Below are 108,702 nucleotides of genomic sequence, written 5' to 3'. Positions count from 1 at the left end.
CAGGAGGGGTTCCTGAAGTAGTCGGGAAAGTCACGCCTGTCAGGCACGAGCACGGTCATCGAGACGGCTCGGGGCAGGAAGAAAACCGTGCGCACTTTTGCGTACGTTTTTGAGAGCAGCCTTCACCATGAAACGACTGGAAAACCACGTCGCGCTCGTCACCGGCGGCGGGCGCGGCATCGGCAAGGCCATCGCCACCCGCCTCTATCAGGAAGGCGCAAAAGTGGCCATCTGCGGCACCACGCCCGACGTGCTGGAAGCGGCCGCGCGCGAGATCGGCCCCGACGTACTCCCGCTCGTGTGCGACGTCTCGCAGGCCGACCAGGTCGAGGAAACGGTACGGCGCATCCGCGAACGCTTCGGCAAAGTCGACATCCTGGTCAACAACGCCGCCGTGATGCTGCGCCACGTCGGCCTGGAGCGGGCCGCCCGCCCCTTCACCGAACTAGAAGAAGAAGTCTGGGACAAGGCGATGGCGGTCAACGTCAAAGGCCCGTGGCTGTGCGCCCGCGCCGTCTTTCCCGACATGCAGGCGCAGCGCTGGGGGCGCATCATCAACATCGCCTCGGACACCGTCTTCCTTGGCCGCGGCAACGGCGCACAATACATCACGTCCAAGGCCGCCGTCATCGGACTCACGCACGCCCTTGCCTGCGAAGTTGGCCGCCACGGCATCACGGTCAACGCCATCTCGCCGGGCTTGACGCAAAGCGAGACGGTTCGCGAACACGGTTTCGAAGCCATGGCCAAGCAGCTCGCCGAACAGTCGGCCATCCCGCGGCTCGAGGTTCCTGAAGACCTGGTCGGCACCGCCGCCTGGCTCGCCTCCGACGACGCTGCCTTCGTCACCGGCCAGACGATCTGCGTCGATGGCGGGCTAGTGTTGCGCTAGCCTTCTGGCGTGAGTCGCTCGGAACTTTTCCTTCGCCTACGGCCTCTGCAGGCGATTTTCTTTCCCACACTCGTGTGATACGCTCGATCCGCTCCCCGTCCTAGCCGCTGCTTACGGCTTTGAAACGCTGCACCCGAGCCAGCCGTTCCTCGAACGAGGAAAAAAGAACCGCTGAGCAGAACGCCATCCCATCATCTCATGCTGCCGCATGCCGCGGCTCTGTCGAGGCTCGATGATCCCGCTGGACATCCGAACGATGATGGTGATGACGGCCCTTCTCGCCCTCATGATGGCGGGCCAGTTGCTGCTTGCCAGCATCCAGCAAGGAAACCCACGCGGCCTGCGTCTTTGGGCGCTTGCCCAAGCGAGCATTGGCCTGGCCTTCGGTTTGGCCTTGCCCGAGCCGCGCCAACCCCTCGCTTCCTGGCTAATCGTCGGCGGCAGCGCCTTGATCGTCCTCGGCCTCGCCCTACAATGGCAGGGGCTGCGCAGCTTCTACGCCCGCCCTTACATGTGGTGGCCCGTCCTCCTCTCCCTGGGGCTGGCCTTGCTCGGAAATCTGTGGTTTGCCATCCTTGCGCCCAACGTGCTTTACCGCGCGATCTTCAATTCCTTGTTGATGGGTACGTGGAGCCTGCTGTGCGCCCATGCCGCCCTACGCGCTCCCGCCCCACCGTCCATCGCCGCCGGACTGACCGGCGCCGCCTTCCTTGGCCTGGCACTTTTGTTTTTCGTCCGACTGCTCTATCTGCTCACCGCAGCTCCTCCCGATTATGGTCTCTACGCCCGAATTTCGCTCAACCCGATCATGCAGTTCCTCCTGAGCGTGCTACAGATGATCCTCGTCTCCAGTTTCATGCTGATGGTCCATACCCGCATCACCAATGACCTGAACCACCTCGCCAGCTCCGACGGCCTGACCGGCGCACGCAACCGCCGCAGCCTGGAAGAACGGTTCGCCCGCTGGCAAACGCTCGAGCTCCGCAAAGGCGGTATTCTGTCACTGCTTCTCATCGACATCGACCATTTCAAGCACGTCAACGACACCTACGGACATCCAGCAGGAGACGCGGTCTTGTGTGCCATCGCCCGACTCGGTCAGACGATGCTGCGCAAACACGACACCTTTGCCCGCTATGGCGGAGAAGAATTCTGCGTGCTCTTGCCGGCGACGAATGAAACGGAAGCCGCATCTCTCGCCGAACGGTTTCGCCTTGCCGTGGCTGCGTGCGTCCACCCCAACGAGAATCCGGCGCTTCCCCTGACGATAAGCATCGGCGTGGCCTGCTCGAACGAGGTGGGCGACGAATTCTCCCAGCTGCTGCAAGCCGCCGACGACGCGCTCTATCATGCCAAACGCAACGGGCGGAACCGCGTCGTGGCGTTCTCGTCGCTACCGTAACGATCGCCGCACCATGCCTCTGGAGCCTCCCCTTGCCCCCCGAACCATCGACGGGATCGCCGACAGAGATATAGACTGATAATGTGGGGCTATCGCATCTCCCCTCGACCTCATTTCAGGAGTGACGCCATGACGACCGACCCGCCCACCGTTCTCGTCACCCTCGACCCCGCCGTGCGTGAAGCCGTGGAGGCGCGGCTCGGCGGGCTCGGCCGGATCGTCTTCCTCGCCGAACTCCCCGAAGCGCAACGGCGCGAGGCGCTCAAAGCGGCCGAATATCTCCTCACGCTCAATCCGCAGCGGGAATTCGGCCCGTGGTGGCCGCAGCATCCACGCTGGCGCTTCGTCCAGTTCACCACCGCCGGAGTCGATCACGTCGACTTCGGTCGCATCCCCGAGGCGACGATCGTCGCCAGCAACGTCGGCGGCTTCGCCGAGCCGATGGCCGAATACGTGCTCGCCACGGCGCTTGCCCTGAGCAAGAAGCTCCTCCATTACCATCGTCTGCTGCAGCAGGGCGTGTTCGCACAGTTCGGCGAGACCGGAACGCTGCGCGGCAAGACGGTGACGATCCTCGGCTTTGGCGGCATCGGTCGCGCCTGCGCCGACCTACTGCGTATCTTCGACGTGCGCCTCTTCGCCATCAACCGCAGCGGCAAGACCGACGTTCCCGTATGGCGCTGCGGCACCCTCGCCAACCTCGAAGAGGCCCTGCGGCTCGCCGACGTCGTGGTCGTCTGCCTGCCGCTCAACCGCGAAACCCGTGGGCTGCTCGGGGCGCGCGAGCTCGGCTGGCTCAAGGACGACGCCATCTTCATCAACGTCGCCCGCGGCGAGATCGTCGACGAAAAAGCGCTCTACGACTTCCTCCGCGACCACCCCAAGGCGCAGGCCGCGATCGACGCCTGGTGGGTCGAACCCTTCCGGCACGGCGAATTTCGTATGAATTATCCTTTCCTCGACCTCCCCAACGTGCTCGGCAGCCCCCACAACTCCGCCCGCATCCCCGGCTGGGAACGGGTGGCACTCGAGCGTGCCTGCGACAACCTCGCCCGGGCGCTGAAGGGAGAACCCATCCATGGCCTGGTCGACCGGAGCGACTATGAGTGAGCGCGGCTCACGGCCCGCCGGCTGTGGCAGTCCACCGGCGAGCGCGCGCGAGCGCACGGCCGGGAGTACACCCCACCTGCTGATCGTATGGCACTCGCGCACCGGCACGGCCCGGCAGATGGCCGAGGCGGCCCGCGACGGCGCCCTCGAAGCCCTGCGCGAACTCGACGCCGTCGCACGCGTGCCCATCGGTCTGCGCCGGGCGGCAGAAGTCACGCTCGAAGAGGTGCTCGCCGCCCAGGGCTATCTCTTCTGCGCCCCGGAAAACCTCGCCACCCTCTCCGGCGAGATGAAAGAATTTTTCGATCGCTGCTACTACGGTGTGCTCGATCGCGTCAATGGCCGGCCCTACCTCGCCCTGGTCGCCGCCGGCAGCGACGGCAGCGGCGCCGTGCGCCAGATCGAACGCATCTGTACCGGCTGGCGCCTGCGGCCACTCGCCCCCGCCCACATCGTGCTCACCCACGCGCAGACGCTAGACGCGATCATGGCCCCGAAAACGCTGCCCGAGGCCGAACGCGAGCGCTGCCGCACCCTGGGCGCGACCATGGCGGCCTGGCTGGCATGATCCGGCGAAGCACGCTCACACCGCGCCCGGAGCGGAATACATGGGTTTGCCGTCGCTGAGAGAGATCCAGCCTTTGACGATGCGGTAGATCACCCAGACCCATGCCGCGAACAAGATGAAGTATCCTACCGCCACGCACGCGGTGAGCACCCCTACCAAGCTCCACAGCAGGCTGTACCAGAAGGTGCGGCGCTGCCACAGGAAGTGCGATTCGACCCAGGTGCCGCGCACATCGGGATATTTCACGTAGTTGACGATGATCCCTACCAGGTAGGTGACCCCCAGGATCAAGGAGATCGCATAGAGCGCGTAGACGACGGTCGCCCATTTCTTCGCTTCCTGGATCCTGCTTGCATCGTTCGACGTGGCCGCATCGATGATTTCCATGAGACTTCCTTTCCGGCAGAATAGATAAGGTAAAACTGGGACCATCTTAGCGAAAAATGGCAAGAACCCCCAAAAACCGGACAGGCGATCGATCGTGAAGCAACCGCCTGATTCCACCTTGCGCGGCCGCGGCGCCTCGAGCGCACCGCCACACCGCTACGCCCGCCTCGCGCGCGAGCCTTTCGACGACGGCTGGGCGCAAGAAGAAGAGGCATCTCCAGCCCCGCCGACCGAAGTGCGCTGGGAAGAGGCGCGCAGTGCGATCACCGCCAACCGCTCGCCCGACCTGGGGTTCGACCGCTCGCTGAACCCCTACCGCGGCTGCGAGCACGGCTGCGCCTATTGCTACGCCCGGCCGATGCATGCCTGGCTGGACCTCTCACCGGGGCTCGATTTCGAACGCATCATCATCGCCCGGCGCCATCTGGCCGAACGCTTGCGCGAAGAACTCGCCCGGCCGAGCTATCGACCTGCGCCCATCGCGCTGGGCACCGCCACCGACGCCTGGCAGCCGGTGGAGCGCAAACTGGGGCTCACGCGCGCGGTGCTGGAAGTGCTCGCCGAAGCGCGCCATCCGTGGTCGGTCGTGACCAAGGGCAGCGGCATCCTGCGCGATCTCGACCTGATCGCCCCCATGGCTGCTTCGGGCTTGTGCGAAGTCTATGTGACGCTCACTACGCTCGACGCCGAACTCGCCCGCCGGCTGGAACCGCGCGCGGCAAGCCCGCGGCGACGGCTGGAAGTGATCGCGGCGCTCGCGCAGGCCGGCGTGCCGGTGGGCGTGAGCCTCGCGCCGCAGATCCCCTTCCTCACCGAAGACATGGAAGCCGTGCTCACCGCCGCGGCCGAAGCCGGCGCGGTGGGCGCCTTCATGAGCATTCTGCGCCTGCCGCACGAGCTGGAGGGGATTTTCGACGACTGGCTGCAGCGGCATTTCCCCGAGCGGCGCGAGCGCATCCTCGCGCGGCTACGCGAGCTGCACGGCGGAGCGCTCGACGGGCCGTTCGGCGTCCGCTTCCGCGGCCAAGGCCCGTGGGCGGAGCTACTCGCCCAGCGCTTCGCGATCGCCCGCCGCCGCGTCGGGCTCGACCGTCCGCTGCCACCCCTTGCCGTGCACCTCTTTCGCCCGCCGGCAAAGCGCGCCGGCGAACCGGTGCAGCAGGCGCTTTTCTGAAACAGATTCGCCCTTCCTGGGCTAGCCCTATTCCCCTGCGCTCACGGTTTGCACGGTTTTTTTCTGGTTGAACCGCCCCAATTCCTGCATCAGGCGCACCAACTGCGGCTGCTTGCTCTGGAGCAATTCCTGGGCGCGCTGCGGCGCGAGCTCCTCGTCGTTCGGGCCGCTGATGCGCTTGCCCACAAACCCCTGCATCTTGGTCGGCAAAGCAATCTTGACGTCGGCATCCTTATAGCCCACGCGCGACCAATCGCTGAACACGACGTACTCGCGCCGCTTGCCGGAAAAGAGATCGTAGCCGGAGGAATAGTCTTCGGGCGGATTCTTCACGCCCAAGAGGGGCATGAGGGTCGGGACGACATCCAGGTGGCTGCTCAGCTGCTCATGCACGGCCGGAGCGCGGCCCGGAATCCACAGGATCAGCGGGGTGCGTGTCTGCGGATCGGAAAACGTCGAGTTGTGCCCCCAGTAGCCGTTTTCCATGAACTCCTCGCCGTGGTCCCCCAGCATCACGACGAGGGTGTTCTCCAACAGGCCATGCGTCTCGAGATACTCGAGGATCCGAGCGAATTGGCTGTCCAGGTGATGCACGGCGTTGAGGTAACGGTTCTTGATCGGGACGATGTCTTTTTGCAGCTCGTCGCGGTCGAGCGTGGCGTAGTTGATGTCGTCGCGATAAGGCGTGCGGATCACGCTCTCCGGCGGGAAGTAGTAGCGCGCATGCGGCGACTCGAAGAACATCTAGGCGAAGAAAGGCCGAGCGGGATCGCGCGTGTCGATGAATTTCAGCAGATCGGAGACGTTCTGCCGGTCTTTTTCCCATCCGGCAAGGGGCGCGTCGATTTCATGCAGCTGCTCGCGCGGCACCTGGCTGAAGACGGTCTGATCGAACTCCGGATAGCTGAATTTGGCGCTGGTGTACAAGGACATCTGATAACCCTGCTGCTGCAGCACCTCGATGAGGGGCGCACCTCGGCGTCCTTTGAGGAAAGCGTCCCAGTAGGTACCGGGCAGCCCCGTCATCATGGTAAAGATGCCGATCCGGGTGCCGTTGCCGCCGCTGTAATGATTGGCGAATACCTGCGCCTTCTGGGCGAAAGCCCAGGTGGCCGGCATGATTTCCGGATCGAGGGTATCGGCGCGCCAGGATTCGGCCACCAGCCAGACGATGTTGTAGGGCTTCTCCGGCTTGGTGAATTCCAGCGGCTTGGCCGGGTATTGCAGGCGTCCTTCCAGATCCAAGGATTTTTCCTGCGCCGCCACCTCGAAGCCCAGCTTCTTGAAGAGGCTGCGGGCCGTGGTGCCGACGTAAAAAGGCACTTCCTGGGTGAGTTCGAGCACGTCGGACTTGCCCATCGCGCTCGCGTAGGCATGGACGGAATGATCCCCCAGCATGGAGGACAACAGCAGCACGAGCAGCGGTCGCGCCAGCCGCCGCACTTCCCAGCGCAGCAGCGCGAAGCGCCGGCCCGAGAAGGCGAGCAAGAGGAACAACAGGGCATGACCGAGGAAGAACGCCAGACCGATCAACGCGAAGCCCAGCGTGGAGGAAGCGCTGCCGCCCAGCGATTCGAGGCCGCCCGGCGTCATCACCAGATTGACGACGAACCCGTTGATGAACATGCCGTAGAGGGCATGGATCTTGGCATTGGCATAGAAAAAGAGGGTGGTCAGGGCTCCCGTCAAGACTGCCATGACATTGGCGGCCAAAACGGCGCCTCGCGGCAGGCGCAACCACCGCCACGGCCACGGACGGCCGGCGAGCCAAGTGAGCACCAAGGCCGGCAGCAAGTAGAGCGCGTTATAGCTCGCGAACGCATTGACGAGGAACAAGAGATTGCCGTAGCCACCGCCGGCTGCAGCCGCAAAGTCGACGTTCGCGGCGTTGATCCACAGCAGGACCAGATAAACCAGCGCGAAATAGGCGAACCGTACACTGCGCCAGTAGGTATGTTCGTTCAAGGGGTGCCGCTCCATCGTCAAACTCGGAAAGGTTTTTGGATCGTCGCCAGCCGGAAGATGCCGCATTGCGCGATCCTTGCTTGCGCCGGCGGCTGCATCGACCGGATTCGACCGCCCCGCCGCCGCCGAGTTCTCACGGCCACCGCCAGCCCACGGATGAGGCGCGCCGCGTCCGAACCGCGCGCATCTTATCCCATGAACGGGTGAAGATGTTATACTGAAATTTTTCCATGTTTGTCTGACGCCCATCTCATGATCGTCATCACCGGCGGCGCCGGCATGATCGGCAGCATCGTCGCCTGGCAGCTCAACCGCCAAGGGCGCGACGATCTGCTCCTCGTCGATCGGCCAACCCATCCCGAGCAGTGGCAGAATCTCTGTCACCGCACCTACGCCGATTATCTCGACAAGGATGAGCTTTTTCCTTGGCTCGAGCGTCATGGCGCGCAGGTCGAGGCCGTCATCCACATGGGCGCCATCAGCGACACCACGGAGCGCGACTGGAACCGGCTGCTCGAAGCCAATCTGCGCTATTCGCAGCGGCTGTGGCAATTCTGTACGCAGCAGGGAGCGACGTTCCTCTACGCCAGCTCGGCCGCCACCTACGGTAACGGCGAGCGCGGCTACAGCGACGCGAGCATCGACGGCCTGCGCCCGCTCAACGCCTACGGCTACTCCAAGCACCTGTTCGACCAATGGGCGCTGCGTCAGGCCTCAGCCGGCCATGCCCCGCCGCGCTGGGCCGGGTTCAAGTTTTTCAACGTCTATGGACCCAACGAATACCACAAGGGCCGCATGGCGAGTGTAGCCTACCATGCGTTCACCCAGTTCCGCACCGGCGGAACGGTGCGCCTGTTCAAGAGCGATCGCCCCGACGTGGCCGACGGCATGCAACTGCGCGATTTCGTCTATGTCAAAGATGTTGCCGCGGTCGTAGCCTGGTTTCTCGCCGCCCCGCGCCCTTCGGCCCTCTACAACGTCGGCACCGGTCAGGCCCGCGCCTTCCTCGACCTCGCCACGGCCGTGATGGAGAGCTGCGGCGCACGCCCCCACATCACCTGGATCGACATGCCGGACGACCTCAAAGGCAAATACCAGTACTACACGCAGGCCGACATCGGCAAACTGCGCGCGGCGGGCTACGACCAGCCCTTCCATCCGCTGGAAGAGGGCATACGCGACTACGTGCAGAATTACCTTCTGCAGCCCGACCCCTATTGCTGAGACCTCGGGAACCGAATGATTCCGGAACAGGCCATACGGCAAGCGCTGAGCGCACATCGAGCAGCCACCGAACCGCTGCATGAGCAGATGCCGCTCCTCATCGAGATGGGCATGCGGCTGCGAAGCTGCCTCCTTGCCGGCGGCAAGATCCTGCTGCTGGGCAATGGCGGCAGCGCGGCCGATTGTCAGCACATCGCCGCCGAGATCGTCGGCCGCTACAAGCGCGAACGCCGCGGTCTGCCCGCCATCGCGCTCACCACCGACACCTCCATCCTCACGGCCGTGGGCAACGACTACGGTTTCGAACACGTCTTCTCGCGCCAGGTGGAAGCGCTATGCACCCCGAAAGACGTGGTGATCGGCCTCTCCACCTCCGGCAACAGCCCCAACGTGCTGGCCGCCATCCACACCGCGCGCCAAATCGGCGCGTTCACCATCGGGCTGACCGGCGGCGGGGGCGGCAAACTCGCGCAATGCTGCGACCTGAGCCTCGTCGTTGCCAGCAACGACACGCCCCGCATCCAGGAGGCCCACATCCTGGTCGGTCACATGCTCTGTGACCTCATCGACGCCGAAACCCTCGATTCCACACCATGCAGCAACGGCTGATCGAGGCGCTCCGTCAGGGTTTTCCCGCCGACGCCTGGGCCCTGGTGATCGGCGACCTCATGCTGGACCGCTATCTCTGGGGCAAGGTCGAACGCATCTCGCCGGAAGCGCCGGTGCCGGTGGTGTTGCTGGAAAAGGAATCGAGCCGCCCCGGCGGAGCGGCCAACGTGGCCGCCAACCTCGCCGGCCTGGGCCTGCCCTGCCGCCTGCTGGGCACCGTCGGCGACGACGCGCCCGGACGCGAGCTCGTCGCAGCCATCGCCAGTCAAGGCGTCGGCACCGAGGCGCTCTTCACCTCGTCTTCGCGCCCCACCACCACCAAGACCCGCATCCTCGGCGGCCACCAGCAGATGCTGCGGCTCGATCGCGAAGCCACGGCCGCCCCCGACGCTGGCGAGCAAGAGGCCCTGAGCCGCCTGCTGCGCGAGATGATGGAACGGAAACCGGCCGTCGTCGTCCTCTCCGATTATGCCAAAGGCGTCCTGACCCCCGAGCTTTGCCGGCTCGCCATCGACCTCGCCGCCCAGGCGGACATCCCCGTACTGGTCGACCCCAAGGGGCGCGACTACGGCAAATACCGCGGCGCGACCGCCCTCACGCCCAACCGGCGGGAAACCGCCGAAGCCTGCGGCGTCTCCGGCCAGGATCTCGACGAGCTCCTGCAGGCCGCGCAGGCGCTGCGCCGCGCCCTCGATCTGCGCTTCCTCGCCGTCACCCGCAGCGAGGAGGGCATCACGCTCCTCGACGAGACGCGCACGCTCCATCTGCCCGCCATGGCGCGCCAGGTGTTCGACGTCTCGGGGGCTGGGGACACCGTCATCGCCACGCTGGCCGCGGGGATGGTGGCCGGGCTCGAGCCGGCCGAGGCGCTGCATCTGGCCAACCTCGCCGCCGGCATCGTGGTCGGCAAGGTGGGCACCGTGCCCATCGCCCGCGAGGAACTGCTGGCCGAACTCGCGGTCGAGGAAGTCCGCGAGCAGGCGGACAAGATCTGCGACCTGCCGCAGCTGCTGGCGCGCGTCCGGCAATGGCGCGCCAACGGTGAGTGCATCGTGTTTACCAACGGCTGCTTCGACCTCCTCCACGCCGGCCACGTCGTCTATCTGGAACAGGCGGCCAAGCTGGGGGATCGCCTGGTGGTCGGGCTCAATACCGACCGCTCGGTACGCGCCCTCAAGGGTCCGAGCCGGCCGGTCATCCACGAACAGGACCGCGCCCGCGTGCTCGCCGCCCTGGAAGCGGTCGATGCCGTTGTCCTGTTCAACGAAGACACGCCGCTCTCCCTGATCGAAGCCATCCGCCCGGATGTGCTAGTCAAGGGCAGCGACTATACCGAAGACCAGGTGGTGGGCGGCAAGGAAGTCAAATCCTGGGGCGGGAGGGTTGCGCTCATCGACGTCGTGCCGGGACGCAGTACCAGCAACATCCTGCGCAAGCTCGGCAGCGCATGAGGGCGCCGCGAAAAACCGTCGCGAGCGACTGCAGGGCAAGGCGCACGGAGCGCAGGAGGCGAGACATATCATGAAGATAGGCGAGCATCCGAGCACCGCGCAACGCCGCCATGCAGCCGCGCAGTAGGTTGCTCGAGGCGCCCATGACGAACCGGCAAATCCTGGTCATCGGCCCTTCCTGGATCGGCGACATGATCCTGGCGCAGAGCCTTTTCAAGCTGCTCGAGCAGCAGGACGAAGACTGCGCGATCGACGTGGCCGCACCCGCCTGGACCCTGCCGCTGCTGGAACGGATGCCGGAAGTGCGTCAAGCCATCGCTCTGCCCTTTCAGCATGGCAAACTCGATCTGTGGCAGCGCATCCGCATCGGACGGGCGCTGCGCCCCAAGGGGTACGAGCAAGCCATCCTGCTCACCAATTCCTTCAAATCCGCCATCCTGCCTTTCGTCGCCGGCATCCCCCGGCGTACCGGCTTTCGCGGCGAGATGCGCTATGGACTCATCAACGACCTGCGTCGGCTCGATCCGGTTCGGCTGCCCATGACCGTGCAGCGCTTCGTCGCCCTCGGCCTGCCGCCCGAAGCCCCGCTGCCCGAGCCCCTGCCGCGCCCCGAGCTCATCGCCTCGCCCGAGGGGGCTTTGCAGGCGCTGCGCCGCCTGGGGCGCGAGCTGCCTGATAGCCCCGTCCTTGGCCTGTGCCCCGGCGCGGAATTTGGCCCCGCCAAGCGTTGGCCGGAAGAACACTACGCCGCCGTGGCCCGCTGGGCGTTGGAGCAAGGCTATGCAGTGTGGCTCTTCGGTTCGGCCAAGGACGCCGCGATCACCCAGGCCATCGATCGCCTGAGCGGTAACCGCTGCCTCGATCTGGGCGGCAAGACCCGATTGGGCGAAGCCATCGACCTCATGTCGCTGTGCTCGGCCGTGGTGAGCAACGACTCGGGCCTCATGCACGTGGCGGCCGCGCTCGATCGCCCCCTGGTCGCCCTCTACGGCTCCTCCGACCCGCACCACACGCCACCGATGAGCGAGCGCGCCTCCATTCTCCACCTGGGCCTGCCCTGCAGCCCCTGCTTTGCGCGCGAATGTCCTCTCGGGCATCTGAAATGTCTGCGCGACATCGCTCCGGCGCAGGTCATCGCCCTTCTGCACCAGCGCTTGGATAAAATAAATACATCGAAAACGGATCCAGCATGATCGTCAAAAAACTTCTTGAAGAGCATCGCATACCCTGGCTAGGAGCCATCCTCGGCGCCATGGTGGCAGCATGGGTCATCTTCCAGTCCAACGGTTTTCTCAACAGCGACGGCATGGTTTATATCGAGGCCGCCAAGCAGTTCAGCCAAGGGGCATGGAAAGCGGGGTTCGCCCTGTACAACTGGCCGCTGTATTCCCTGCTGATCGCTGCCATCCATCACGCGACGGGGCTAAAATTGTTGGCCTCGGCCCATGCCATTACCATCACGACTTTTGCATTGACCAGCGCTGGCCTGCTGGTACTGGTGAGAGAACTCGGCGGCAACCGCCGCGTCATGCTCGCCGCCGCCCTGATGCTGTTTGCAGCCACTCCCCTGGTCAACAACTACCTGCCCATGGTGCTACGCGATCATGGTTTTCTGGCCGCGCATGTCTGGAGCATCGTATTTTTGCTGCGCTTCAGTGCCACCCATCGCTGGAGTGCCGCCTTGGCCTGGGGAATCATCGCCGCGATCGCCACCCTGTTCCGCATCGAGGGCATCGTTTATCTCGCGCTGTTACCGCTAGCGCTCTTGCTGCGCAGCGGCTACGACTGGCGTCAAAACCTGACGGCGCTGGCAAAGGCCAACACGTTCCTGGCCGCCAGCGCCGTCTTGCTCGGCATGGCGCTCTTATTACTCCCCAATGTCAATGCCCACCAGCTGGGCCGTCTAAAGGATCCGCTAACAGTCGCGCAAAACGTTTTCTACCAGCTTACCAAGGGCCTCGAGGAAAAGGCCGACCTTTACGTCAACGTCATCCTCGGGCAGTATCTGAACGACTACGGTATGCCCGGCCTCCTGCTTACGCTGGCCTACGTGGTACTCATCAAAACGGCCACTTCCGTCGGCTGGCCACAGCTACTGTTCGCTGCGTATTCCCGCTTACAGTGCCGTGAGCCGTCCGCGAATCCAGGCCATGCATACCTGCTCGGCTGGCTGTTCGCGATTGGCCTCATCAACGCCGTCTTCATCATCCTGAGTGCATTCACGCTGCCTAAGCGTTACCTGCAACCGCTGGGCCTGATCATCCTGATCTACGCTGCCTTCGGTGCAACAGCGCTGTTCACTAGATGGCGTCAGCAGATCGGCAGCAGGTGGATATTTCCTGCGCTCACAGCACTACTGGGGCTGCAGCTCGTACTCAACCTGCGGCCGAGCGACGCCAGGGACCATTTCGAGCAGAATGCGGCAAAGTGGATCAACACCCACGTCCCCGTCGGCAGCCGTATCTATTACGACTACGGCAGAATGCGCTTCTACGTCAATGAAGACTCTTCCAGCCGCGAGGAAGTACCGTTGGCGGAAATCGAGCGGCTGATCACCACAGGAGACATCAAGCAATACGATTATCTAGTGGTGCACGTTTCCAGAAAGGAGAGGGAGCACCAGCAATTCATGAGTGCCCGCTTGGGCGAGCCGCTGGCCATGTTCGAGAATAGACGTGGCAAGCGCATCCTGATCTACCGCGTGCAGAAATCTCCCTGAAACGGACGCAACGTCAGCCATCGTACGGTAAGGCCAACGACCTGGCTCAGGCACCAGAAGATGGGATAATAACAGAATGCTTTTCCGCGTACACGAATTGGAATAGAGATGTTCACCATTGCAGCGGAATACCAGGTTGAAATGATAATTCAGTTTCCGGTTTGCATGTCCTGGAATCTTTTTCCATTGTAAAATGGTAATGTCAACGCATCCAATATCATGTGCAGTGTAAACTTAAAATTTAGGAGTGATTTGCAATGATTCATATATTCATCGGCTACGACCCAAGGGAAGCGGTAGCCTATCATGTTTGCGCCAACAGTATCATCCGCCATTCCAGCGCCCCGGTTGCGCTGCATCCGCTCTCCCTCAACAACTTGCGAACATTCTATGCCGAAAGGCACACGGACGGCAGTAACCAGTTCATCTACAGCCGCTTTCTCACCCCCCTGCTGATGGATTTTCAGGGTTGGGCCATTTTCATGGACGGCGATATGCTGGTGCGCGACGACATCGTGCAACTGTGGGAAATGCGGGATCCCAGCAAGGCGGTCATGGTGGTCAAGCATGACTACAAAACCCGCCTGAAGCAGAAGTATCTGGGCGCCAAGAATGAAGATTACCCTCGCAAGAACTGGTCTAGCGTCATCCTATGGAACTGTGGTCATGAAGCCAACAGAGTACTGACGGCCGATTTCGTGCAGAACGCAACCGGCGCGCAGTTGCATCGTTTTACATGGCTGACCGACGACCTCATCGGGGAACTACCGAAGGTATGGAACTGGCTGCCCGACGAATTTGGCGCCAACCCGCATGCTAAATTGTTGCACTGGACGCTGGGCACACCCTCATTCCATGAATTCGCCGACGAACCCATGGCATGCGAATGGCATAGAGAGCGCATCCTGATGGATTACTGTCTGCAAAGGGGCATCGGCTAGAAATCGAGCTGCACTGTCTGCTTTCAATCTTTTGGCATAAATGGCGATTATCATTTTATCGTTGTATACCTCGCCCAACGCTTGTCGATCAGCAGGGCAATCTGCTTCTGGAGACCCATCGTGAACACCATTTCCAACGATTATCTGACCAAGCAGAAAGAGCTTCATCAGAATCCACGATACGGATCTGCATCGGTAGATTATGCCCCAATAATCATCGACATACTTGAGACTACAGGGTTTCGCTCAATTTGCGACTATGGCGCAGGAAAATGTCGTCTGGGTGTTATATTAAAGAAAAAAATGCCGATGATCGACTATTTCCCTTATGATCCAGCATTTCCGGATTACGGGCCAGCCAAACCAGCAGAATTAGTCGCCTGTATCGACGTTCTAGAACATATTGAACCGGAATTCCTCGAAAACGTGATTCAGGAGCTTTCCTGCCTGACCACCCATGTCGGCTTTTTCAGTGTTCATACCGGTCCGGCGAAGAAAACGCTCGCCGACGGCAGAAATGCGCACCTCATTCAGAAACCCACATCATGGTGGCTGGAAAGGTTGCTGCCGTATTTCGATATCATCCAACTCACACCAGTCAAACGGGGCTTCTGGGTCATCGTACAGCACAAGGGAAGTGATCATACCGGCATGTTCGTAAAGCGGAAACGCGATTACGCAGCCCTGTGGGGGAAGCTTCAGAGATTTGTACGGCGCCGCTTATTTTCCTTTTGCGACAGACACCCAGAATCAGCTGGCAAACAGCGCCAACTGGCGAATTAGGTTCTGCTGCCTTTCCTTGCCCCGCTCGCCAAAGACCCAGTTGAAATATGCTTCTCGCTGCGGACGGAAATGATCAGACTCTGCCAGTGAGGAGTCGATGATTCGTGCCATATCCTGGCTATCCGGTCTCATGCGCATGCCACACCCGTAGATGGTCAGCAGCTTGGCGATGTACTCCTCTTGGATCTTCTTGCCGCGCATCATGGCGGTGATCGCATCAGGCGACGAACCCGCACTCTCTACGAACAGCAACGGCAGGTCATAATAGAGCGCTTCCTCAGGTGAAGATGCACCGTCGGTTATCACTAGATCTACGACGGCAAACAATGCCGACAGCTTGTAAGAGGTCAAATCCAGCAAAGAATTGCCTCGCTCCCGGCACAACCGCTGCAGGCGCATGAAGCCGAACCGGTCCTTGATACGCGCGGTCACCGACTGGCTCGGATGCGGGCGCAGAATTAAGTTATAGCGGGAAGGTACATTCTTGAGCAGCTTTTCCGCCATCACGTCCCAAGACCCGTACGGTTTGCCCCTAGGCAGGTACAGCAAGGTCTGCGCAGCCGGATCAAGGCCCGCCTGTTGCAAAAACTCATGACGCCAACCCGCGTCGCGCTCAGGAAAATCGAGGAACGGCAGATAACCGGAATAAACCAGCTTGTCCTGCAACCCAGCCCCGGCCAGCGCATCGTACATTCTCGGGCCAATGACGCAGATGTGATCGAAGTGGCGCAGCCCGTCAATCTCGGTCTGAGACATGAACGCATAAGTGCCATGGAACACCATGTATTTCCTGGCCGCATAGCGCGACAGCAGCGCCCGGTTGGGCGAACCGGTGACGATGGCATCGGCTCGGCGCAGCAGCGCATCGCCGCGGGACCAGCGTCCGAGCGATTCGCGCAACAGGGTCACGGGCGCGTCCGGATAGACCCGGCGCAGGGCCCGCCGCGTGCTCGGGCGCGTGGTGACGAATTCCCCGCCCAAGGCTTCATGCAGCGGCATCAAGGCGGGTACGGCTTGGTATTGTTTGGTGAAATAGGCGATCATCGGCCTGCTTCCTCACAGGCAGCACCAAAGCCGAAGACTTCCAGCGACTTTTTTCTCTTGAGGTACGGCGTAAAAGTGCGCAGGCGGCAATCGGCCAGCGGCGAGATCTTCTCGCCATCGCCGCTTTCGGCCAGCACCAGCATGTCGGTGTGTTGCGCGCGCAAGTCTGCCAGACGCGCGTCGTCGATCACGGGGATGTCCCGCTGCGCATAATAGAGCAGGCGCTCGTCGAGCGAGCGGTAGGCATAGAGCGGCACGGGCGGCGCGGTGCGCAGCCACTGCACGAACTGCGGAAAAACCGCGACTCGGTACTCATAGATCCTGGATTCGACGAGACCGAAATACAGGGCGTAGAGCGCCGGCAAGGCGATGCCCAGCGCCAGCACGGTGCGGCGTAGCCGGTCCCCTGAAGTCTCCAACAGCTCGGCGAGGCGCACTCCCAGCAAGAGGGCGAGGAGAGGATAGACCGGCAGCAGATATTTGGCGTGCTTGTTGCTGAAGAGGGAATAGAGCAGAAACGGAATCGCCACGGCAAGGAGCAGCGCCTTGCGGTCGTGATCGCGCCACCAGCGCCGCACGGTGGCCAAGGGCCGGGCCAGCAACAGAAGGGATGCCGGGAAGAAATCCCCCATGATCCATATAACGTAATCGTAAAAAGGATCCGCGGCGGAATTCTGGACTTTGTCCACCATGTCGACTTCGATGATGGAGAGCCATACCTCCCAGCCCAACTGCCAAGTCACGGCGGCATACCAGGAAAGCCCCACCCCCAGAAAGATCAGCCAGCCGAGCGGATCGTACAGGGCCTGCCAGTGACGTGGGCTGCGCGCTTGCACGGCCAGAGCGAAAAGCGGCAGGGTGACGAAGAGCAAGACCAGCGGCCCTTTGGTGAGCATGGCTAGCCCCAGCAGCGCGTAGCTCAGCCGCAGCCAGGCGCGCCCGCCGTCGTCACGTATGTAGTGCAGAGCAGCGAGAAGGGAGCCGACGCACAGGGTGGTGAGCAGCATCTCGATCTCGGCGCGCCGTGCGAAGACGGCGAATCCGGCGTTGGCGATGAGGATCTGCGTCGCGAACAAGGCCGGCCACGGACCGAACACCTTCCGCGCATAGCGGTAGCAGACCCAGATGCACAGGCTCGCCGCGAGCGTCGAGGGCAGGCGCACCGCCCATTCGTTGGCAGCGCCGAAAAGCCAGGAGCAGGCTGCAGCCAACCAGTAGAGGAGCGGCGGCTTGGCGAGATAGAGCTCGCCGTTGAGCCGCGGCAGCAGCCAGTCGCCGCTGCGAAACATCCCCTCCGCGGGAATGGCTCGGCGCGCCTCGTTGAAGGACAGGAGCGCGATGTCGCCCAATCCCCAGTAGAACACCAGCGCGCCGAGGAAGAAGGTGGCAAAGAGCAGTCGCCGGTAGAGGGCGTCGTCGGCGTAAGGCGCTCGTTCCAGGCCGACAGAACGCAGGCTCATTGCGGCACCCCCTCCTTGGTCACCAGGATGTCCTCCATGACGAGATACTGGAGATCGGAACCGAAGAACATGTCGAGCGCGTCGCTCGGGCTGCACACCATGGGTTCGCCGCGGCGGTTGAGCGAGGTGTTGAGCACCACGCCGTTGCCGGTGAGTTTTTCCAGCTCCCGCATCAGATCGTAGTAGCGCGGATGCTGTTCGCGCCGCAGCACTTGGGCGCGGGCGGTGCCGTCCTCATGCACCACTTCCGGCACCCGCTGCCGCCATTCGGGTGCCACCTCGAAAGTGATGGTCATGAAGGGGGCCGGATGGTGGGACTGCAGCATCTGGGGAGCGACGGTATCGAGCATGCTGGGGCAGAACGGCCGCCAGCGCTCGCGGAACTTGATCTGGGCGTTGATGCGGTCGGCGATGCCGGGCACGCTGGGGCAGCCGAGGATGGAGCGCCCGCCCAGGGCGCGCGGGCCGAATTCCATGCGCCCCTGGAACCAGGCCACCGGATGGCCGTCGGTGAGCAGCCGGGCGACCCGCACGGGCACGTCGTCGATTTTCTGCCAGCGCGGGCGCGCCGGGTGTTTGGCGCAGGCGGCGATGATCTCTTCGTTGGTATAGGCCGGCCCCAGATAGACGTGCTCCATCTTCTCCACCGGCACGCCGCGCTGCATGCTGACGTAGGCGGCGGCGCCCACGGCGGTACCGGCATCGCCCGCCGCCGGCTGGACGAAGAGCTCCTTGACGTCGGGCCGGGCGACGATCTTCTGGTTGAGCTTGACGTTGAGCGCCCCGCCGCCGGCAAAGGCAATCAGCCCGGTTTCGCGGATGACGTCCCCGAGATAATATTCCATCATCTCCAGCCCCAGCCGCTCGAAGAGCGCCTGCATGCTTGCGGCGTAATGGATGTACGGTTCGTCGGCCACGTCGCCCTCGCGTCGAGGGCCCAGCCATTCGATCAGCTTGGGCGAGAAGTAATAACCTTTGCCTTTTTCCTTGTAACGGCGCAGACCGACGACGTTGACGTAGTCGGTATTGACCACCAATTCCCCATCCTCGAAGCGCGCCAGACGCGAGAAATCGTAGCGGGTGGGGTCACCGTAGGGCGCCATGCCCATCACCTTGTATTCGCCATCGAGCATCTCGAAGCCGAGGTATTCGGTGATCGCTCCGTAGACGCCGGCCAGGGAATCGGGATCGTAGAATTCCTTGATCTTGTGGATGACGCCGTTTTCGCCGTAGCCGAAGAAGGTGGTGGCATACTCCCCTTTGCCGTCGATGCACAGGATCGCCGTCTTGTCGCGAAAGCCGGAGCAATGATAGGCGCTGGCGGCATGGGCCAGGTGGTGTTCGACCGGGACGATCTCGGTTTTGCCGAGGTCGAACCCTAGCTGCTGCAGGCACCATTCGATGCGCTTCTGGTAGCGGTGGAAACGGCGGTTACCGGCAAAAATCGCATCCAGCGCCCGATCGGGCGCGTACCAATAGCGCCGGGCATAATGCCAGCGCGCCGGACTGCCGAAAAGGGGGATGGGCGCATAGGGGATGGCTACGGCGTCCACTTCGTGCGGCCGGATGCCGGCCCACTGCAGGCAGAATTTCGCCGATTCATAGGGCATGCGGTTCTTGGCGTGCTTGTCGCGCACGAAGCGCTCTTCCTCAGCCGCGGCGACCAGCGTGCCGTCGATGTACAGTGCAGCCGAGGGGTCATGCCCCAAGGCACCGGACAATCCCAGAATCTTCATGTCGTACTCACTTTTTCCTCGATGATCGACAGGCCGGCCCGCCGCAGCACCGGATCCGGCCCATAGACGCGCCGCAAGGCCGATTCCAGCAGAGCGCGGACCGGCGGTGCGTCCTGCCAGTTTTGCAGGAAGCGGCGCAGATCGCGGGCATGGCGCCTGCGGTACCTGCCGCTACGGGCGTGGCGGTATTGGCGCAAGGCATCGAGATCAAGCAGCCACGCACCCCGGTCGACGATCTTGAGGTTGTCGGCTTTGAGGTCGCCGTGCTCGATGCCCAGCAGGTACAGCTTGTGCAAGAGCTTCGCCAGGCGCTCGGCCACTTCGCGCCGGACTTCGTCAGCGACCGAGGCATCGGCGAAGAGTTCGTCGACAGCGGGGCCGTCCACCCATTCGGCGAAAAAATATGCCTGCCGCCGCAGCGGACCGAAGCGGCGCTCCAGCACGGCGAGCGGACGCGCCGTGGCGATGCCGTACATGCGCAGCAGATGGGCGTTGCACCAGGAACGCACGGCCCGGGAACGGCGCAGGGCGATCTTCAGGCCGTGCCAAAAGCCCTTGACGTTGTAGCGCTTGATGACGATACGGCGCGCGCCGGCGGTCACGACGCCGATGGTGCAGGTATTGCCCGTCTTGAGGCGGCGGCATGCCGGGCGCTCCAGCCAGTCATCGGGGCGATCGAGCAGCGCGCGCAGCTCGGGGCCATCATGGGCGCGGGCCACGGCAAGGAAACGATCCCAGCGCTGTTCCACGCGCACGTCGGTGCAGGTGCGCAGGACTTTCCTCATGGCGTACTCTTGCGCCACCTGATAGCGATGCCGCCAGACGGCCTCTTCGAGACGCCGCAGCATCCGGGCATCGGTCTGCCAGCCGCGCACTTCGGCGTAGACCTGCAGCAGCTGGGGAAGATGAACGTCCTCCTCGACGTCGAACTTGGAGAGCAACTGCGCCAGGTTGAGCAGCGAGCGGCGCGGACCGAGCGGGCCTCGTCCGGCCCGGATCCCGTCGCCGTCGAGGGTGTAGACCCGTTCGCCCTGGATGAGGAAATTCTTGAGATAGAGATCGGTCTGGCGCACTCCTGCCTGGTGATGCCTCGCCACCACCCGCACCAGCGTTTCCATCAAGCGCAGGCGGGCCTGGGCGTCGCCGGCAAGGGACGCCAGATACTCCTCGGCGTTACAGGAATCCTCGATGGCCTCGAAAAGGAGCACCCATCCGGCGCCGTCGGGCAGCTGCGCTTCATATAGCAGCGCCGGCGTATCGATGCCCCGCTCCTGCAGCCAGCGCACACCGCGCCGGTCGCGTGCGGCGTGGCGCTCGGCGCGGGGGCCGATGAAAATTTTGGCGTAGATCGCCCTGCCCTGCCAGCGGCCAGAGCAGACGAGCCGGGCGCCGGGCACCCGACGGACCACGCGCTCACACACCACGCTCGTGCCGTCGCTCAAAGGCAGGGAGAACGGCCCGTCCTCCGCACCGAGCACGGCGGGCGATCCCAAAATCACGGTTTGCGCCGCAGTCTGCATAGATTCAGTTCGTCGACCGAGGTCACGAGTTCGACGTCGATTCCTTCTAGGGCAGGCGGTTGCTCGGTGATCAGCCAGATCTCGCCCCGCTGCTCGAGCAGGGCAGGAAGATCTTTCGCGGCCACCGGCGGAATCACCCGTCCGGCATAGAAGGAAATCGCGCCATCGCCCGGCTTGGCATCATTCGGCCTGTCTTGATAGAGTGGAACTTCCGGGCCGGGAAGTTGGGCAGCCAGCGTCTTGGCGGCGGTCTTGTGCGGCTCCTTCGACAGATTGGCCTCGCCGTAGAGATAGAGCGCCGCGCTCACCACGGCCACCAGCAGCACGGGGAAAGAAAGCACCCGGGTATTCAGGAGCCGGTACGACACCAAGGGCAGCGCCAGAAGCGCCAGCCAGGGCAGAAATTCCAGCGCCGCGCTTTTATTCTTGAAGACCAGGTAGCCCATGGCCGCGAGCGCCGCCACACAGAACAGCCAGAACAAGATGCGGTTGAAGCGGACGAACCCGCCGCCGGCTTCGGCCAGATAATGGCCGAGGATCAAGGAAAGCGGCGGCGCAAAGAGAAGCGCGTACTGCATCTGCTTGTTGACGGTGAAGGAGAGCAGGACGAACACCACCGCCAGCCACAGCCAGGCGAAACGGATCACCGGCGGCAGACTCCCCTGGCCGCGCTGCCGATGGGCCCACCAACCAGCCGGCAGCAGCAGAATCCCCCAGGGGGCGAAGAATTCGAAGAAATGCTGCGGATACCACCACAGCGGCTTGGCATGGGTGCCGCTGACGAAGGTTTCGTCCACTTGCCTGCCGATGAAATACTGGGCGGCATCGGGTAGCGTCGCCAGCAGCCAGGCATACCAGCCGAAGGCGACGAGGAAGAGAACTGCCAATCCCGGCAGGCTGAAGCAGTTCTGCAGGAACTGCCGCACCCCGGCGCCGCGCCGCTGCAGCAGCGACCACGAGAGCAGCGTGAGGAGCGGAATGGCGAGCGCCGCCGGACCTTTGCTCAGAAAACCGAGCCCCAGGAGCAGGCCGAAGAGCATGCGGCGGCGGGCCTCGCCGCCCCGTTCGAGCAGGTCGTAGCCGACGAAGCAGGCTGCGGCGATGAAGAAGAGCAGGATCGCATCCGCCTCGCCGCTACGAAAGTAGCGCAGGCCGATGAAACTGACCACCAGCACCAGGCCGGCGTTGGTCGCCGCCCTCGCCCCTAGCCGGGGCATGCTCCATAGCGTCAGAAGAAAGGCCGACAGCAACCCGAACAGCACCGCCGGCAGGCGCGTGGCGGTCTCGTTCACACCGAACAGCCGGTAGCTCGCCGCGGTGAGCCAGTACGGCAGGGGCGGTTTCTGCAAGCGGAGCTCCCCGTTGTAGCGCGGCACCAGCCAGTCGCCGCTCACCACCATCTCGCGCGCCGTCTCGGCAATGCGCACTTCCTGGATCTTGTACAGCGGCCGCTCGCCCAGACCGATGAGCAGGGCCGGCAGCAGCAGCGCAAGCATCACGAGCAGCGAGGAATAGGATGTTTTCATCGTCGTGTCCCTGACAAATTTCCAGTCTCGTCGAACGGCGTCCTCGGCCAGCGTCCGTGGAACTTGTGGTAGAGCCGGCGCGCCCGCGCTTGCACCTGCCGCCAGAACGAGCGCTCGCCGACGAGGGTGCGGCGCAGGCTGCCACGGTAGAGACGGATGAAGCGCAGGCAGTCGCGGCGGCTCAGGCCGATGTCCAGCGCCGAGAAATACAAGGCGGCAAGGTCTTTCATCCGATCGCGCCGGGAAGTGACGCGACGCACACCGACGCGGTGCAGGTCCATGAGATAGATCAGGATCTCCCCCTGCCGCAGGCGCTCCCCATCGAGGCAGAAATGGCAGAGATAGAAGTCGCGGTGGTTGAGCCCGTGTTCGTGCAGCGTGCGCGCGATGCGCGCGACTTCGGCGAGGATCGCGCGCTTGTGCGCCAAGGGCGGCGGGGAATGGGGCCAGTCGCGGCAATGATCTTCCAGCGAGACGATGTCCCCCAGGTCGCGCGTCATCACGAAGGAGCGTCGCCGGGCGGGGTTCGAGCCGCGGCTGGCATAGGCGACGCCGGGTGTGGTGGGAATGCCCAGCGCTCGAAGCCGCTCGATGGCGCGCCACTCGACGGAAGCATCCACCACGGGCCACTTGCCGGAGAAGAGATTCTTGAAGATCTCGCGCCACCCCACGCCCAAATGCTGCTTGACGAAGTAGGATTCGTCCCCTAGGCGCACCCTCAGGGTGCGCCGGCCGGGGACGTCGCGAAACACCTCCCCCTGCAGCGCCATGACGCGTTCGAACGGATCGCCGGGTGGCAAGAGGGAAAGGATCTCGGCGGGCAGATGATCGGGCGGCCGTCCCGCGCGGCACGGCGGCGCGGGCACGCCGCCCATCGCTCCGCCCACGGCACTTCGCGCCTGCGTGGATTCAGTCTCGACCACGGCCTTTCCTCTTTTCCCGGGCGATCTCCTCCAGCAGCTCCGCCTCCAAAGTAGGAGAACGGCGCGCGGCGATGTCCGCGGTGTAGCGCCTGCCGGCCTCACCCCATTGCGCGCGCTCCTGGGGCGAAGCCAGCATGCGCGCCAGGGCTTGGTCCATTTGGCGCTGATCGAAAGGCGACGGCAGCACCAGGCCGGCGCCCGCCGCGGCGACGTGCTCGGCGTAGCCACAGACGTCGGTGACGAGCACCGGCAGCCCCGCGGTCATGGCTTCGATGAGCACGAGCCCGGCGAGCTCGGAGCGCGCGGCATGGACGAGGAGGTCGGAGCCCATCATCAGGCGGGGAACGTCCGAGCGACCCGAGGTGAGGATCAGGCGATCCTCCACCCCCAGGCGCTGGGCGAGCGCCACCATGGCGTTCGGACGATCCTCGCCCACGGCGAGCAGCCAGGTGTCGGTGCGCAGCGAGCGCGGCAAGGCGGCCACGGCGCGGATGGCCCGATCCAGGCCTTTGCGCACGAAGGCGGAGCCCACCATCAGAATGACGGTGGCCGAGTCGGGCAGGCCGAATTCGGCGCGCACTGCATCCCGCGCCTCGCTCCGATCGATGCCGGAAAAATCATCGAGGGGAATGTTGGGCAGGAGCACGTGAAAGCGCCCATCGGGCGTGTGATACCAACGCTGGTAGATGCTCCGCTCGCGCGCCGTCAGCAACAGGATGTGGCAAGAACCCTCGCGGCCCATGACCGCCCTTTCGCACGCGGCGAAGAAGCGGTACCGGCCGGTCAGACGGTAGAGCCAGCCGCGCTCGGCGTGCGCCCGCTCGATGAAACAGGGGTCGGCCGCGTAATAGACGTCCAAGCCGGGCATGCGGTTGAAGCCGACCACCAGATCGGGCTCATCGGCGCGCAGCCGCGCGGTGATGGCGTCGATCAGACGCCGATGGCGCCGATGATTGAGCCCGCCAGAGACCGGCAAGAGGACGACCTCGATGCCCTCCCCAGGCGGATCGCCGCGCCATTGGCCGGTATAGATCCGAACCTCATGCCCCCGCGCCGCGCAATCGCGGGCGATGCGCAGCATGTCGCGCTGCGCCCCGCCGTAGGGAAAATACTTGAAGATCACGAAGGCAAGCTTCATCGAAGACCGTCATCGCCGCCGCACGGCCAAAGTTTCCATTGTATGCGAAAATTCCCCCATGCCACGCCTGCTGCTCATCAAGACTTCGTCGCTGGGCGACGTCATCCACAACCTCCCTATCCTCGCCGACATCCGTGTCCACCATCCCGACATGCGGTTCGACTGGGTGGTGGAAGAAAGTTTCGCCGACATCCCTGCCCTGCACCCGGCGGTAGACCATGTCTTTCCGGTAGCGATCCGCCGCTGGCGCCGCAGCCTTTTTTCTGCCGCCACATGGCGCGAGATCGCCGCGGTTCGCCAGCGCCTCAGGGCGTGCCGCTACGACCTTGTGCTCGACAGCCAAGGATTGCTCAAGAGCGCGCTGATCGCCCTGCAGGCGCGCGGCGAGCGGCACGGCTACGATCGGCGCTCCATCCGCGAGCCGCTCGCTGCCCTCTTCTATCCCCACCGGCACACCGTCTCGCGTGCGCTGCACGCGGTGACGCGCAACCGGCTGCTGGCAGCGGCCGCACTCGGCTATCCCCCTCCGCAGACGGCGCCCGACTACGGCATCCGCCCCCCCCGGCAGCCCTTGCCGCTCGAGCTGCCGCCATGCTACGCCGTCGCCCTGCACGCGAGCAGCCGCGATTCCAAGCTGTGGCCGCAGACGCATTGGGTCGAACTCGGGCGCACGCTTGCCGCAGCCGGAGTGCCGCTCGTCTTGCCTTGGGGCAACGAGCGGGAACGGGAGCGCGCCCAGGCGATTGCCGCCCAGGTGCCGCACGCCCTGGTGCTGCCGCGCTTGCGCCTTGCCCAGCTCGCCACGCTGCTTGCCGGTGCCTGGGCCGTGGTGGGCGTGGATACGGGTTTGGTCCACCTTGCCGCGGCGCTCGACGTCCCCACCGTCGCGCTCTACACCGATACCGACCCGCAGCGCACTGGCGTCTTCCCCGGCCGCGCGCAGTCGGCGATCAATCTCGGCGGCGTCGGCCAGGTTCCAGCACCCGCCGCCGTCCTGGAAGCGCTGGAGCGTCTCGACCGGCCCCCAGCCATGTCCCGGCACAGCGGCTGACCCTCCAAACCGGGAGCGCGGTTTCCCCTCGCCGCCGTGTTCCGGGCGTGTTTCCTGCGACAAAGCGATCATCGGATCGATGCCACGATCGCTCTTGACCCGTGTCAAGGCGCCGGGTGCAGCGCCTCGCTACAGTGAGCGCCGGAAGCCCCGACATGGAGACATAAATGAGCACGATCGCCACCTTATTCACCCGAGACCACCGCCATGCCGACGACGGCTTCGCGGCGGTGGAAGCAGCGCTGCTCACCGGTCCTACCGCCTCGGCTCTCGACGCCTGGGAAGCGCTGGAGGCCGAATTGCTGCATCATTTCCTCGTAGAGGAGGAGGCGCTCTTTCCCGCATTCGAAGCCACCACGGGCATGAGCAGCGGACCCACCGAAGCGATGCGGCTCGAGCACGCGCAGATGCGCGAGCTCTTCGCGCCGCTTGCCGCCGCCATTGAAGCGGAAGAGACGGAGTCGGTGCGCGATCTGCTCGAGACCTTGCTCGTGATGCTGCAGCAACACAACATGAAAGAAGAGAACGTGCTCTACCCTCTTTGCGACCAGGCACTGGCAACGGCACAGCGCGAGGCGATTGCCCGACGGCTCGCCGCGACTTCGCCATGACCGGCTCACCCCCCTTCCACCGAGCCCCCGAAGGCTACGCGGAGACGGAGGCGATGCTCTTCGACGCGCGGGAACTGCTGCCGCCCGATCCTTTCGTGCGCACGCTCGAGCTGCTCGAACGGCTGGAAGGTGGGCGCTGGGTGCGGCTGCTGCTCTATCGCGTTCCCTGGCCACTCTTCGAGGCGATCGAACCGGACGGCTGGGCGCACCGGGAGTATGTCCACGACGACGGCACGGTGGAGGTTCATCTTTTCCGCCCCTTGAACGGCATCGAGACGAACGCGCGATGAAAGCCCAGCCGCTCGACGTCAAATCCTCACCGCCGTACGCGGTGCCGCTGCGCTGGTTCGCGCTGGCGCCCCCCATGCTCGCGCTCACCGGCCTACTGCTTCTCTTCGAAGGGCCAACGGCGGTGCTCAGCCGGTGGACACCGGCCGCGCTCGCGCTCACCCACCTCACGGCGCTCGGGTTCATGGGCAGCGTGATGCTGGGAGCGCTGGTCCAAGTGCTGCCGGTGCTCGCCGGCGCCGTCTGGCCGCCGATGATGTTCCGCTGGCATCTGTTACCCGCCGCCTGGGGAACGGGGGTGCTGCTGCTCGCCGCCTCCTTTCTCTGGCCGAATCCGGCGCTGACGGGAACGGCCGCGATGCTCCTCACGGGCACGCTCGCGGTCTTCCTCTCCATCGCCTTCCTCGCCCTGGCATCCGCCCGCAATCCGGCCGGCGGGGATCTGCGCCGGGCCTTGACCGGATTCGCCCTCACGGCGCTGCTGGGGCTGGGGCTACTCGCGCAGCGCGAGGGAATCTGGCTGGCGGATCATTTCGCCTGGGTAAGCTGGCATGTGGCGAGCGCCTGGAGCGTGTGGGGGCTGGGACTGGTGGCAGCGATCGCCTACGCGGTGGTGCCGATGTTCCAGCTCACGCCGCCCTACCCGGAGCGATTCCGGGCGCGCTGGGGTAAAGCCCTGTGGCTGCTGCCGCTGGCCGTCGGCGCGGGCGTGGCGTTCGGCAACGAGGTGGCCACGGGCACGGCCGTACTCGGTGCGCTGCTCTTGGTGCCGCCCTTCACGGTGCAGACGCTGCAGCTGCAGGCGCGCAGCAAACGCCCCCGGCACGACGCCACCTGGAAACTGTGGCGCATGGCCATGGTCTCGACCCTGGCGGCGCCACTCGCGGCTCTCCTTGCGGCGGGAGACGTGCTCTCGCCCTGGTGGGCAGGGGTGATCGTCTTCTGGGGTGGATTCGCGGCGGTGATCTGCGGCATGTGGGTGAAGATCCTGCCCTTTCTCACCTGGCTGCACCTGCAGCAGCGCCCCGGCCGCCAGGGATTCCCCCCGACGATGCTGCGCATCACGCCCGAAGCGCAGGCCGACCGGCTCTGGAGGATGCACGCGCTCGCTGCTGCACTGCTCCTTGCCGGGCTGATCTTCCCCGAACCGTTCATGCGCCTGGCGGGGCTGGCGGTGATCGCCTGCGCGGCGCAGCTGGGGTACATCCTGTGGCTGGCGGTGCGCACCTACCGCCGCTGGCCGCAGACGACGCAAGCGCAGGTCGAAGTACCTCCCTCGACGACCTCACCGGGGTGAGCGCCATGGACTACGACACGCTCAAGACCTTGCACCTCACGTTCGTGAGCCTGAGTCTGGCCGGTTTCCTCGTTCGATACGTCCTCGCCGAGTACCGGCCAGCGCTCCTGCAACGGCGCCTGCTGCGGGTCCTGCCCCACGTCAACGACACGCTGCTCTTCGCCGCCGGCATCGGCCTTGCCGTCCTGCTGCGCCTCTCTCCATTCACTGTTTCCTGGTTCGGCGTGAAGCTGCTGTGGCTGCTGGCCTATATCTTCGCCGGTTCGGTCGCCCTCGGGCACGGACGCACACCTCGCCAGCAACGGCTCGCCTTCGTCCTCGCCCTTTTCTCGTTTGCCCAGATCGTGGGTTGCGCGGTACGCAAATCGCCTTGGGGATGGTTCGGTTAGACGGAATCGGGCGACTTGACGCGAATCAATGCGCCGCCAGCCGCCCTTCCCTATCCTCGGTCTGCCGAATCCCCAAGGAGAACAGCATGGCCTCTTTCTTCAGCACGAGCGCCGCCCGCAACATGTTCTATGGCGGCACGCTCTTTTCCGTCCTCTTGTTCCTCGGCGTGACGTTGCACACGGAGAGCGTGCTGCCGCAGCGCGACCAGCGGGCGCAGATCGCGACCAACCCGGCCATCGCCGCCGGCAAGCGCATCTGGGAGGAGAACAACTGCATCGGGTGCCACACCCTGCTCGGCGAGGGTGCCTATTTCGCCCCCGAACTGGGCAACGTCTATAAACGGCGCGGACCGGAGTTCATCAAAGCTTGGATCCAAAGCCAACCCACCGGCGCACCCGGTCGCCGTCAGATGCCGCAGTTCCATCTCAGCGAGCAACAGCTCGACGATCTGGTGGAATTTCTGCGCTACGTCTCCGAGATCGATACGGCCGGCTGGCCCCCCAACATCGAAGGATGACCGGTTCCCCCAGGAGAATTTCCCATGAAATACGCTTCCCAGGCGGTCGCGAAACCCTATTTCGTCGCCGCGCTCGCCCTCTTCGTCGCCCAGATCCTGTTCGGCCTCGTGATGGGGCTCCAGTACGTGGTCGGCGACTTCCTCTTTCCTCACATCCCCTTCAACGTGGCGCGGATGGTGCACACCAACGCGCTGATCGTCTGGCTGCTGATGGGGTTCATGGGCGCGGCCTACTACCTCGTACCGGAAGAGGCCGAACGCGAGCTGCACTCACCGCGGCTCGCGCTCGTCACTTTCTGGGTCTTCCTCGTGGCGGCTGGCTTGACGGTGATCGGTTATCTTTCCGTCCCTTATGCCACGCTGGCGAAACTCACCGGCAACGAGTTGCTGCCGACGATGGGGCGCGAATTCCTCGAACAGCCGACCATCACCAAGATCGGCATCGTGCTCGTGGCCCTGTCGCTGCTCTACAACTTGTCGCTGACTTATCTGCACGGACGCAAGACGGCGATCACCTCGGTGCTGCTCTTCGGCCTGTGGGGACTGGCGCTAATGTTCCTCTTCGCTTTCGTCAATCCGATCAACGTGGTGCGCGACAAATTCTACTGGTGGTGGGTGGTGCACCTGTGGGTGGAAGGCGTGTGGGAACTGGTGCTGGGAGCGATCCTCGCCTTCGTGCTCGTCAAGATCACCGGTGTCGACCGTGAGGTGATCGACAAGTGGCTCTACGTGATCGTAACCCTGACGCTGGTGAGCGGACTGATCGGCACGGGGCACCACTACTACTGGATCGGTCTGCCGGAATACTGGCAGTGGCTCGGCTCGCTCTTCTCGGCGCTGGAGCCGTTGCCCTTCTTCGCCATGGTGCTCTTCGCCTTCAACATGGTCAATCGCCGCCGGCGCGATCATCCCAACCGGGCCGCGACGCTGTGGGCACTGGGCACCAGCGTGATGGCCTTCCTCGGCGCGGGGGTCTGGGGATTCCTGCACACGCTCGCGCCGGTGAATTACTACACCCACGGCACGCAGCTCACCGCCTCGCACGGACACATGGCCTTCTACGGCGCCTACGTGATGGTGGTGCTGACGATCCTCTCCTACGCCTGGCCACAGCTGCACGGGCGCACCGCGCAGGGCAACCGCTCGCAGGTGCTGGAGATGTGGGGATTCTGGCTGATGACGGTGTCGATGGTGTTCATCACCCTCTTTCTCACCGCCGCCGGCCTGCTGCAGGTCTGGCTGCAGCGCATGGGTGATACGCCGCTGCCCTTCATGGCGGCGCAGGAGAAAATCGCCTTCTTCTACTGGCTGCGAGAAGGCACGGGCGTGGTGTTCCTGATTGGGCTTTTGACCTACTTGGCGAGTTTCTTCATCGGCGTAAAGGGCAGCCCCGCCTATGGTGGGGCAGCGCGTTCTTGAGCCGGACGACAAAGGGCGGAGGCTCGAGTCTCCGCCCTTTCTTTCCCCCGAACGTTTCAGTGGCTGGTACCGCCGGAGCGTTCCAACTTGTTCGCGACGTTGTACTTGCCGATGGGCTTGTTCATGGGGATGCGGCGCACGAGCTGCAGCGTCTGCGTATCGATCACCCACAAGGCGCCATCGGGAGCCGGCTCCATGACGCTCGCCAGCGCATGGCGGCCATCGCGCGTGAATTCCACGTGCGCAAACGTCTTTCCTGGTTCGGGGCGCAACGTCGCCACGATCTGCAGCGTCTCCTTGTCGAGAACTTGGATGCCGTCGCGACACTCTTTCGTCATCATGCCGTCGACGAAGGCATAGCGGCTGTTCTCATGGGTGCGCACGAAGAACCCCTGCCCGCACAGCGGCACCTCGGCGACGGTATGCCAGTCGTCGAGGTCGATCACCGACAGCACCGGCCGCTGCAGATTGGTCGAGGCCATCAGGGTTCGCCCCTGCCGCTCGAAGACGACGCCGGAACCGAGATGCGGCATCCCGTCGAGGGCGAGTTCGGCCACGGGGCGGCCGACGTCGAGATCGATCACCTGGGCGCGGCCGTCGCGCGAAGCGCCGAGGACGCGGCGGTAGGACGGGTCGAAGAAGAAATCGTCGAGCACCAGATCCAGATCGACGCGGCGCGGATGCAAAAAACCGGGACGGCCGAGCGCCTCGGCCATGCGGTAGTCGTGCACCAGCCCGTCGTAGACCGGGGCGGCGTGCTCGTCGTAGCTCACTTCCCACAGTTGCGGCAGGTCCTTGAGCGCGACGACGAAGCTGCGGCGAGGAGCCGCGTCATAGACGGCCGAGACGCGCGACTCGGTCTTGCCGTCGCGGCTCGTCGCCGTGAGAATCTTCACCGGTTCGAGATCGGCATCGAGGATGACGAGCGTGTGAGGAAGGTAATTGGCCACGGCCACGAAGCGTCCATCCGCCGAGACTGCGAGGTTGCGTGCGTTGATGCCGACGCGCACCTGGGCCACGCGTTCGAGCGCCCACAGGTCGAATTTCTCCACCCAGCCGTCGCGCGAGGCGGTGTAGACGAAGCGTCCGTCCGGCGAGAATTTCGGTCCCCCATGCACGGCGAAATGCGTCGGCAGACGGGCGAGCACGGTGAAGCGATCGCCGTCGAGCACGCTCAGGTGATGATCCCCCTGCTCGACCACGACGAAGAGGTTGCGCGGATCGGCCTCATGGATCGGCCGCGCGAGCGGACGCGGCGGTTGCGCCTCGCGACTGGCGCGAATGTGTTCCTCGTCCCACTGCGGCGGCTCGGCAGCGGGACGCAGCAGCCAAGTGGCGAGCGCGGCGAAGTCCTCCTCGGCCAGCGTCCCGGCAAAAGAGGGCATTTGCGTAGCAGGGCGACCATCGCGGATCACCGCCGCGATCTGTGGCGCCCGCAGGCGCTCCAGGCTCTCGGGCAGCAATGCTGGCCCCAGCCGCCCCCAGCGATCGGGGCCGTGACAGCTCGCACAATGCCGGGCATAGAGGACGGCTGGCTCCTCGGCTCGGGCAAGGGGGACGACGCCGAGCGCCGCGATGAGACAGGCAAGAAGGGGTTTCATGCGGCGATCTCTTCGTCGTAGAGGTAACAACCGGGATCTTCTCCCCAGGGCGATCCGGCACCGATCTTGGCGCGCACGCGCGAACTGCCGTTACACAGGTCGAGGAAACGGCAGCGGGCACAGCGCCCCTCGAGCCGGCGGGGATGTTCGCGCAATCGTGCCAGCAGCATGTCTTCGGCATCGGACCAGATGGCCGAGAAGGGGCGCTCGCGCACATCGCCGAGCCGCAGATGCCACCACATCGTGTCCGGATGCACCTTGCCCAGATTGTCGATGTTGGCGATATTGACGCCGCTCGCGTTGCCCCCCCATTGCCGCAGCTTGGCCTCGATGTGCGCCGCCCGCTCGGGGAAACGCCGCCGCACCCACAGCAGGAAGAAGGCGCCGTCGGCATCCTGGTTGCCGGTGGTGTATTCGCGCTTTCCTCCTTCCTGCCATTCCTGCAGACAGCGCTCGAAGAGCGTCTCCAGCGCCCAGCGGGCGGTCTGGACCGCGGCGTCCTGAGCGCGGTTCTTGCGGCCGCGTCCGGCGTAATTGAGGTGCGAGAGATAGAAGCGGGGCACGTTCTCGGCACGAACCCAGTCAAGAAGCGGCACGAGGTCGGCGGCGTTGCCCTCGGTGAGGGTGAAGCGCACCCCTACCTTGAGGCCGCGCGCCACGGCGCCGCGCACGGCCCGTGCGCTGGCGGCGAACGCCCCCACGTGACGGCGAAAACGGTCGTGCGTGGCCTCTAGCCCGTCGAGGCTGATGCCCACATAGTCGAATTCGGCCGCGGCGATGCGATCGAGCATCGCCTCGTCGATGAGCGTGCCATTGGTCGACAGCGCCACGTACATCCCCTGCGCTTTGGCGTGCGCGGCCAGGGTGAAGAGATCCGGCCGCAGCAACGGCTCGCCGCCGGAGAGGATCAGCGCCGGCACGCGAAAGCGCGCCAGGTCGTCGATCACCGCGAGCGCCTCGGCGGTGCCGAGCTCGCCGGCGAAGTCGGCGTCGGCCGACAGGGAATAGCAGTGCTCGCAAGCGAGGTTGCAGCGCCGGATCAGGTTCCAGATCACCACCGGCCCCGGCGGACGACGGCGCGGTCCGACGGGCGTGGGCGAGAAGAGTTCATCGATGAAGGCGCTCAGGCGAAACACGGTCCTGCTCCTTTCAGAAATCCAGCCGTACACCCGTCTTTTTCAGGATACGGCTGGAGAACAACACCTCGTGAGCGCGCACGGCCCCCGGAAAGCGCGCGGCGAGCAGGGCTGCGACAGAGGCGACCGCCCGCTCCACCTCGACGCGCTCGCGCGCGTGGAACATGGCGAACAAGTTGTAGCGCCACAGCGGCAGGGCACGCGGTCGGCGGTAGCAGTGGCTCACTTCGCCCTGCGCGGCGAGCCATTGCCCGAGCTCGTCGACGCGCTCGTCGTCCACATCCCACACGCTCATGCCATTGGCGACATAGCCCAAGGCATAGTGGTTGGGGGCGGCGGCGATGCGGCGGATCACCCCGACCGCGTGCAACCGCGCGAGCCGTGCGAAGACTTCCTCCGGCGCCCAGCCCAAGCGCTCGGCCAGCGCGTGGTACGGCCGCACTGCGAGCGGCAGCCCTTCCTGCGTAGCCAACATCAACGCCCGGTCCCGCTCGTCGGGCACGAAGGGCGCCTCGCCGTTCATGGACGCAACCTCAAGCGCACGAAATACTCGCGCTCCTTGGGGAAGAGCCACACCGGCAGAGAGACGGCATTCTCGATCGCCCGCGCCGTCTCGACGATTCCCTCGGGGCGCGTGGCCGCGAGCACGAACCACATGTTGAGCGCGTGTTCGCGGCGGTAGTTGTGCGCCACCTGGGGAAAGGCGCCGACGGCGACCGTCACCTCGTCGAAGCGCTCCTCGGGCACCGCCATCGCCGCCAGGCAGAACGCGCCCCCCATGCGCTCGACCTGGAAGAAGGGCCCGAAGCGCGTCACGATCCCCTCGGCGAGATAGCGCCGCAGCCGCTGCAGGACCTCCTCCTCGCTCACCCCGAGCCCTGTGGCCAATACGGCGAAAGGCCGCTCACACAGGGGCAGGTCATCCTGCAGCGCCCACAGCAGCTGCCGATCGAGATCATCGAGCGTCGCCGGCCTCCTCTCTCTCATCGCTCCCGCCCCGTGTAGTCCGCGCCGGTCTGCTTGTATTCCTTGGTGCTGAAAAGCACCCGGTGCGGCCAGCGATCGAGCCCGAGCTCAACCCCAAGACGATGGCGCTCGCGCAACACCGTCTCGCGATCGCGGCCATGGATCATCGCATAGAGGTTGTAGGGCCAGTGCGGAGGCGCGCGGAAACGTTCGTAGCACAAGCTCACCGCCGGCTCGAGAGCAAGCCGCTCGCCTGCCTCGCGCACTGCATCGTCGGACACATCCCACACGCACATGGCATTGGCCCGGTAGCCGAGACGGCGGTGACGCACCACCGCCCCGATGCGGCGCACCACCCTCGTGCCGATCCACTGCTCGAGCTGGGCGATCACCGCCGTCTCCGACCAGCCGATTGCCTCCCCCACCGCGGCATAGGGATGCGGCACCAGCGGCAAACCCGCCGAGAGCGCATGGACCAAGGGTTCCATCTCGGCCGAGAGGCTCGCCTGCGTCGGCACCTCCGCCTTGATTGGCGCGCGTTTCTTCTCTCCAGTCAGATCGAAGCCGAGGTCGACGAAGAATTCGGTGCGCAACGGCAGGGCGATCACCGGTACGTCCAGAGCCCGCTCGATCGCCACGAGTATCGCCCGGCCCCGCGATTCGGAAGGAGACGTGATTACGAACCACAGATTCCATTCGTCCTCGCGGGCATAGTTGTGATTCACCTCGGGAAAGATGCTCACGCACTCGGCAACCGCATCGAGCTTGTCAGGCGGTACGCGCGCGGCCGCGAGCGTACTCCAGCCAAGGCGCCGCGGTGCCCACACCGGCCCCAGCCGCGCCATCCATCCTGCCTTCCGGGCGGCGGCGAACGCCTCGATCACCTCCGTCTCGCCCATTCCCTCGTACCCGGCAACGGCCGCAAAAGGCGAAGGCACGAGCGGGAAACCCCGCTGCCAGCGATTGACGAAGGAAAGCAGCGTATTCATCGGCTCACATTCCGAAACGCGTGGCGCGATAGGTGAAGAAGATGCCGCTGGGGCTGCGGGCCGCGAGGCGGTCGAGCTCCCGGTGTGTCCTCGCATCATAGACCACGATCCGGTCGTCGTCGCGGCACGACACCCACAGCTGATCCCCCTTGGGCGTGAATTCCATGTGCAACACCGCCCGCCCCGGTTCGAGCGTATCGCGCACCGTCAGCGTCTCGGCGTCGATCACCTGCACGCGCCCGTTGTCGGGGAAAGCGAAGTTCACCCAGATCTCCCGTCCATCGGGACGGGCCATGACGAAGACCGGCTGCCCCGCCACCGCCACGCGCCCAAGCTCGCGCCAGTCACGCCGATCGACGACCAGCACTTCGTGCCGCCCGATCGCCGGCAGGAACAGGCGCTCGCCGGCCTGCGCCCAGCCCCGCAGATGCGGCATCTTATAGACGGGCAGAGGGGTCTCGCCCCGGCCATATCCGTCAAGGATACGACGCACCCCGGCCTCCGGATGCCAGGAATCCCACAGCGCCACACCATCTTCGCCAAAAAGCCCGGCAAGGTAGAAACGCCCGTCCGGAGTCACCAGTCCGTCATAGGGCTGGCGACCGGCAGAGGCGCACTCCGTACGGGGAGTGTCGGGCACGGAGAAGTCGCTCACACAGATCTCCCCGGCATCGAAGAGCGCGTAGGCGAAACGCTGCCCCGGCAGATCGGCCAACCCTACCACTTTCGATGCCTTGCCATCCGGCCCCGGCTTGGTCGGCACCTCCGCCACCAGGTGTAGATCGTCGGCGGAAAACGCCTTGATGCCGCCGGGTTCGTAGTTCTGCGCCACCACCAGCCGCCCGTCCTGCGAAATGGCCCCACCGATGGAATTTCCTGCCTGCTGCACGCGGGCGACGATGCCCGGTCGCAGCAGATCCAGCTTGGTGAGCGCCCCGTCGCGGCCGAAGACGTAGGCAAAGCGCTGGTCGCGCGAGAAAACCACTGAGGCATGCGACAGATCCCCCAGCCCTTCGACGCGGGCGAGCACCTCGGGCGTGGTGTGCGCCACGATCAGCACGCTGCCGCTCGCCCGCTCGATCACCACTCCCAGATCGCCCGTACCGCGCTCCTGCGCCCCAGACAGTCCTACGACGCCGGCACTCAGTGCGAAGACGAACCAGCGGGCAGCGGAGGAAAGCCTTCTTGCAAACGCTCGACGATCCATGTGATCTCCTCCGTACCGAGTAGCCCCAAAAAGGGCGGCATCGGCGTGCCGGGGCGGCCTTGGGCGATCGCCGCCGCCAGCATCTCCCCGTCCTTGCCGGCGAGCCGCTCCGCCGTGAGCGCCGGCCCCAGCCCACCTCGCAGGCTCAGGCCGTGGCAAGCACCGCAGTCCTGGCGCACCAGGCGCACGAGCGCCTCCTGACGCTCTACCCCCGGTTCGGCGTGGACCGCAGCGGCGAAGACCAGCCCCCAAGCCACGCCGAATACCCCCTGCCAGCACCGCATCCCCTCGCCCTTCGTCTCAATAGACGTCATGCTGCGTGTTATAGACGTTGAAGTGCCCCGTCGGCGTGATCAAGCGCGGATCCTTGATCACCGCTTTCAGCTGCAGCGTCTTGTCATCGACGATGACCAGCGCCGACTGCTTGTCTTTCGCCGACCACACGGCGAACCACACTTCAGTGCCGTCCTTGTTGAATTCGGGCTGCACCACCCGCTTGGCCCCGTCGTCATCGATCCCCGCCCATTCGGCGATTGGCAGCACCTTGAAGCCTTTGTCCAAAGCATCGATGTCGAACACCGCCACCGATTGCGAAATCTTCGCATCTGGGTTGAGCGGGGTATCCACGTAGAGATGCTTGGACTTCGGGTGCGTCTTGATGAAGAGGCTCCCTCCACCTTGGCCGGGCAAGGACTGCACCACTTTCCAGGCATATTGCGGGTGCTTTTGCGGGTCGGTGCCGATGAGCGCGATCGAATCGTCGCCCAGATGCCCCGTCGCCCACACTGGACCGTACTTCGGGTGGACGAAGTTCGCGCCGCGCCCCGGGTGCGGAATCTTGCCGACATCGACGAGCGCGGCGCGTTTGCCTTCCTTGGCGTCGATCACCGCCACCTTGTTCGACTGGTTCGCCGCCACGAGGAAATAGCGTTTCGAGGCATCCCAGCCGCCGTCGTGCAGGAAACGCGCCATCTCGATTTCGGTGATCTTCAGGTTGTGCAGATCGGTGTAATCGACGAGGTGCGCCTTGCCTGTCTCCTTGATGTTCACGACGAATTCCGGCCGGAAATGACTCGCCACGATGGAAGCCACCCTCGGCTCGGGATGATATTCCTGCGTGTCGACCGTCATGCCGCGCGTGGCGACGATCTTGAGCGGCTCGAGCGTGTCCGCATTCATGATGACGTACTGGGGCGGCCAATAGGAACCGGCAATGGCGTATTTGTCCTCATAGCCCTTGTACTTGGAAGTCTCGACCGAACGCGCCTCCAGGCCGACGCGAATCTCGGCCACGGTGTCCGGTTTCTCCATCCACAGGTCGATGAGGTTGATCTTGGCGTCGCGCCCGATCACGTAGAGATAGCGCCCGGAAGCAGAAAGCCGCGAGATATGCACCGCGTAGCCCGTCGGGATGATGGCGATGATTTGTTTCGTGTCCCCGTCGATCAGCGCCACCTGGCCGGCGTCACGCAGCGTCACCGAGAAGAGGTTGTCGAGGTTGTAGGCATTCATCTTCTTCTTCGGTCGCTCCTGCGGCGGCACCAGCACTTTCCAGGTCGCCTTCATCTCCGGCATGCCGTATTCGGGCGGCTGCGGCGGCGTCTGCTGCACGTAGCGCGCCATGAGGTCGACCTCTTCGTCGGTAAGCTCGCCCGAAGTGCCCCAATTGGGCATCCCCGCCGGCGAGCCGTACTTGATGAAGACCTTCAGGTACTCGCTGCCTTTCTCCAGAGTGATGTCCGGCGTGAGTGGCTTGCCCGTGGCCCCCTTGCGCAGCACGCCGTGACAACCGGCGCACCGTTCGAAATAGATCTTGCGCCCTTTCTCGAACTCCGTCTTGGTCATCGGCGGCGCTTTCGGATTGATGTCCTGGTACATCTCCACCTCGGCCAAGGGCGAGCTGCCGGCCTGATAGCGGATCTCCTCCTCGGTGACCGGCTTCTCCTGTGCCCAGGCCATGCCAATGGCCAGCGGCAGCACCGCCAGCGTGCCCAACGCTTTTCTGCTCCGTCCCATGATCGATCCTCCCCGCCGATGAAAAAATTTGCGATGCTTCCACTCTAGAGACGACGCAAGGCGATTTCCTTGACACAAGTCAATTCGAAGAAAATGGTCTTCGCCGCACCATCTTGACTGCGATCAAGGACGATCTGACGCCTGAAAAGCACAATGTCCCCCAACCCTGCCTGCGGAGTCTCTCGATGACCGGCATCCCTCTGCAAGAACCGCACCCACCCACCTCCGCCCGTCCGAGCCTTGCCGCCTGGCTGGCGATGGCCTTCCGCCCCTTTTATCTGCTCGGAGCCCTGCTCGCGGTGCTCGCCGTACCTTACTGGGCGGTCACCCTGCGCGGCGCACCTGCCCTGCCGGGCGTGTGGTGGCATGCGCACGAGATGGTCTGGGGCTTCGGCGCAGCGATCGTCGTCGGTTTTCTGCATACGGCGGTGGCAAGCTGGACGGGACAGCCGCCGCTTCGCGGCGTCCGTCTCGGCGTGCTCGTGCTGCTGTGGCTCGTGGCTCGGCTGGCTTGGTTCCTCGGCGAGCGCGCCTTTCCTGCCGCTGCAGGCGCCGCGCTTGCCTTTCTTCTCCTTGCCGCGTTCTGGCTCGCCCGCTCCGTGCTCGCCGCGCGTAACCGGCGCAACTACGTCGTGCCGTTCCTGCTGCTGCTGTTCGCGGGCTTCGAGGCGGGGTTTTTCTGCACGGTGCAAGGAAAACTCGACGGCGAACCCCTCGCCTGGCTCGATGCCGGCGCCCTGTGGCTCGCCGGGATGATCTTCTTCCTCGGCATGCGGGTCATCGCCTTCTTCACCAGCCGGGCGCTCGGTCTGCCGCAAGTCCCCAATCCAGCCTGGGTGCAGGCCGGTACCGTGGTCGGCGGGTTTGCGCTGGCGCTTGCCACGGCCCTCGGTGCGCCCGCACCGCTCATCGCCGTGCTCGCCGTGGTGACGTCCGGCATCGCCCTGCGCCAGAGCCGGCGCTGGCTGCACCGGACCGTCTGGACCAACCCCATGGTGTGGATCTTGCATCTCGGCTTCGCCCTGACGGCGGCAGGGGTCCTCGCCTACGGGCTGGCCGCTTTCGCCCCGTCCTGGCGCAGCGCCGCGGTGCACCTGCTCACGGTGGGCGGCATCGGCTCCATGACGCTCGGCATGATGACGCGCACGGCGCTCGGCCACACCGGCGATCACCCCAACCGCACCCCTCGCGGCCTCCACTCCGCCTTCCTCGTGCTGCTCGCCGCGGCGCTGCTGCGCGAACTCGCGACCTTCCCGGCCATGGGGAACGGCATGCTGCACGCAAGCGCCTTCGCCTTTGCGCTCGCCTATCTCCTCTACCTGTGGCGTTTCGTCCCGCGCCTCGTGCGCCCGCGCCCCGATGGACGTCCCGGTTGAACGCCCGCGCTCTTTCCATCTTCCCGCGCGGCATGAAGACGCAGGCCAAACCGTGGTACAAACCGCAACCAGGATAAAGACCGCAGGGAACGAGACGATGAAGCGGAAAACGATCGCACCGAAAGTCTATCTGGTGGGCGCCGGCCCCGGCGACCCGGAACTGCTCACCGTGCGAGCACTGCGCCTGCTGCAGGCCGCCGAGGTGCTCGTCTACGACAACCTGGTGAGCCCGGCCGTGCTCGAGTGCGTCCGCCCCGAGGCGCGGCGCGTCTTCGTCGGCAAGCGCGCCGGCCGGCATACGCTCCCCCAGGAGGAGATCAACGCGCTTCTCGTCGAACTCGGGCAGACCGGCGCAGTGGTCGTGCGGCTCAAGGGGGGCGACCCCTACATTTTCGGGCGCGGCGGGGAAGAAGCCGAAGCGCTCGCCGCAGCCGGCATCCCTTTCGAGGTCGTGCCCGGCATCACGGCGGCCTGCGGCATGGCCGCGAGCCAGGGCATTCCCCTCACGCACCGCGACCACGCCCAATCCTGCCTCTTCGTCACCGGGCATCTCAAGGACGGCGCCCTGCTGCTCGACTGGGAAGCGCTCGCCCGGCCGCGCCAGACGGTGGTCTTCTACATGGGGGTGAGCACCCTGCCCACGATCTGCCGCGAACTCGTCGCCCACGGCCTGCCGGCCGACACGCCCGCGGCCGTGGTGCGCAACGCGACGCTGCCCGATGCCGAACGCCTCAGCGGCACGCTGGCGAGCCTGCCTGCCTTGGCGGCCGCCGCCGAACTCGCCCCGCCGGCGCTACTGGTGGTGGGCGACGTGGTAGGGCTCGCCGAGCGGCTCGCGCCCCGAGCGGCGGCCCTTGCTGAATCCACTGTCACATCGAAAGCCACGCCATGACGCTTCCCGCCTATGAACCGGCCAGCGACGAGGTCGAACTCTTCGAACACGCCTGGCGCAACCGCCTGCCCGTGCTCATCAAAGGCCCCACAGGGGTGGGCAAGACCCGCTTCGTCACCCACATGGCGGCGCGCCTTGGCCTACCGCTCTTCTCCGTGGCCTGCCACGACGATCTGACCGCCGCCGACCTCGTTGGACGCCATCTCGTGCAAAACGGACAGACCGTGTGGCAGGACGGGCCGCTCACGCGCGCCGTGCGCGAGGGCGGCATCTGCTATCTCGACGAGATCGTCGAGGCGCGCAAGGACGTCACCGTCGTCATCCATCCGCTCGCCGACCACCGCCGCACACTGCCGCTCGAGCGCACGGGTGAGCTGCTGGCCGCACCGCCCGAATTCATGCTGGTCGTCTCCTACAATCCCGGCTACCAGAATTTCCTCAAAGGGCTCAAACCCTCCACCCGGCAACGTTTCGTGGCGCTGCGTTTCGGCTTTCCCGACGAGGCGCGCGAAATCCGCATCCTGCAGCGGGAAACGGGGTGCGACGCCTTACTCGCGCGGCGTCTCGTCGCCCTGGGTAACGCCATCCGCCGGCTCGACGGGGTCGATCTCGAAGAAGTGGCCTCGACGCGGCTCCTCGTTTATGCCGCCCTGCTGATCCGCGGCGGCCTGCCGGTGCTCGCCGCCTGCCGCGCGGCGCTCGTCGAGGCGCTGTCCGACGATGCCGAGGTCACCGCCGGGCTCGAAGAGCTGGTGCGCACCGTGCTCGGCGAATAGCCATGGAGACCTGGGCCGGAGCGCTGTGGGATCGCTGGGTGCGGCACCTCGCCGAAGCGCACCACCCCCAGGCCGAAATCCGCCTCGAATCCTTACGGCGCCCCCTGTCGGTATTCTTCCGCGGCGTGGGCGGCGAGGCCGGACGCAGATTCGCCGTGGCCGAACGCCGTATCCACGAAGGGCGGCGTACGTGGCGCGAACGGCTCGCCGGAACCGGCCGTCTTACCGAACTTCCCCATCTCACCGCCGACGAGCTGCGCCTTCCCGCCGCGATCGCCCATTTTCCCAAACGCCCCCTCAACCGCGACCTCTATTTCTGGCTCGCCCTGCTCGCCGCCCATTTCGTCCCCAACGGCGAACCGTGGTGGCTCGCCAACCAGCGCGCCACCGCCGTGGCGCTCGCCCGCTACCCTGCGTGGCAGGAACGCTATGATCGCCTCGTCGCAGCAAGCCTCGCGCTTCGCCCCCTACCGCACCAGCTGCCCCCGGTCGACGCTGCCGTGGAAGAAGCGATCCGCGCCGCCCTGCGCGCTCCCGGCAGCGTGCGCACCTTTCCGGCCTCACCGCGCCCACCGCGGCCGGTGATGCTGTGGCTGATGCCTCAGGAGACCGATGCCGCAGCGGCTCGGCGCCGTCCCCCGCCTACCGCCAAGGACGGGGCTTCCTCTTCGGCCGCGGCCCCGATCCAGACCGAGGCGACGGAAGACCCTGGCTCGCAGCACGGCATGCTGCTCGCGTTTCGCGCCGAGAGCCTGCTGTGCTGGGCGGAATACGTGCGCGTCGACCGCTCGCTCGAAGACGCCGAGGGGGACGAAGCCGGACGTGCCGCCGCCCAGCTCGAACGGCTGGCGCTCGCCGAGGACTCCGACCCCGTCGCCTCCCGCGTGCGCATGGACCTGGAACGCCCGCCCGCCGCAGACGCCGATGAAAGGCTGAGGGAGGGAATCCTGCTGCCCGAATGGGATTATCGCCGCGGCCAGTACCGCCCCGATCACTGCCGCATCGATCTGCCCCGTGACGAGGCGATGCCCGCCCCTTTGCCCGGACAGCTTCGCCCGCTCACGCAACGACTGCGCGCCGAACTCGAACGCATCCGCAGCGAGCGCCGGCCCCAGGCGGGTCAGCCCGAGGGCGACGCGCTCGATCTTGACGACTGGGTCCGTCGCCACGCCGAACTGCGCTCCGGCTGCCCCGTCTCGGCGCAACCGCGCTATATCGACACCCCGCGCACGGCGCGCGACCTCTCCTGCCTGCTGCTCGCCGACGTGTCGCTGTCTACCGACGCGCACGCCGATGATGCGCACCGCGTCATCGATGTGATCCGCGACGCGCTGCTCGTGTTCACCGAGGCGATCGAAGCGGCGGGCGACGCCCTTGCCGTGGCCGCCTTTTCCTCGCTCGGCCACGCACACGTGCGTTACCATCGACTCAAAGATTTCGGCGAGCGCAACGGGCCGGCCGTGCGCGGTCGCATCCTCGCGCTACGCCCCGGCGACTACACCCGCCTCGGCGCAGCCATCCGCCACGCCGCCGACCGGCTCGCCGCCACGGCTTCGCGGCAAAAACTGCTGCTCGTGCTCACCGACGGCAAACCGCACGACATCGACCACTACGACGGCCGCTACGGCATCGAAGACACACGGCGCGCCCTCTTCGAATGCCGCCGGCGCGGTATCCGCCCCTTCTGCGTCGCGATCGACCGCGAAGCCGCCGATGTTCTGCCCTACCTCTTCGGCCATGATGGCCACGTCGTCGTGCAGCGCCTCGGCGAACTCGCCGCCCGCCTGCCTCGGCTCTACGCCGAGCTCACCCAGCCGTGAAACCGCTCGCATTCAGCGCCGCTCTTCCCTCCCCCCATAATCCCTCAACCGCCCCACGTCCGGCACCACCACCCTACGCCCTTCGGATCGCAACACTCCCTGCTGCGCGAGCTCATGGAAAACGCGCGACAGCGTCTCCGGCGTCAGGTTGAGGCGCGAGGCGATCACGTAGCGCGGCAGTGGCAGCTCGATCGTTGCCTCCCCGCGCTCGTGCTCGCAGGATTGCAGCAGATAGCCGATCACCCGCTGGGCCGCCGTCTGCAACGAATACGCCTCGATATCGCGCACCATGACGCGCAACCGCATCGCCATGCCGGCGAGCATGCGACGGCAAAAGTCCGGCCGACGCTCCAGCAATTCATCCACCGCCTCCTTGGGCACGAAGACGAGCTCGGCCTCGCCGAGCGCCGCCGTCGACACCGGATACGGTTGGTCGAGAAACATCACCGCCTCGCCGAAGGTCCCGCCCGGCCCGACGGTGTCGACGATCTTCTCCGCCCCCGAAGGAGAATCGAGAAACAGTTTGATGCGCCCGCGCTCCACCAGGTAAAAACCGCGCGCCGGCTCGCCGCGCAAGAACAGCACCTCGTCGCGCGCGAGCTGCACTGGCCGGCAGCGCCGCGCCAGCGCTTCCAACTCCTCCTCGTCCAGCAAGGCGAACAATGCCACCCGTCGCAGCCGGTTCGCGAGATGCTGCGTCTCGTCCATCATCCCCCCTCAATACAGCCGCGGCTCCCCCGGAGGCCGCGTCTTGAAGCGCCGGTGCACCCAATGGTACTGCGCCGGCATGCGACGGATCTCGCCTTCGAGCCAGCGGTTCATGCGTGCCGCGTCGGCTACTTCGTCTTCGGAAGGGAAATCCGCCCAGGGTTCGCCGAAGCGCGTCACGTAGCCCTTTCCATCGGGCAGCATCTCGGTGACGCAGGGCACCACCGCCGCGCCGGTGAGCCGCGCCAGGCGCGACAGACCCGTGATCGTGGCCGCCGGCACACCGAAGAACGGCACGAAGACGGACTCCTTGCGCCCGTAATCCAGGTCGGGCAGGTAATAGAGCGGCCGACCGGCGCGCAAAGCGCGCACCACCGGTCGGATACCGTCCTGGCGCGCCACCTGCAGCTGATCGCCGAAGCGGGAACGCCCCCAGTTGAGCCATCGATCGGCCACCGGGTCCCTTTTGGGGCGCGAATAGACGTAGACCCCGTCGTACTCCATCGCCACGCGCGTGCCGCCCATGTCCAGCCCAAGAAAGTGGGGCACGAGCAGGATCACCGGTCGTCCCTGGGCGCGCACGCCATCCGGATGCTCCTTGCCCTCGAGCCGCACCAGCCGCCGGATGCGCTCGGCCGGGGCAAACCAGGAAATCCCCCGCTCCAGGATGCTGCGCCCCAGCAGGCGGAAGTGCTCGCGCAGCACGGCACGCCGCTCGGCCTCCGTCCATTCGGAAAAGCACAGCCGCAGATTCACCTCGGCCACGTGGCGCCGCGAGCGCGCCAGATGAAAGAGCAGCGCCCCGAAACCGCGGCCGAGCGCCGCCAGCAGCGGCAGCGGCAGCCAATGCAACACCCACAGCAAGGCAACCAGCAGACGGGACATTTCCTCATTACCTTGAAGAAGATTTATAATTATCGCTCATCCGCCGAGTTAATCCGACAACTTGCGGGGCGGAGAGCTTGTGAAGAAATCGTCGCGAGCGGGTCGAGTGCGAGGCGCACGGAGCGCAGCGACGAGACATATCGCGAAGATAGGCGAGGAGCGAGCACCGCGCAACGACGCAATCGGGCCGCGCAGCAGATCGATTCACAAGCTCGGACAAGAAATACCGCTAAAGCGTCGCCCGCTCCCCGATCCCCAGAGCCGGCACGCCGCCTCACGGGGATCGAAGGGAGCGATTGCATGGCCAAGGAATACCTCTTCACCTCCGAATCCGTCTCGGAAGGGCACCCGGACAAGGTCGCCGACCAGATCTCCGACGGCGTGCTCGACGTCATCCTCGGCGAAGACCCCCACGGGCGCGTCGCCTGCGAGACCCTCGTCTCCACCGGGCTGGTGGTCATCTCCGGCGAGATCACCACCAAGGCGCACCCCAACTACCGCGAGATCGCGCAGGACGTCATCCGCCGCATCGGCTACGATGATTCCGACATCGGCTTCGACTACAAGTCCTGCGCCATCCTCACCGCCATCAACCGCCAGTCGCCCGACATCGCCCAGGGCGTGGGCAAGGCTTTCGACGACCCGCTCGACCAAGGCGCCGGCGACCAGGGCCTCATGTTCGGCTACGCCTGCACGGAAACCCCGGTGCTCATGCCGCTGCCCATCTACTACGCCCACCGCCTCATGCAGCGCCAGGCCGAAGTGCGCAAGGACGGCCGGCTTCCCTGGCTGCGGCCCGACGCCAAGTCGCAGGTGACGGTGCGCTACGTCGACGGCAAACCCACCCAGGTGGAGACGGTCGTCCTCTCCACCCAGCACCACCCCGACATCACCTACGACGAGATCCGCGAGGCGGTGATCGAGGAGATCATCCACCCCATCATTCCGCCGCAGCTGCGCGCCCCCGACATCAAATACCTCATCAACCCCACCGGGCGCTTCGTCGTCGGCGGGCCGCACGGCGACTGCGGCCTCACTGGGCGCAAGATCATCGTCGACACCTACGGCGGCGCGGCGCACCACGGCGGCGGCGCCTTCAGCGGCAAGGACCCCTCCAAGGTCGACCGCTCGGCGGCCTACGCCGCCCGCTACGTGGCGAAGAACATCGTGGCCGCGGGGCTGGCGGATCGCTGCGAAGTGCAGATCGCCTACGCCATCGGCGTGGCCCGCCCGGTGAGCCTCATGGTCGAGACTTTCGGCACGGGCAAGATCCCCGACGAGAAAATCGAGACGCTGGTGCGCCAGCACTTCGACCTGCGTCCGCGCGGCATCATCCAGATGCTCGATCTGCTACGCCCCATCTATTCCAAGACCGCCGTGTATGGTCACTTCGGCCGCGAGGAACCCGAATTCACCTGGGAGATGCTCGACAAGGCCGAAGCGCTGCGCTCCGACGCCGGGCTGTAACGCCCACCCCGCGGGCGGCCGGACCTCCGGCCGCCCTTGGTGCTACGCCCTTTTGCTATAATCCCCGCCAACCGAGGAGCGCTGCAACCCGCACGGGCCAGGCTCGGTTCAGATCCAACGGCGCTCACCCGTCTTCTCCGGCCGGACGGAAGACGCAGGTGAGCTGCGCATCCGCTCGGCCTCGTTCCCGAATAGGAGCATTTCGATGAACCAGGCCGCATCCATTTCCGAGTACGTCGTCGCCGATCTTTCGCTGGCCGAATGGGGCCGCAAGGAGATCCGCATCGCCGAGAGCGAGATGCCCGCCCTCATGGCGCTGCGCCGCGAATACGCCGAGCAACAGCCCCTGGCCGGCGCCCGCATCTCCGGCAGCCTGCACATGACCATCCAGACCGCCGTGCTCATCGAGACGCTGGTGGCGCTGGGCGCTCAGGTGCGCTGGGCCTCGTGCAACATCTTCTCCACCCAGGATCACGCCGCCGCGGCCATCGCCGCCGAAGGCATCCCCGTCTTCGCCAAGAAAGGCGAGACGCTGGAAGAATACTGGGACTACACCCACCGCATCTTCGAGTGGCCCGACGGCGGCCATTCCAACATGATCCTCGACGACGGGGGCGACGCCACGCTCCTGCTGCACCTGGGCGCCAAGGCCGAGCGCGACCCGAGCGTGCTCGACCACCCCACGACCCTCGAAGAAAAGGTGCTCTTCGCCCGGGTGCGCGCGCAGCTCGAGCGCGACCCCACCTGGTATTCGCGGCGCATCGCGGCGATCCGCGGCGTCACCGAAGAGACCACCACCGGCGTGCATCGCCTCTACCAGATGCAGGAGCGCGGCGAACTGCGCTTTCCGGCGATCAACGTCAACGACTCGGTCACCAAGTCCAAGTTCGACAACCTCTACGGCTGCCGCGAATCGCTCCTCGACGGCATCAAGCGCGCCACCGACGTGATGATCGCCGGCAAGATCGCCGTCGTCTGCGGCTACGGCGACGTGGGCAAGGGCTCGGCCCAGGCGCTGCGGGCGCTGCGCGCCGAAGTGTGGGTCACCGAGATCGACCCCATCTGCGCCCTGCAGGCGGCGATGGAAGGCTACCGTGTGGTGACCATGGAAGAAGCCTGCGACAAGGCCGACATTTTCGTCACCGCCACCGGCAACTACCACGTCATCACCCACGAGCACATGCGCCGCATGAAAGACCAGGCGATCGTGTGCAACATCGGCCACTTCGACAACGAGATCGACGTCGATTCGCTGCGCCACTACCGCTGGGAGAACATCAAGCCGCAGGTCGACCACGTCATCTTCCCCGACGGCAAGCGCATCATCCTGCTCGCCGAAGGGCGGCTGGTAAACCTCGGCTGCGCCACCGGGCACCCCAGTTTCGTGATGAGCTCGTCGTTTGCCAACCAGGTGCTCGCGCAGATCGAACTCTACACGCACCCCGAGCGCTACCCCGTGGGCGTCTATCGACTGCCCAAACAGCTCGACGAGAAAGTCGCCCGGCTGCAGCTCACCCGCCTCAACGTCCAGCTCACCCGGCTCACGCCCGAGCAGGCGGCCTACATCGGCGTGCCCCTCGACGGGCCCTACAAGGCCGAACACTACCGCTACTGAGCCTGTAGACGCCGACCGTCGCGTGCGACGGCGGCGCCCCCTGATCCCACCACTCTCCCCAGGAGCGACCGATGCCGCCGCTCGAGATCTCCGTCGAATTCTTCCCCCCACAAACGCCCGAAGGGGAGGCCAAGCTCGAGGAGGCGCGCCGGCGCCTCACCCAGCGCCTGCGCCCGGCCTACCATTCCGTCACCTACGGTGCCGGCGGCTCCACCCGCGAGCGCACCTTCGCCGTGGTCGAGCGGCTGCACCGCGACGGGCTCGACGTCGCCCCCCACCTCTCCTGCATCGGCGCCACCCGCGCCCAGATCCGCGACATCCTGCAACAGTACCAGGCGCTCGGCGTGCGCCGCCTCGTGGCGCTCAGGGGCGACCTCCCCTCCGGCGTGCGCGACCCCGGCGAGCTGCGCTACGCGAGCGAGCTCGTCGACTTCATCCGCGCCGAAACGGGCGATCACTTCTGGATCGCCGTCGCCGCCTACCCCGAATACCACCCGCAGGCAGCAAGCGCCCTGGCCGACCTCGACGCGTTTGCCCGCAAGATGCACGCCGGCGCCGACTGCGCCCTAACGCAGTACTTCTACAACCCCGACGCCTACGCCCACTTCGTCGAGGAAGCCGGAAAACGCAGCGTCACCGCCCCCATCGTGCCCGGCATCATGCCGATCACCAGTTTCGCGCGGCTCGCGCGCTTCTCGGATGCCTGCGGCGCCGAAATCCCGCGCTGGATCCGCAAGAAGATGGAAGCCTACGGCGACGATGCCGAATCGGTGCGCGCCTTCGGGCTCGAAGTAGTCGTGCGCCTGTGCGAGCGCCTGCTCCAGCTCGGCGCCCCGGGGCTGCATTTCTACACCATGAACCAGGCCGAGCCGACGCTGGCGATTGCCGAGGCGCTGGGCTTGACAGCACACCGCAGCAGGTGATCGCTGCGGCGCAGCCCCCGAAGCCGGCGCATCGCCCGGCGCTTCCACGGCCTCGCAAGGACGATCTCCCGATCACGTCGCGCAGGGCAGCGCCGCGCCCCAAGCTGCGAACCTTCTTGCCGTCTGGCCGGTCGATGCTTACACTAAAAGCATGATGCATGTAGCGGAGCCTTCCATGTCGAGCTTGACGATCTCCCAGATCGACGAAACCCTAGAGTCGGCCTTGAAACGGCGTGCCGCGCAAGACGGCGTTTCGGTGGAAGAGGAAGCCCGGCGTCTGCTGCGTCGCGCCGTGCTGGAAGAGGAAACGCCAGGGCTTGGCCAGCGCATTGCTCAGCGCTTCCACGACCTCGGAGTGGACGGTCTCCCCATCCCCCCCCGCACGGCCCCGCGACCGCCTCCCTTCCAAGACGAGACGGCATGATCCTGCTCGATACCAATGTCCTGTCCGAACTCATGCGCCCCACCCCGGCGCCGCAGGTGCTCGCCTGGCTCGATCGCCAAGTGCCCTCCCAGGTCTACCTCTGTGCCACCGTCCGTGCCGAAATCGAACTGGGCATCGCCCTTTTGCCAGACGGCCGGAAGCGCCAAGCACTCTACAGCGTTGCGCAGAGCATGTTCCGAGAAAATTTTGCCGATCGCTGCCTTCCCTTCGATGAGTCCGCCGCCATTCGCTATGCGGAAATCGTGGCAGTGCGCCTGCGCACTGGACGTCCGATCAGCGTAGAAGATGCCCAGATCGCGGCGACCGCCCTCAGTTGCGACCTGACGCTCGCAAGCCGCAACGTACGCGATTTTTCTGGCATTCCGGGTCTGCGCCTCGTCGATCCATGGGCGATGACACCTTGAGGTCAATGGTCTTTAAGCCCGCCATACGCCAACCGAAATACTCCGTTCGCCCCTTATAATTCAAACGGCTTCTTGCCGTGAGCCCCCATGCACACTGCCCTCGCTCTGCTCGCCGGCCCCCTTTTCGAGCACTCGCCCGACGCCATCCTCATCGCCGATACGAACGGCGTGGTGCGCGACGTCAATGCCGAATTCACCCGGCTCACCGGCTACGCACGCGAGGAAATCGTGGGCAAGACGCCGCGCCTGCTCAAGTCCGGCCAGATGCCCCTCGAGTTCTACCGCACGCTCTGGCAAACGGTGCTCTCCGGGCAGCGCTGGCGCAACGACATCCTCAACCGCCGCAAGGACGGTTCGCTCTACTGGGCCGACGAGATCATCCAGCCGATCACGCTCGACGGGGAAACGGTGCTGGTCTCTTTTCAGCGGGACGTCACCGAGCTGCGGCGGATGCGAGAAGCGCTGGACGAAGAACGCGCCCGCCTGGACGGTTTTCTGCGCGCGAGCCCCGCCGTGCTCTACGCAGTTCCGGCCAACGGCACCACTCAACCCCTCTTCGTCAGCGAGAACGTCAAGGACCTCTTGGGCAACCTACCGGTAGAACCGTGTTCCGATCCGCATTGGTGGCTGGAGCGCATCCACCCCGAGGATCGCGACGCGGTGCAGCGCACGCTCGACTTCCGCCGCTGGCCCGACGACACGCTCCTGCGCCGCTACCGGCTGCGCCATGCCGACGGCCACTATGTCTGGGTGGAAGACAAGGTCACCCTGGTACGCGACGGACAAGGTCGGCCCCAGTTTCTCAGCGGAGCACTCCTCGACGTCAGCCGCGAAGCCGAGCAAAGGGCGCTGCTCGACAAGCTCGCCCGCCACCTGCCCGGCGTCATCTACATCTTCAAACGTACACCGGACGATCACATGTCCTTCCCCTACGCGAGCGAAGGCATGCGCCGCATCTGCGGCATCGACCCGGAAGCGGTGCGCGAAGACGCCACGCCCTTCTTTGCCTCGGTGCACCCCGAAGACCAGGCGGCGATGAGGGAAACCTCCGACCATTCCGTGGCCACGCTCGAACCCTGGCGGCTCTTCTACCGGCACGTGCACCCCGACGGGCGCATCGTCTGGGCCGAGGGCGAAGCCACCCCCGAACGCCAGCCCGACGGATCCACCCTGTGGTACGGCTTCATCGCCGACGTCACCGCGCGCGTCGAGGCCGAGCGCAAGCTGCGCGAGCAGGAAGTCCTCTACCACACCGTGCTCGATAACCTCTAGGAAATCTGCTACGTGGCCGAGGTCACCCCCGAGGGATTCCGCTTCCGCACTGGCAACGCCAAGCTCTACGAGCTGTTCGGCCTGTCGCCCGAGCGCTGGATCGGCGCGAGCCCCCGCGAGCTCTTTCCACCGCAGACCGCCGAACACATCGAAAAGAATCTCCGACGCAGTCTGGAGGAAGGACGGACCCTGCGCACCGAGACCGCGATGGCTACCGCCCACGGCTGGCGCGAGTTCTCGGCCTCCATCACCCCCCTGTTCGACGAAAACGGCCGGGCACGCTACCTCGTCGGCCTGGTGATGGACGTCACCGAGTACAAGCGCGCCATCCGCCGCGCCCAGGAAGCCTCGAGGATCGCCGCCGAGCGAGCGCAGACCCTGAAGACGCTGCTCGATGCCGTCGGCGAAGGCATTTTCGGCATCGACACGGACGGTGCGATCGTCTTCTGGAACCCCGCGGCGGAGCGTATCCTCGGCTACCGCGCCAGCGAAGTCCTCGGGCTCGACGCCCATCAGACGATCCACGGTCAGCACCCCGACGGCACGCCCCATCCGCGCCAGGAATGCCCCGTGCTACGGTCCTTGCTGGAAAACCGCCTCATCGAACGGGTGGAAAGCTACTTCTGCCACCTCGACGGACACCTGATCCCCGTGCTGCTCACCGCCACGCCCGTACCGGGCAGCGGCGCCGTGGTCGTCTTCACCGACATCACGCAGCTCAAGTCCCTCCAGGAAGAACTGCAACACCAGGCCGAGACCGATCCGCTCACGGGCTTGGCCAATCGCCGACGGTTCTTCACCGCCCTGCTGCTTGCCGGCGAACGCGTGGCCCGCAAAGGGGACCGTTGCGCCGTCCTGATGCTCGATCTCGATCACTTCAAAGCGGTGAACGACCGCTACGGGCACGCCGTAGGCGATACCGTGCTGCGCTCCTTTGCCGAGATCCTGCGCGATTCGCTGCGCAGCTCCGATCTCGCCGGCCGCGTCGGCGGCGAAGAATTCGCCGTGCTCCTGCCGCACACCGATCTTGCCGGCGCGCTTCTGCTCGCCGAGCGCATCCGCCACGCCGTGGCCTCCTACTGCCGCGTGCCCCAACACCCCGAACTGCGCATGACGGTAAGCATCGGCGCCAGCGAACTGCTGCCCGAAGACCCCTCCCCCGAAGTCGCCCTCGCGCGCGCCGACGCCGCGCTCTATCGCGCCAAGCAGGCCGGGCGCAACCGGGTGGTGGCCGCCTGTGCGACCTCGCAGCCCGATTGACCCGGCCCTCGCTCACTCTGATCGCTCAAGACGGCCCACCCTTCCGGCCAAAGTATCGCTCCGTCTCCGCCTTCACCACCCGGGCGAGCAGCAGCAAGGCCACCAGGTTGGGCACCGCCATCAGGCCATTGGCCACGTCCGAGAAATTCCACACCAGCTCCAGCTTCACCGTGGCTCCCACCAGGATCACCGCCACGAACACCGTGCGGTAGATGCGGATCGCCTTGTGCCCGAAGAGGAACTCGAACGCTTTCTCGCCATAGTAGCTCCAGCCGATCACCGTGGAATAGGCAAAGAGCACGGTGGCGATGATCACCACCCAGGCACCGACGCTGCCGAGGTTGTGCGCGAAACTGCGCATCGTCAGATCCGCCGGCGAAACCCCTTCGAGCCAGTGCGGCGCCGTCAGGATCACCAGCGCTGTCATGGTGCACACCACCAGGGTGTCGATGAAGGTCTGGGTCATCGACACCAGGGCCTGTTTCACCGGATCGTCGGTCTTGGCTGCCGCCGCGGCGATCGGCGCCGACCCCAGCCCTGATTCGTTGGAGAACACGCCGCGCGCCAGGCCATAGCGCATCGCCGCCGCCACCGTTGCCCCAGCGAAGCCGCCCGCGGCCGCATGCGGGTGGAAGGCGTAGTAGAAGATCGATTCGAGCGCCGGCAGCAGTCGATCCCATTGCAAAACGAGCACGACGATCGCCGCCAGGCAGTAGAAAAAGATCATGAAGGGCACGAGCCAGGCAGTGAAGCGCCCGATGCTCTTCACCCCGCCCAGGATCACCAGCGCGGTGAGAAAGAGCATCACGCCGCCCGAGACCCAGGTTGGGATGCCGGCGGTGGAGGCGAGCAGCTGCGACACCGCATTGACCTGCGTCATGTTACCGATGCCGAAGGAGGCGATCACGGTGAAGACGGCAAAGAGTACGCCGAGCCAGCGCATCCCCAGACCGTTGGTAAGGTAATACATCGGCCCGCCCTTGTAGCCGAGCGCCCCCGGCTCGCGGTACTTCACCGCCAGTACCGCCTCGGCATACTTCGTGGCCATGCCCACCAGCCCCGTCACCCACATCCAGAATACCGCGCCCGGCCCACCAAGGGTGATGGCGGTCGCCACCCCGACGATGTTGCCGATACCCACGGTGGCCGCAAGCGCCGTGGTGAGCGCGGCGAAATGGCTGATGTCTCCCGCGGCGCTCGGCTCCTTGTGGAAGATCAGGCGAAAAGCATGCCCCAAAGCGCGGAACTGCACGCCCCGCAGCACGATGGTGAGATACAGGCCGGTGCCCACCAGCAACACCAGCATCGGCACGCCCCAGACGAAGTTGGCCAACGTCGAGAGCAATCGGTCTAGGGTTTCCATGTCTCGCTCCTCTTTGGTGTTTTAGGTCGGTTCACGCTCAAGGAAGGCGTCGGCGCGATCGCATGATGATAAGCCGAGGTTGTACCGCTCCTCAACCCTCCCCTGCCGGGGTGCGATTGACTTCGATGGTCAGGTGACTCAGGGCCGACAGGTCTTTGAGCCGCTCCTTGTACTGCTGGGCGCTCTCCGGCTGCGAGGAATCGAGCGTGACGATGCAGGCGAAGGTCTGCGGTCCCAGGCGCCAGACGTGCAGATCGGTGACGCGGGTGAGGCCGTCGCGCTGCAGGCGATCGACGATCTCGTGCTCGAGCGCGCCGAAATCCTCCGCGTCGAGCAGCGAGCGCATGGACGTGCGCGCAAGCCCCGCGCTCCAATAGAGGATGACGGCGGCGCCGACCAGGCCGATCAAGGGGTCGAACCACGCCCACCCCCCCCATTTCCCCGCAGCGAGCGCGGCGATCGCCAGCACCGAGGTGAAGGCATCGGCCAGCACGTGCAGGAAGGCGCCGCGGTAGTTCGGATCGACCGGGGCGCGCCCGATCGTCTCCGCGACCGTCGCCCCACCCTGCTGCTTCGGCGCACGACCATGCTCGTGCCCATGCGCCGTATTATCCCCTTCATGCCCGTGGCCGTGCGCATGTCCATGACCGTGGTCATGCTCGTGCCCCGCCCCAAGGATCACGGCGCTCGCCAGGTTCACGACGAGTCCGATCACCGCCACCAGCAGCGCCTCGTCGTAGGCGATCGTGCGCGGCGCAAGCAGCCGCTCGACCGACTCCCACACCAGCCCCAGGGCGACGAGCGCAAGCAGCAGCGCGCTGGTATAGCCGCCGAGCGCGCTCACCTTGCCGGTGCCGAAGGTGAAGCGCGGGTTGGCGGCATGCCGCTCGGCATAGTGATAGGCGAACACCGCCACGCCGAGCGCGGCCACGTGCGAGCCCATGTGCCAACCATCGGCGGTGAGCGCCATCGAACCGGTGAGATAGCCGAAGGCGATCTCGAAGAGCATGGTCACGAAGGTGAGCGCCACCACCCACGCGGTGCGGCGCATGCGCTGCCGGGCATGGGGATCGACTTCGAAGGGATGCTGCCAGGGCTCGAGCGGTGGCGTGGAAGACATGGTCGAAGCCATGAAAAAGGTCCGGTGCCAGAACGATTCTCATTCTAGCACCGGACCCACGCGAGCACGGCTCGCGCCAAACTCCAGCGCGACCGACTCCCGCTCAGGATTACGGCTTGATCGCGACCTTCAGCACGCCGTCGCGCTGGTTGGCGAAGAGGTCGTAAGCGGCCACGATGTCGTCGAGCTTATAGTGGTGCGTCACGAGCGGCGTGAGGTCCACGCGGCGGCTGGCGACCACTTCGAGCAGGCGACGCATGCGCTCCTTGCCGCCGGGGCACAGGGTGGTGACGATCTTGTGGTTACCCAGCCCGGCGGCGAAGGCATCGAGCGGCAGTTCGAGTTTGCCGGAATACACGCCCAGGCTCGAGAGCGTGCCGCCCGGCTTGAGCGCGCGCAGGCAGGATTCGAACGTGCGCTGGGTGCCCAGCGCCTCGATGGCCACGTCCACGCCGCGCCCGTTGGTGATCTCCATGATCTTCTGTACCGGATCGACCTGCTTGAAGTCGATGACGATGTCGGCCCCGAGCCGACGGGCGATCTCGGCGCGCTCCGGCACCGTTTCCACGGCGATGATCTTGGTGGCGCCCTTGAGCTTCGCTCCCGCAGTGGCGCACAGGCCGATGGGCCCCTGGGCGAAGACGACGACGATGTCGCCGATGCGCACTTCGCCGCTCTCGGCCCCCGAAAACCCCGTGCTCATGATGTCGGGGCACATCAGCACTTCTTCGTCGGTGAGGCCATCGGGAACGGGAGTGAGGTTTGCCTGGGCGTTGGGGATGCGCACGTACTCGGCCTGGCAGCCGTCGATGGTGTTGCCCAGTTGCCAGCCGCCCATGACCTTGCCGCCGCACTGGCTGGAGACGCCGTCGAGGCAACTGTTGCACTGCCCACAGGGCGTGATCGCCCCGGCGATGACGCGCTGGCCGACTTCGAAGCCGGTGACGGCGCTGCCGAGCTTCTCGATGATGCCCACCGGTTCATGACCGATGATGAGGCCGGGCCGCACGGGGTATTCCCCCTTGAGGATGTGCACGTCGGTGCCGCAGATCGTCGTGGTGGTGACGCGCAGCAGCGCATCGGTGGGCCCGATCTCGGGAATCGGGCGCTCCTGCAGCTCGATGCGCCCCGGCGCGACGAACACGGCGGCTTTCATGGTCTTCTTCATAGAGTTCTCCTTGCACGACGGTGAAGCGGCACCATGCGGCCTCACACTTCCATCAGCATAGCACCGTCGTGGTGTCAGGATCATGAAAACGCGGATTTGCCAGAAAAAACCACGTCATTTTTCGCATCGATCCGCCTCGCCCTGCCCTAAAATGTTCAGCAACCATCCTTCCGAGCCGAGGTCCAATCATGTCTCTCAGCGTAAAGAGCAAGCTCATCACCTCGTTCTGCGCCGTGGCGGCGATGATCGCCGTCGTGATCACCGTCACTTCTTACAATCTGTCGCTCATGGCGGAGGCCGTCGAGGAAGTCGACCGCTCGCACGGGGTCATTACTGCCCTCACCCGCATGCGCGAGGCGCTCATCAACATGGAGACCGGCGTACGCGGTTTCGCCCTCTCGGGCAAGGAGAGTTTTCTCGAGCCGGTCCAGATCGGCGAACAGGAATTCCAGAAGGCATTCCAGGAAGCTTTGGCAAACACCCAAACTCCGCAGCGCCGCGCGGCGATCGAACGGCTGGCAGCCATGGGCAAGGAGTGGCAGCAGCAAGGGCTCACGCCGCTGATCGCCCTGCGGCAAGAAATCAATGCCGGCAGGGCCTCGTTTGCCGAGATGGAAGCGCTCGTGCGCAGCGAGCGCGGCAAGGCCAAAATGGATGAGATTCGCGTCACCTTTGCCCAAATCATTGAAGAACGGCACGGACTGCTCCAGCAACGGCTGGAAAGATTGGACGAAGTCTCGACCCAGACGCATTGGGTTCTATACGGCAGCGGCGCGGTGGCCTTCGCCCTGGCGATCACGCTCGCCCTGGCGCTCGCGCGCAGCATCGGAGGGCGCATCGCCATCGCCCTGCAGGCGGCCGAGGCCACCGCTGCCGGGGATCTCACCACGCCGGTGCGCGTCGAGGGTAGCGACGAGATCGGCCGGATGCTACAGGCGGTGGCCACGATGCAGCAATCGCTGCGCGAGATGCTGGGAGAGATCCGGCGCAACACCGATCACCTCTCCGAGGCCGCCACGACGCTTGCCACCGTCGCCGGTGACGTGGAGCGCGCCGTCAATGAACAGAACGACGCCTCCTCCACCATGGCCGCGGCGGTGGAAGAGCTCACGGTGAGCATCGGCGAGGTGGCGAAGAACGCCGAGGAAGCGAGCAGCGTGGCCCGCGAATCGGGTGCCATCGCCAAGGAAGGTGGCGAGGTGATGCAGCGCACGGTCGAGAGCATCAAGAAGATCGCCGATCGCGTCACCGAAACGGCCAAGGACATCGGCCAGCTGGAGAAACATTCCGCCGAGATCACCTCCATCGTCAACGTGATCGAGACGATCGCCGAGCAGACGAACCTGCTCGCCTTGAACGCCGCCATCGAAGCGGCGCGCGCCGGCGAATACGGCCGCGGCTTCGCGGTGGTGGCCGACGAGGTGAGGAAACTGGCCGAGCGCACCACCGTGTCGACCCAGGAGATCACCGAGATGATCGCCCACATCCAGCAGGGCACGAAGCAGGCCGTGACGGCGATGGAGACCAGCGTGGCCGAGGTCGAACAGGGGGTGCAGCTCGCCAACGCCGCGGGCGAGTCGATCGAGCGCATCGCCGAGGGCTCGGGGCGCGTCATCGACTACGCCAGCCACATCTCCGACGCGCTCAAGGAACAGTCGGTGGCCAGCAACCAGGTGGCGCGCAACGTCGAGACCATCGTGCAGATGGCCGACAAGAACCATCAGACGGTCAACCGCGCCACCGCCGCCGCGAAACTCATCGAAGACGCGATGCAGACGCTGCGCCAGGCGGTAGGCCGGTTCAAGATCGGCTAGGGTTCAGCGCGTCCGGCGAACACCCGCAGCCGGGCCGGCACGAGCCGCACCGGTTGACCGGGGGAAAGCGCCAAGGCAGCGCAGCGCTCGCGCGGCAGCTCGACCTCGAAGCGGCGCGCGGGCTCGCCCTCCCCGTCCAGTTCCACCCGGGCGCTCGCCCCGAAGGCAAGGATTCGGGCCACGCGCGCCGGCACGCCCTGCCCCGACTCGGCCGGAACGATGTCGAGCTCGAAAGGCCGGGCGAAGGCGACCACCTCCTCACCGGCGGGAAGCGGTGCCTCGTGCGGCAGCAGCGACTCGCCCACCCGCAGCCCCGTTGCTTCCATACGCCCCTCGAAGCGGTTGACCGAGCCGAGGAAGTCATAGACGAAGGGCGTGGCGGGATGATGATAGACCTCCTCGGGCGAGCCCACCTGCTCGACCCGGCCGCGGTGCATCAGCACCACGCGATCAGCCACTTCCAGCGCCTCTTCCTGGTCATGCGTGACGAAAATGGAAGTGACGTGCAGCTCGTCGTGCAGGCGCCGAAGCCAACGGCGCAGCTCCTTGCGCACTTTCGCATCCAGCGCCCCGAAGGGTTCGTCGAGCAGCAGCACCTTGGGTTCGACCGCCAGGGCCCGGGCGAGCGCGATGCGCTGGCGCTGCCCGCCGGAGAGCTGCGAGGGGAAACGATCGGCGATCCAGTCGAGTTGCACGAGTTCGAGCAGCGCCATCACGCGGCGGCGGATCTCGGCCTCGCTCGGGCGCTCGCGCCGCGGTTTCATGCGCAGGCCAAACGCCACGTTGTCGAACACGCTCATGTGCCGGAAGAGCGCGTAGTGCTGGAAGACAAAACCGACGCGGCGTTCGCGCACGTGGGTGTCGGAAGCGTCCTCGCCGTCGAAGAGCACCTGCCCCGAGTCGGGCTGCTCCAAGCCGGCGATCACGCGCAGCAGAGTGGTCTTGCCGCAGCCCGAAGGGCCCAGCAGCGCCACGAGTTCCCCGTCGGGAAAGGCGAGCGAGACGTCGGCCAGCGCAGTAAAGGCGCCAAAACGCTTGCAGATGTGTCGGACTTCGATGCTCATGTGCGGCTCCCACGGCGCAGGGCGGCAAAATCGCCGCGCCGCTCGATGGCGTGCTTGACGACCAGGGTCACCAGGGCGAGCAGCGCCAGGAGCGAGGCGACGGCGAACGCCGCCGAGAACTGGTATTCGTTGTAGAGAATCTCGACGTGCAGCGGCAGGGTGGTGGTCTGGCCGCGGATGTGTCCGGAGACGACGCTCACCGCGCCGAATTCGCCCATGGCGCGGGCATTGGTGAGGATCACCCCGTAGAGCAGACCCCACTTGACGTTGGGCAGGGTCACGTGCCAGAAGGTGCGCCAGCCGCTCGCGCCCAGCACCACCGCCGCCTCTTCCTCCTCGCGCCCCTGCGCCTGCATGAGCGGCACGAGCTCGCGCGCCACAAAGGGGAAGGTGACGAAGACGGTGGCGAGCACGATGCCGGGCACGGCGAAGAGGATCTTCACCTCGTGCGCCGCGAGCCAGGCGCCGAACCAGCCGGAACTGCCGAAGAGCAGCACCAGCCCCAACCCCGCCACCACCGGCGAGACCGAGAAGGGCAGATCGATCAGGGTGAGCAGCAGTGCCTTGCCGCGGAAGGAAAATTTCGCGATCGCCCAGGCAGCCGCCACCCCGAAGACGAGGTTGAGCGGCACGGCGATGGCGGCGGCCAGCAGCGTCAGTTTCAGGGCGGCGAGCGCGTCGGGCTCGACGAGTGCGGCCAGATACACCGCCCAGCCCTTGCGCAGCGCCTCGACGAAGACGGCCGCAAGCGGCAGCAGCAGAAAGAGACCGAAGAAGGCGAGCGCGAGCGCAATCAGGGCGCGTCGCACCCAGACGGGCTCGGTGGTGACCGGCCGCACGGCAGCGCGGCGGGCGGGCAGTTCGAGCGCGGGCAACGCGGCAACGGCGTCCATGTCATTGCTCCTTGCCGCCGCGACGGGCGGCCCAAGCTTGCAGGGCGTTGATGACGAGCAAGAGGGTGAAGGAAATGACCAGCATCACCGTGGCGATGGCGGTGGCGCCCGCCTCGTCGTACTGTTCGAGCTGGCCGATGATGAGCAGCGGCACGATCTCCGAGACGAAAGGGATGTTCCCGGCGATGAAGATCACCGAGCCGTACTCCCCCACGGCACGGGCGAAGGCGAGCGCAAACCCGGTGACGGTGGCCGGCAGCACGTGCGGCAGGATCACGTGGCGGAACACCTGCCAGCGGCTCGCCCCCAGGCTCGCGGCCGCCTCCTCGAATTCCGGCTCGAATTCCTCCAACACCGGCTGCACCGTGCGCACCACGAAAGGAATGCCGATGAAGACGAGCGCCACGAGAATGCCCAGCGGCGTGAACGCGACCTTGACCCCGAGCGCGGCGAGCCACCCGCCCAACCAGCCGTTGGGCGCGTAGAGCGCGGTGAGTGCGATGCCGGCCACCGCCGTGGGCAGCGCGAACGGCAGGTCGATGAGGGCGTCGACCAGGCGCTTGCCGGGAAAGGAATAGCGCACCAGCACCCAGGCAAGCAGCAGGCCGAAGACGGCATCGATCGCCGCCGCCGCGAGCGCCGCCCCGAAAGAAAGCCGGTAGGCGGCGAGCACCCGCGGGTTGCTCACCACGTCCACGAACTCGCCCCAGCCCAGCTCCAGCGTTTTGCCGAACACCGCCGCCACCGGCAGCAGCACGATGAGCGAGAGGTAGAGCAGCGTATAGCCCAGCGTGAGGCGGAAACCCGGCAGCACGCCCGTGTGCGCAGCCATCATTTCTGCCCGAGGATCTGGTCGAGCACGCCGCCATCGGCGAAGTGCGTGCGCTGCACCGCCGCCCAGCCGCCGAAGACTTCTTCCACGGTGAAGGTGCGCACCTCGGGGAAACGCGCCGCGTGACGCTGGCGCACCTGGGGGTCACTGGGGCGGAAGTAGTGCTTGGCCATCACCTCCTGCGCCGGTTCGCTGAAGAGAAACTGCAAATAAGCGCGCGCCACCTCTGCCGTGCCGCGTTTGGCCACCACCGGCTCCACCACCGCCACCGGCGCCGGCGCCTCGATGGAGACGGACGGATAGACGATCTCGAACTCCTTGCCGCCCAGCTCCTGCGCGATCAGGCGAGCCTCGTTCTCGAAGGTGACGAGCACATCGCCCACGCCGCGCTGGGTGAAGGTGGTGGTCGCCCCGCGCCCGCCGCCGTCGAGCACCGGCACGTTGCGAAAGAGCCTGGTGACGAAGGCGCGCGCCCCCTCGTCCGAGCCCGTCTTCTGCCGGGCGTAGCCCCAGGCCGCGAGATAGGTATAGCGGCCGTTGCCCGTCACCTTGGGATTGGGCACGATCACCTGCACCCCCTCGCGCACGAGATCGTCCCAATCGCGGATGGCCTTGGGATTGCCCTGACGCACGAGGAAGACCATGGTGCTGGAATAAGGTGCCGCCTGATTGGGAAAACGCGTGCGCCAGTCGGGCGCGACGAACCCGCGCTCGGCCAGGAGCTCGAGGTCGGACGCCTGGTTCATGGTCACCACGTCCGCCTCCAGCCCCGCCGCCACGGCAAGCGCCTGCTTGGACGAGCCGCCATGCGACTGGCGGATCGTCACCGCCTCCCCCTTGCTCGCCTGCCAGGACGCGGCGAAGAGCGGGTTGATCTCTTTATAGAGCTCGCGCGAGACGTCGTAAGAGACGTTGAGCAGGCTCGTCTCGGCCCGCGCCGGGCCGGCCGCGACCAGTGTCAGCAAGGCCGCCAGGGCGGCAAGAAAACGCCAGGAACGCATCATCCATCCTCCGGTGAGATGAAGAAGATGGTAGCGAAGGGGTATAGGCGGTTCAACGGGGTGGGGGTTGGTAGGTTATTCTTCGAAAGAATAAATTCGATTAACCGTATCCATTTGGCTAAAGTACTGCAGGGTTTCCCCTTGCCTCGATATACAATGGAAAAAACAGGGGGCCCTTCGACCTTGCACCATCGCCGGCTCGTCATGCTCATGATCTGCGCTCTCCTCCTCAAGGGACTGTGGGCAGGGCCGATTCTGGCCGCAGAACATGCAGCCCCTCCCCTGCCGACGCATGGCTCGTTTGTTGCCGATCACCCGACCTGCCACACGGAACACCCGCTCGCTGCCAAAGCCAGCGCCCCATGCCAGCTGCACTGCGCGGTCGCGTTTTCGCCCTGCCTACCCATCCAACCTGTTGTCTTCCACCACATGGGACGACCGGTCTTACTGGCACACAGCCGTTCGCTTAAACCGGGCGAGACCCCGCAGCCTGACCATCCCCCACCCCGAGCCTGATTCTCCCTGCACACCCTCGATCCAAGCCGGACATCCTGCCCGGCCGAATGTCGCACGCCCTTTACATGGCAAGGAGAATCTCATGCCCATGACGCATTACATGGAACTGCTGGCCCAAAACCAGCCTTGGAATCTGATCCTTTTCATGGCGATCCCCGTCATCCTCGCGGAGACGGTGGCCATCACCGAATTGTTCATCCTCTTGCTTCGCTCTCGAGGCGGTTGGCTGCGCGCCCTCAACCGCTTGGCCAGTATCCTCGCCGGTGTGTATTTCCTGGGGGTATTCGCCTACCTCCTGCCCAACGTCGTCGTGCCGCTCACCCTCACCGGCCAGTGGCGCGGCATGATCGACATGATCGCCGTCGGTTTCTATCTCTCTGGTGCGATCCCCTTGGCAGGGCTCGCGCTCCTTGATCTCGGCGTACTCGCCCGTTCAAGCCCTGAAGAGCGCAAGCTCTTCCTCCATGCCCTGCTGGTGGCGGCATTCCTGGTACTCTCCCATGTAGCCATGATTTTCGGCATGATGAATCCTTATCTCATCGACCAAGACGCTGCACACATGCCAACAGAGCATATGATAAACCACTGAAGTTGAGAGAAAAGCATGCCGACGGCCAGACGGGAATGACGCGGACGGATCGTCGGCGTGCTGGTTCAACGCAATCGTCCGGGACCTGACAAGTAAGTCTGGCGGAACGGTTTTCAGCACGGTACGGCGGGAAACGGGATTCATGTTCGCTCTCCTCACTTCGTCACGATGCGGTCGAACACGCCGCCGTCGGCGAAATGCTCCTGCTGCACTTTTTGCCAACCGCCGAAGTCCTCGATCGTCAGCAGTTCGAGCTTGGGGAAACGGGCGAGGTCGGCCGGGTCGGCGTATTGGGGATGGACAGGGCGGTAGTAATGCTTGGCCGCGAGGCGCTGGCCCTCGGGGGAATAGAGGTATTCGAGGTAGGCGCGGGCGATCTCGGCGGTGCCGCGTCGGCTGACGACGCTGTCGACCACCGCCACCGGCGGCTCGGCGAGCACGGACACCGACGGGACGACGATCTCGAAGGTGTCCGGGCCGGATTCCTGCAGGGCAAGGAAGGCTTCGTTTTCCCAGGCAAGCAGCACGTCGCCCAGGCCACGCTGGACGAAGGTGTTGGTGGCGCCGCGGGCGCCGGCGTCGAGCACGGCCACGCGGCGATAGAGTTCGCGCAAATAGTCGGTGGCCTTGCGCTCATCGCCGGGCCAGCGCTTGTGCGCCCAGGCGAGCGCCGCGAGGTAGTTCCAGCGCGCCCCGCCGGAAGTCTTGGGGTTGGGCGTGATGACGGAGACGTCACCTTTGACGAGATCGTCCCAGTCGCGGATGGCCTTGGGATTGCCCTTGCGCACGAGGAAGACGATGGTCGAAGTGTAGGGGGCGCTGCGCTGCGGCAGGCGCTGCTGCCAGTCGGGGGCGAGCTTGCCCGCCTGGGCAATGGCATCGATGTCGTAACCCAGCGCCAGGGTGACGACGTCGGCCTCCAGCCCATGGATCACCGCCAGCGCCTGCTTGCCCGAGCCGCCGTGCGACTGGCGAACCGTCACCGTCTCCCCGGTGCGCTCTTTCCAGTGGCGCGCGAAGGCGGCATCATAGGCTTGGTAGAACTCCCGTGTGGGATCGTACGAGACGTTGAGCAGCGACACGTCGGCACGCGCGCTGCCCAGCGCCAAGGCCGCCGCGGCGGCGAGAAAGAGCGAACGAGGTGTGAAACGCATGGCGATCTCCCGACTGATGATGACCCCATGGTAACGAGGCAACATAGTCGGGAGAAGCGAATTTTTTGTAGTTTTATATAATCTAAAAGAATTTATCAGTCACGACAGAGAACGGGAGCAATAAGTCCCCTGGAACTGAAAGTGCCCAACACAGCCACACGCGAAGCGATGGCCGAAGCCCGGGCGATACGACAGACCCGGCGAGCCCGTTTTTCCTCCGCCGAGGTGCTCTTCGACGACCTCGAAGAAACCGCCTACCAGTAAGCGGACCAGGCCACCGCGAGCGGCCGACTATACGCGCGCGTTTCGCCAGGATCGGGAGCGACTGAGCCGATCAAGGCGCTATGATCTGCGTCGGCTCAAAGAGGTGATGCTGTTGCTCATTGCCAACGATGGCCCGCTCGGCGCCGAGTGAAAACGGCGCGGACTGAAAGTCAGCGCCCAGAGGCACCCACCTATCGTCGCCAGAGACTTGTTCGCAATCCCTATTTATGCTTTTTCGATAAACTCGTTCGCTCTCGAGACCAGAGGAAAATTCTCCGGATGGCGAATGGACTCGATGGACAGATCGATATCGAGTTTCGGCCAATAGAGGTGATTGGGGCTTGGCCTTTCCACGTCGCAGATTTGCTCGACGCTCGCCTTTTTGAACCAAGGAAAATTCGCGAAGGGAAGCATCAATTCTTCTTCGTCGAGGAGCAACCAAAAGCCATTTTTGGAAATATGTGTCACTTCAACGGTCGAAGTGCTTGTGCCAGGCATCGATGATCTCCTGCAAATGACGTTCCACGACCCGTTATCTCATTCCCCGCTTCCGGACAGTCCCCGAAGCGAGCGCGTGGGCGGCGCGGGCGGTCTCCGGCAGGCGGTAGCGCGTGGTGCAGGCCATCACCCAGTCTACGGCGCGCTCGAGGCTCACGCGATGGCCGATGGAGACGTAGACGGGGTGCACGCCCACGCGGGTGCGCAGCACGGCGCCGATGATTTCCTCTCCGTCGCGCAGTGGCACCCAGGCGCCGCGCTCTTGCGGCACCGGGTCGTGCGTGCCGACGAGGCGCGACTTGGCCACGCCGATGCTGGGCAGATCGGTGAGCACGCCCAGATGGCAGGCGATACCGCAGCGGCGCGGATGCGCCCGGCCGTGGCCGTCGACGAGGAGCAGATCGGGCGGGGCCGAGAGCCGCTCCAGCGCCTGCAGCACCACCGGCAGCTCACGAAAGGAAAGCAGACCCGGCACGTAGGGGAAGTCCACCTCGTCCTCCGCGACCGCCGTCTCGCTCGAGGCGAGCGAGGGGAAATCGAGCACGGCGACGGCGGCCCGTCCCCGAGTGCCGCCGCCGGGAAAGCCGACGTCGACGCCGGCCACGCGACGTACCGGGCCGTTCGCGTCCTCGCACACGACCCGCCGGGCGATCTCGCGCTGCAGGGCGATCGCCTCGTCCACCGTGCGGGGGTGCAGCAGGGAGAGATCCGTCATCCACCCTCCCCTGCCGCCGTGGCCGCGGAAACGGGACGGGGCCGCCGGCTCATCATCACCACGCCGGCGATCACCAGGCCGCAGCCGGCAAGCTGGGTGAGGGAGAGCGACTCGTCGAGCAGCCAGGCGCTGAGCAGCAGGGTGAGCACGGGGCCGAGGGTGGCGCTCATCGAAACGGGTCCGGATCCGAGGCGACGGATGGCTTCGGAGACGAGCCATACCGGGGCGACGGTGGAGACGAGCGCCATGGCGAGGCCGAGCCACAGCACCGGCGCCGGTTGCTGCCACAGCGAAGGCAGGGGGCGCATGACGGCGAACTGGCCGAGCACGAGCAGGCAGGCGAAAGTCGTCGCCCAGGCGCTCAGGCGGGAAGCGCCGATTTGCGCCACCACCTGGCCGGTGCCGAGAAGGTAGAGTGCGTAGGCCACGGCCGAGGCGAAGACGAGCCCGCCGCCCAGCCAGACGTCGTGCGCGCTGCCGGGATTCTGGCCAAGGTCGTGCACTAGCGCGAGCGCGAGCCCGGCGTAGCAGACGACCAGTGAAGCGAGGGTTCGACGGTCGAGCCGCGTGCCGAGGAAGGCCGCCGACATCAGCACGACCAGTGTCGGGTAGCAGAAGAGGATCATGCGCTCCAGGCCGGCGCTGATGTAGCGCAACCCGAGGAAGTCGAGGTAGCTCGAGCCGTAATAGCCGAGGAAACCGAGCACGAAGAGAATACCCCACTGCCGCACGCTGAGGCGGTGTGCCGCCCTTTGCTCCGCCGCCCAGCCGAGCAGCAGGAAGAACGGCAAGGCGAAGCCCATGCGCAGGGCGAGGATGGTCTCGGCGTCGACGCCGTAGCGGTAGGCGAGCTTGACGAGCACCGCCTTGAAGGAGAAACCGAACGCGCCGGCAAAAGCCATCCACCAGCCGAGCGCAGGGTGTTCCCGGATCGTCATCGTCTTTCTTTCACTCCATGGAAAACCGTCCCACCGGACGGCAGGCGACACCCGGCGCCCAGAAGGTTTGCTCCGGGTGCCAGGTGCCGAAATAGGCGCGCAGCTTGCGCGCAGCGTGCGGCTCCCGTTCCAGCGCCACGGCCGGCACCCCGAAGGCGCGGGCCGTGAGCAGCAGATGCAGGCTGGTGGCACAGACTTCCACTGCCCCGGCAGCGAGCCCGCCGATCGCCTCCAGCCGGAGCTCGTCGATCAGGCGCAGCGCCGCCCGGTTCGACGGCGAGAGGAAGCGGGACAGGCGCTCGAGCGCTTCCAGCGTGTCGTGCCACGGGGCGGCGCCGGCACGCACGAGGGCGAAGCACTCGCCTGCTTCGCGGCGCGCCTCCAGCCAGGCGGCGAGCGCCGCGAGCCACGGGTCGGTGGCGCATTCGGCAGCGAACTGTACCAGGCGATAGGCACCGAGCCGTGCGCGCCAGCCGGCGGCATGCGTTTCGAGCGCCGCTGCCAGATTCGAGGCGGCAAGCCCCTCGGCGGGGTCCGGCGCGAGCGGCAGGTACAACCCTCGTCGGGCGAAGATCGCCCGGGTGCGGGCATCGCGCACGTGCGCTTCGTCCGCTTCCGCGAGTGCCGTGAATGCGGTGCGCTGGATGCTGCGCGGCAAGGTCTCGAGGCCCGTACCGCCGCAGGGGGCGAACTCGAGGCGGCGCACTCCGGGGGCGTCCCCTCGGCGCAGCACGTAGGGTAGCGGCCGGTGCGTGCCCAACCGACGCACCGCCTCGCGGCGGCGGGCGCAGGGGTCGGCATCGAAGCAGGCGATCGCCCGTGCGGCACTTTCTTCGTCGAGCAGCATCACCGCTGCGGTCCAGGCGTCGCAATCGAGGATCTCGCCGCCGACGTGGTACAGGTCGTAGCCTTGCTTCAGGTCCGCGATCACTTCGGGCAGGGGGTGCACCGCGAATCCGGCCACGGAACGCGCATCCCAGGCGCGCAGGCCAGCGAAGTGCACACTGCGCCCGCCGGCGGACTCGGCGGCGAGCCGGGCAAGCAGCAGGTCGCCGTAATTGTGCCGGTCGAAGGCGCCGAAGAGCACCAGGTCGATGGCGCTCATATCGCCCGGCGCAGGCGCAGCGAGTGGGTCACCACGAAGAGACTGGAGAGGCTCATGGCCGCGGCGGCGAGCATGGGGTCGAGCAGCCAGCCGGTCCAGGGGTGGAAGATGCCAGCCGCGAGCGGAATGAGCACCACGTTGTAGCCGTAGGCCCAGACGAAATTCCAGGCGATGGTGCGACGCGTGGCGCGTGCAAGGCGCACGGCCTGCGGCACGGCGGCCGGGTCGCCGCGCATGAGCACCACGTCGCCGGTCTCGATCGCCACGTCGGTACCGGTGCCCATGGCGATGCCCACGTCGGCCTGGGCGAGCGCCGGCGCGTCGTTGATGCCATCGCCCACGAAGGCGAGCCGCCGCCCCTGGGCCTGCCATTGACGCAGCGCCTCGGCCTTTTCTTCGGGGCGCACCTCGGCGCGAACTTCCTCGATGGCGAGCGCCCGGGCCACTGCCTCCACGCTGCGGCGCAAATCGCCGGAAAGAAGCGCCACGCGCAGACCGAGCGCATGGAGTTCGGCCACCGCCGCCGCGCTCGTGGGCTTGAGCGGATCGGCAAACGCCAGCACCCCCACGGGAACGCCGTCGGCCGCCACCCACACGAGCGTTCTGCCTTCGCCGGCCTGCGCCTCGGCCCAGGACGCCAACGCCGCATCCGGCGCCCGCGTTCCCACCTCCTTCTCCAGGAAGCGGCGCGAACCCACCGCGAGCCGCAGCCCTTCGACGCGGCCGCGGATGCCGCCGCCCGGCACCGGTTCGACCTCCTCGGCCGGCGGCAGCGGCACCTCGCCCACGGCCGCGAGCAGGGCGCCGGCAATCGGATGCTCGCTCGCTTTTTCCAGTGCGGCCACGCGCAGCAGCCACTGCCGCGCCTCGCCCGGCGCATTCCAGCACGCTTCCACCAGCGCCGGTCGCCCAGCGGTGAGCGTGCCCGTCTTGTCGAAGACCACGGTGTCGATCGCGGCGAGCCGCTCCAGGGCGGCGCCGCGGCGCACGAGGATGCCGCATTCCGCCCCCCGCCCCGTGGCGACCATGAGGGCGACGGGCGTGGCGAGCCCCATCGCGCAGGGGCAGGCGATGAGCAGCACGCTCACTGCAGTGACGAAAGCGTAGGAGAGCCGCGGTTCGGGACCGAAGGCCAGCCAGAGGGCAAAGGTGAGCGCGGCCACGGCGAGCACCAGCGGCACGAAAACGCCGGCCACGCGGTCGGCGAACGCCTGGATGGGCGGCTTCTCGGCTTGCGCCCGTTCGACCAGCGCGATGATGCGCGCAAGCAGCGTCTCGCGGCCGACTTCGGTCACCTCCATGGCGAAGCCGCCGGAAGTGAGCACGCTGCCGCCGACCACCCGATCGCCGGGGCGCTTTTCCACCGGCAGCGGTTCGCCGGTGAGCATGGACTCGTCAACCCAGCCCGCTCCCTCGCGCACGATGCCGTCGGCGGGAAGGCGCTCGCCCGGGCGCACCTGCACCCGGTCGCCGGGGCGCAGTTCCTCGACAGGCAATTCCCACACCGAGCCGTCTTCGCGCAAAACCCGTGCCGTGCGCGGCTGCAGCCGCAGCAGGCGCGAGATGGCGCGGGATGCCCGGCCGCGGGCGCGCGCCTCCAGCATGCGCCCGAGCAGGATCAGGGCGACGATGACTCCGGCCGATTCGAAATACAGATGCGCGCTGCCTGGCGGGAAGATCCCCGGCGCGAGCCAGGCGAGCAGCGAATAGCCCCAGGCGGCGCCGGCCCCCAGCAGGACGAGGGCGTTCATCGCCGGGGCGCCGTGGCGCAGTTCCGACCAGCCGGCGCGCAGCAGCGGCGCGCCGCAGGCAAAGAGGATGAGCGAGGAGAGCGCCGCCTGCAGCGCCTGCCACAGCCACATCGGGGCGAGGCGGGCAAAGAGCGCTTCTCCGCCCGGCAGCATCGGCCCCATGGCGAGCAGCACGAGCGGCACCGCGAGCCCTACGGCCCAAAGCACCCGGCGACGCGCCGCGCGCGCGGCCTCGTCTTCCTCGTCGGTGCAAGACTGTGACGCCCGCGGCACCGGCTCGTAGCCGAGTTCGCGGATGGCGCGCCGGATGGCGGCCTCGTCGACGCGGCTCGGGTCGTAGCGCAGCGTGGCGCGCTCGAGCGCCAGATTGACGCTCGCCTGGCGCACGCCCGGCAGCCGCAGCAGAGCCCGCTCGATGCGCCGCACGCAGGCGGCGCAGGTCATGCCGCGGATGCCCAGTTCGAGCTCGGCCTCGGCGGCGGGCGCGGAATCAGGCGAGTCTTGCGTCATAGCCCTCTTCGAGAATCGCCTCGATCACCGCCTGCGGGCTCGGATCGCCTTCGATCACCACTTCCTCCCGCTCCCGGCTCACCGAGACGACGCGCGTCACGCCCGGTACCTTCTTCAGCGCCTCGGCCACGGCCTTCTCGCAGTGCGCGCAGCTCATCCCTTTCACTTCGTAGCGTTGTTGCATCGTCCTTGCTCCTGTCGTCAAGCTTCCACGGGCGAAGAAGACAGCAGTGCCGCCACGTCTTCTTCGGTGAGCGCAAACCCGCCCGCCTCGCCCGTCTCCAGCGTGCCTTCGGCAAGCGTGCGTTTGCGCGCCTGCATTTCCAGCATTTTTTCTTCGACCGTATTGGCCGCGATCAGTTTATAGACGAAGACCGGCTTGTCCTGACCGATGCGGTGCGTACGATCGATCGCCTGTTCCTCCACCGCCGGGTTCCACCAGGGGTCGAAGAGGATCACCGTGTCGGCCTCGGTGAGGTTCAAGCCCACGCCGCCCGCCTTGAGGCTGATGAGGAAGACCGGCGCTTCGCCCTGGCGGAAGCGATCGATCACCTCGTCGCGCCGACGGGTGCTGCCGGTGAGTTTCACATAGGGAATCTTCAGCTCGGCGAGCACCGGCTCGATGCGCTCGAGCATCTGCACGAACTGGGAAAAGATGAGGATGCGCCGCCCCTCTTCGACGAGTTCGGGCAGGGTCTCGCGCAGCCAGTCGAGTTTGGCCGATTCCTTCACCTGGCGCGCCTGCGGCAGGTCGACCAGCGTGGGATCGCAGCACACCTGCCGCAGTTTGAGAAGCGCGTCGAGCACCGTGATCTGGCTGCGGGCGAGCCCCTTTTCAGCGAGCGCCCGGCGCACGCGCTCCTGCATGGTCAGCCGGATCGCCTCGTAGACCTTGGCCTGCTTCTCGCCCAGCGTCACCGTCTGGACGATCTCGGTCTTGGGCGGCAGCTCCGCCACCACCTCCGCCTTCGTGCGCCGCAGCAGGAACGGGCGGATGCGCCGGCGCAGATGCTCGAGGCGCGCCGCGTCACCCTCCTGCTCGATCGGATGGCGGTACCAGCGGTTGAAGGTTTCGAGCGAGCCGAGAAAACCCGGCATGAGGAAATCGAAGAGGGCCCACAGCTCACCGAGATGGTTCTCCATGGGAGTGCCGGTCAGGCACAGGCGCTGCTCGGCGCGAAACTTGCGTACGTGCTGCGAGATCTGCGCCCGCGGATTCTTGATCATCTGCGCTTCGTCCAGGATCATCACCGACCACGCCCGCGGGCGCAACAGCTCCACGTCGCGCCACACCAGGGGATAGGTGGTGATGACGAGGTCGTGCCCCGAGATCGCCTCGAGCCGTTCGCGCCGCTGCGCGCCGTGCCAGATGAGCACGCGCAGATCGGGGGTGAAGCGCGCCGCCTCGCGCGCCCAGTTGCCCACGAGGCTCGTGGGCGCCACCACCAGCGCCGGCTGCTCGAGCCGGCCGGCGCGCTTTTCCGCCAAGAGATGCGCGAGCGCCTGCAGCGTCTTGCCCAGCCCCATGTCGTCGGCCAGGATCCCGTGCAGGCGATGCCGGCGCCAGAACTGCAGCCAGGCCAGGCCCGTGCGCTGGTAGGGCCGCATCTGCGCCTGCAAGCCCGGCGGTTCCTCCACCGGCACGGGGCCGCCGTAGCGCTCCAGCTCTTCGAGCATGGCCGACAGCGTCGGTGCCTGGATCTGGGCCAAGGTTCCGGGCGGCAGCTCGCGCAGCAGGGAAAAATCGTAGCGCGACAGCCGCACCGGCCCCTCGCGCCGCGGTTCGCGCCGCAGCAATTCCAGCGTCAGCTTCAGGATGGGTGCGATCGGCTCGAGCGGCACCACCGCACAGGCGTCTTCTTCCGGAAAGGGATAGACGATTTTCTCCGGCCAGTCGTCCTCGCCATAGCGCTCGAAGACCTCCGCCGCGAGCTCCGTGAGGTCGATCTCGCGCTCGCCCGCTTTCACCTTGGCGTCGAACGCGAACCAGTCGCCTCCTTCGTCGGCCTGGGCGAGTTCCACTTCCGCCGTGCTCGCCTCCCACTCCTGCGGCCAGAAATCGTCCCCCACCTCGATCTCGGGCGAGAACTCGCCCAGCACCCCGGCTTCGAGCCGCTCGCGCAGCTCGTGCCACAGCAGGGGGGATTCGGCCTGCGCCTCGTATTCGGTGAAATCGGGCCAGGCGAGCGCCATCCGCAGCGGCTCCAGCAGCACCCGCACCGTGCCGAACCACTGCTTCTCCCGGGCCACGGAACGGTGCGGCAGCTCGAGGCGCACCTCGTCCCCGAACGGATGATGCACCCGCCCCTGGGCATCGACCGCGACTTCGCCGTAGCGCACTTCGGGACGGATGCGCCGTTTTCCTTGCTCGTCGCGCCACAGGACGAGGCGAAAGTGCGCGGGTTCCTCGACCCGCACCGTCGCCACGGGGGCCGGAGCCGGCAATGCTTCGCCGAAGAGCTCGCTCCAGCGCCGCGCGAACACCGGCGCTTCCGCCTGCGGCACCGGCGGCAAGGCGTCGAGCCGCTCGACGTCGGCCCATTCCACTCCCTCGGGCAGGATCAGTGGCCCCACGGTATGGGTCTTGCGCTCGAAATAGTGCCAAGGCAGCATGAAGCGCAGCGGCACGATGCCCGCCTCGCCATTGCCCTCCACGTGCCACACGCCCTGGAATGCCCCGCGCGCCGTCTCGCGCCATAGCCACAGCAAGCGCCTTGGCTCGCCCCAGCGCAGGAAGACGCCCTCCGTGTGCGATCCCAGACAGGCGCGTCCGCTCTGGACGATGGCGGCAAAGGCCGCACCCAGCCAGGTACGCGGAGGACCGTGCATCGACGCCACCGCCAGCCCCATCAGATCGGCGACGGTGAGCGCCTCATAGATTTCCCGATGGTAGTAGACCGTGAGCAGATCGACGGGCTTGCCGGCGACGAAGCGGCGCGGATCGCGCTTGTAGGGACGGGTGAGAAAGGCATTCCAGCCGAAGAGGCCGCGGCGCTCGTCGAGCCGCACGTCGTAGAGGATGCGCTCCGGCGGCTGCTGGTCCGGCCCCGGGTAAGGGTGCGGCTCGTGGCGCAGACGGCGCTGGCGGGCCGTCTCCTCGATCCAGCGCATGGCCGGGGAGCGCTTGGCCTCCTGGTCCTTGGCGATTCGCGCGACTGCGGCAGACACGCCTTCCTTGTCCGGCGAAAGAGACCGGTTGCCGAGCATGAGCTCGACCAGCTCGCCCAAGTGGATCCGTCCCTCTTCCTCCGAGGGGGGGAGGGGATTTCCGGAACCTGGCACCTCGACCACCTCTTGCCCCCTGGCAGCCTCCCGCTCTGCAAGCCGCCCGGCGAACTCGATGAGCAGCGCCGCACAGTGCTTGCACGCCTCACCGATGGGGCAGGTACAGGAACATTCAATGGACGAAGGTTTGACGTCGCTTTCTTCGTCCCATGATATATCGATATGCTGCACGTAAGGAGAACGCTGCGTTCCCTGAACCCGGCCCTCGATGTGCCAATGCTGCTCGTCGCCAGAAAACTCATAGGAGCGCACCCTATCCCGTTGCACCAAATCCTCTCCCCGTGACCAGTAGACGGGACCGAAGACGTGGAGCCTCAACCACTCGAGACGACGACGGTTGCGTTCTGCCGGATTCATTGCGCTCACGCCGGGGAAAGGGGATCGCACAGTATAATTGGCCAAAGGTGCAAACTCAATCGCAACGCGGCAGGAGAGGCAATGGCTGGCCATTCCAAATGGGCGAACATCCGTTTCCGCAAAGAACGGCAGGACGCCAAACGCGGCAAGATCTTCACCCGGCTCATCCGCGAGATCACCGTGGCCGCGCGCAACGGCGGCGGCGACCCCAACTTCAACCCCCGTCTGCGCGCCGCCATCGACAAAGCCAAAGAGCACAACATGCCCTCCGAGAACATCGAGCGGGCCATCAAGCGCGGCACCGGTGAGCTCGAGGGGGTGAGCTACGAAGAGATCCGCTACGAAGGCTACGGCCCGGGCGGCGCGGCGGTGCTCGTCGACTGCATCACCGACAACCGCACCCGCACCGTGGCCGAAGTGCGCCACGCCTTCAGCAAGCATGGCGGCAACCTCGGCACCGAGGGCTGCGTCGCCTTCCAGTTCAAGCACTGCGGCCAGATGATCTTCGCCCCTGGCACGAACGAAGATGCGCTGCTCGAAGCGGCACTGGAAGCCGGGGCCGAGGACGTCATCACCAACGAGGACGGCTCGATCGAGGTCATCACCCCGCCTTTCGAGCTCGAGCGCATCCGCGCGGCGCTGGAAGCGGCCGGTTTCACCCCGGAAGTGGCCGAAGCGGTGTGGAAGCCGCTCAACGAGATCGAGCTCACGGGCGAAGACGCCGCCAAGATGCGCAAGCTCATCGACGCGCTCGAATCGCTCGACGACGTGCAGGCGGTCTACACTTCGGCCGTCTTCGACGAAGAGGAGCCATGACGGCGGTGCGCATCCTCGGCCTCGACCCGGGGCTGCGCATCACGGGCTTCGGCGTCATCGAGCGGCACGGTACCCGGTTCGCCTATGTGGCCAGCGGCTGCATCCGCAGCGGCGAAGGCACCCTGCCCGAGCGGCTCGCCACCCTCTTTCGCGGCGTGGACGAGCTCATCGCCACCTACCGGCCGACCGAGGCCGCCGTCGAAAAAGTCTTCGTCAATCTCAACCCCCAATCGACCCTGCTCCTGGGACAGGCGCGCGGCGCCGTGCTCTGCGCGGCCTTGCTCGGCGGCACCGCGGTGCATGAATACACGGCGCTGCAGGTGAAACAGGCCGTGGTCGGCTACGGCAAGGCCGACAAGGTGCAGGTGCAGGAAATGGTGACGCGGCTGCTCGGCCTCGATGCCACACCGGGGCCGGACGCGGCCGATGCGCTCGCCTGCGCCATCTGCCACGCCCACCAAAGCACCCACCCCTACGCGGCGCAAGCCGTGCGGCGCCGCGGCGGACGGCTGCTCGTCCCCCCGCCCTCGCGCCGATGAAGCCGATCGCGCTGTGGCCGGCCTGGGCGCGCAACCTGCCGCGCCTGCTCCTCTTGGGGCTGCTCGGCTGGTGGCTCGTCAATAGCGCCACCGCCAACGAGATCGCCGCCGGCCTGGCCCTCTTCCTGCTAGGCATGCGCTCGCTCGAAGACGGCGTCAGGGCGCTGGCCGGCAGCGGGCTCGAAACGCTGGTGCGCACCAGCACCCGCAGCACCCTCGGCGGCCTCGTTTTCGGCTTTTTCGCCACCGTCGCGACCCAGTCGAGCGGCATCGTCTCGCTAATGACCATGTCTTTCGTCTCGGCGAAGATGATCTCCTTGAACAGCGGACTCGCGCTCATCCTGGGGGCCAACATCGGCACCACCACGGGCACCTGGATTTTCGCCACGCTGGGGGCCTCGCTCGATCTCGCACGCTACGCGCTGCCCTTCGTCTCGCTCGGCATGGTGCTGCGCTTTTCGCGTGAACGCGCTTTCGCGGCCACGGGCCACATCCTCATCGGCCTGGGGCTGATCCTCTTCGGCATCCATTACCTGAAGATCGGCTCCGAGCTCTTTCAGCAACAGTTCGACCTGCGCGCCTATGCCCCGCCGGGGTACGCCGGGCTTTTGACCTACACCGCGGTCGGCACCCTTGCCACGGTGGTGATGCAATCGAGCCACGCGACCATGCTGCTCACGGTGGCCGCGCTCGCGTCCGGCCAGATCGGATTCGACAACGCGCTCGCCATCGCGATCGGCGCCAACATCGGCAGCACTGCCACGGCCCTGCTCGGCGCGATCGGCGCCGACGCCGCGGCCAAACGGCTCGCCCTCGGCCACCTCTTCTTCAACCTTTTCACCGCCTTGCTCGCCCTGACCGCCTTTCCGCTCTTTCGCGCCGGCACGCTGCTCGGCACGAGGCTGCTCGGCCTGCCGGAAGACGATGCGCTGCTGCAGCTTGCCTTCTTCCATACCTTCTTCAACGCCGTGGGCGTGTGCCTCGCGCTGCCGAACCTCTCACGCTTCCTGCGGCTGCTCCAGCGCCTCTTGCCCGACACGACCCCGGCCCTGACCGCTCCAAAATACCTCTCGCCGACCCAGCTCAAGACGCCCGACGTGGCGATCGAATCGCTGCGCAAGGAAACCTGGCGCCTGTTCGACCGGGCGATCGACCTCATCGCCCTGGTGATGCAGGTCGACCCCAAGGCCATGCGCGCCGGAGAAGATCCGCACGAGCTCGACCACCCACCCGCGCGGGTTCATACGATCGACATCGACGGTCTCTACCGGGCGCGGATCAAGCCGCTCTCCGGGCTCATCGTAGACTTCGCCGCGCGCCTCGCGCCGCCCGCTCCCTTGGCGGCCAAACTGCAGCATATCCTTCAGGCGAGCGCCGCCATCCAGGAAGCGGTCAAGGACACCAAGCACCTGCAGAAGAATCTCGTTCCCGGCCTGCAGCACCCCAACTCCATCGTGCAGCGGCAGTACCTGCGCTACCGCCGCCACCTCGTCGAGACGCTCTACGCCATCGCCCATCTGCCGCGGGAACCGGGCTGCGACGGCAGTGCCGCCGAGCTCACGCTGGTCACCCACACCTCGCTGGCGCAGCTCGACCCGCTGGCCAACGGCCTGCTGGAAGAATGGCTGAAAAACGGCGAACTCTCGCCGGAAGAGGCCACCTCGATGATGAACGACACGGCCTACGTGCGCCGCATCACCGAGAACCTGCTCACCGCCGCGCGGCTGCTGGGCGAGGCGGCGCTGCCGCCGCATGCCGCCTGAGCGGGACGCCCCCTCAGGCAGAAAGCACGGCCGGGCAGTCGCGGTGGCGCACCAGCACACGGCCGCGCGCCGCGAACGCCCGCCCCAGGCGCTCCACCAGATACACCGAGCGATGCTGCCCGCCGGTGCAGCCCACCGCCACCGTGAGATAGGCGCGATGCTCACGCTCGTAGCACGGCAACCAGCGATCGAGAAAACCGGCGATCTCGGCAAACATCGCCTCCACCTCGGGAATGGCCTCCAGCCAGCGCACCACCGGCTCGTCACGCCCGGTGAGCGGCCGCAGCGCCTTGTCGTAGTAAGGATTGGGCAGACATCGCGCGTCGAACACCAGATCCGCATCGAGCGGCACGCCGTGCTTATAACCGAAGGACTCGAAAGTGAGGGTGAGCCAGCCGCCCTGTCCGGCAAAGACGAACTCGCGGATCCACGCGCGTAGCATTCCGGCCGAGAGGTCGCTCGTGTCGATGCGATGCGCCCGCTGCGACAGCGGCCCCAGCACCTCGCGCTCGAGCGCGATCGCCTCCACCAGGGGCCGTCCTTCGCGCGCCAGCGGATGCGTGCGCCGCGTCTCGGAGAAGCGCTCGAGCAGCACCCCATCGCGCGCTTCCAGAAAGAGCAGATCGACGCGATGCCCCTGTTCCGCCAGGCGCTCGAGCGTGCCGGGAAGCGCCTCCAACCCGCCGGTGCGCGCGTCGATGGCGATCGCCACCTGCGCCACCGCCTGCCTCGCCAGGTGCTCGACCACCGGCGCGAGAAAGGCCACCGGCAGGTTGTCGATGGCCACGAACCCGGCGTCTTCCAGCGCCCGCAGGCCCACCGTCTTACCGGAGCCCGAAAGCCCGCTCACCAGGATGATGCGCATTGGATCCTCCTCGACGATTCAGCCGCGTATGGCGATACGCCCCCACCTCCGCTCAGGGATCATGGCGTCCGTTACGGGTAAATGCGCCTCCCCTCCCGGCGGATTTTATCCTTGAGGGCCGTATTGGCGAGGCGATCCCAGTGCAGGAGGTCGATCTTGAAGAGAATGGGGAGTTCGTCGATCTCGTTCCACAGGGCGGAGAATTCCTCCTCGCTCATCGAGGGGGCGAAAACGGCCAGATCGATGTCGGAGCCGGGACGATGCATTCCCTTGGCGCGGGAACCGAAGAGGCGTACTTCCTCGATCGTAGGATGGCGGGCGAAGACGCGGCGCAGGTCGTCGAGGATCTCGTCGGCGAGGCCCGACAGGTCGGTCACTGCGACGACCATCGACGCACCTGCTGCGCGAGTTCCTGAAAAAGGGGCAACCCCGTGCGGCAGACGAAACGATAGACTTCTTCGGCCAAGGATTCGTCGTAGGTATGGCTGGTGAGGTTGCGCATGCGCTGGGCTTGGCTCCAGGCGTTGCCATCGTGCAGCAGCCTCGCGGCCAGGGCCTCACGGAAGACTTCGCGGGGCGTCAGTGCCTCGATTCCCTCCTCGAGCAGTTTGAGTCGCAGGACCTTCCATGCGAGCTCCCAGCAGAATTCGAAACGTTGGATGACCGAGTCGCGGAGGAATTCCGAGTACGGCTGGGCGCAGGCTTCGGCGAGCCGCTCGGTGGCCTTGAGGAAATCTTGGCAGCGCTCGTGGAAGCGTTCGTGGAAGCGTTCGTGATTCGTCATACCGTGCCTGGGGGTGGAGTGCGCGCGAGCAGCGCGCCGAGGTCGAGGTTGATGCTGGTCACCGGTCGGAGACGTCCACCTTGCGTGCGCCGTCGCAAATCCTGCCACTGCCCGACCAGCGAGCCGGATGTGACGACAAGCACGGTCCCGCGCGCCTCGATCCCGGCGATGGCGGCGTTCTTGCGGAGATCTTCGCGTTTGAGCATGCCGGGCTCTACCCGTCTTTCGACATCGAAGAGCGATGGTATCACTCCCAGCAGCAGGGCGCTACGGACCTCGTTCCTTCCCGAGTGCTCACGCCGGCAGCATCGCCTGCCATCGCCCCTCGTTGCGGCGGATCGCCCCGGCGCGTTCGAGCTCGTCGCCCAGCCAGCGCACTGCCTCGTCGGGTGTCAGTTCGATCCAGTCGAGGGCGCGCTGGAAGAGTTCGACCCCCGCCAAGGTGGCGCGCAGTTCGTCTTCCTCCATGCGCCCCCGTTCGAGCAGGGTGAAGGTGACGCAGGCGCGCAGGGCGTTGCGCGCGATGCGCCGGGGATCGGCGGCGAAGGCTTCGAGCCGCCCCCAGGCGCGCTGCAGGGCGCCGGCCACGTCACGAAAGGGCGCACCGTGCCCCGGGATCACCCAACGCACCGGCAGGCGTTCGATCGCCGCCAGCGCCTCCCGCGCCGCGGCGATGGCATCCGCCTGGCCGAGCAAGGAGGGAAAGAGGATGCCGAAACCGTCTTCCCACAGGGCGTCGCCGCTGATGAGCACGCCGTGCGAGGGTTCGAAGTAGGCGAGCGCGTGCATGTCGTGTCCCGGCACGGAAACCGCGCGCCACTCCCACTCGCCCATCGGCACGGTGTCGCCGGCCGCGATGGTGGCCGAATAGGAGAAAGGTTCGGCCCGCTGGCCGGCGGTGGAGAGCAGCAAGGCGGCTTCGTCCCAGCGCCCGATGGGGTCGGCCAGCCCCTCCGGCACCCAGATGGAGCAGCCAAAGCGCCGCGCCACCGCGGCGTTGCCGCCGAGATGATCCGAATGCGAGTGCGTGTTGACCAGGCGCACGATGGGCTCCCCGCCCACCGCGGCGTCGAGCAACGCCAGCGTCTCGCCGGCTTTCGTCACGTAGCCGCTGTCGACCAGCGTCCAGCCGCCGGCGCCGTGCAGCAGCACCGAGTTCGACGACAGCCAGCCGCGCTGCAGTACCACCATTCCTTGGGGCAGAGTCTGCGTCGTCATCGTTTCCCCCGACTCTTCGCCATGGACGCGCCGACCACAGCCGACGCATACACCGTCTTCGATCGTACAAATGCCAACGCACTCGGGTTCCATGGAACGCCTCGAACGCGCTACGACGCTGCCGGATCGCCGCATTGCGCGGTGCCCAGCTTCGGCGCATCCAGCGCATGGCTGTTCGCTTCCCCCTCACCGAGCGCGGCGCGACGCCGCGCCACCGCCGCGAGGATACGGCGGCGCTCGGCCTCGTCGGCGTCGCGCCAGCGGGCGATCTCCTCGCGCGTGCGCAGGCAGCCGACGCACCAGCCGGCCCGCTCGTCGAGCCGGCACACGCCAATGCAGGGAGAGGCCACGACCGTCATGGCTGCGGCGCGGCGCAGGCCCCACCCAGCGCCCGGGCCACGCGCGAGGCCGGTTCGCGCCCGAGCAGCCCGCTCACCCACCAGGCGGTCTCGATGAGCGCTTTCAAGTCCACGCCCGTCTCCACGCCCAGGCCGTCGAAGAGATAGACCAGCTCCTCGGCGGCGACGTTGCCCGAGGCCCCCTTGGCGTAGGGACAGCCGCCCAGACCGGCGACGGAGGCGTCGAACGTGGCCACGCCAAAACGCCAGGCGGCGTAGACGTTCGCCACCGCCATGCCGTAGGTGTCGTGGAAATGACCGGCGAGCCGCTCGAGCGGCACGCGCTGCGCCACCGCTTCGAGCAGGGCGATCACCTGCCGCGGCGTGCCCACGCCGATGGTATCGCCCAGCGAGATCTCCTCGCAGCCCATCTCGAAGAGGGCGGCGGCGACCTCCGCGACCTTCTCCGGCGCCACCGGCCCTTCGTAGGGACAGCCCACCACGCAGGAGACGTAGCCGCGCACCCGCACCCCGGCGGCGCGCGCCTGTGCCACCACCGGTCGGAAACGCTCCAGCGCTTCGGCAATGCCGCAGTTGATGTTCTTGCGGCTGAAGGTCTCGGAAGCGGCGCCGAAGACGGCGATCTCGTCGACGCCGGCCGCGAGCGCCGCTTCCAGCCCCTTGAGATTGGGCACGAGCACCGGATGACGCACGCCGGGGCGGCGGCGCCCGCGCAGGGCACGCATCACTTCGGCATGATCGGCCATCTGCGGCACCCATTGGGGCGAGACGAAGGCGGTGGCCTCGATCACCTTCAGGCCGCAGGCGGCGAGCCGCTCGATCAGCGCCAGCTTGTGCTCGAGGGCGATCGGCGTCTTCTCGTTCTGCAGCCCGTCGCGCGGCCCGACTTCGACGAGCGTGACCTTGGCGGGGCCTTCCATCACGCTTCCTCCTTGACCGGTTCGAAGTCGACCAGCTCGGCCCCGTCGGGCACCTGTTCGCCCACGGCGAAGCGCACCGCCTTGACGATGCCGTCGGCCGGCGCGACGATGGCGTGCTCCATTTTCATGGCTTCGAGCACCACCAGCGTCTGCCCGCGTGCGACCTTCGCGCCCGGCTCGACTTTCACCGCGATCACGCGCCCCGGCATGGGAGCGGTGAGCCCTGCCGCATCCACCCCGGTGCCAGCGCCTTCCGTTCCTTCCTGACCACAGAGGTCGAACACCCAGGCGCGGCCGTCGAGGAAGACGTGCCGCCGGCTGCCGGCGGTCACCGCCGTGACCGTGGTGCGCCGGCCGTCGAGCTCGAGCCTCAGGCTGTCCTCGCCCAGCATCGCGCCCCAGGCGGTAGCGCTTGCCACGGATTCGCCTTTCTCGTCGAAGAGCTGCAGCTGCAGCTTCTCGCCCAGGCAACGGGCCTGCACGCGGTGCGTCGTCTCGCCGGCGCGCCACTGCCAGCGCCGCAGCGCCGGCGCGTTCACGCGCCAGCCGTCCACGGCGTGCCAGGGCGATGTGGGGTCGGGTGCACGGCGGGCGGATTCCTGCATGCGGCGCGCCTCGGCCAGGCGTTCCGCGCAGGAGACGGCGAACCATGCCGCCGGCGGCGGTTCTTCGGCCCCCCCGAAGAGGAAGGCCGATTCGCGCTCGATGAGACCGGTGTCGAGATCCGCTTGGCGAAAGGCCGGAGAGTCGACCAGTTTTCCCAGGAATTCGACGTTGTTCGCCACGCCGACGATGCGATACTGCGCCAGCGCCTGCCGCATGCGCGTGAGCGCCTGTGCCCGGTTCTCGCCCCAGACGATGAGCTTGGCGATCATCGGATCGTAATGGGGCGTGATCTCGTCGCCCTGCTCCACGCCGGTATCCACCCGCACCCACACGCTCTCGGGCGGCGGCTGCAGGTGCACGAGCCGCCCCACCGAGGGCAGAAAGCCTTTGGCCGGATCCTCGGCATAGATGCGCGCCTCGATGGCGTGCCCTTCAAGCGGAATCTGGTCCTGGGCAAGCGGCAGCGGTTCGCCGGCGGCCACGCGCAGCTGCCATTCGACCAGGTCGAGCCCGGTGATCATCTCGGTGACGGGGTGCTCCACCTGCAGCCGCGTGTTCATCTCCATGAAGTAAAAGGCACCGGAGGGCTCGACGATGAATTCGATCGTGCCCGCGCCGACGTAGCCCACCGCCTTGGCCGCCGCCACCGCCGCCTCGCCCATGGCGGCGCGCCGCTCCGGCGTCATGCCGGGGGCCGGGGCCTCTTCCAGCACTTTCTGGTGGCGGCGCTGCACCGAGCAATCGCGCTCGTAGAGGTGGATCACCTGGCCGTGGGCATCGCCGAAGACCTGCATCTCGATGTGCCGCGGCCGCAGGATGTACTTCTCGATCAGCACCCGGTCGTCGCCGAAGCTCGAACGCGCCTCGCGCCGGCAGGATTCGAGCGCCTCGGCGAAGTCCTCCGGCCGGTCGACGCGCCGCATCCCCTTGCCCCCGCCGCCGGCGCTCGCCTTGATGAGCACCGGAAAGCCGATGCGCATGGCCTGCTCGAAGAGGTAGGCCGGCCCCTGCTCCTCGCCGTGATAGCCGGGGGTGAGCGGCACGCCGGCAGCCTCCATCAGGCGCTTGGCCTCGGCCTTGGAGCCCATCTTGCGGATCGCCTCCACCGGCGGGCCGATGAAGACGATGCCAGCATTGAGGCAGGCCTGGGCAAACGCCTCGTTCTCCGACAAGAAACCATAGCCGGGGTGAATCGCCTGGGCGCCGGTACGCCGCGCCGCCTCCAGGATGCGCTCGATGTCGAGGTAGGATTCGCGCGCCGGCGGCGGGCCGATCCACACGGCCTCGTCGGCGAGCCGCACGTGGCGGGCGTTGCGATCGGCGTCGGAATAGACCGCCACCGTGGCGATGCCGAGCCGCCGCGCCGTGGCGATCACGCGGCAGGCGATCTCGCCGCGGTTGGCGATCAAAATCTTCTGGAACATTGCTCCCTCCTCAAGGACGCGGCACCCAGGCAGCAGGACGTTTTTCCAGGAAAGCGCTCAGCCCTTCGCGCGCCTCGTCGGTGGCACGCAAACGGGCGATGCGTTGCGCCGTGTCTTCGAGCACCTCGGGCGTGAGCGGACGGTCGGCCACCGCGTCGATGAGCTCCTTGGCCGCCGCCTGTGCCTTGGGCCCGCCGCTGAGCAGCGCCTGCACCACCTCGTCGATCTTGGCATCCAGCGCTTCTTCCTCCACCACCTCGTGCGCCAGGCCCAGGGCAAAGGCCCGGGTAGCGTCGATGCGCTCGGCGCTCTGGAAATAGCGCTTCGCCTGACGCACGCCGATCGCCCGGATCACGTAGGGGCTGATCGCCGAAGGAATGATGCCGAAGCGCACCTCGGAAGTGGCGAACACCGCCCGCTGCGAAGCGATGCAGAGGTCGCAGGCGCACGCCAGCCCCATGCCGCCGCCCAGCGCCGCACCGTGCACCCGCGCGATGGTCGGCTTGCCCATATGCGCGATCTGCCACAGCATGCGCGCGAGCCGCCGCGCGTCTTCGAGGTTTTCCTCGAAGGAAGCCGCACCAGCCGCTTTCATCCAGTTGAGATCGGCCCCGGCGGAAAAGCTCTTGCCGCGCCCGGCGAGCACCACCACGCGCACCTGCGCGTCGGCATCGAGCCGCGTGAAGGCGGCCGTGAGCTCCTTGATCACCTTGGCGTTGAAGGCGTTGTGCACCTCCGGGCGATTGAGCCATACCGTGGCCACCGGCCCCCGCGTCTCGATCACCAGCGTCTCGTACATTCCTCTCCTCCTCGATTTTTCCGTTACATGCGGAACAGGCCGAAGCGCGTCTCGGCGATGGGAGCGTTGAGCGCCGCCGACAGGCTCAGCCCCAGCACGCGCCGCGTCTGCGCCGGATCGATCACGCCGTCGTCCCACAGACGTGCCGTGGCGTAATAGGGGTGCCCCTGGCGCTCGTACTGCTCGCGGATCGGCGCCTTGAAGGCTTCTTCTTCCTCGCGCGACCAGGTTCCGCCCTTGGCTTCGATCGCGTCGCGTCGCACGGTGGCCAGCACGCTCGCGGCCTGCTCGCCGCCCATCACGGAAATGCGGCTGTTGGGCCAGGTCCACAAAAAGCGCGGCGAATAGGCCCGGCCGCACATGCCGTAGTTGCCGGCGCCGAACGACCCGCCGATGATGACGGTGAATTTGGGCACCTGGGCGGTGGCCACGGCCGTGACCATCTTCGCCCCGTCCTTGGCGATGCCGGAATTCTCGTACTTCTTGCCCACCATGAAGCCGGTGATGTTCTGCAGAAAAAGAAGCGGAATGCCGCGCTGGGCGCACAGCTCGATGAAGTGCGCCCCTTTCTGCGCCGATTCGCCGAAGAGGATGCCGTTGTTGGCCACGATCCCCAGGGGAAACCCGTAGAGTTCGGCAAAACCGGTCACCAGGGTGGTGCCGTAGCGCGCCTTGAACTCGTCGAAGCGCGACCCGTCGACCAGCCGCGCGATCACCTCGCGCACGTCGTAGGGCTTGCGCGTATCCTGCGGCACCACGCCGTAGAGCTCCTGCGGATCGTAGGCCGGCTCCTCGGCCTCGCGCCACGACAGATCCACGGGCTTGCGCGCGTTGAGGTGCGCCACGATGCGCCGCGCCAGATAGAGCGCGTGCGCGTCGTTTTCGGCGAGGTGGTCGGCCACACCGGAGATGCGCGTGTGCACGTCGCCCCCGCCGAGCTCCTCGGCCGTGACGATTTCGCCCGTGGCCGCCTTCACGAGCGGCGGCCCGCCCAGGAAGATGGTGCCCTGGTTGCGCACGATGACGGTCTCGTCGGACATCGCCGGCACGTAGGCCCCGCCCGCCGTGCACGAGCCCATCACCACCGAGATCTGCGGGATGCCCTGCGCCGACATGTTGGCCTGGTTGTAGAAGATGCGCCCGAAGTGGTCGCGGTCGGGGAAGACCTCGTCTTGCAGCGGCAGGTAGGCGCCGCCCGAGTCGACCAGGTAGATGCACGGCAGGCGATTCTGCTGCGCGATCTCCTGCGCCCGCAGGTGTTTCTTCACCGTGATCGGGTAGTAGGTGCCGCCCTTGACGGTGGCGTCGTTGGCCACGATCATGCACTCCACGCCCTGCACCCGCCCGATGCCGGCCACGATGCCGGCCCCCGGGGCTTCGTCGTCGTACATCCCCCAGGCGGCCAGCTGCCCGATCTCCAAAAAGGGTGAGCCCGGGTCGAGCAGGCGCTCGACGCGCTCGCGCGGCAGCAGCTTGCCGCGAGCAGTGTGTCGCCGCCGTGCCTCTTCCCCTCCACCTTGCTGCACGCGGGCCACTTTCTCTTCCAGATCCGCAACCAGCCCACGCATCCATTGCGCATTGGCGGCGAACTCCGCGCCGCGCGGATCCACCTTCGATACGATACGGCTCATCCCCTCCTCCTTTGCATCATTCTTTCAGCCCGCCAGGCCGCGGGCGATCACCAGGCGCTGGATCTCGCTCGTGCCCTCGTAGATCTGGCACACGCGCACGTCGCGGTAGATGCGCTCCACCGGAAAATCGCTCACATAGCCGTAGCCGCCGTAGATCTGGATCGCCGCCGAGCACACCCATTCGGCCATTTCCGAGGCGAAGAGCTTGGCCATCGAGGCTTCCTGCAGGCAGGGACGGCCGGCATCCTTGAGGCTCGCAGCGTGCCACACCAGCTGACGCGCCGCCTCGATCTTGGTGGCCATGTCGGCGAGCTTGAACTGCACCGCCTGGTGCGCGAAAATCGGCTTGCCGAAGGCTTCGCGCTCATGCGCGTAGCGCAGCGCCGCCTCGAACGCCGCGCGCGCCATGCCCACGCTCTGGGCGGCGATGCCGATGCGTCCGGCCTCGAGCTGCGACAAGGCGATCCTGTAGCCCTCACCCTCGGCACCCACCAGGGCATCGAGCGGCACGCGGCAGCGCTCGAAGGTGATCTGCGCCGTGTCGCTCGCGCGCTGCCCCATCTTCTCCTCGATGCGCGTGACGAGATAGCCCGGCGTGTCGGTGGGCACGAGGAAGCAGGAAATCCCCTTCTTGCCGGCGGCCGGATCGGTCACCGCCAGCACCAGCGCCACGTCGGCGTTTTTTCCTGTGGAAATGAACTGCTTGACGCCGTCGATCACCCAGGAGTCGCCCTCGCGCACCGCCACGGTGCGGATCGCCGACGCATCGGACCCCACATGCGGCTCGGTGAGGCAGAAGCAGCCCAGCGCCTCGCCGCGCGCGAGCCGCGGCAGCCATTCCTGCTTCTGCCGCAGCGAACCGTAGGCGAGCGTGATGCCGCACACCAGCGAATTCTGCACCGACACCACCGTCGAGGTCGCCCCGTCGCCGGCGGCGATCTCTTCGAGCGCCAGCACCAGGCTCAGGTAGTCGAGTCCTGCCCCGCCCCATTCGACGGGCACCGTCACCCCCATCGCCCCGAGCTCGCCCAGTTCGCGCAGCGCCTCGCGGGGAAAGGTATGCTCGCGGTCCCAGCGCGCCGCGAAAGGGGCGAGCCGCTCCTGGGCGAAGGCGCGCAGGGTGTCGCGGATCAGTTCGTGTTCCGAATCGAGGATCATCCCCCCTCCTTCATCGTTCGTCGTTTTCGTTCAGCGCCGCGTCGTCGTCAACCACACCCCGGCGAGCACGGCCGCGCCGCCCAGGGCCACCGAGGGTGGAAAAGCCTCGCCCAAGGCGAGCGCCGCCATCAGCACCGCCGCCAGCGGCACCAAGTTGATGAACATCGCCGCGCGCGCTGCCCCCAGCACCCGCACCGCGTCGGTGTACCACGTAAAACCGATCGCCGTGCCGAAGACGCCGAGAAAAGCCACCGCCGCCCACACCGACGGGCTCCACTGCGCCCAGTCGATGCCGCCGGTGGCAAGCGCCGCCGCCCACAGCAGCACCGCCCCCAGGACGCAGGACCAGAAAGTGGCCGCGAGCGCCGAGACGAGGCGCGTGGCGCGTTTGCCCACGAAGGTATAGGCCGTCCAGCAGACGACGCAGCCCAGCAACAGCACCTCGCCCGGCCCGATGCGGCCGGCGAGCGGCGCGAGCGGATCGCCGTTGCCGATCACCGTGAGACAGCCGACGAAGGCGAGCACTGCCCCGAGCACCGCCAGCGGCTTTGCGCGCTCGCCGCCAAGCCACCACGCCAGCACCGCCACCGCCACCGGATTCAAGGCCACCACCAGCGCCCCGCGTCCGGCGCCGACGTGCTTCAAGCCGTAGAAGAAACACAGGTTGTAGAAGAAGACCCCCGTGAGCGCCAGGCCCACGATCGAGCGCCAGGCTCGCTGCCACGAGTCCGCGCCCATCGGCTCTCCCTTGGCGAGCATCACGGCGCCGAGCACGAGCGCGGCCAGCGTGAAACGCGCCGCCGCCGCGGCAATGGGCGTGGTCACCGCCTGCGCCACCACCCGGCCGGCCACCCAGGTCCCACCCCAGCTCAACATCGCCGCGACGAGTTTCACATAGACCGACAGGGTCGCCTCGCCGGCGACGGGGCTCAGCCGCAAGCCACGCTCCCTTCGAGCTCGATCGCCATCGCCGTGGCTTCGCCCCCGCCAATGCACAGGCTGGCCACCCCGCGCCGCCCGCCGGTACGCCGCAGCGCCCCGATGAGGGTGACGAGGATGCGCGCGCCGGATGCCCCGATCGGATGCCCCAGGGCGCAGGCACCACCGTGGATATTGACCTTCTCGTGCGGCAGGTTCAGCTCCTTCATCGCGATCATGGTCACCACGGCGAAGGCCTCGTTGATCTCGAAGCAATCCACCGAAGCGGCATCCCAGCCCGTCTTCGCGAAGAGGCGCTTCATCGCCCCCACCGGGGCGGTGGTGAACCATGCCGGCTCGTGGGCAAACGTGCTGTGCCCGACGATGCGCGCGATCGGCCTGCAGCCCAGGCGCTCGGCCTCGGCCCGGGTGGTGAGCACCAGCGCCGCCGCCCCGTCGGAGATGGACGAGGAATTGGCCGCGGTGACGGTACCGCCCTCGCGAAACGCGGGTTTCAGCGAGGGGATCTTGTCGAGCTTCGCCTTGAGCGGCTGCTCGTCGATCTCCACCACGCGCTCCCCGCCGCGCCCGGCGATTTTCACCGGCACGATCTCCCCGGAAAACGCCCCTTCCTTGATCGCGCGCTGGGCGCGTTCGGTCGAGGCGATGGCGTAGGCATCCTGCTGCTCGCGGGTAAACCCATAGTGCTGCGCCGCGTCCTCGGCAAACGTGCCCATCAGCCGCCCTTTCTGGTAGGCGTCTTCCAGGCCGTCGTAGAACATGTGATCCAGCAGCTGGCCGTGCCCCAGGCGCAGGCCGGTGCGCCCCTTGGGCAGCAGGTAGGGGGCATTCGACATCGACTCCATGCCACCGGCCACCGCCAGCGCCACGGAGCCGGCCTTGAGCGCGTCGTGCGCGAGCATCACCGTCTTCATGCCGGAGCCGCACACCTTGTGCACGGTGGTGCAGGCGACCGAAGTCGGCAGCCCCGCGCCCAGCGCCGCCTGCCGCGCCGGCGCCTGGCCTTCGCCAGCCTGCAGCACGTTGCCCATCAGCACCTCTTCGATCGATTCCTTGGGCAGCCCGGCGCGGCCGATCGCCGCTTCGATCGCCGCCGCGCCCAGGCGCGGGGCCGGCACTTCGGCCAGATCCCCGAGAAAACCGCCCATCGGCGTGCGTGCCACGCCGACGATCACCACGTCGTCGGCCCGCTTGTCCTGCGTCATCGTGTTTCTCCTCGTATCGTCAATAATCAGGCCGTCTCGTCGAAGAGCTCGCGCCCGATGAGCATGCGGCGGATCTCGGACGTGCCCGCGCCGATCTCATAGAGCTTGGCGTCGCGCCACAGCCGCCCGGTAGGATAGTCGTTGATGTAGCCGTTGCCGCCCAGCGCCTGGATCGCCTCGCCCGCCATCCAGGTAGCCTTCTCCGCTGCGTAGAGGATGACGCCGGCGCAGTCCTTGCGCAGCTTGCGGCTGTGCTCGCTGCGATCGAGCGCCTGCCCCACCGCATAGACGTAGGCGCGGCAGGCCTGCCAGGTGGTATACATGTCGGCGAGTTTGCCCTCCATGAGCTGGAAGCGGCCGATCGGCTGGTTGAACTGGCGCCGCTCGTGCACATAGGGCAGCACCACGTCCATGCACGCGGCCATGATTCCCAGCGGTCCGCCGGCGAGCACGGCACGCTCGTAGTCGAGCCCGCTCATGAGCACTTTCACCCCCTCGTTGACCTTGCCGAGCACGTTCTCTTCGGGCACCTCACAATTCTCGAAAAAGAGCGGATAGGTGTTCGAGCCGCGCATGCCGAGCTTGTCGAGCTTGTTGCCGGCGGTAAAGCCCTTCATCCCCTTCTCGACGATGAAAGCCGTGATGCCGCGAGGGCCCGCCGCCGGATCGGTCTTGGCATAGACCACCAGCACGTCGGCGTCCCCGCCGTTGGTGATCCACATCTTGCTGCCGTTGAGCACGTAGCGATCGCCCTTTTTCTCGGCGCGCAGTTTCATGCTCACCACGTCGGAACCGGCCTCGGGCTCGCTCATCGCCAGCGCCCCCACCCACTCGCCGGAGACGAGCTTGGGCAGGTATTTACGCTTTTGCGCCTCGGTGCCGTTGCGGTGGATCTGGTTGACGCACAGGTTCGAATGCGCCCCGTAGGAGAGCCCCACCGCGGCGCTCGCACGCGAGATTTCCTCCATGGCGATGATGTGCGCCAGATAGCCCATGGCGCTGCCGCCGTACTCTTCGGCCACCGTCATGCCGTGCAGGCCGAGTTCTCCCAGCTTGCGCCACAGATCCGGCGGAAAGGCATTCTCCCGGTCGATCTGCGCCGCCCGCGGTGCGATCTCCTGCGCACAGAACGACTGCAGCGTCTGACGCAGCAGGTCGTGCGTTTCTCCCAGCCCAAAGTCGAGCCCCACCGTCTCCATGTTTCCTCCTCCTTTGGTGTTGACGTTGACGTTAACGTAAACCAAACCGGGCCGTTTGCAAAGCCCCCATCAAGTGGCGGCCTCGACGCGCGCCTGCAGTTCCTGGCGTGCGGCCTCGGCCCCCCGGGCATCGTGCCCCAGCAGGCTCAGACACTGGCGCTCGAGCATGTCGATCTCGCCGAGCACCGCCTCGATGTCGCTGCGCTGCTGCTCCAGCGCCCGGCGCCGTTCTTCGAGCACGCTGAGGAAGCGGCGCAGTTGCGGTGCCGAATCGTGGCGCCCGTCGTACATATCAATCAATTCCTTGATCTGCGCAAGCGACAACCCCAGACGCTTGCCGCGCAGCGTGAGCTTGAGGCGGGCCCGGTCGGCGCGACCGTAGATACGCACCCTCCCCTCGCGGCGCGGATGCAGCAGCCCCTGATCCTCGTAGTAGCGGATCGTGCGCGGCGTGATGCCGAATTCCCGCGCCAGATCCGAGATGGTGAAAAATTCCTCTGTTCGGCTCATCCTCGCCTCGTCGTTTTTCCGGTAGACTGGTTTCCGTTGACGTCAACGGAACATTACCACATGCACACCGAACTCAGCTATCCACATCCCGCCACCCCCGAGCTCGGACAGGTGGCCACCGTCGCTCCCGGCGTGCACTGGCTGCGCATGCCTCTGCCGTTCGCGCTCGATCACATCAACCTGTGGCTGATCGACGATGCCGAGAACCAGGTCGCGCTCGTCGACACCGGCTTTGCCTCACCGCAAGTGCAGGCAGCCTGGCGCGAAGCGTTGCGCCTGCGTCTGCCCAGCCGCCTCATCGTCACCCATTTCCACCCCGACCACTTCGGCCTGGCCGACTGGCTCATGCGCGAATGGCGGCTGGAACTGTGGATGAGCCATTCCGAATTCCTCACCGGCCATGCCGTGTGGCACGGCGTCGCCGGTCATTCGGTCGAGGCCATGCTCTCCCTCTTCCGCGCAAACGGCCTCGACGAAGAACGCGCGACGGCCCTGGAAGCGCGCGGCAACGCCTACCGCCGCGGTGCCCCGCGTCTACCCGAGCGTTTCCACCGCCTGCACGACAGCGACGAGCTGGTCATCGGCGGGCGCACCTGGCGGGTGATCACCGGCTGCGGCCATTCGCCCGAGCACGTCGCCCTCTACTGCCCCTCGCAGAAACTGCTCATCTCCGGCGACATGCTGCTGCCCAAGATTTCCACCAACGTCGGGGTTTGGGCCGTCTCGCCCGAAGACGATCCGCTCGCGGACTTCCTGCGCTCGCTCGGGCGGTTCGAAGCCTTGCCGGAAGATACCCTTGTGCTACCATCGCACGGACTGCCGTTCGTCGGCCTGCACGCGCGCATCGCCCAGCTGCGCGCGCACCACGAAGAGCGCCTGGCGGTGCTCGAAGCCGCGCTCGATGCGCCGAAGACGGCGGCCGAGGTGATCCCGACGCTCTTTTCCCGCGCGCTCGACACGCACCAGGTCGTGTTCGCGCTCGGCGAGGCGCTCGCCCACCTCAACCACCTGGTCGCGCTCGGACGCGCCGAGCGGCTGCGCGGCCCCGACGGCCGGCAGCGCTTCGTGCGCACGGGCCCGACCCCCTGAACGAGAACGAGCACCAAGGGAACAAAGATGAGCGAGACACAGACCCCAGCACAAAAACCGGCCGCCCCGCCGCCGGTCACCCCCGAGTTCCCCAACCCCCAGGAAATGGCGAAGATCTACGCCGAAGTGGCCGAGCGGGCCGCCCGGCTGCTGGGCGAGACCATGCGCAAGCAGCTCAAGGAGGGAATCCATCCGCCGGCCGACGAAGTCGGCATCGCGCAGACCTACATGGAGATGATGGCGCGGCTGCTCGCCAACCCCTACCGTCTCGCCCAGGCGCAGATGAACCTGATGTGGGACTACTTCACCCTGTGGCAGCGCTCCATGCTCAAGCTCATGGGCATGAAGACTCCGCCCGTGGTCGAACCGGAAAAGGGCGATCGCCGCTTCAAGGACCCGGACTGGGAAGAGCACTTCCTCTTCGACTACATCAAGCAGTCCTACCTCATCGCCGCGCGGCGTATCCATGAGGTCGTCAGCGACATCAAGGGCGCGGACGAGCGCACGAAGAAGCGCATCGAATTCTTCACCCGCAACTTCATCGATGCCCTCTCGCCGTCGAACTTCGCCCTCACCAACCCCGAAGTCTTCCGCGAAACCCTGCGCACCCACGGCCAGAACCTCGTCCGGGGGCTGAAAAATCTCCTGCGCGACCTCGAAGAAGGCGGCGGTCAGCTGCGCATCCGCATGACCGATACCAGCGCCTTCGAGCTGGGCAAGAACATCGCCACCACCCCGGGCAAGGTGGTATACCAGACCGAGCTCATGCAGCTCATCCAGTACACCCCCACCACGGAAACGGTCTACAAGCGGCCGCTCCTCATCGTCCCTCCGTGGATCAACAAGTACTACATCCTCGACCTGAGGCCGCAGAATTCGCTCGTCAAATGGCTGGTCGACCAAGGGCACACGGTGTTCATCCTCTCCTGGGTGAACCCCGACGAGCGCCTCGCCCAGGCCACCTTTGAAGACTACGTGCAAAAAGGCGTGCTCGCCGCGCTCGACGCCATCGAGGAGCAGACCGGCGAGCGCGTCGTCAATGCCGCCGGCTACTGCCTGGGCGGCACCCTGCTCGCCACTGCTGCCGCCTGCCTGGCAGGCAAACGGCAAAAGCGCCTGGGTTCGACCACCTTCCTCACCACTCTCATCGATTTCTCCGAGCCGGGCGAACTGGGCGTTTTCACCACGCCCGAGACCGTGGCGGCGCTGGAGAAGAAGATGCAGGAGCGCGGCTACCTCGAAGGCTCGGAGATGGCCACCACCTTCAACATGCTGCGCGCCAACGACCTCATCTGGTCCTTCGTGGTGAACAACTACCTGCTCGGCAAGGAACCCTTCCCCTTCGACCTGCTGTACTGGAACTCCGACTCCACCCGCATGCCTGCGGCGATGCACAGCTTCTATCTGCGCAAGATGTACATCGAGAACAAGCTCGTCGAACCGGGCGGAATCGAGATCCTCGGCACGCCGATCGACCTGGGCAAGATCAAGCACCCCTGCTACTTCATCTCCGCGGTCGAGGACCACATCGCCCCGTGGCGCACCACGTACAAGGGTGCCCGCCGGCTCACGGGCGCGCCGGTGCGCTTCGTGCTCGGCGGCTCGGGCCACATCGCCGGCATCGTCAACCCACCCTCGGCGAACAAGTACGGTTACTGGACCAACCCGGTCACGCCGCTGCCCGAGGATCCGGAAGAATGGCTGCGCGGCGCCGAACATCACCCCGGTTCGTGGTGGCCCAACTGGAATGAATGGCTGGCGGCGCAGGACGACACGCGCGTGCCGGCGCGCGACCCGGCCCAAGGGAAGCTCCCGGTGATCGAGGACGCTCCCGGCTCCTACGTCAAGGTGCGCATCTGAACGATGCAAGCAACCCCACCGCCGTCGGTGCGACGGCGGTGGTGCTCGACACCAACGCCGCACTCGCGCTGTGGTACTTCGAGGACCCTGCGCTTTCGCCGCTCGCTGCGGCGCTCGCTAGCGGCCGGCTCGTCCCGGTCGCCACCCCGCCGATGATCGCCGAATGGCACTGCGTGCTCGCGCGCGAGGGGTTCGACCCCCAGCGCGCCGCCGCCGCGCGCACCGCCTACGCGGCGCTGCGGCGCGAGCTGCCTCTTCCCGAGCTGGAGGCCCCGGCGCGCTGCCGCGATCCCGACGACCAGAAATTCCTCGTCTGCGCGCTCGCCTACGCGCCGCTTCTCCTCACCCGCGACAAGGCGCTCTTGCGCCTCGCGCGGCACCGCCGCATCGCGCCGCGGCTCGCCATCCTCCGGCCGGAGCAGGCGATGCCCCTTCGAGGCCCCGTTGCGGCAACCGAGATCTCGTGAAGAAATCGTCGCGGGCGGGGCGCTCCCTTACTTGCGCCAGGCGTCGGCCTGCACCAGCGAATCGTCGCGCCAGGCTTCGCGCGCGGCCTTGTTCGCCATCCAGTTGGGCAGGAAGGTGAAGGCTTCGTCGAGCAGGTGCGGCGTGTGCTTGCCCGGCGAATAGCGCAGTGCCCGCTCGAAGTATTCGCGCAGCGCCGGCTTGAAGTTGGGGTGGGCGCAGTTCTCGATGATGACGCGGGCGCGCTGCTTGGGCGAGAGCCCGCGCAGGTCGGCCAGGCCCTGCTCGGTGACGATCACCTGTACGTCGTGCTCGGTGTGATCCACGTGCGAGGCCATGGGCACGATGCAGGAGATGGTGCCGCCCTTGGCGCTCGAAGGCGTCATGAAGATCGAGATGAAGGCGTTGCGCGCGAAGTCGCCCGAGCCGCCGATGCCGTTCATGATCGAGGTGCCCATGATGTGGGTCGAGTTGACATTGCCGTAGATGTCGGCCTCGATCAGCCCGTTCATGGCGATGACGCCCAGGCGCCGGATGACTTCGGGGTGGTTCGAGATCTCCTGCGGCCGCAGCAGGATCTTGTTCTTGAAGTCTTTCAGGTTGGCGTTGAGCTCGGTGAGCGCATCCGGGCTGAGGGAGAAGGAAGTGGCCGAGGCGCAGGTGAGCTTGCCGCAGCGGATCAGCTCGAGCATGCCGTCTTGCAGCACCTCCGTGTAGGCGGTGAGATTCTCGAAGGGACCGTCGCGCAGCCCCGCCATCACGGCGTTCGCCACGTTGCCCACGCCCGATTGCAGCGGCAGGAGGTTTTCCGGCAGGCGCCCCTTTTTCACCTCGTGTTGCAGGAATTCGAGGATGTGGCCGGCGATGCGGCGCGAATTCTCGTCGGGCGGGGAGAAGGGCGTGTTGCGGTCGGGATGATTGGTTTCCACTACCGCGATCACCTTGTCGAGATCGACGCGGTAGTAGGGAATGCCGATGCGGTCGGCCGCCTTGAGGATGGGAATGGGCTTGCGGTGCGGCGGCAGCGCCGTGCCATAGTAGATGTCGTGCATGCCCTCGAGCGCGGGATTCTGCCAGGCATTGACCTCGAGGATGATCTTGTCGGCCTGGTCGAGCCAGGTCTTGTTGTTGCCCACCGAGGAGGAGGGAATCAGCAGGCCGTCTTCGGTGACGCCCGCCACCTCGACCACGGCGATGTCGAGCTTGCCGAGGAATCCGCCCCAGACGAACTGCGCCACGTGCGAGAGGTGGATGTCGATGTACTCCATCTCGCCGGCGTTGATGCGCTTGCGGCAGGTGGGGTCGGACTGGTAGGGCAGGCGCATTTCGATGCCGTCGACCATGGCCAGGGCCCCGTCGAGCTCGGGGGCGGTGGAAGCGCCGGTCCATACGCTGATCTTGAAACGCTGCCCGCGCAGGTTCGCGTCGAGGATGCGCTTGGCCAACGCCGCGGGCACCACTTTGGGATAGCCTGCGCCGGTGAAGCCACTCATACCGACGTTCACGCCAGAAGGAATCAGGGCCGCGGCCTCGTCGGCCGACATGATCTTGCCGCGCAGCTGCGCGTTGAGGATACGGTCGTTCACGCTCATGGTCCAGGAAAAGAGGAAGGGAGACCGGGCGATTCTACCCCGCAAGACATGAGTTTTATATAAAACATCAAAGACTTGCCATATGAATCCCTTTATCCTCCGGTCTTCGAGTAGCCATGGGGATTGGCCTGCTGCCAGCGCCAGGCGTCGCGGCACATCTCCTCGATCCCGCGGGTGGCACGCCAACCGAGGCGCTCGGCCGCCAGGCTCGGGTCGGCCCAGCAGGCGGCGACGTCGCCGGGGCGGCGTGGAACGATCTCGTAAGGGATCGTGCGGCCGCTCGCCTGCTCGAAGGCGCGCACGAGCTCGAGCACGCTATGGCCCCGGCCCGTCCCGAGGTTCACCGCCAGGCATTGCGGCGGTTCGGCGGCGAGCGTGCGCAGCGCCGCCAAGTGCCCCAGCGCCAGGTCGACCACGTGCAGGTAATCGCGCACCCCCGTGCCGTCGGGCGTGGGGTAGTCGTTGCCGAAGACGCGCAGTTTCGGCAGCCGACCCACCGCCACCTGGGCCACGTAGGGCATGAGGTTGTTGGGCACGCCGCCCGGATCCTCGCCGATGCGCCCGGAAGGATGCGCGCCCACAGGGTTGAAGTAGCGCAACAGGGCGATGCGCCAGTCGGGCTGAGCGCGGAAGAGGTCGCGCAGCATCTCTTCGACCACGAGCTTGGTGCGGCCGTACGGGTTGGTGGCGCTCAAGGGGTGATCTTCGGTGAGCGGCAGACGTTGCGGCTCGCCATAGACCGTGGCCGAGGAGCTGAAGACGAGGGTCTTCACGCCGCACGCCTGCATCGCCTCCAGCAGCCGCAGGGTACCGAGCACGTTGTTGTCGTAATAGGCGAGCGGCTGCGCCACCGATTCGCCCACGGCCTTCAAGCCGGCGAAGTGGATCACCGCCGTGCAGCCGTGCCGCTCGAGCACGCGCACGAGCGTGTCGCGGTCGCGCACATCGGCCTCGATCACCGTCGGCGCGCGCCTGGCCAGTTCGGCCACGCGCGCGAGCGCTTCAGGGTGGCTGTTGGAGAAATTGTCGAGCGCCACCACTTCGTGGCCCGCCATCAAGAGTTCCACGCAGGTATGCGAACCGATATAGCCGGCCGCGCCGGTCACCAGCACCTTCATCCGGTCTTCTCTGGGTAAGGAAAAAAGCGAGATTACCGTGAAAAGGCCCTGCCCGGAACAGCCGCACGGAACACGCCGGTCATGCGTGCATGTTTGTCACGTCAAGCCGGCAAAGAAGCGCCGCTTGGCCAATTCTGTGCATATGAGATACGCCGCGGTGATCGCCAGCACCGCCGCCAGCACGTCGCCCGGCAGCGGCGTGAACTCGAACAGCGCGCCGCTGCCCGGCAGGTAGGGCAGCGCGAGCGTCACGCCGGTCAGCAGCAGCGTCAGCCGCCACAGCAGCGTGCCCGGCCGGCTGCGCCAGGCCGGCCGGGCGGTGCGCACCACCAGCAGCACCCACAGCTCGGTGAGCAGCGATTCCACGAACCAGCCGGTGCGAAAGTGCGCCGGCGCGCCGTCGGTCAGCCACAGCAGCAGCGCAAACGTGAGGCCGTCGAACACCGAGCTGATGAGGCCGAAGGTGATCATGAAGCGGCGGATGGCGGCCACGTTCCAGCGGTGCGGCGTCTGCACGGCTTCTTCGTCCACCCGGTCGGTGGCGATGCCCATGGCCGGCAGGTCCGACAGGAAATTATTCAGCAGGATCTGCTTGGGCAGCAGCGGCAGAAACGGCAGAAACAGGCTGGCCGCCGCCATGCTGATCATGTTGCCGAAGTTGGCGCTGGTGGTGGTGTAGATGTACTTGAGCGTGTTGGCAAAAGTGCTGCGGCCGAATTCGATGCCGCGGCACAGCACGTCGAGATCATGCTGCAGCAGCACGAAATCGGCCGCCTGCTTGGCCACGTCCACCGCCTGATCGACCGAGATGCCGGCATCGGCGGCGTGCAGCGCCGGCGCGTCGTTGATGCCGTCGCCCAGATACCCCACCACGTGGCCGGAGCGCTTCAAGGCCAGGATCAGGCGCTCTTTCTGGTTCGGGTCGACCTCGGCGAACAGGTCCGTGTGGACCGCGCGCTGCCACAGCGCCTCGTCGCGCATGTCGTCGATCTGCGCGCCGGTCAGTACCACCGGTTCGGCGATGCCGACCTCGCGCGCCAGGTGCGCCGCCACCAGGCGGTTGTCGCCGGTGATGATCTTGATGGCCACGCCCAAGCGTTTGAGTTCGGCCAGCGTGCGCTCGATGCCAGGCTTGGGCGGGTCGAAGAACAGCAGAAAGCCCTCGAAGCACAGGTCCGCCTCGTCGCTCGCGTGGTAGGCGGGCTTGGCGTCGAGCCGCCGGCTCGCCACCCCGAGCACGCGGTAGCCCTGTTCGCTCCAGGCGGCGAAGCGCCGTTCGAGGGCGGCTTTTTGCGCGTCGTCCAGGGGAATTTCGGTCTCGCCAGCGCGCAGGCGCCCGCACACCGCAAGCACCGTGGCGAAGGCGCCCTTGGTCAGCAGCAGGGGCGCGCCATCCGGGCCGGCGGCGACGATGGACAGGCGCTTGCGCAGAAAGTCGTAGGGGATTTCATCGAGCTTGCGCCAGGCGGCGGGGTCGAGCCCGGGCGGTGCGCCGGCCGCCTCGATGGCGGCGTCGAGCGGGTTGTCGATGCCGGTTTCGAAGTGGGCGTTGAGGTAAGCGAGCCGCGCCACCCGGGCCGAGGGCTCGCCGTCGGTGCCGAGTGCGCCGTCGAGGCGGATCACGCCCGCCGTCAGCGTGCCGGTCTTGTCGGTGCACAGCACGTCCATGCTGCCGAGGTTCTCGATCGCCGCCAGACGCCGCACGATCACGCCCTGCCGGGCCATGGCGCGCGCGCCGTGGGCGAGCGTGATGGTCATGATGGCCGGCAGCAGCTCCGGCGACAGCCCCACCGCCAGCGCCACCGAAAAGAGCAGCGCCTCCACCACCGGCCGCGCGAAGTACACGTTGATGGCGAACACCGCCAGCGTGAGCGCCACCATGGCCTGCGTGAGCAGCGCACCGAAGCGGCGCAGGCTGAGCTCGAATTCGGTCGGCGGTGCGCGGCGGCGCAGGCGCTGGGCGATGGCGCCGAACGCCGTGCGCGCGCCGGTTTCCACGATCAGCGCCCGCGCGGTACCGCTGCGCACCGAGGTGCCCATGAACACCATGTTGTGGCGCTGCGCGAGCGGCGCATCCGGCGGTGCCGTGCCGGGCGTTTTCTCGACCGGAAAGGTCTCGCCGGTCAGCACCGCCTCGGTGACGAAAAAATCCTTCGCCTCCAGCAGCACGCCGTCGGCCGGAATCAGGCTGCCGGCGGCCAGCAGCACCACGTCTCCCGGAACCACCGCCTCGGCCGGCAGGCTCACTGGCGCGCCGTCGCGCAGCACCGTCACCCGCACCGCCACCCGTGCTCGCAGCGCCGCCACCGCCGTGAAGGCGCGGTATTCCTGCAAGAAACCAAGCCCGCCGCTGCCGAGCACGATGCCGAGCACGATGCCGGCGTCCAGCCACTCGCGCAGGTACGCCGACACCAGCGCGGCGAACACCAGGATCAACACCAGCGGGTCGATGAACTGCTTGAGCAGCAGCGCCGCGGGGGCGAGCGTCGGGCCGTCTGGCAGGCGGTTCGGGCCGTGTTCGGCCAGGCGCCGGGCAGCCTCGGCCGAGCTCAATCCAGTGGGTTCACTCGCCAGCGCCTGCAACAGCCGCTCCAGCGGCCAGGACCAGTAGGCATCGCGCGGGGCGTCGGACATGGCTGGGCTCGCCGGTCGGAAGGGCAAAAGGAAGTATAGAAGACGAAGACCATTCCAGCGCGCCGCAGCGACACGCTTCGCCGGCTGCACTGCTAGAATCGCCCCTTCCCTTTTCCGACCATCCCAGAATGCGTTTCCTTCTCAAGCTCTCCCCCGAGATCATCATCAAGAGCACTTCGGTGCGCAAGACGATGACCAAGATCCTCGCCGACAACGTGCGGCGTCTGGCCGAGAAAGACGGCATCGTCTGCCGCGTGCGCCGCTTCTGGGACAAGATCGAGGTCGAAGTGGCCGATGAGGACGGCGCGCGGCTGCAGCAGCGGCTGTGCGACACCCCCGGCATCGATCTCGTGCTGCGCGTGCGGGAGCTCCCTTTGGCCGAGGTCTCGCCGCAGGCCGTGGCCCAAGCCGTGGCCGCGGTCGCCGCGCCCTGGGTGGCCGGCAAGACCTTTGCCGTGCGCGCCAAGCGCAAGGGGCGCCATGCCTTCACCTCGCTCGAACTCGAACGCACGGCGGGCGCCGCGCTCCTTGCCGCTGCTCCCGGGGCCAAAGTCGATCTCACGCACCCCGAAGTCACGGTGGCGATCGAGCTCTCGGGTGAAGTGCTCGAACTCGTCGAGGCGCGCGAGAAAGGGCTTGGGGGGTTTCCGCTGGGCGCGCAGGGCGAAGCGCTCGCCCTCGTCTCCGGCGGGTTCGACTCGAGCGTGGCCGCATTCCTCATGCTGCGCCGGGGGATCAAGACGCACTTCGTCTTCTTCGACCTGGGCGGGGCCGAGCACGAAGCGGCGGTGCAGCAGGTGTGCCACTACCTGTGGCAACGCTACGCCCGCTCGCATCCAGCGCTCTTCATCTCCGTGCCTTTTGGCGAAGTGATCGAGCGGCTGCTTGCCGACGTGCGCGAAGGCTACATGGGCGTGATGCTCAAGCGCCTGATGCTGATGGCCGCGAGCCGCCTGGCCGACGAGCTCGGGCTCGACGCGCTGGTGACCGGCGAGAGCCTCGCCCAGGTCTCGAGCCAGACGCTGAGAAACCTCGCCCTCATCGACCGGGCCACCGACAAGCTGGTGGTGCGCCCGGTGGTGGCGCTACACAAGAACGAAATCATCGCCTGGGCCGAGCGCATCGGCACGCGCTCTTTTGCCGAGCATCTGCCGGAACACTGCGCCGTCATCTCCAGGCGACCGGTGATCCACGGCTCCTTCGAGCGGCTCGCCGAGCTGGAGCAAAACTTCGACTTCACGGTGCTCGACCGGGCGCTCGCCGCGCGCAAAACCTGGAAGATCGAGGCGCTCGCCGCGCCGCCCGAGGCCGGTGAGGCGCTGCCCGTGGTGACGCAGAAAACCCCCGGCGAGATCCTCATCGACATTCGTCCGCCCGAACTCGCCGACGAAGCGCCGCTGCCCGAAGCCGACCTGGCGATTCCCTTCTTTGCCCTGCGCGAAGCGAAGCTACCCGAGGCGCGGCGCTATCTGCTCTACTGCGACCGCGGGCTGCTGAGCCAGTGGCACGGCCGGGCGCTCGCCGAGCGCGGGCTGGACGTGGCGGTGTATCAGCCGGCGCGCGCCGGTATAGTGGCCCCCGAATTTGAGACACCGGTTTAAGCTGTCGTCCAAAGAGGACGATGACATGAGCGAAGGCAAGAAGCGCAAGGTGCATCGCTCAGCGTTCAAGACGAAAGTAGGGCTGGAAGCGCTCAGAGGGGTAAAGAGGCTCAACGAGATCGGGCAGCACTACGGCGTGCATCCAGTTCATGTTGATGAACCTGCTCGAAGCAGCCAATCCCAATCCCCAGATCCGCTTTCATGCGACCGACTTCAAGCCCTCCCACATCGCCGGCGCCCGCGCCTTGGCTGCAGAGGCCGGCCTGCAAGACGCAATCGTCCCCATCCGTACCTGGCCCCTCATGCGGCGATTGGACAATCCGGTCATGGCTGCCCATAATGTGCGATGCAGCACGGACCGTTTTTCCCACCGATCGAGGAAATCGCCATGAGTGACACCACAGCGTACGTGCCACCAAAGGTCTGGAAGTATTGCGCGCCCTCGGGTGGCCGATTCGCCAGTATCAACCGCCCGAGCGCCGGCCCCACCCATGACAAACCGTTGCCGGTGGGCAAGCATCCGCTGCAGCTCTATTCGCTGGCCACCCCAAACGGCGTGAAAGTCACCATCATGCTCGAGGAGTTGCTCGCCCTCGGCCATGCCTGTGCCGAGTACGACGCCTGGCTGATCCGCATCAGCGAAGGCGAGCAGTTCTCCAGTGGCTTCGTCGAGATCAATCCAAACTCGAAGATTCCGGCGCTCGTCGATCGCAGCGGCGCAAAGCCACTACGCGTGTTCGAGTCCGGCTCGATCCTCCTCTACTTGGCCGAGAAGTTCGGTGCCTTCCTGCCCACCGACACGGCTGGACGCACCGAGACCCTAAACTGGCTGTTCTGGCAGGTGGGTTCGGCCCCCTTAGTGGGCGGCGGCTTTGGTCACTTCTACGCCTACGCACCGGAAAAATACGAGTACCCCATCAACCGCTATGCCATGGAGACCAAGCGCCAGCTCGACGTGCTCGATCGCCTGCTGGCCGAGCGTCGCTACATCGTCGGCGATGACTACACCATTGCCGACATGGCCATCTGGCCATGGTATGGCGCTCTGGTGTGCGGCGAGCTCTACCAGGCGGCCGAATTCCTCTCGGTGCAAGACTACAGACACGTACAGCGCTGGGCCGCCGAGATCGCCACACGCCCCGCCGTGATCCGCGGACGCAAGGTCAACCGCACCTGGGGCGAAGAGGACGAGCAAGTACCAGAGCGCCACGATGCCTCGGACTTGGGCTAATTGGGACAATGGGTTCGAGGGTGTAAGATCACGGTGCGCCACGCCTTGCAAAGGCACGCTGCGCTGGTGCGAAACCTCGTCTGATACCCCGGCGCAGCTCGCGCTGGCTTGGGTGTTGGCGCAGGGCGAGGACATCGTGCCCATCCCCGGCACCAAGCGCCGCGCACGGCTGGAGGAGAACGTCAAGGCGCTGGAGGTACGGCTGAGCGCCGAGGATCTGGCGCGCATCGACCGCATCCTGCCGCCCGGCGCCGCCGTCGGGGAGTCGCCAATCGCTGGCGGGCTGAAAATCCCGAGGGAGCGCTCGAGGACGCCGGCTGGGCAGCGAACGCTTATTTCCAACCCTGATTCGCTCGACGGATCACTTTCACCGGCACGGGGCTGACCCGGTACCGGTCCGACAAAGGGGTAGACGATGAACGAGAACATCCGGGGAAAAATCGTGGTAATCACCGGCGCGAGCAGCGGCCTGGGCGAGGCGACGGCGCGCCGACTAGCCGCCGAGGGCGCCATCGTGGTGCTCGGTGCGCGGCGGCTCGAGCGCATCCAAGCGCTAGCGGCCGAACTGGGCGGCGAGGAGAAGGCGCTGGCCCTGCGAACCGATGTGACCGACCGTGGTCAGGTGGAGGCGCTGGTCAACGCCGCGGTGCAGCGCTACGGGCGGGTCGACGCCATACTCAACAACGCCGGCCTGATGCCCCATTCACCGCTGGAGCGGCTCAAGGTCGATGACTGGGATCGCATGATCGACGTGAACATCAAGGGCGTCCTGTACGGTATCGCTGCGGCCCTGCCACACATGATCCGCCAGCGATCCGGACACATCCTCAACGTCGCTTCCGTCGCTGGCCACAAGGTGCGCGCCGGCAGCACGGTCTACTCGGCCACCAAGCACGCGGTGCGCGTGATTTCCGAAGGTCTGCGCCAGGAAGTGAAGCCCTACGGCATTCGTACCACCATCCTCTCCCCCGGTGCGGTGGCCACCGAGTTGCCGAACAGCATCACCGAGCCGGATGTGGCGGAGAACGTCCGCAAGCTCTACGAGATCGCCATTCCTGCCGATGCCTTCGCCCGGGCCGTGCTCTTCGCGATGAGCCAGCCGGACGACGTGGACATCAACGAGATCCTGTTTCGCCCCACCGCGCAGGAATACTGAGACTGAGGTCTTTGCGCCGAGGCATCAACCCGGCGGGTGATTCGCTCGCCGCCGAGCACCAGGCCTTGCCGTCTCGTCCGTTTCAAGGGAGCCGCCATGACCACCCGCAAACCGCAAATCGTCATCACCTATTGCACCCAGTGCCAGTGGCTGCTGCGGGCCGCCTGGCTTGCCCAGGAACTGTTATCCACCTTTGCCGACGACCTCGGGCGGGTGGTTCTGGAGCCGGGCACCGGCGGGGTGTTCCGCATCACCTGTGACGGCGAGCAAATCTGGGAGCGCCAGGCCGACGGCGGCTTCCCCGAGGCGAAGGTGCTCAAGCAGCGCGTCCGTGACCGCATCGCTCCGGGCCGTGACCTCGGCCATAACGACCGCCACTGAACGCGCTGCAGGAGTGCCAAGGGACAGCATGGAGAGCACCAACGTATTTTCTCGTCTGCATGGTACCGGCCGGTGCAAAGGGCCATGTGGCAGTGGCGCCGCTCGACGAATTCCGTGTGGGAGGACTGGTGCGCGATCGGCCCACCGAAAGAAGTCCGGCTCAAGCGCAGGAACGACAGAAAGACGCGCCCGGCCCCGTGGCGCTTGATGGGCGGCTCGGGCCTCAGAGGGCACTTTGGTTCACTCGCTTGGCCAATGCCTCGGCGCTTTCCTTGCGCTCGCTATAGCGGTCCACCAGATACGGCACCGCGTCGCGCGTGAGCAGCGTGAACTTCATCAGCTCCTCCATCACGTCCACGATGCGCTCGTAGTACGGCGAGGGCTTCATGCGGCCGGCCTCATCGAACTCCTGGTACGCCTTGGCGATCGAAGACTGGTTGGGGATGGTCAGCATGCGCATCCAGCGCCCCAGCACGCGCATCTGATTCACCGCGTTGAAGGACTGTGAGCCGCCCGAGACTTGCATCACCGCCAGCGTCTTGCCTTGGGTCGGGCGTACCGCGCCAACCGACAGCGGAATCCAGTCGATCTGGGTCTTCATTAGGCCACTCATCGCACCGTGCCGTTCCGGCGAGCTCCATACCATGCCTTCGGCCCACTGCACCAGCTGGCGCAGTTCCCTGACCTTGGGGTGATCTTCGCTGGCGTCGTCCACCAGCGGCAGGCCCGACGGGTCGAAGAAGCGCGTCTCACCCCCGAGCGCGCGCAGGATGCGCGCCGCTTCCTCGGCGGCCAGGCGGCTGTACGAGCGCTCGCGCAGCGAACCATAGAGCAGCAGAAAGCGCGGTGCATGGCTGGCACGTGGGGGCGTCAGCAGCCGTTGCCTGTCGGGCTGCTGGAATAGCGTGGCGTCGAGATTCGGCAGATCGATGAGCGCGTCAGACATCTTGCCCCCGCGCATCCACCACCGGTTTGCCGTCTTCCTTGCTGAACGCGCCGCGCTGCGGCTGCGGCAGGATCTCCAGCACGGTTTGCGCGGGGCGGCACAGGCGCGTGCCCAGCGGCGTGACCACGATGGGCCGGTTGATCAGGATGGGATACTGGAGCATGAAGTCGATCAGTTCCGCGTCGCTCCATTTCGGATCGGCCAAGCCCAGCTCCGCATAGGGCGTGCCCTGCTCGCGCAGCACCGCGCGCACCGGCACGCCCATGGCGAGGATCAGCTGCTCGAGCGTGTCGCGCTCGGGCGGCGTTTTGAGGTACTCGATGACGATCGGCTCCTCGCCGCTGTTGCGGATCAAGGCGAGCACGTTGCGCGAGGTGCCGCAGTTGGGGTTGTGGTAGATCGTGATGTGGCTCATGATGAAAGGCTTCCTATCTATGGGCGGGCTGCGCGCCGCGTTCGTACCAGCCGCGTGAGCGATTGACCACGTGCACGACCAGCAGCATCACCGGCACCTCGATCAGTACGCCGACCACGGTGGCCAGCGCGGCGCCGGAGTGCAAGCCGAACAGGCTGATGGCGGCGGCCACCGCCAGTTCGAAGAAATTGCTCGCGCCGATCAGTGCCGAGGGGCACGCGACGCTGTGCTGCTCGCCCGCCTTCCGGTTGAGCCAGTAGGCCAGGCCGGCATTGAAGAACACCTGGATCAGGATCGGCGCCGCCAGCATGGCGATGACCAGCGGCTGGTGCAAAATGGCTTCTCCCTGAAAGGCGAACAGCAGCACCAGGGTCAGCAGCAGCGCGGCGATCGACAGCGGACCGATGCGCTCCAATGCCTGATCAAACGCGGCCTGGCCTCGGCGCAGCAGCGCACGGCGCCAGAGCTGCGCGAGGATGACCGGGATCACGATGTAGAGCATCACGGAAATCAACAGGGTATCCCACGGCACGGTGACGGCCGACAGGCCCAACAGCAGGCCGACGATGGGCGCAAAGGCGAATATCATGATGACGTCGTTGAGCGCCACCTGCGACAGCGTGAACACGGGGTCGCCGCCAGTCAGCCGGCTCCAGACGAACACCATCGCCGTGCAGGGCGCAGCGGCCAGTAGGATCAGACCGGCAACATAGCTGTCGAGCTGGTCGGCAGGCAGCCAGTCGGCGAAGAGCCGTTGGATGAACAGCCAGGCGAGGAGCGCCATCGAGAACGGTTTGACCGCCCAGTTGACGAACAGAGTGACGCTGATGCCACGCCAGTGCTGGCGCACCTGACCCAAGGCGCCGAAGTCCACCTTCAGCAGCATGGGAACGATCATCACCCAGATCAGCACGCCGACCGGGAGGTTCACCCGAGCGACTTCCATGTGACCGATGGCCTGGAATACGCCGGGCGCGAACTGCCCGAGCACGATGCCGGCGACGATGCACAGCAGCACCCACACGCTCAGATAGCGCTCGAAGACGCTCATGGATTCAGGCGCTCGCGCTGATTGCACGGCTTCGCGGGCTGCGTCCCGCGTGGCCGTCCCGCTGCGCCGATGCTGCACCACCCGGGCTGCGACGAGATGAGCGCCAGGCGATGGGGCTCAACACGCGATGCAGGCATGGGAATCGTCGCTGGCTTGGCACACGCCGCCCTGGCAGCAGTGCTCGGTCAGATAGCCGAGCAGGTCATTCATGTGGCCATACTCGGCGCGGTAGATCAGGTTGCGGCCCTGCTGCTCGATCGTGACCAGGCCGGCACGGGCCAGCTCCTTCAAGTGAAAGGACAAGGTGTTGCGGGCCACCTCCAGCTGCTCGGCCAGCACGCTCGGGGTGAGCCCTGCAGGGCCGGCGGCGACCAGTGCGCGGAACACGCGCAGCCGTTGGGTATGGGCCAGGGCACTCAGGGCGGATACGGCTTGGGTCTCATCCATAATTCAATGATACCACGTCTATTGAATCATCGCGCAAGAGCTCAACAGAGCAAACTTCAGGCGTGCAGCGTTGCGCCAGCGCTCTATACTAGCCTAGCGCGGGTGGACGACGAGGCCACGCGCCGGGTCTGGAACAGAGCGACTATCCTTTTGTTCGGTGTTTGTTCGGTGGCCATGCGCATTCTGCGGCACGGCTCATCGGTGCAGCTGCTGCTGAATCGCTACAAGGAGCACCGTCGTCGGGCGTTTTCCTGCAGCGGTGATGAACAATGACCCGCGCGGGTTCGTGATGGGTCCGCCGCGCCCGCATCTGCAGAAAAACACAGGGCGCCGCGAAAAACCGTCGCGAGCGGCTGCAGGGCAAGGCGCACGGAGCGCAGGAGGCGAGACATATCATGAAGATAGGCGAGCATCCGAGCACCGCGCAACGCCGCCATGCAGCCGCGCAGTAGGTTGTTCGAGGCGCCCCACAGATGCCCCCTTTTTCCGTTGGAGTATCGCCATGTCCCGATTGTCCCACACCCGTTTTTCCGTACTCGAGCTCGCGCCGATCCGCGACGACGGCACACCTGCCCAGGCGCTGCATAACGCACTGACCCTGGCCCGCCATGTCGAGGCGCTCGGCTTCACCCGCTTCTGGGTCGCCGAGCACCACAACATAGACGGCATCGCCAGCGCCGCCACTGCGGTGCTGATCGGCTACATCGCCGCCGGCACCTCGCGCATCCGCGTCGGCGCTGGCGGCATCATGCTACCCAACCATGCGCCGCTGGTGATCGCCGAGCAGTTCGGCACGCTGGAAGCGCTCTATCCGGGGCGCATCGACCTCGGCCTGGGCCGGGCGCCGGGCGCCGACCCGTTCACCGCCCGCGCCCTGCGCCGCGACCGCCTCGGCAGCGCCGACGACTTCCCCGCGGACGTCGAGGAGCTGGAATACCTGCTCGGACCCGCGCAGGACGGTCAGCGGGTCGTCGCCATGCCCGGCGTCGGCAGCCAAGTGCCGCTCTGGCTGCTCGGTTCGAGCCTATTCAGCGCCCAGCTGGCGGCGGCCAAGGGCCTGCCCTACGCCTTCGCCTCGCATTTCGCACCGCGCTACATGCACGAGGCGATCCGCCTGTACCGTGAGAATTTCCGCCCCTCGGCAGTGCTGGACGAGCCCTACGTGATGCTTGGCGTGCCGCTGGTCGCCGCGCCGACCGACGAGGAGGCCCAGTACCTGGCCACCACGGTGTTCCAGCGCGTGCTGGCGCTGATCCGCGGCCAGAGCCTGCGCTTGAAGCCGCCGGTGCGGAGCATGCAGTCGCTGTGGCTGCCCCACGAGCAGGACGCGGTCGGCAGCTTCCTCGGCATGGCGGTGATCGGCGGGCCGGAAAAGGTCCGTGCGCGGCTCGACGCGATCCTCGAGCAGACCGGCGCCGACGAGCTGATCTTCACCTGCGACGTCTACGACCCGGACGCGCGCCTGCGCAGCTTCGACATCCTCGCTGGGCTGCGCGACTGAGCGCGGCGCAGGGGCCTTCGGCGCTCATGCCGGCACGCGCGCCAGACGCCTCCGCACCTATGCCGGGAAGGGCTTGTGATGGGGATGCTCCGGTTGCACATTTCATCCGCGCTGTCCGCATGCCAATGCGCGCTGCAAGGAACAAGCGCCGGCGCCCCATACGTATCGCTCGAGCATCGTGTCGTGTCATGCGATCGAGGAGGGACGTCTGGCCTGAACCGCCTCGCTCTATCAAGGAAAAGGCGAGAGGAACACCGGGGGCTTTCGTTCATCGCTTCCGTTGAAGCAAGCCCCGCCGTTCATGGCGGTGAAGGAGTGCGCCGATGCCATAGCCGTCTTTGTCATCCCCTATTGAACGTGATGGGCACCTCGAAAAACCCCTCCACCCCGGCCTCTGATAAAATTCCTCTGTCCTGAGTCGAGAGGAGCCCGAACCATGACGCGCCGCACCGCGATCCAGCCCGACCTCTTTGCCGCAGAAGAACATCGCGCCAAGCTCGATCGCTTGGGCGATCCCCTGCAGGAGATGGACTCGGTGATCGACTTTGCGGCGCTGGCGGCGGAAGTCGAGAAGGTTTTTCCCCCGAAGGATCAGTCCAAAGGCGGACGGCCGCCCTATCCGATCGAGACGATGGTGCGTATCGTGGTGTTGAAGCGCCTCTACGGGCGCTTGGACGAACAGATGGAGTTCCAGCTCCTCGATCGGATGAGCTTCAAGCGCTTCTGTGGGCTGGAGCACTCGCGCACGGTTCCGGATCGCACCACGATCTGGCCAAAGGCTACCGGCCGCAGATCCAGCGCAAGGCCAAGCCCCACCGGCCACTGCCCAAGCGGCAGAAAGCGCGCAACACGCGCATTGCCCGCGTGCGTGCGCGGGTCGAGCACGTGTTCGCTGCCATCGAAGCCATGGGCGGCAAGATGATCCGCACCATCGGACAGGCCAGAGCCGACTTTGCCCTCACCCTGATGGCTGCCTGCTACACCATCCGGCGCACGGTGTGGCTCGTGAAGTCCGGTGCCATCCCCTGGTGAGGCCTGCCCACGGCCGCAGTGTGCCCGCAGCGGCCGTGGGCAGGAAAAAAACCGGGGCACGAGGCCGCGACGAGCGGCCAGAACGGGGGGAAATCGAGTGGAATTCAGTGCCGAATGTCATGAAGAGTCTGCTTCACCCCAAATTCCCCGGAAAACGGGGGTTGATCGAGGTTCCCTGTAAATTTCCGTGGTGTTGGTCATGACGCCGGGGTTACGGGTTGAGGTTGAGATAGACCTTGCCGGTCATCCACTCGTCGTCGAGTTCGGCCAGCAGCGCCGAGACCAGGCGCAGGCAGGAATCCATGTTGGGGAAGATGCTGGCCACCCGGGTGCGTCGTCGCAGTTCCCGGTGTCGGGTAGCAGGACGGCATTACTGCCGCCCCGCCCCCTAAGAACCGTACGTGCGAGTTTCCCCGCATACGGCTCAAGCCTCTGCAAAGCTCCTTTTGACAGGAGCCGGCAGTTCACTTACCACCTTGGCTGTGGAGCTGTCTGTGGCAGTTCGGGTGAAGGAGTTGCAGGTTAAAGATTGAGTCCGTTCCACCGAGAGATTTCGGAAGGACGTGATGGATATTCCATCCGGTTTCCTTCGTAATTTTCTCTCCGCA

At 66.3% G+C, this 108,702-nt stretch carries 101 protein-coding genes, 6 pseudogenes and 1 riboswitch; of the genes and pseudogenes, 49 read left to right on the top strand and 58 right to left on the bottom strand.

The genetic code is table 11. The features are described 5' to 3' along the window. Window positions 1–127: 127 nt before the first annotated feature. The 4 genes from EPD82_RS06630 (at window position 128) to EPD82_RS06615 (ending at window position 3,972) form a co-directional block, all read left to right on the top strand. Window positions 128–892 carry an SDR family NAD(P)-dependent oxidoreductase gene (locus EPD82_RS06630; protein ID WP_055423928.1) on the top strand — a complete coding sequence of 255 codons (765 nt, stop codon included), beginning with the start codon at window positions 128–130 and terminating at the stop codon, window positions 890–892. A gap of 265 nt (window positions 893–1,157) precedes the next feature. Then, window positions 1,158–2,294, top strand: a complete 1,137-nt coding sequence (locus tag EPD82_RS06625; RefSeq protein WP_170210800.1) for a GGDEF domain-containing protein — start codon at window positions 1,158–1,160, stop codon at window positions 2,292–2,294. Window positions 2,295–2,423: 129 nt separating this feature from the next. Then, entirely contained in the window at window positions 2,424–3,404 is a 981-nt protein-coding gene (locus EPD82_RS06620) for a 2-hydroxyacid dehydrogenase (protein ID WP_055423930.1), read from the top strand. 118 nt (window positions 3,405–3,522) lie between these two features. Continuing rightward, window positions 3,523–3,972: a flavodoxin family protein gene (locus EPD82_RS06615; protein ID WP_420824931.1), complete on the top strand. Its 450-nt coding sequence runs from the start codon at window positions 3,523–3,525 to the stop codon at window positions 3,970–3,972. 15 nt (window positions 3,973–3,987) lie between these two features. On the opposite strand, the gene EPD82_RS06610 is transcribed toward EPD82_RS06615, so the two are convergent. After that, a complete protein-coding gene (locus EPD82_RS06610; RefSeq protein WP_206202222.1) occupies window positions 3,988–4,359 on the bottom strand; it encodes a DUF4870 family protein in 372 nt (123 codons plus the stop codon). 94 nt (window positions 4,360–4,453) lie between these two features. Here EPD82_RS06610 and EPD82_RS06605 point away from each other — a divergent pair, with 94 nt between their 5' ends. After that, window positions 4,454–5,533, top strand: a complete 1,080-nt coding sequence (locus tag EPD82_RS06605) for a PA0069 family radical SAM protein (protein ID WP_206202221.1) — start codon at window positions 4,454–4,456, stop codon at window positions 5,531–5,533. A 27-nt stretch (window positions 5,534–5,560) separates the two neighbouring features. Here the strand turns inward: EPD82_RS06605 and EPD82_RS12300 are convergent. Continuing rightward, window positions 5,561–7,231, bottom strand: a pseudogene (locus EPD82_RS12300) (sulfatase-like hydrolase/transferase). Window positions 7,232–7,750: 519 nt separating this feature from the next. Here EPD82_RS12300 and rfaD point away from each other — a divergent pair. From rfaD to EPD82_RS06560, 7 genes are all read left to right on the top strand, one after another. Continuing rightward, a complete protein-coding gene (rfaD, locus tag EPD82_RS06590; protein WP_141056178.1) occupies window positions 7,751–8,722 on the top strand; it encodes an ADP-glyceromanno-heptose 6-epimerase in 972 nt (323 codons plus the stop codon). Window positions 8,723–8,737: 15 nt separating this feature from the next. Beyond that, window positions 8,738–9,331, top strand: coding sequence for a D-sedoheptulose 7-phosphate isomerase (locus tag EPD82_RS06585; RefSeq protein WP_141056177.1), 594 nt, complete (start codon window positions 8,738–8,740; stop codon window positions 9,329–9,331). Further along, the gene (hldE, locus tag EPD82_RS06580) at window positions 9,316–10,782 is read left to right on the top strand and encodes a bifunctional D-glycero-beta-D-manno-heptose-7-phosphate kinase/D-glycero-beta-D-manno-heptose 1-phosphate adenylyltransferase HldE (RefSeq protein ID WP_141056176.1); all 1,467 of its coding nucleotides are present in this window, start codon (window positions 9,316–9,318) and stop codon (window positions 10,780–10,782) included. The genes EPD82_RS06585 and hldE overlap by 16 nt, the downstream gene beginning before the upstream one ends. A 143-nt stretch (window positions 10,783–10,925) precedes the next feature. Then, entirely contained in the window at window positions 10,926–11,975 is a 1,050-nt protein-coding gene (gene waaF / locus EPD82_RS06575; RefSeq protein ID WP_141056175.1) for a lipopolysaccharide heptosyltransferase II, read from the top strand. Next, window positions 11,972–13,501 (top strand): hypothetical protein, encoded by a 1,530-nt coding sequence (locus EPD82_RS06570; protein ID WP_055423938.1) that lies wholly within the window; start codon window positions 11,972–11,974, stop codon window positions 13,499–13,501. Before waaF ends, EPD82_RS06570 begins: the two co-directional genes overlap by 4 nt. Before the next feature lie 257 nt (window positions 13,502–13,758). Beyond that, complete coding sequence (locus EPD82_RS06565; protein ID WP_055423939.1) at window positions 13,759–14,442, top strand: glycosyltransferase; 684 nt, start codon at window positions 13,759–13,761, stop codon at window positions 14,440–14,442. A gap of 120 nt (window positions 14,443–14,562) precedes the next feature. Continuing rightward, a complete protein-coding gene (locus EPD82_RS06560) occupies window positions 14,563–15,225 on the top strand; it encodes a hypothetical protein (protein WP_141056174.1) in 663 nt (220 codons plus the stop codon). Here EPD82_RS06560 and EPD82_RS06555 read toward each other — a convergent pair. The 7 genes from EPD82_RS06555 to EPD82_RS06525 are packed head-to-tail and all read right to left on the bottom strand — an operon-like array spanning window position 15,193 to window position 24,572. Continuing rightward, window positions 15,193–16,269, bottom strand: coding sequence for a hypothetical protein (locus tag EPD82_RS06555; protein ID WP_055423940.1), 1,077 nt, complete (start codon window positions 16,267–16,269; stop codon window positions 15,193–15,195). The two genes, EPD82_RS06560 and EPD82_RS06555, sit on opposite strands and share 33 nt — an antisense overlap. Further along, window positions 16,266–17,729, bottom strand: a complete 1,464-nt coding sequence (locus EPD82_RS06550) for an ArnT family glycosyltransferase (RefSeq protein WP_055423941.1) — start codon at window positions 17,727–17,729, stop codon at window positions 16,266–16,268. The genes EPD82_RS06555 and EPD82_RS06550 overlap by 4 nt, the downstream gene beginning before the upstream one ends. After that, window positions 17,726–19,465 carry a carbamoyltransferase family protein gene (locus tag EPD82_RS06545; protein ID WP_141056173.1) on the bottom strand — a complete coding sequence of 580 codons (1,740 nt, stop codon included), beginning with the start codon at window positions 19,463–19,465 and terminating at the stop codon, window positions 17,726–17,728. The genes EPD82_RS06550 and EPD82_RS06545 overlap by 4 nt, the downstream gene beginning before the upstream one ends. Continuing rightward, window positions 19,462–20,985, bottom strand: coding sequence for a lipopolysaccharide kinase InaA family protein (locus EPD82_RS06540; RefSeq protein ID WP_141056172.1), 1,524 nt, complete (start codon window positions 20,983–20,985; stop codon window positions 19,462–19,464). Before EPD82_RS06540 ends, EPD82_RS06545 begins: the two co-directional genes overlap by 4 nt. Further along, window positions 20,961–22,511 carry an ArnT family glycosyltransferase gene (locus EPD82_RS06535; RefSeq protein WP_055423944.1) on the bottom strand — a complete coding sequence of 517 codons (1,551 nt, stop codon included), beginning with the start codon at window positions 22,509–22,511 and terminating at the stop codon, window positions 20,961–20,963. Before EPD82_RS06535 ends, EPD82_RS06540 begins: the two co-directional genes overlap by 25 nt. Further along, window positions 22,508–23,386, bottom strand: a complete 879-nt coding sequence (rfaP, locus tag EPD82_RS06530) for a lipopolysaccharide core heptose(I) kinase RfaP (RefSeq protein ID WP_082438433.1) — start codon at window positions 23,384–23,386, stop codon at window positions 22,508–22,510. Before rfaP ends, EPD82_RS06535 begins: the two co-directional genes overlap by 4 nt. Window positions 23,387–23,420: 34 nt before the next feature. Next, a complete protein-coding gene (locus tag EPD82_RS06525; protein ID WP_055423945.1) occupies window positions 23,421–24,572 on the bottom strand; it encodes a glycosyltransferase family 4 protein in 1,152 nt (383 codons plus the stop codon). 58 nt (window positions 24,573–24,630) lie between these two features. Between EPD82_RS06525 and waaC the strand changes: the two genes are divergently transcribed. The 7 genes from waaC to EPD82_RS06490 all read left to right on the top strand — a co-directional run bounded on the left by waaC (window position 24,631) and on the right by EPD82_RS06490 (window position 30,145). Beyond that, complete coding sequence (gene waaC, locus EPD82_RS06520) at window positions 24,631–25,623, top strand: lipopolysaccharide heptosyltransferase I (RefSeq protein WP_055423987.1); 993 nt, start codon at window positions 24,631–24,633, stop codon at window positions 25,621–25,623. Window positions 25,624–25,790: 167 nt separating this feature from the next. Next, window positions 25,791–26,234: a hemerythrin domain-containing protein gene (locus EPD82_RS06515; RefSeq protein WP_055423946.1), complete on the top strand. Its 444-nt coding sequence runs from the start codon at window positions 25,791–25,793 to the stop codon at window positions 26,232–26,234. Next, on the top strand, window positions 26,231–26,524 hold the full coding sequence (locus EPD82_RS06510; RefSeq protein ID WP_082438431.1) for a DUF2249 domain-containing protein: 294 nt from the start codon (window positions 26,231–26,233) through the stop codon (window positions 26,522–26,524). The genes EPD82_RS06515 and EPD82_RS06510 overlap by 4 nt, the downstream gene beginning before the upstream one ends. After that, on the top strand, window positions 26,521–27,819 hold the full coding sequence (locus tag EPD82_RS06505) for a hypothetical protein (protein ID WP_055423948.1): 1,299 nt from the start codon (window positions 26,521–26,523) through the stop codon (window positions 27,817–27,819). The genes EPD82_RS06510 and EPD82_RS06505 overlap by 4 nt, the downstream gene beginning before the upstream one ends. A 5-nt stretch (window positions 27,820–27,824) precedes the next feature. Continuing rightward, window positions 27,825–28,208: a SirB2 family protein gene (locus tag EPD82_RS06500; protein ID WP_055423949.1), complete on the top strand. Its 384-nt coding sequence runs from the start codon at window positions 27,825–27,827 to the stop codon at window positions 28,206–28,208. An 86-nt stretch (window positions 28,209–28,294) separates the two neighbouring features. After that, window positions 28,295–28,726 (top strand): c-type cytochrome, encoded by a 432-nt coding sequence (locus EPD82_RS06495; protein ID WP_055423950.1) that lies wholly within the window; start codon window positions 28,295–28,297, stop codon window positions 28,724–28,726. A 24-nt stretch (window positions 28,727–28,750) separates the two neighbouring features. After that, the gene (locus EPD82_RS06490; protein WP_141056171.1) at window positions 28,751–30,145 is read left to right on the top strand and encodes a cbb3-type cytochrome c oxidase subunit I; all 1,395 of its coding nucleotides are present in this window, start codon (window positions 28,751–28,753) and stop codon (window positions 30,143–30,145) included. 56 nt (window positions 30,146–30,201) lie between these two features. On the opposite strand, the gene EPD82_RS06485 is transcribed toward EPD82_RS06490, so the two are convergent. The 8 genes from EPD82_RS06485 to EPD82_RS06450 are packed head-to-tail and all read right to left on the bottom strand — an operon-like array spanning window position 30,202 to window position 38,060. Further along, window positions 30,202–31,746 (bottom strand): nitrite reductase, encoded by a 1,545-nt coding sequence (locus tag EPD82_RS06485; protein ID WP_141056170.1) that lies wholly within the window; start codon window positions 31,744–31,746, stop codon window positions 30,202–30,204. Beyond that, window positions 31,743–32,882 (bottom strand): heme d1 biosynthesis radical SAM protein NirJ, encoded by a 1,140-nt coding sequence (gene nirJ, locus EPD82_RS06480; protein WP_141056169.1) that lies wholly within the window; start codon window positions 32,880–32,882, stop codon window positions 31,743–31,745. The genes EPD82_RS06485 and nirJ overlap by 4 nt, the downstream gene beginning before the upstream one ends. A gap of 13 nt (window positions 32,883–32,895) precedes the next feature. Further along, window positions 32,896–33,405 carry a siroheme decarboxylase subunit beta gene (ahbB, locus tag EPD82_RS06475; RefSeq protein WP_141056168.1) on the bottom strand — a complete coding sequence of 170 codons (510 nt, stop codon included), beginning with the start codon at window positions 33,403–33,405 and terminating at the stop codon, window positions 32,896–32,898. Then, entirely contained in the window at window positions 33,402–33,869 is a 468-nt protein-coding gene (locus EPD82_RS06470; protein ID WP_055423955.1) for an Lrp/AsnC family transcriptional regulator, read from the bottom strand. The genes ahbB (EPD82_RS06475) and EPD82_RS06470 overlap by 4 nt, the downstream gene beginning before the upstream one ends. After that, the gene (gene ahbB, locus EPD82_RS06465; RefSeq protein ID WP_141056167.1) at window positions 33,866–34,837 is read right to left on the bottom strand and encodes a siroheme decarboxylase subunit beta; all 972 of its coding nucleotides are present in this window, start codon (window positions 34,835–34,837) and stop codon (window positions 33,866–33,868) included. The genes EPD82_RS06470 and ahbB (EPD82_RS06465) overlap by 4 nt, the downstream gene beginning before the upstream one ends. Window positions 34,838–34,841: 4 nt before the next feature. Next, entirely contained in the window at window positions 34,842–36,044 is a 1,203-nt protein-coding gene (locus EPD82_RS06460; RefSeq protein WP_141056166.1) for a cytochrome D1 domain-containing protein, read from the bottom strand. Then, window positions 35,981–36,328: a c-type cytochrome gene (locus EPD82_RS06455; protein WP_141056188.1), complete on the bottom strand. Its 348-nt coding sequence runs from the start codon at window positions 36,326–36,328 to the stop codon at window positions 35,981–35,983. The genes EPD82_RS06460 and EPD82_RS06455 overlap by 64 nt, the downstream gene beginning before the upstream one ends. Window positions 36,329–36,344: 16 nt before the next feature. Next, on the bottom strand, window positions 36,345–38,060 hold the full coding sequence (locus EPD82_RS06450; protein ID WP_141056165.1) for a nitrite reductase: 1,716 nt from the start codon (window positions 38,058–38,060) through the stop codon (window positions 36,345–36,347). Between the two features lie 185 nt (window positions 38,061–38,245). Between EPD82_RS06450 and EPD82_RS06445 the strand changes: the two genes are divergently transcribed. The 4 genes from EPD82_RS06445 (at window position 38,246) to EPD82_RS06430 (ending at window position 42,924) form a co-directional block, all read left to right on the top strand. After that, entirely contained in the window at window positions 38,246–39,436 is a 1,191-nt protein-coding gene (locus EPD82_RS06445) for an NnrS family protein (protein WP_141056164.1), read from the top strand. Between the two features lie 97 nt (window positions 39,437–39,533). After that, window positions 39,534–40,328, top strand: coding sequence for a uroporphyrinogen-III C-methyltransferase (gene cobA / locus EPD82_RS06440; RefSeq protein WP_055423961.1), 795 nt, complete (start codon window positions 39,534–39,536; stop codon window positions 40,326–40,328). Then, complete coding sequence (locus EPD82_RS06435) at window positions 40,325–41,104, top strand: CbbQ/NirQ/NorQ/GpvN family protein (RefSeq protein ID WP_028873875.1); 780 nt, start codon at window positions 40,325–40,327, stop codon at window positions 41,102–41,104. Before cobA ends, EPD82_RS06435 begins: the two co-directional genes overlap by 4 nt. 2 nt (window positions 41,105–41,106) lie before the next feature. Beyond that, entirely contained in the window at window positions 41,107–42,924 is a 1,818-nt protein-coding gene (locus EPD82_RS06430) for a nitric oxide reductase activation protein NorD (RefSeq protein ID WP_055423962.1), read from the top strand. Window positions 42,925–42,936: 12 nt separating this feature from the next. Here the strand turns inward: EPD82_RS06430 and EPD82_RS06425 are convergent, their stop codons facing one another. After that, entirely contained in the window at window positions 42,937–43,635 is a 699-nt protein-coding gene (locus EPD82_RS06425; RefSeq protein ID WP_055423963.1) for a Crp/Fnr family transcriptional regulator, read from the bottom strand. Between the two features lie 6 nt (window positions 43,636–43,641). Then, a complete protein-coding gene (locus EPD82_RS06420) occupies window positions 43,642–44,517 on the bottom strand; it encodes a lysophospholipid acyltransferase family protein (protein ID WP_028873872.1) in 876 nt (291 codons plus the stop codon). A 300-nt stretch (window positions 44,518–44,817) separates the two neighbouring features. On the opposite strand from EPD82_RS06420, the gene metK reads away from it, so the two are divergent. From metK to EPD82_RS06385, 7 genes are all read left to right on the top strand, one after another. Beyond that, window positions 44,818–45,984, top strand: a complete 1,167-nt coding sequence (gene metK / locus EPD82_RS06415; protein WP_028873871.1) for a methionine adenosyltransferase — start codon at window positions 44,818–44,820, stop codon at window positions 45,982–45,984. Window positions 45,985–46,051: 67 nt separating this feature from the next. Beyond that, window positions 46,052–46,117: riboswitch (S-adenosyl-L-homocysteine riboswitch) on the top strand. Between the two features lie 72 nt (window positions 46,118–46,189). Then, complete coding sequence (gene ahcY / locus EPD82_RS06410) at window positions 46,190–47,599, top strand: adenosylhomocysteinase (protein ID WP_141056163.1); 1,410 nt, start codon at window positions 46,190–46,192, stop codon at window positions 47,597–47,599. A gap of 71 nt (window positions 47,600–47,670) precedes the next feature. Further along, complete coding sequence (gene metF / locus EPD82_RS06405) at window positions 47,671–48,522, top strand: methylenetetrahydrofolate reductase [NAD(P)H] (protein WP_141056162.1); 852 nt, start codon at window positions 47,671–47,673, stop codon at window positions 48,520–48,522. Window positions 48,523–48,697: 175 nt separating this feature from the next. Then, the gene (locus EPD82_RS06400; protein ID WP_028873868.1) at window positions 48,698–48,946 is read left to right on the top strand and encodes a FitA-like ribbon-helix-helix domain-containing protein; all 249 of its coding nucleotides are present in this window, start codon (window positions 48,698–48,700) and stop codon (window positions 48,944–48,946) included. Beyond that, entirely contained in the window at window positions 48,943–49,371 is a 429-nt protein-coding gene (locus tag EPD82_RS06395) for a type II toxin-antitoxin system VapC family toxin (RefSeq protein ID WP_028873867.1), read from the top strand. The genes EPD82_RS06400 and EPD82_RS06395 overlap by 4 nt, the downstream gene beginning before the upstream one ends. Before the next feature lie 87 nt (window positions 49,372–49,458). Then, window positions 49,459–50,643, top strand: coding sequence for a PAS domain-containing protein (locus EPD82_RS06390; RefSeq protein ID WP_141056161.1), 1,185 nt, complete (start codon window positions 49,459–49,461; stop codon window positions 50,641–50,643). Window positions 50,644–50,655: 12 nt separating this feature from the next. Next, on the top strand, window positions 50,656–51,903 hold the full coding sequence (locus EPD82_RS06385) for a sensor domain-containing diguanylate cyclase (protein WP_141056160.1): 1,248 nt from the start codon (window positions 50,656–50,658) through the stop codon (window positions 51,901–51,903). A 25-nt stretch (window positions 51,904–51,928) separates the two neighbouring features. Here the strand turns inward: EPD82_RS06385 and EPD82_RS06380 are convergent, their stop codons facing one another. From EPD82_RS06380 to EPD82_RS06370, 3 genes are all read right to left on the bottom strand, one after another. Beyond that, the gene (locus EPD82_RS06380) at window positions 51,929–53,266 is read right to left on the bottom strand and encodes an alanine/glycine:cation symporter family protein (protein WP_141056159.1); all 1,338 of its coding nucleotides are present in this window, start codon (window positions 53,264–53,266) and stop codon (window positions 51,929–51,931) included. 91 nt (window positions 53,267–53,357) lie between these two features. Next, the gene (gene dmeF, locus EPD82_RS06375; RefSeq protein WP_206202219.1) at window positions 53,358–54,398 is read right to left on the bottom strand and encodes a CDF family Co(II)/Ni(II) efflux transporter DmeF; all 1,041 of its coding nucleotides are present in this window, start codon (window positions 54,396–54,398) and stop codon (window positions 53,358–53,360) included. A gap of 97 nt (window positions 54,399–54,495) precedes the next feature. Continuing rightward, the gene (locus tag EPD82_RS06370) at window positions 54,496–55,554 is read right to left on the bottom strand and encodes an NAD(P)-dependent alcohol dehydrogenase (protein WP_037989189.1); all 1,059 of its coding nucleotides are present in this window, start codon (window positions 55,552–55,554) and stop codon (window positions 54,496–54,498) included. Window positions 55,555–55,742: 188 nt separating this feature from the next. On the opposite strand from EPD82_RS06370, the gene EPD82_RS06365 reads away from it, so the two are divergent. After that, on the top strand, window positions 55,743–57,368 hold the full coding sequence (locus tag EPD82_RS06365; protein ID WP_141056158.1) for a methyl-accepting chemotaxis protein: 1,626 nt from the start codon (window positions 55,743–55,745) through the stop codon (window positions 57,366–57,368). Here the strand turns inward: EPD82_RS06365 and EPD82_RS06360 are convergent. From EPD82_RS06360 to EPD82_RS06345, 4 genes are read right to left on the bottom strand one after another with little or no spacing between them, the layout of a single operon-like run. After that, the gene (locus EPD82_RS06360) at window positions 57,365–58,432 is read right to left on the bottom strand and encodes a sulfate/molybdate ABC transporter ATP-binding protein (RefSeq protein ID WP_141056157.1); all 1,068 of its coding nucleotides are present in this window, start codon (window positions 58,430–58,432) and stop codon (window positions 57,365–57,367) included. The genes EPD82_RS06365 and EPD82_RS06360 overlap by 4 nt on opposite strands. Beyond that, window positions 58,429–59,325, bottom strand: coding sequence for a sulfate ABC transporter permease subunit CysW (gene cysW, locus EPD82_RS06355; protein ID WP_055423978.1), 897 nt, complete (start codon window positions 59,323–59,325; stop codon window positions 58,429–58,431). The genes EPD82_RS06360 and cysW overlap by 4 nt, the downstream gene beginning before the upstream one ends. Window position 59,326: 1 nt before the next feature. Then, on the bottom strand, window positions 59,327–60,160 hold the full coding sequence (cysT, locus tag EPD82_RS06350) for a sulfate ABC transporter permease subunit CysT (protein WP_198289064.1): 834 nt from the start codon (window positions 60,158–60,160) through the stop codon (window positions 59,327–59,329). Next, window positions 60,157–61,161 (bottom strand): sulfate ABC transporter substrate-binding protein, encoded by a 1,005-nt coding sequence (locus tag EPD82_RS06345; protein WP_055423980.1) that lies wholly within the window; start codon window positions 61,159–61,161, stop codon window positions 60,157–60,159. Before EPD82_RS06345 ends, cysT begins: the two co-directional genes overlap by 4 nt. Window positions 61,162–61,756: 595 nt before the next feature. On the opposite strand from EPD82_RS06345, the gene EPD82_RS06340 reads away from it, so the two are divergent. Then, window positions 61,757–62,263, top strand: coding sequence for a DUF6803 family protein (locus EPD82_RS06340; RefSeq protein WP_055423981.1), 507 nt, complete (start codon window positions 61,757–61,759; stop codon window positions 62,261–62,263). A 155-nt stretch (window positions 62,264–62,418) separates the two neighbouring features. Here EPD82_RS06340 and EPD82_RS06335 read toward each other — a convergent pair whose 3' ends face one another. After that, window positions 62,419–63,417 carry a sulfate ABC transporter substrate-binding protein gene (locus tag EPD82_RS06335; protein WP_141056156.1) on the bottom strand — a complete coding sequence of 333 codons (999 nt, stop codon included), beginning with the start codon at window positions 63,415–63,417 and terminating at the stop codon, window positions 62,419–62,421. 141 nt (window positions 63,418–63,558) lie between these two features. Here EPD82_RS06335 and EPD82_RS12255 point away from each other — a divergent pair, with 141 nt between their 5' ends. Both EPD82_RS12255 and EPD82_RS12395 read left to right on the top strand, forming a co-directional pair. Beyond that, on the top strand, window positions 63,559–63,681 hold the full coding sequence (locus tag EPD82_RS12255) for a hypothetical protein (protein WP_276607289.1): 123 nt from the start codon (window positions 63,559–63,561) through the stop codon (window positions 63,679–63,681). Beyond that, window positions 63,656–63,829: pseudogene (locus EPD82_RS12395) on the top strand (type II toxin-antitoxin system YafQ family toxin); the annotation flags it as partial. The gene EPD82_RS12255 and the pseudogene EPD82_RS12395, both read left to right, overlap by 26 nt. Before the next feature lie 77 nt (window positions 63,830–63,906). On the opposite strand, the gene EPD82_RS06330 reads toward EPD82_RS12395, so the two are convergent. From EPD82_RS06330 to EPD82_RS12060, 7 genes are read right to left on the bottom strand one after another with little or no spacing between them, the layout of a single operon-like run. Then, a complete protein-coding gene (locus EPD82_RS06330) occupies window positions 63,907–64,179 on the bottom strand; it encodes a DUF2442 domain-containing protein (protein WP_028873850.1) in 273 nt (90 codons plus the stop codon). A 34-nt stretch (window positions 64,180–64,213) separates the two neighbouring features. Next, window positions 64,214–64,894, bottom strand: coding sequence for a deoxyribonuclease V (nfi, locus tag EPD82_RS06325; protein ID WP_141056155.1), 681 nt, complete (start codon window positions 64,892–64,894; stop codon window positions 64,214–64,216). Then, complete coding sequence (locus EPD82_RS06320; protein ID WP_206202218.1) at window positions 64,891–65,832, bottom strand: DMT family transporter; 942 nt, start codon at window positions 65,830–65,832, stop codon at window positions 64,891–64,893. The genes nfi and EPD82_RS06320 overlap by 4 nt, the downstream gene beginning before the upstream one ends. Window positions 65,833–65,842: 10 nt before the next feature. After that, window positions 65,843–66,937 (bottom strand): polysaccharide pyruvyl transferase family protein, encoded by a 1,095-nt coding sequence (locus EPD82_RS06315; protein WP_141056154.1) that lies wholly within the window; start codon window positions 66,935–66,937, stop codon window positions 65,843–65,845. Further along, window positions 66,934–69,198, bottom strand: coding sequence for a heavy metal translocating P-type ATPase (locus EPD82_RS06310; RefSeq protein ID WP_141056153.1), 2,265 nt, complete (start codon window positions 69,196–69,198; stop codon window positions 66,934–66,936). The genes EPD82_RS06315 and EPD82_RS06310 overlap by 4 nt, the downstream gene beginning before the upstream one ends. Then, a complete protein-coding gene (locus tag EPD82_RS06305) occupies window positions 69,179–69,382 on the bottom strand; it encodes a heavy-metal-associated domain-containing protein (RefSeq protein WP_055423187.1) in 204 nt (67 codons plus the stop codon). The genes EPD82_RS06310 and EPD82_RS06305 overlap by 20 nt, the downstream gene beginning before the upstream one ends. 17 nt (window positions 69,383–69,399) lie before the next feature. Next, window positions 69,400–72,750, bottom strand: coding sequence for a DEAD/DEAH box helicase (locus tag EPD82_RS12060; RefSeq protein WP_206202217.1), 3,351 nt, complete (start codon window positions 72,748–72,750; stop codon window positions 69,400–69,402). Between the two features lie 171 nt (window positions 72,751–72,921). On the opposite strand from EPD82_RS12060, the gene EPD82_RS06295 reads away from it, so the two are divergent. From EPD82_RS06295 to EPD82_RS06285, 3 genes are read left to right on the top strand one after another with little or no spacing between them, the layout of a single operon-like run. Next, complete coding sequence (locus EPD82_RS06295) at window positions 72,922–73,656, top strand: YebC/PmpR family DNA-binding transcriptional regulator (protein ID WP_055423185.1); 735 nt, start codon at window positions 72,922–72,924, stop codon at window positions 73,654–73,656. After that, window positions 73,653–74,195, top strand: a complete 543-nt coding sequence (gene ruvC, locus EPD82_RS06290; RefSeq protein WP_055423184.1) for a crossover junction endodeoxyribonuclease RuvC — start codon at window positions 73,653–73,655, stop codon at window positions 74,193–74,195. The genes EPD82_RS06295 and ruvC overlap by 4 nt, the downstream gene beginning before the upstream one ends. Next, window positions 74,192–75,958, top strand: a complete 1,767-nt coding sequence (locus EPD82_RS06285) for a Na/Pi cotransporter family protein (protein WP_141056152.1) — start codon at window positions 74,192–74,194, stop codon at window positions 75,956–75,958. Before ruvC ends, EPD82_RS06285 begins: the two co-directional genes overlap by 4 nt. A gap of 13 nt (window positions 75,959–75,971) precedes the next feature. On the opposite strand, the gene rapZ is transcribed toward EPD82_RS06285, so the two are convergent. The 15 genes from rapZ to EPD82_RS06210 form a co-directional block, all read right to left on the bottom strand. Next, window positions 75,972–76,823, bottom strand: coding sequence for an RNase adapter RapZ (gene rapZ, locus EPD82_RS06280; RefSeq protein WP_055423182.1), 852 nt, complete (start codon window positions 76,821–76,823; stop codon window positions 75,972–75,974). A 71-nt stretch (window positions 76,824–76,894) separates the two neighbouring features. Continuing rightward, complete coding sequence (locus EPD82_RS06275) at window positions 76,895–77,212, bottom strand: nucleotidyltransferase family protein (protein WP_055423181.1); 318 nt, start codon at window positions 77,210–77,212, stop codon at window positions 76,895–76,897. After that, complete coding sequence (locus EPD82_RS06270; protein ID WP_055423180.1) at window positions 77,197–77,607, bottom strand: HI0074 family nucleotidyltransferase substrate-binding subunit; 411 nt, start codon at window positions 77,605–77,607, stop codon at window positions 77,197–77,199. Before EPD82_RS06270 ends, EPD82_RS06275 begins: the two co-directional genes overlap by 16 nt. Next, entirely contained in the window at window positions 77,604–77,813 is a 210-nt protein-coding gene (locus tag EPD82_RS06265; protein WP_055423179.1) for a hypothetical protein, read from the bottom strand. Before EPD82_RS06265 ends, EPD82_RS06270 begins: the two co-directional genes overlap by 4 nt. An 88-nt stretch (window positions 77,814–77,901) precedes the next feature. Then, the gene (locus EPD82_RS06260) at window positions 77,902–78,825 is read right to left on the bottom strand and encodes an MBL fold metallo-hydrolase (RefSeq protein WP_141056151.1); all 924 of its coding nucleotides are present in this window, start codon (window positions 78,823–78,825) and stop codon (window positions 77,902–77,904) included. A gap of 110 nt (window positions 78,826–78,935) precedes the next feature. Then, on the bottom strand, window positions 78,936–79,184 hold the full coding sequence (locus tag EPD82_RS06255) for a DUF1289 domain-containing protein (RefSeq protein WP_141056150.1): 249 nt from the start codon (window positions 79,182–79,184) through the stop codon (window positions 78,936–78,938). Continuing rightward, entirely contained in the window at window positions 79,181–80,104 is a 924-nt protein-coding gene (locus tag EPD82_RS06250; protein ID WP_141056183.1) for a hydroxymethylglutaryl-CoA lyase, read from the bottom strand. The genes EPD82_RS06255 and EPD82_RS06250 overlap by 4 nt, the downstream gene beginning before the upstream one ends. Next, complete coding sequence (locus EPD82_RS06245; protein WP_141056149.1) at window positions 80,104–82,134, bottom strand: acetyl-CoA carboxylase biotin carboxylase subunit; 2,031 nt, start codon at window positions 82,132–82,134, stop codon at window positions 80,104–80,106. Before EPD82_RS06245 ends, EPD82_RS06250 begins: the two co-directional genes overlap by 1 nt. 10 nt (window positions 82,135–82,144) lie before the next feature. Then, the gene (locus EPD82_RS06240) at window positions 82,145–82,933 is read right to left on the bottom strand and encodes an enoyl-CoA hydratase/isomerase family protein (RefSeq protein ID WP_141056148.1); all 789 of its coding nucleotides are present in this window, start codon (window positions 82,931–82,933) and stop codon (window positions 82,145–82,147) included. Window positions 82,934–82,956: 23 nt separating this feature from the next. Then, window positions 82,957–84,564, bottom strand: coding sequence for a carboxyl transferase domain-containing protein (locus EPD82_RS06235; protein WP_141056147.1), 1,608 nt, complete (start codon window positions 84,562–84,564; stop codon window positions 82,957–82,959). A gap of 24 nt (window positions 84,565–84,588) precedes the next feature. Then, window positions 84,589–85,722, bottom strand: coding sequence for an acyl-CoA dehydrogenase family protein (locus EPD82_RS06230; RefSeq protein WP_141056146.1), 1,134 nt, complete (start codon window positions 85,720–85,722; stop codon window positions 84,589–84,591). 30 nt (window positions 85,723–85,752) lie between these two features. Continuing rightward, window positions 85,753–86,661, bottom strand: a complete 909-nt coding sequence (locus tag EPD82_RS06225; protein WP_082438367.1) for a DMT family transporter — start codon at window positions 86,659–86,661, stop codon at window positions 85,753–85,755. Further along, window positions 86,652–87,866 carry an acetyl-CoA C-acyltransferase gene (locus EPD82_RS06220; RefSeq protein ID WP_141056145.1) on the bottom strand — a complete coding sequence of 405 codons (1,215 nt, stop codon included), beginning with the start codon at window positions 87,864–87,866 and terminating at the stop codon, window positions 86,652–86,654. The genes EPD82_RS06225 and EPD82_RS06220 overlap by 10 nt, the downstream gene beginning before the upstream one ends. Before the next feature lie 26 nt (window positions 87,867–87,892). Next, a complete protein-coding gene (locus EPD82_RS06215) occupies window positions 87,893–89,065 on the bottom strand; it encodes an isovaleryl-CoA dehydrogenase (protein WP_055423169.1) in 1,173 nt (390 codons plus the stop codon). Window positions 89,066–89,134: 69 nt separating this feature from the next. Beyond that, entirely contained in the window at window positions 89,135–89,575 is a 441-nt protein-coding gene (locus EPD82_RS06210) for a MerR family transcriptional regulator (RefSeq protein WP_141056144.1), read from the bottom strand. 60 nt (window positions 89,576–89,635) lie between these two features. On the opposite strand from EPD82_RS06210, the gene EPD82_RS06205 reads away from it, so the two are divergent. The 3 genes from EPD82_RS06205 to EPD82_RS06195 are packed head-to-tail and all read left to right on the top strand — an operon-like array spanning window position 89,636 to window position 92,991. Further along, window positions 89,636–90,664 carry an MBL fold metallo-hydrolase gene (locus EPD82_RS06205; RefSeq protein ID WP_141056143.1) on the top strand — a complete coding sequence of 343 codons (1,029 nt, stop codon included), beginning with the start codon at window positions 89,636–89,638 and terminating at the stop codon, window positions 90,662–90,664. A gap of 27 nt (window positions 90,665–90,691) precedes the next feature. Beyond that, window positions 90,692–92,524: a class I poly(R)-hydroxyalkanoic acid synthase gene (phaC, locus tag EPD82_RS06200; protein WP_141056142.1), complete on the top strand. Its 1,833-nt coding sequence runs from the start codon at window positions 90,692–90,694 to the stop codon at window positions 92,522–92,524. A 41-nt stretch (window positions 92,525–92,565) separates the two neighbouring features. Next, complete coding sequence (locus tag EPD82_RS06195) at window positions 92,566–92,991, top strand: PIN domain-containing protein (RefSeq protein ID WP_198288998.1); 426 nt, start codon at window positions 92,566–92,568, stop codon at window positions 92,989–92,991. Between the two features lie 27 nt (window positions 92,992–93,018). Here the strand turns inward: EPD82_RS06195 and EPD82_RS06190 are convergent, their stop codons facing one another. From EPD82_RS06190 to mgtA, 3 genes are all read right to left on the bottom strand, one after another. After that, window positions 93,019–94,581: an acetyl-CoA hydrolase/transferase family protein gene (locus EPD82_RS06190; RefSeq protein WP_055423165.1), complete on the bottom strand. Its 1,563-nt coding sequence runs from the start codon at window positions 94,579–94,581 to the stop codon at window positions 93,019–93,021. 92 nt (window positions 94,582–94,673) lie between these two features. Then, on the bottom strand, window positions 94,674–95,699 hold the full coding sequence (galE, locus tag EPD82_RS06185) for a UDP-glucose 4-epimerase GalE (protein ID WP_055423164.1): 1,026 nt from the start codon (window positions 95,697–95,699) through the stop codon (window positions 94,674–94,676). Between the two features lie 96 nt (window positions 95,700–95,795). After that, a complete protein-coding gene (gene mgtA / locus EPD82_RS06180) occupies window positions 95,796–98,333 on the bottom strand; it encodes a magnesium-translocating P-type ATPase (protein WP_055423163.1) in 2,538 nt (845 codons plus the stop codon). A 128-nt stretch (window positions 98,334–98,461) separates the two neighbouring features. Here mgtA and thiI point away from each other — a divergent pair, with 128 nt between their 5' ends. The 6 genes and pseudogenes from thiI (at window position 98,462) to EPD82_RS06145 (ending at window position 102,702) form a co-directional block, all read left to right on the top strand. Continuing rightward, a complete protein-coding gene (thiI, locus tag EPD82_RS06175) occupies window positions 98,462–99,934 on the top strand; it encodes a tRNA uracil 4-sulfurtransferase ThiI (RefSeq protein WP_141056140.1) in 1,473 nt (490 codons plus the stop codon). A gap of 155 nt (window positions 99,935–100,089) precedes the next feature. Beyond that, window positions 100,090–100,326 carry a hypothetical protein gene (locus EPD82_RS06165; RefSeq protein WP_141056139.1) on the top strand — a complete coding sequence of 79 codons (237 nt, stop codon included), beginning with the start codon at window positions 100,090–100,092 and terminating at the stop codon, window positions 100,324–100,326. After that, a complete protein-coding gene (gene yghU / locus EPD82_RS06160; RefSeq protein ID WP_037990181.1) occupies window positions 100,323–101,165 on the top strand; it encodes a glutathione-dependent disulfide-bond oxidoreductase in 843 nt (280 codons plus the stop codon). Before EPD82_RS06165 ends, yghU begins: the two co-directional genes overlap by 4 nt. Then, window positions 101,146–101,427 (top strand): annotated as a pseudogene (locus EPD82_RS06155) (aldo/keto reductase); the annotation flags it as partial. The gene yghU and the pseudogene EPD82_RS06155, both read left to right, overlap by 20 nt. 153 nt (window positions 101,428–101,580) lie before the next feature. Then, complete coding sequence (locus tag EPD82_RS06150; RefSeq protein ID WP_028875135.1) at window positions 101,581–102,321, top strand: SDR family oxidoreductase; 741 nt, start codon at window positions 101,581–101,583, stop codon at window positions 102,319–102,321. A gap of 96 nt (window positions 102,322–102,417) precedes the next feature. Further along, window positions 102,418–102,702 (top strand): Rdx family protein, encoded by a 285-nt coding sequence (locus EPD82_RS06145; protein ID WP_028875136.1) that lies wholly within the window; start codon window positions 102,418–102,420, stop codon window positions 102,700–102,702. Window positions 102,703–102,925: 223 nt separating this feature from the next. On the opposite strand, the gene arsH is transcribed toward EPD82_RS06145, so the two are convergent. From arsH to EPD82_RS06120, 4 genes are all read right to left on the bottom strand, one after another. Continuing rightward, entirely contained in the window at window positions 102,926–103,648 is a 723-nt protein-coding gene (gene arsH / locus EPD82_RS06135; protein ID WP_028875137.1) for an arsenical resistance protein ArsH, read from the bottom strand. Beyond that, a complete protein-coding gene (arsC, locus tag EPD82_RS06130; protein WP_028875138.1) occupies window positions 103,641–104,063 on the bottom strand; it encodes an arsenate reductase (glutaredoxin) in 423 nt (140 codons plus the stop codon). The genes arsH and arsC overlap by 8 nt, the downstream gene beginning before the upstream one ends. A gap of 13 nt (window positions 104,064–104,076) precedes the next feature. After that, window positions 104,077–105,114, bottom strand: coding sequence for an ACR3 family arsenite efflux transporter (gene arsB / locus EPD82_RS06125; protein WP_051240790.1), 1,038 nt, complete (start codon window positions 105,112–105,114; stop codon window positions 104,077–104,079). Window positions 105,115–105,231: 117 nt separating this feature from the next. Beyond that, window positions 105,232–105,561, bottom strand: a complete 330-nt coding sequence (locus EPD82_RS06120) for an ArsR/SmtB family transcription factor (protein ID WP_028875140.1) — start codon at window positions 105,559–105,561, stop codon at window positions 105,232–105,234. Between the two features lie 502 nt (window positions 105,562–106,063). Here EPD82_RS06120 and EPD82_RS06115 point away from each other — a divergent pair. From EPD82_RS06115 to EPD82_RS06110, 3 genes and pseudogenes are all read left to right on the top strand, one after another. Next, the gene (locus tag EPD82_RS06115; protein WP_055423160.1) at window positions 106,064–107,062 is read left to right on the top strand and encodes an LLM class flavin-dependent oxidoreductase; all 999 of its coding nucleotides are present in this window, start codon (window positions 106,064–106,066) and stop codon (window positions 107,060–107,062) included. An 88-nt stretch (window positions 107,063–107,150) separates the two neighbouring features. Then, window positions 107,151–107,279 (top strand): annotated as a pseudogene (locus tag EPD82_RS12390) (ABC transporter ATP-binding protein); the annotation flags it as partial. 219 nt (window positions 107,280–107,498) lie between these two features. Further along, window positions 107,499–108,094 (top strand): annotated as a pseudogene (locus EPD82_RS06110) (transposase). A gap of 211 nt (window positions 108,095–108,305) precedes the next feature. Here the strand turns inward: EPD82_RS06110 and EPD82_RS06105 are convergent. Both EPD82_RS06105 and EPD82_RS12385 read right to left on the bottom strand, forming a co-directional pair. Then, window positions 108,306–108,446 (bottom strand): annotated as a pseudogene (locus tag EPD82_RS06105) (transposase); the annotation flags it as partial. A gap of 112 nt (window positions 108,447–108,558) precedes the next feature. Continuing rightward, on the bottom strand, window positions 108,559–108,702 hold a 144-nt coding region (locus EPD82_RS12385; protein WP_141056138.1), incomplete at its 5' end, for an HNH endonuclease.

This window comes from Tepidiphilus succinatimandens, from assembly GCF_006503695.1.
Classification (GTDB): domain Bacteria; phylum Pseudomonadota; class Gammaproteobacteria; order Burkholderiales; family Rhodocyclaceae; genus Tepidiphilus; species Tepidiphilus succinatimandens.
This window is presented reverse-complemented; position numbering and strand designations above follow the sequence as displayed.

What these genes read in the sequence shown, in the direction of transcription:
- EPD82_RS06630 (WP_055423928.1), top strand. Translation starts at nt 128, where the DNA reads ATGAAACGACTGGAAAACCACGTCGCGCTCGTCACCGGCGGCGGGCGC.
- EPD82_RS06625 (WP_170210800.1), top strand. Translation starts at nt 1,158, where the DNA reads ATGACGGCCCTTCTCGCCCTCATGATGGCGGGCCAGTTGCTGCTTGCC.
- EPD82_RS06620 (WP_055423930.1), top strand. Translation starts at nt 2,424, where the DNA reads ATGACGACCGACCCGCCCACCGTTCTCGTCACCCTCGACCCCGCCGTG.
- EPD82_RS06615 (WP_420824931.1), top strand. Translation starts at nt 3,523, where the DNA reads ATGGCCGAGGCGGCCCGCGACGGCGCCCTCGAAGCCCTGCGCGAACTC.
- EPD82_RS06610 (WP_206202222.1), bottom strand. Translation starts at nt 4,359, where the DNA reads ATGGAAATCATCGATGCGGCCACGTCGAACGATGCAAGCAGGATCCAG.
- rfaD (WP_141056178.1), top strand. Translation starts at nt 7,751, where the DNA reads ATGATCGTCATCACCGGCGGCGCCGGCATGATCGGCAGCATCGTCGCC.
- EPD82_RS06585 (WP_141056177.1), top strand. Translation starts at nt 8,738, where the DNA reads ATGATTCCGGAACAGGCCATACGGCAAGCGCTGAGCGCACATCGAGCA.
- hldE (WP_141056176.1), top strand. Translation starts at nt 9,316, where the DNA reads ATGCAGCAACGGCTGATCGAGGCGCTCCGTCAGGGTTTTCCCGCCGAC.
- waaF (WP_141056175.1), top strand. Translation starts at nt 10,926, where the DNA reads ATGACGAACCGGCAAATCCTGGTCATCGGCCCTTCCTGGATCGGCGAC.
- EPD82_RS06570 (WP_055423938.1), top strand. Translation starts at nt 11,972, where the DNA reads ATGATCGTCAAAAAACTTCTTGAAGAGCATCGCATACCCTGGCTAGGA.
- EPD82_RS06565 (WP_055423939.1), top strand. Translation starts at nt 13,759, where the DNA reads ATGATTCATATATTCATCGGCTACGACCCAAGGGAAGCGGTAGCCTAT.
- EPD82_RS06555 (WP_055423940.1), bottom strand. Translation starts at nt 16,269, where the DNA reads ATGATCGCCTATTTCACCAAACAATACCAAGCCGTACCCGCCTTGATG.
- EPD82_RS06550 (WP_055423941.1), bottom strand. Translation starts at nt 17,729, where the DNA reads ATGAGCCTGCGTTCTGTCGGCCTGGAACGAGCGCCTTACGCCGACGAC.
- EPD82_RS06545 (WP_141056173.1), bottom strand. Translation starts at nt 19,465, where the DNA reads ATGAAGATTCTGGGATTGTCCGGTGCCTTGGGGCATGACCCCTCGGCT.
- EPD82_RS06540 (WP_141056172.1), bottom strand. Translation starts at nt 20,985, where the DNA reads ATGCAGACTGCGGCGCAAACCGTGATTTTGGGATCGCCCGCCGTGCTC.
- EPD82_RS06535 (WP_055423944.1), bottom strand. Translation starts at nt 22,511, where the DNA reads ATGAAAACATCCTATTCCTCGCTGCTCGTGATGCTTGCGCTGCTGCTG.
- rfaP (WP_082438433.1), bottom strand. Translation starts at nt 23,386, where the DNA reads ATGGGCGGCGTGCCCGCGCCGCCGTGCCGCGCGGGACGGCCGCCCGAT.
- EPD82_RS06525 (WP_055423945.1), bottom strand. Translation starts at nt 24,572, where the DNA reads ATGAAGCTTGCCTTCGTGATCTTCAAGTATTTTCCCTACGGCGGGGCG.
- waaC (WP_055423987.1), top strand. Translation starts at nt 24,631, where the DNA reads ATGCCACGCCTGCTGCTCATCAAGACTTCGTCGCTGGGCGACGTCATC.
- EPD82_RS06515 (WP_055423946.1), top strand. Translation starts at nt 25,791, where the DNA reads ATGAGCACGATCGCCACCTTATTCACCCGAGACCACCGCCATGCCGAC.
- EPD82_RS06510 (WP_082438431.1), top strand. Translation starts at nt 26,231, where the DNA reads ATGACCGGCTCACCCCCCTTCCACCGAGCCCCCGAAGGCTACGCGGAG.
- EPD82_RS06505 (WP_055423948.1), top strand. Translation starts at nt 26,521, where the DNA reads ATGAAAGCCCAGCCGCTCGACGTCAAATCCTCACCGCCGTACGCGGTG.
- EPD82_RS06500 (WP_055423949.1), top strand. Translation starts at nt 27,825, where the DNA reads ATGGACTACGACACGCTCAAGACCTTGCACCTCACGTTCGTGAGCCTG.
- EPD82_RS06495 (WP_055423950.1), top strand. Translation starts at nt 28,295, where the DNA reads ATGGCCTCTTTCTTCAGCACGAGCGCCGCCCGCAACATGTTCTATGGC.
- EPD82_RS06490 (WP_141056171.1), top strand. Translation starts at nt 28,751, where the DNA reads ATGAAATACGCTTCCCAGGCGGTCGCGAAACCCTATTTCGTCGCCGCG.
- EPD82_RS06485 (WP_141056170.1), bottom strand. Translation starts at nt 31,746, where the DNA reads ATGAAACCCCTTCTTGCCTGTCTCATCGCGGCGCTCGGCGTCGTCCCC.
- ahbB (WP_141056168.1), bottom strand. Translation starts at nt 33,405, where the DNA reads ATGAACGGCGAGGCGCCCTTCGTGCCCGACGAGCGGGACCGGGCGTTG.
- EPD82_RS06470 (WP_055423955.1), bottom strand. Translation starts at nt 33,869, where the DNA reads ATGAGAGAGAGGAGGCCGGCGACGCTCGATGATCTCGATCGGCAGCTG.
- ahbB (WP_141056167.1), bottom strand. Translation starts at nt 34,837, where the DNA reads ATGAATACGCTGCTTTCCTTCGTCAATCGCTGGCAGCGGGGTTTCCCG.
- EPD82_RS06460 (WP_141056166.1), bottom strand. Translation starts at nt 36,044, where the DNA reads ATGGATCGTCGAGCGTTTGCAAGAAGGCTTTCCTCCGCTGCCCGCTGG.
- EPD82_RS06455 (WP_141056188.1), bottom strand. Translation starts at nt 36,328, where the DNA reads ATGCGGTGCTGGCAGGGGGTATTCGGCGTGGCTTGGGGGCTGGTCTTC.
- EPD82_RS06450 (WP_141056165.1), bottom strand. Translation starts at nt 38,060, where the DNA reads ATGGGACGGAGCAGAAAAGCGTTGGGCACGCTGGCGGTGCTGCCGCTG.
- EPD82_RS06445 (WP_141056164.1), top strand. Translation starts at nt 38,246, where the DNA reads ATGACCGGCATCCCTCTGCAAGAACCGCACCCACCCACCTCCGCCCGT.
- cobA (WP_055423961.1), top strand. Translation starts at nt 39,534, where the DNA reads ATGAAGCGGAAAACGATCGCACCGAAAGTCTATCTGGTGGGCGCCGGC.
- EPD82_RS06435 (WP_028873875.1), top strand. Translation starts at nt 40,325, where the DNA reads ATGACGCTTCCCGCCTATGAACCGGCCAGCGACGAGGTCGAACTCTTC.
- EPD82_RS06430 (WP_055423962.1), top strand. Translation starts at nt 41,107, where the DNA reads ATGGAGACCTGGGCCGGAGCGCTGTGGGATCGCTGGGTGCGGCACCTC.
- EPD82_RS06425 (WP_055423963.1), bottom strand. Translation starts at nt 43,635, where the DNA reads ATGATGGACGAGACGCAGCATCTCGCGAACCGGCTGCGACGGGTGGCA.
- EPD82_RS06420 (WP_028873872.1), bottom strand. Translation starts at nt 44,517, where the DNA reads ATGTCCCGTCTGCTGGTTGCCTTGCTGTGGGTGTTGCATTGGCTGCCG.
- metK (WP_028873871.1), top strand. Translation starts at nt 44,818, where the DNA reads ATGGCCAAGGAATACCTCTTCACCTCCGAATCCGTCTCGGAAGGGCAC.
- ahcY (WP_141056163.1), top strand. Translation starts at nt 46,190, where the DNA reads ATGAACCAGGCCGCATCCATTTCCGAGTACGTCGTCGCCGATCTTTCG.
- metF (WP_141056162.1), top strand. Translation starts at nt 47,671, where the DNA reads ATGCCGCCGCTCGAGATCTCCGTCGAATTCTTCCCCCCACAAACGCCC.
- EPD82_RS06400 (WP_028873868.1), top strand. Translation starts at nt 48,698, where the DNA reads ATGTCGAGCTTGACGATCTCCCAGATCGACGAAACCCTAGAGTCGGCC.
- EPD82_RS06395 (WP_028873867.1), top strand. Translation starts at nt 48,943, where the DNA reads ATGATCCTGCTCGATACCAATGTCCTGTCCGAACTCATGCGCCCCACC.
- EPD82_RS06390 (WP_141056161.1), top strand. Translation starts at nt 49,459, where the DNA reads ATGCACACTGCCCTCGCTCTGCTCGCCGGCCCCCTTTTCGAGCACTCG.
- EPD82_RS06380 (WP_141056159.1), bottom strand. Translation starts at nt 53,266, where the DNA reads ATGGAAACCCTAGACCGATTGCTCTCGACGTTGGCCAACTTCGTCTGG.
- dmeF (WP_206202219.1), bottom strand. Translation starts at nt 54,398, where the DNA reads ATGGCTTCGACCATGTCTTCCACGCCACCGCTCGAGCCCTGGCAGCAT.
- EPD82_RS06370 (WP_037989189.1), bottom strand. Translation starts at nt 55,554, where the DNA reads ATGAAGAAGACCATGAAAGCCGCCGTGTTCGTCGCGCCGGGGCGCATC.
- EPD82_RS06365 (WP_141056158.1), top strand. Translation starts at nt 55,743, where the DNA reads ATGTCTCTCAGCGTAAAGAGCAAGCTCATCACCTCGTTCTGCGCCGTG.
- EPD82_RS06360 (WP_141056157.1), bottom strand. Translation starts at nt 58,432, where the DNA reads ATGAGCATCGAAGTCCGACACATCTGCAAGCGTTTTGGCGCCTTTACT.
- cysW (WP_055423978.1), bottom strand. Translation starts at nt 59,325, where the DNA reads ATGGACGCCGTTGCCGCGTTGCCCGCGCTCGAACTGCCCGCCCGCCGC.
- cysT (WP_198289064.1), bottom strand. Translation starts at nt 60,160, where the DNA reads ATGATGGCTGCGCACACGGGCGTGCTGCCGGGTTTCCGCCTCACGCTG.
- EPD82_RS06345 (WP_055423980.1), bottom strand. Translation starts at nt 61,161, where the DNA reads ATGATGCGTTCCTGGCGTTTTCTTGCCGCCCTGGCGGCCTTGCTGACA.
- EPD82_RS06340 (WP_055423981.1), top strand. Translation starts at nt 61,757, where the DNA reads ATGCCCATGACGCATTACATGGAACTGCTGGCCCAAAACCAGCCTTGG.
- EPD82_RS06335 (WP_141056156.1), bottom strand. Translation starts at nt 63,417, where the DNA reads ATGCGTTTCACACCTCGTTCGCTCTTTCTCGCCGCCGCGGCGGCCTTG.
- EPD82_RS06330 (WP_028873850.1), bottom strand. Translation starts at nt 64,179, where the DNA reads ATGCCTGGCACAAGCACTTCGACCGTTGAAGTGACACATATTTCCAAA.
- nfi (WP_141056155.1), bottom strand. Translation starts at nt 64,894, where the DNA reads ATGACGGATCTCTCCCTGCTGCACCCCCGCACGGTGGACGAGGCGATC.
- EPD82_RS06320 (WP_206202218.1), bottom strand. Translation starts at nt 65,832, where the DNA reads ATGACGATCCGGGAACACCCTGCGCTCGGCTGGTGGATGGCTTTTGCC.
- EPD82_RS06315 (WP_141056154.1), bottom strand. Translation starts at nt 66,937, where the DNA reads ATGAGCGCCATCGACCTGGTGCTCTTCGGCGCCTTCGACCGGCACAAT.
- EPD82_RS06310 (WP_141056153.1), bottom strand. Translation starts at nt 69,198, where the DNA reads ATGACGCAAGACTCGCCTGATTCCGCGCCCGCCGCCGAGGCCGAGCTC.
- EPD82_RS06305 (WP_055423187.1), bottom strand. Translation starts at nt 69,382, where the DNA reads ATGCAACAACGCTACGAAGTGAAAGGGATGAGCTGCGCGCACTGCGAG.
- EPD82_RS06295 (WP_055423185.1), top strand. Translation starts at nt 72,922, where the DNA reads ATGGCTGGCCATTCCAAATGGGCGAACATCCGTTTCCGCAAAGAACGG.
- ruvC (WP_055423184.1), top strand. Translation starts at nt 73,653, where the DNA reads ATGACGGCGGTGCGCATCCTCGGCCTCGACCCGGGGCTGCGCATCACG.
- EPD82_RS06285 (WP_141056152.1), top strand. Translation starts at nt 74,192, where the DNA reads ATGAAGCCGATCGCGCTGTGGCCGGCCTGGGCGCGCAACCTGCCGCGC.
- rapZ (WP_055423182.1), bottom strand. Translation starts at nt 76,823, where the DNA reads ATGCGCATCATCCTGGTGAGCGGGCTTTCGGGCTCCGGTAAGACGGTG.
- EPD82_RS06275 (WP_055423181.1), bottom strand. Translation starts at nt 77,212, where the DNA reads ATGGTCGTCGCAGTGACCGACCTGTCGGGCCTCGCCGACGAGATCCTC.
- EPD82_RS06270 (WP_055423180.1), bottom strand. Translation starts at nt 77,607, where the DNA reads ATGACGAATCACGAACGCTTCCACGAACGCTTCCACGAGCGCTGCCAA.
- EPD82_RS06265 (WP_055423179.1), bottom strand. Translation starts at nt 77,813, where the DNA reads ATGCTCAAACGCGAAGATCTCCGCAAGAACGCCGCCATCGCCGGGATC.
- EPD82_RS06260 (WP_141056151.1), bottom strand. Translation starts at nt 78,825, where the DNA reads ATGACGACGCAGACTCTGCCCCAAGGAATGGTGGTACTGCAGCGCGGC.
- EPD82_RS06255 (WP_141056150.1), bottom strand. Translation starts at nt 79,184, where the DNA reads ATGACGGTCGTGGCCTCTCCCTGCATTGGCGTGTGCCGGCTCGACGAG.
- EPD82_RS06250 (WP_141056183.1), bottom strand. Translation starts at nt 80,104, where the DNA reads ATGGAAGGCCCCGCCAAGGTCACGCTCGTCGAAGTCGGGCCGCGCGAC.
- EPD82_RS06245 (WP_141056149.1), bottom strand. Translation starts at nt 82,134, where the DNA reads ATGTTCCAGAAGATTTTGATCGCCAACCGCGGCGAGATCGCCTGCCGC.
- EPD82_RS06240 (WP_141056148.1), bottom strand. Translation starts at nt 82,933, where the DNA reads ATGTACGAGACGCTGGTGATCGAGACGCGGGGGCCGGTGGCCACGGTA.
- EPD82_RS06235 (WP_141056147.1), bottom strand. Translation starts at nt 84,564, where the DNA reads ATGAGCCGTATCGTATCGAAGGTGGATCCGCGCGGCGCGGAGTTCGCC.
- EPD82_RS06230 (WP_141056146.1), bottom strand. Translation starts at nt 85,722, where the DNA reads ATGATCCTCGATTCGGAACACGAACTGATCCGCGACACCCTGCGCGCC.
- EPD82_RS06220 (WP_141056145.1), bottom strand. Translation starts at nt 87,866, where the DNA reads ATGACGCAGGACAAGCGGGCCGACGACGTGGTGATCGTCGGCGTGGCA.
- EPD82_RS06215 (WP_055423169.1), bottom strand. Translation starts at nt 89,065, where the DNA reads ATGGAGACGGTGGGGCTCGACTTTGGGCTGGGAGAAACGCACGACCTG.
- EPD82_RS06210 (WP_141056144.1), bottom strand. Translation starts at nt 89,575, where the DNA reads ATGAGCCGAACAGAGGAATTTTTCACCATCTCGGATCTGGCGCGGGAA.
- EPD82_RS06205 (WP_141056143.1), top strand. Translation starts at nt 89,636, where the DNA reads ATGCACACCGAACTCAGCTATCCACATCCCGCCACCCCCGAGCTCGGA.
- phaC (WP_141056142.1), top strand. Translation starts at nt 90,692, where the DNA reads ATGAGCGAGACACAGACCCCAGCACAAAAACCGGCCGCCCCGCCGCCG.
- EPD82_RS06190 (WP_055423165.1), bottom strand. Translation starts at nt 94,581, where the DNA reads ATGAGCGTGAACGACCGTATCCTCAACGCGCAGCTGCGCGGCAAGATC.
- galE (WP_055423164.1), bottom strand. Translation starts at nt 95,699, where the DNA reads ATGAAGGTGCTGGTGACCGGCGCGGCCGGCTATATCGGTTCGCATACC.
- mgtA (WP_055423163.1), bottom strand. Translation starts at nt 98,333, where the DNA reads ATGTCCGACGCCCCGCGCGATGCCTACTGGTCCTGGCCGCTGGAGCGG.
- thiI (WP_141056140.1), top strand. Translation starts at nt 98,462, where the DNA reads ATGCGTTTCCTTCTCAAGCTCTCCCCCGAGATCATCATCAAGAGCACT.
- EPD82_RS06165 (WP_141056139.1), top strand. Translation starts at nt 100,090, where the DNA reads ATGAACCTGCTCGAAGCAGCCAATCCCAATCCCCAGATCCGCTTTCAT.
- yghU (WP_037990181.1), top strand. Translation starts at nt 100,323, where the DNA reads ATGAGTGACACCACAGCGTACGTGCCACCAAAGGTCTGGAAGTATTGC.
- EPD82_RS06150 (WP_028875135.1), top strand. Translation starts at nt 101,581, where the DNA reads ATGAACGAGAACATCCGGGGAAAAATCGTGGTAATCACCGGCGCGAGC.
- EPD82_RS06145 (WP_028875136.1), top strand. Translation starts at nt 102,418, where the DNA reads ATGACCACCCGCAAACCGCAAATCGTCATCACCTATTGCACCCAGTGC.
- arsH (WP_028875137.1), bottom strand. Translation starts at nt 103,648, where the DNA reads ATGTCTGACGCGCTCATCGATCTGCCGAATCTCGACGCCACGCTATTC.
- arsC (WP_028875138.1), bottom strand. Translation starts at nt 104,063, where the DNA reads ATGAGCCACATCACGATCTACCACAACCCCAACTGCGGCACCTCGCGC.
- arsB (WP_051240790.1), bottom strand. Translation starts at nt 105,114, where the DNA reads ATGAGCGTCTTCGAGCGCTATCTGAGCGTGTGGGTGCTGCTGTGCATC.
- EPD82_RS06120 (WP_028875140.1), bottom strand. Translation starts at nt 105,561, where the DNA reads ATGGATGAGACCCAAGCCGTATCCGCCCTGAGTGCCCTGGCCCATACC.
- EPD82_RS06115 (WP_055423160.1), top strand. Translation starts at nt 106,064, where the DNA reads ATGTCCCGATTGTCCCACACCCGTTTTTCCGTACTCGAGCTCGCGCCG.